At 56.4% G+C, this 111,392-nt stretch carries 124 protein-coding genes, 1 tRNA gene, 1 pseudogene and 1 other annotated feature (1 of these 127 running past the window's edge); of the genes and pseudogenes, 34 read left to right on the plus strand and 92 right to left on the minus strand.

The window, feature by feature from the left end:
- The 4 genes from C7J97_RS06525 to C7J97_RS06545 form a co-directional block, all read right to left on the minus strand.
- On the minus strand, positions 1–1,145 hold a 1,145-nt coding region (locus tag C7J97_RS06525), incomplete at its 3' end, for a Y-family DNA polymerase (RefSeq protein ID WP_113992356.1).
- A gap of 170 nt (positions 1,146–1,315) precedes the next feature.
- Positions 1,316–3,370 carry a TIM-barrel domain-containing protein gene (locus C7J97_RS06535; RefSeq protein ID WP_113992358.1) on the minus strand — a complete coding sequence of 685 codons (2,055 nt, stop codon included), beginning with the start codon at positions 3,368–3,370 and terminating at the stop codon, positions 1,316–1,318.
- 151 nt (positions 3,371–3,521) lie between these two features.
- Entirely contained in the window at positions 3,522–4,577 is a 1,056-nt protein-coding gene (locus C7J97_RS06540) for a hypothetical protein (protein ID WP_113992359.1), read from the minus strand.
- Between the two features lie 145 nt (positions 4,578–4,722).
- Positions 4,723–5,538, minus strand: a complete 816-nt coding sequence (locus tag C7J97_RS06545) for an alpha/beta fold hydrolase (protein WP_113992360.1) — start codon at positions 5,536–5,538, stop codon at positions 4,723–4,725.
- Between the two features lie 150 nt (positions 5,539–5,688).
- On the opposite strand from C7J97_RS06545, the gene C7J97_RS06550 reads away from it, so the two are divergent.
- Positions 5,689–6,192 carry a sigma-70 family RNA polymerase sigma factor gene (locus C7J97_RS06550; protein WP_242983453.1) on the plus strand — a complete coding sequence of 168 codons (504 nt, stop codon included), beginning with the start codon at positions 5,689–5,691 and terminating at the stop codon, positions 6,190–6,192.
- A 2-nt stretch (positions 6,193–6,194) separates the two neighbouring features.
- On the plus strand, positions 6,195–6,674 hold the full coding sequence (locus C7J97_RS06555) for a helix-turn-helix domain-containing protein (protein WP_242983454.1): 480 nt from the start codon (positions 6,195–6,197) through the stop codon (positions 6,672–6,674).
- A 122-nt stretch (positions 6,675–6,796) separates the two neighbouring features.
- Here the strand turns inward: C7J97_RS06555 and C7J97_RS06560 are convergent, their stop codons facing one another.
- The 4 genes from C7J97_RS06560 to C7J97_RS06575 form a co-directional block, all read right to left on the minus strand.
- Positions 6,797–7,882, minus strand: coding sequence for a HipA domain-containing protein (locus tag C7J97_RS06560; protein WP_113992363.1), 1,086 nt, complete (start codon positions 7,880–7,882; stop codon positions 6,797–6,799).
- Between the two features lie 263 nt (positions 7,883–8,145).
- Entirely contained in the window at positions 8,146–8,358 is a 213-nt protein-coding gene (locus C7J97_RS06565; RefSeq protein WP_242983455.1) for a hypothetical protein, read from the minus strand.
- An 84-nt stretch (positions 8,359–8,442) separates the two neighbouring features.
- A complete protein-coding gene (locus C7J97_RS06570) occupies positions 8,443–8,826 on the minus strand; it encodes a type II toxin-antitoxin system PemK/MazF family toxin (protein WP_097785024.1) in 384 nt (127 codons plus the stop codon).
- An 85-nt stretch (positions 8,827–8,911) separates the two neighbouring features.
- Positions 8,912–9,652, minus strand: a complete 741-nt coding sequence (locus C7J97_RS06575) for a DUF6551 family protein (protein WP_113992364.1) — start codon at positions 9,650–9,652, stop codon at positions 8,912–8,914.
- Positions 9,653–10,718: 1,066 nt separating this feature from the next.
- Between C7J97_RS06575 and C7J97_RS06585 the strand changes: the two genes are divergently transcribed.
- The gene (locus C7J97_RS06585) at positions 10,719–11,375 is read left to right on the plus strand and encodes an HD domain-containing protein (protein WP_113992366.1); all 657 of its coding nucleotides are present in this window, start codon (positions 10,719–10,721) and stop codon (positions 11,373–11,375) included.
- Between the two features lie 169 nt (positions 11,376–11,544).
- Here C7J97_RS06585 and C7J97_RS14990 read toward each other — a convergent pair whose 3' ends face one another.
- From C7J97_RS14990 to C7J97_RS06690, 22 genes and pseudogenes are all read right to left on the minus strand, one after another.
- Positions 11,545–11,721: a hypothetical protein gene (locus C7J97_RS14990; protein ID WP_170126645.1), complete on the minus strand. Its 177-nt coding sequence runs from the start codon at positions 11,719–11,721 to the stop codon at positions 11,545–11,547.
- Positions 11,722–11,871: 150 nt separating this feature from the next.
- Positions 11,872–12,261 (minus strand): hypothetical protein, encoded by a 390-nt coding sequence (locus C7J97_RS06590; protein ID WP_242983456.1) that lies wholly within the window; start codon positions 12,259–12,261, stop codon positions 11,872–11,874.
- Positions 12,262–12,408: 147 nt separating this feature from the next.
- Positions 12,409–13,011: an L-2-amino-thiazoline-4-carboxylic acid hydrolase gene (locus C7J97_RS06595; protein ID WP_113992367.1), complete on the minus strand. Its 603-nt coding sequence runs from the start codon at positions 13,009–13,011 to the stop codon at positions 12,409–12,411.
- Positions 13,012–13,017: 6 nt separating this feature from the next.
- The gene (locus C7J97_RS06600; protein ID WP_113992368.1) at positions 13,018–13,650 is read right to left on the minus strand and encodes an L-2-amino-thiazoline-4-carboxylic acid hydrolase; all 633 of its coding nucleotides are present in this window, start codon (positions 13,648–13,650) and stop codon (positions 13,018–13,020) included.
- Positions 13,647–14,573 carry a ketopantoate reductase family protein gene (locus tag C7J97_RS06605; RefSeq protein WP_113992369.1) on the minus strand — a complete coding sequence of 309 codons (927 nt, stop codon included), beginning with the start codon at positions 14,571–14,573 and terminating at the stop codon, positions 13,647–13,649. The genes C7J97_RS06600 and C7J97_RS06605 overlap by 4 nt, the downstream gene beginning before the upstream one ends.
- Positions 14,570–14,734: pseudogene (locus C7J97_RS15360) on the minus strand (class I SAM-dependent methyltransferase); the annotation flags it as partial. The gene C7J97_RS06605 and the pseudogene C7J97_RS15360, both read right to left, overlap by 4 nt.
- Positions 14,735–14,821: 87 nt before the next feature.
- Positions 14,822–15,538: an L-2-amino-thiazoline-4-carboxylic acid hydrolase gene (locus C7J97_RS06615; protein WP_113992370.1), complete on the minus strand. Its 717-nt coding sequence runs from the start codon at positions 15,536–15,538 to the stop codon at positions 14,822–14,824.
- Positions 15,535–16,398: an MBL fold metallo-hydrolase gene (locus C7J97_RS06620; RefSeq protein ID WP_097785021.1), complete on the minus strand. Its 864-nt coding sequence runs from the start codon at positions 16,396–16,398 to the stop codon at positions 15,535–15,537. Before C7J97_RS06620 ends, C7J97_RS06615 begins: the two co-directional genes overlap by 4 nt.
- A 9-nt stretch (positions 16,399–16,407) precedes the next feature.
- The gene (locus C7J97_RS06625) at positions 16,408–17,016 is read right to left on the minus strand and encodes a class I SAM-dependent methyltransferase (RefSeq protein WP_113992371.1); all 609 of its coding nucleotides are present in this window, start codon (positions 17,014–17,016) and stop codon (positions 16,408–16,410) included.
- A gap of 1 nt (position 17,017) precedes the next feature.
- Complete coding sequence (locus C7J97_RS06630) at positions 17,018–17,632, minus strand: class I SAM-dependent methyltransferase (RefSeq protein ID WP_015536943.1); 615 nt, start codon at positions 17,630–17,632, stop codon at positions 17,018–17,020.
- 456 nt (positions 17,633–18,088) lie between these two features.
- Positions 18,089–18,310 carry a hypothetical protein gene (locus C7J97_RS06635; protein WP_113992372.1) on the minus strand — a complete coding sequence of 74 codons (222 nt, stop codon included), beginning with the start codon at positions 18,308–18,310 and terminating at the stop codon, positions 18,089–18,091.
- Between the two features lie 138 nt (positions 18,311–18,448).
- The gene (locus C7J97_RS06640) at positions 18,449–18,961 is read right to left on the minus strand and encodes an NAD(+) diphosphatase (RefSeq protein ID WP_005922551.1); all 513 of its coding nucleotides are present in this window, start codon (positions 18,959–18,961) and stop codon (positions 18,449–18,451) included.
- Between the two features lie 2 nt (positions 18,962–18,963).
- The gene (locus C7J97_RS06645; protein ID WP_005922554.1) at positions 18,964–19,455 is read right to left on the minus strand and encodes an HD domain-containing protein; all 492 of its coding nucleotides are present in this window, start codon (positions 19,453–19,455) and stop codon (positions 18,964–18,966) included.
- A 52-nt stretch (positions 19,456–19,507) separates the two neighbouring features.
- A complete protein-coding gene (locus tag C7J97_RS06650) occupies positions 19,508–19,768 on the minus strand; it encodes a hypothetical protein (RefSeq protein WP_015536939.1) in 261 nt (86 codons plus the stop codon).
- Between the two features lie 14 nt (positions 19,769–19,782).
- Positions 19,783–20,013: a DUF554 family protein gene (locus C7J97_RS06655; RefSeq protein ID WP_170126646.1), complete on the minus strand. Its 231-nt coding sequence runs from the start codon at positions 20,011–20,013 to the stop codon at positions 19,783–19,785.
- A gap of 26 nt (positions 20,014–20,039) precedes the next feature.
- Complete coding sequence (locus C7J97_RS06660) at positions 20,040–20,564, minus strand: peptide-methionine (S)-S-oxide reductase (protein WP_242983457.1); 525 nt, start codon at positions 20,562–20,564, stop codon at positions 20,040–20,042.
- A 190-nt stretch (positions 20,565–20,754) separates the two neighbouring features.
- A complete protein-coding gene (locus C7J97_RS06665) occupies positions 20,755–21,789 on the minus strand; it encodes an alcohol dehydrogenase (RefSeq protein ID WP_113992373.1) in 1,035 nt (344 codons plus the stop codon).
- A gap of 237 nt (positions 21,790–22,026) precedes the next feature.
- Complete coding sequence (locus C7J97_RS06670; protein WP_113992374.1) at positions 22,027–22,491, minus strand: Hsp20/alpha crystallin family protein; 465 nt, start codon at positions 22,489–22,491, stop codon at positions 22,027–22,029.
- Positions 22,492–22,728: 237 nt separating this feature from the next.
- Positions 22,729–23,064: a pyridoxal-phosphate dependent enzyme gene (locus C7J97_RS06675; protein WP_113992375.1), complete on the minus strand. Its 336-nt coding sequence runs from the start codon at positions 23,062–23,064 to the stop codon at positions 22,729–22,731.
- Between the two features lie 12 nt (positions 23,065–23,076).
- A complete protein-coding gene (locus C7J97_RS06680; RefSeq protein WP_113992376.1) occupies positions 23,077–23,901 on the minus strand; it encodes a purine-nucleoside phosphorylase in 825 nt (274 codons plus the stop codon).
- Positions 23,902–24,066: 165 nt separating this feature from the next.
- The gene (locus C7J97_RS06685; protein ID WP_242983463.1) at positions 24,067–24,225 is read right to left on the minus strand and encodes a hypothetical protein; all 159 of its coding nucleotides are present in this window, start codon (positions 24,223–24,225) and stop codon (positions 24,067–24,069) included.
- Between the two features lie 51 nt (positions 24,226–24,276).
- Positions 24,277–26,076 carry a DUF262 domain-containing protein gene (locus tag C7J97_RS06690; protein ID WP_113992377.1) on the minus strand — a complete coding sequence of 600 codons (1,800 nt, stop codon included), beginning with the start codon at positions 26,074–26,076 and terminating at the stop codon, positions 24,277–24,279.
- 165 nt (positions 26,077–26,241) lie between these two features.
- Between C7J97_RS06690 and C7J97_RS06695 the strand changes: the two genes are divergently transcribed.
- On the plus strand, positions 26,242–27,123 hold the full coding sequence (locus C7J97_RS06695) for a DUF5131 family protein (RefSeq protein WP_341458541.1): 882 nt from the start codon (positions 26,242–26,244) through the stop codon (positions 27,121–27,123).
- A 15-nt stretch (positions 27,124–27,138) separates the two neighbouring features.
- Here C7J97_RS06695 and C7J97_RS06700 read toward each other — a convergent pair whose 3' ends face one another.
- From C7J97_RS06700 to C7J97_RS06775, 17 genes are all read right to left on the minus strand, one after another.
- Positions 27,139–27,591 (minus strand): aminoacyl-tRNA hydrolase, encoded by a 453-nt coding sequence (locus tag C7J97_RS06700; RefSeq protein WP_113992378.1) that lies wholly within the window; start codon positions 27,589–27,591, stop codon positions 27,139–27,141.
- 12 nt (positions 27,592–27,603) lie between these two features.
- Positions 27,604–28,191 carry a pentapeptide repeat-containing protein gene (locus tag C7J97_RS06705; protein ID WP_113992379.1) on the minus strand — a complete coding sequence of 196 codons (588 nt, stop codon included), beginning with the start codon at positions 28,189–28,191 and terminating at the stop codon, positions 27,604–27,606.
- Between the two features lie 98 nt (positions 28,192–28,289).
- A complete protein-coding gene (locus C7J97_RS06710) occupies positions 28,290–28,751 on the minus strand; it encodes a 2-thiouracil desulfurase family protein (RefSeq protein ID WP_113992380.1) in 462 nt (153 codons plus the stop codon).
- A 296-nt stretch (positions 28,752–29,047) separates the two neighbouring features.
- Entirely contained in the window at positions 29,048–29,425 is a 378-nt protein-coding gene (locus C7J97_RS06715) for a desulfoferrodoxin family protein (protein ID WP_113992381.1), read from the minus strand.
- Positions 29,426–29,530: 105 nt separating this feature from the next.
- A complete protein-coding gene (locus C7J97_RS06720; RefSeq protein WP_113992382.1) occupies positions 29,531–30,256 on the minus strand; it encodes a MerR family transcriptional regulator in 726 nt (241 codons plus the stop codon).
- A 78-nt stretch (positions 30,257–30,334) separates the two neighbouring features.
- Positions 30,335–31,000 (minus strand): DNA/RNA nuclease SfsA, encoded by a 666-nt coding sequence (sfsA, locus tag C7J97_RS06725; RefSeq protein WP_113992383.1) that lies wholly within the window; start codon positions 30,998–31,000, stop codon positions 30,335–30,337.
- Positions 31,001–31,084: 84 nt separating this feature from the next.
- Complete coding sequence (locus tag C7J97_RS06730) at positions 31,085–31,612, minus strand: O-acetyl-ADP-ribose deacetylase (RefSeq protein WP_113992384.1); 528 nt, start codon at positions 31,610–31,612, stop codon at positions 31,085–31,087.
- A 10-nt stretch (positions 31,613–31,622) separates the two neighbouring features.
- Complete coding sequence (locus C7J97_RS06735) at positions 31,623–32,150, minus strand: isochorismatase family protein (RefSeq protein WP_113992385.1); 528 nt, start codon at positions 32,148–32,150, stop codon at positions 31,623–31,625.
- A 236-nt stretch (positions 32,151–32,386) separates the two neighbouring features.
- Positions 32,387–33,025, minus strand: a complete 639-nt coding sequence (locus C7J97_RS06740) for a YczE/YyaS/YitT family protein (protein WP_097771470.1) — start codon at positions 33,023–33,025, stop codon at positions 32,387–32,389.
- A gap of 66 nt (positions 33,026–33,091) precedes the next feature.
- Complete coding sequence (locus C7J97_RS06745) at positions 33,092–33,367, minus strand: GTP-binding protein (protein ID WP_113992386.1); 276 nt, start codon at positions 33,365–33,367, stop codon at positions 33,092–33,094.
- 200 nt (positions 33,368–33,567) lie between these two features.
- Positions 33,568–33,876 carry an IS3 family transposase gene (locus C7J97_RS06750; RefSeq protein ID WP_005921340.1) on the minus strand — a complete coding sequence of 103 codons (309 nt, stop codon included), beginning with the start codon at positions 33,874–33,876 and terminating at the stop codon, positions 33,568–33,570.
- Entirely contained in the window at positions 33,876–34,073 is a 198-nt protein-coding gene (locus tag C7J97_RS06755; RefSeq protein WP_097782520.1) for a hypothetical protein, read from the minus strand. The genes C7J97_RS06750 and C7J97_RS06755 overlap by 1 nt, the downstream gene beginning before the upstream one ends.
- Positions 34,074–34,174: 101 nt before the next feature.
- A complete protein-coding gene (locus tag C7J97_RS06760) occupies positions 34,175–35,083 on the minus strand; it encodes a radical SAM mobile pair protein B (RefSeq protein ID WP_113992387.1) in 909 nt (302 codons plus the stop codon).
- Positions 35,071–35,760 carry a radical SAM mobile pair protein A gene (locus tag C7J97_RS06765; protein WP_113992388.1) on the minus strand — a complete coding sequence of 230 codons (690 nt, stop codon included), beginning with the start codon at positions 35,758–35,760 and terminating at the stop codon, positions 35,071–35,073. The genes C7J97_RS06760 and C7J97_RS06765 overlap by 13 nt, the downstream gene beginning before the upstream one ends.
- Positions 35,757–36,011, minus strand: a complete 255-nt coding sequence (locus tag C7J97_RS15630; protein WP_455709115.1) for a MarR family winged helix-turn-helix transcriptional regulator — start codon at positions 36,009–36,011, stop codon at positions 35,757–35,759. Before C7J97_RS15630 ends, C7J97_RS06765 begins: the two co-directional genes overlap by 4 nt.
- 9 nt (positions 36,012–36,020) lie before the next feature.
- On the minus strand, positions 36,021–36,194 hold the full coding sequence (locus tag C7J97_RS15635) for a hypothetical protein (protein ID WP_455709114.1): 174 nt from the start codon (positions 36,192–36,194) through the stop codon (positions 36,021–36,023).
- Between the two features lie 119 nt (positions 36,195–36,313).
- The gene (locus tag C7J97_RS06775) at positions 36,314–36,472 is read right to left on the minus strand and encodes a hypothetical protein (protein ID WP_055186498.1); all 159 of its coding nucleotides are present in this window, start codon (positions 36,470–36,472) and stop codon (positions 36,314–36,316) included.
- A gap of 154 nt (positions 36,473–36,626) precedes the next feature.
- On the opposite strand from C7J97_RS06775, the gene C7J97_RS06780 reads away from it, so the two are divergent.
- Positions 36,627–37,310, plus strand: a complete 684-nt coding sequence (locus tag C7J97_RS06780; protein WP_242958601.1) for a sigma-70 family RNA polymerase sigma factor — start codon at positions 36,627–36,629, stop codon at positions 37,308–37,310.
- Between the two features lie 3 nt (positions 37,311–37,313).
- Here C7J97_RS06780 and C7J97_RS06785 read toward each other — a convergent pair whose 3' ends face one another.
- From C7J97_RS06785 to C7J97_RS06820, 7 genes are all read right to left on the minus strand, one after another.
- Positions 37,314–37,928: a ribonuclease M5 gene (locus tag C7J97_RS06785; protein ID WP_113992389.1), complete on the minus strand. Its 615-nt coding sequence runs from the start codon at positions 37,926–37,928 to the stop codon at positions 37,314–37,316.
- Positions 37,925–38,953, minus strand: coding sequence for a DNA polymerase III subunit delta (gene holA / locus C7J97_RS06790; RefSeq protein ID WP_113992390.1), 1,029 nt, complete (start codon positions 38,951–38,953; stop codon positions 37,925–37,927). The genes C7J97_RS06785 and holA overlap by 4 nt, the downstream gene beginning before the upstream one ends.
- 68 nt (positions 38,954–39,021) lie before the next feature.
- Complete coding sequence (locus tag C7J97_RS06795) at positions 39,022–41,061, minus strand: ComEC/Rec2 family competence protein (RefSeq protein WP_242983458.1); 2,040 nt, start codon at positions 41,059–41,061, stop codon at positions 39,022–39,024.
- 90 nt (positions 41,062–41,151) lie between these two features.
- Positions 41,152–41,691, minus strand: coding sequence for a phosphoribosyltransferase family protein (locus C7J97_RS06800; protein WP_005921321.1), 540 nt, complete (start codon positions 41,689–41,691; stop codon positions 41,152–41,154).
- Between the two features lie 27 nt (positions 41,692–41,718).
- Positions 41,719–42,051, minus strand: coding sequence for a histidine triad nucleotide-binding protein (locus C7J97_RS06805; RefSeq protein ID WP_112090527.1), 333 nt, complete (start codon positions 42,049–42,051; stop codon positions 41,719–41,721).
- 79 nt (positions 42,052–42,130) lie between these two features.
- On the minus strand, positions 42,131–44,791 hold the full coding sequence (alaS, locus tag C7J97_RS06810; RefSeq protein ID WP_113992392.1) for an alanine--tRNA ligase: 2,661 nt from the start codon (positions 44,789–44,791) through the stop codon (positions 42,131–42,133).
- Positions 44,792–45,216: 425 nt separating this feature from the next.
- The gene (locus tag C7J97_RS06820; protein WP_113992393.1) at positions 45,217–45,933 is read right to left on the minus strand and encodes a hypothetical protein; all 717 of its coding nucleotides are present in this window, start codon (positions 45,931–45,933) and stop codon (positions 45,217–45,219) included.
- A 104-nt stretch (positions 45,934–46,037) separates the two neighbouring features.
- On the opposite strand from C7J97_RS06820, the gene C7J97_RS06825 reads away from it, so the two are divergent.
- Positions 46,038–46,988 carry an RluA family pseudouridine synthase gene (locus C7J97_RS06825; RefSeq protein WP_097782507.1) on the plus strand — a complete coding sequence of 317 codons (951 nt, stop codon included), beginning with the start codon at positions 46,038–46,040 and terminating at the stop codon, positions 46,986–46,988.
- A 55-nt stretch (positions 46,989–47,043) separates the two neighbouring features.
- Here the strand turns inward: C7J97_RS06825 and C7J97_RS06830 are convergent, their stop codons facing one another.
- The gene (locus tag C7J97_RS06830; protein WP_113992394.1) at positions 47,044–48,063 is read right to left on the minus strand and encodes an alpha-hydroxy-acid oxidizing protein; all 1,020 of its coding nucleotides are present in this window, start codon (positions 48,061–48,063) and stop codon (positions 47,044–47,046) included.
- 262 nt (positions 48,064–48,325) lie between these two features.
- Here C7J97_RS06830 and C7J97_RS06835 point away from each other — a divergent pair.
- Positions 48,326–48,417: transfer RNA gene (locus tag C7J97_RS06835), tRNA-Ser, on the plus strand.
- Positions 48,418–48,537: 120 nt separating this feature from the next.
- Entirely contained in the window at positions 48,538–49,428 is an 891-nt protein-coding gene (locus C7J97_RS06840; RefSeq protein WP_113992395.1) for a hypothetical protein, read from the plus strand.
- 163 nt (positions 49,429–49,591) lie between these two features.
- Here C7J97_RS06840 and C7J97_RS06845 read toward each other — a convergent pair whose 3' ends face one another.
- Positions 49,592–50,413 carry an RICIN domain-containing protein gene (locus tag C7J97_RS06845; RefSeq protein ID WP_113992396.1) on the minus strand — a complete coding sequence of 274 codons (822 nt, stop codon included), beginning with the start codon at positions 50,411–50,413 and terminating at the stop codon, positions 49,592–49,594.
- Positions 50,414–50,693: 280 nt separating this feature from the next.
- Between C7J97_RS06845 and C7J97_RS06850 the strand changes: the two genes are divergently transcribed.
- The 4 genes from C7J97_RS06850 to C7J97_RS06865 all read left to right on the plus strand — a co-directional run bounded on the left by C7J97_RS06850 (position 50,694) and on the right by C7J97_RS06865 (position 55,473).
- Positions 50,694–52,082, plus strand: a complete 1,389-nt coding sequence (locus tag C7J97_RS06850) for an MATE family efflux transporter (protein ID WP_113992397.1) — start codon at positions 50,694–50,696, stop codon at positions 52,080–52,082.
- A gap of 121 nt (positions 52,083–52,203) precedes the next feature.
- The gene (locus C7J97_RS06855) at positions 52,204–53,832 is read left to right on the plus strand and encodes a DUF5046 domain-containing protein (RefSeq protein ID WP_113992398.1); all 1,629 of its coding nucleotides are present in this window, start codon (positions 52,204–52,206) and stop codon (positions 53,830–53,832) included.
- A 17-nt stretch (positions 53,833–53,849) separates the two neighbouring features.
- On the plus strand, positions 53,850–54,845 hold the full coding sequence (locus tag C7J97_RS06860) for a substrate-binding domain-containing protein (RefSeq protein WP_113992399.1): 996 nt from the start codon (positions 53,850–53,852) through the stop codon (positions 54,843–54,845).
- A gap of 97 nt (positions 54,846–54,942) precedes the next feature.
- Entirely contained in the window at positions 54,943–55,473 is a 531-nt protein-coding gene (locus tag C7J97_RS06865) for a hypothetical protein (RefSeq protein ID WP_005920240.1), read from the plus strand.
- A gap of 66 nt (positions 55,474–55,539) precedes the next feature.
- On the opposite strand, the gene plsY is transcribed toward C7J97_RS06865, so the two are convergent.
- From plsY to C7J97_RS06905, 8 genes are all read right to left on the minus strand, one after another.
- Positions 55,540–56,202 carry a glycerol-3-phosphate 1-O-acyltransferase PlsY gene (gene plsY, locus C7J97_RS06870; protein WP_113992400.1) on the minus strand — a complete coding sequence of 221 codons (663 nt, stop codon included), beginning with the start codon at positions 56,200–56,202 and terminating at the stop codon, positions 55,540–55,542.
- Positions 56,203–56,220: 18 nt separating this feature from the next.
- Entirely contained in the window at positions 56,221–57,564 is a 1,344-nt protein-coding gene (der, locus tag C7J97_RS06875) for a ribosome biogenesis GTPase Der (RefSeq protein WP_005920245.1), read from the minus strand.
- 50 nt (positions 57,565–57,614) lie between these two features.
- Complete coding sequence (locus C7J97_RS06880; protein ID WP_113992401.1) at positions 57,615–58,952, minus strand: DUF512 domain-containing protein; 1,338 nt, start codon at positions 58,950–58,952, stop codon at positions 57,615–57,617.
- A 92-nt stretch (positions 58,953–59,044) separates the two neighbouring features.
- Positions 59,045–59,224 carry a 50S ribosomal protein L32 gene (gene rpmF, locus C7J97_RS06885; protein WP_005920250.1) on the minus strand — a complete coding sequence of 60 codons (180 nt, stop codon included), beginning with the start codon at positions 59,222–59,224 and terminating at the stop codon, positions 59,045–59,047.
- Positions 59,225–59,247: 23 nt separating this feature from the next.
- Positions 59,248–59,751, minus strand: a complete 504-nt coding sequence (locus C7J97_RS06890) for a YceD family protein (protein WP_097782501.1) — start codon at positions 59,749–59,751, stop codon at positions 59,248–59,250.
- A 145-nt stretch (positions 59,752–59,896) separates the two neighbouring features.
- On the minus strand, positions 59,897–60,301 hold the full coding sequence (locus C7J97_RS06895) for a hypothetical protein (protein ID WP_005944262.1): 405 nt from the start codon (positions 60,299–60,301) through the stop codon (positions 59,897–59,899).
- Positions 60,302–60,363: 62 nt separating this feature from the next.
- Positions 60,364–61,695, minus strand: coding sequence for a glucose-6-phosphate isomerase (locus C7J97_RS06900; protein WP_005920256.1), 1,332 nt, complete (start codon positions 61,693–61,695; stop codon positions 60,364–60,366).
- 225 nt (positions 61,696–61,920) lie between these two features.
- Positions 61,921–63,153 (minus strand): D-alanyl-D-alanine carboxypeptidase family protein, encoded by a 1,233-nt coding sequence (locus C7J97_RS06905; protein ID WP_113992402.1) that lies wholly within the window; start codon positions 63,151–63,153, stop codon positions 61,921–61,923.
- 227 nt (positions 63,154–63,380) lie between these two features.
- Here C7J97_RS06905 and C7J97_RS06910 point away from each other — a divergent pair, with 227 nt between their 5' ends.
- The 4 genes from C7J97_RS06910 to C7J97_RS06930 all read left to right on the plus strand — a co-directional run bounded on the left by C7J97_RS06910 (position 63,381) and on the right by C7J97_RS06930 (position 67,691).
- Complete coding sequence (locus C7J97_RS06910) at positions 63,381–63,716, plus strand: twin-arginine translocation signal domain-containing protein (protein WP_170126647.1); 336 nt, start codon at positions 63,381–63,383, stop codon at positions 63,714–63,716.
- Between the two features lie 180 nt (positions 63,717–63,896).
- The gene (gene mtaB / locus C7J97_RS06915; RefSeq protein WP_113992404.1) at positions 63,897–65,192 is read left to right on the plus strand and encodes a tRNA (N(6)-L-threonylcarbamoyladenosine(37)-C(2))-methylthiotransferase MtaB; all 1,296 of its coding nucleotides are present in this window, start codon (positions 63,897–63,899) and stop codon (positions 65,190–65,192) included.
- A 245-nt stretch (positions 65,193–65,437) separates the two neighbouring features.
- Positions 65,438–66,991, plus strand: a complete 1,554-nt coding sequence (locus C7J97_RS06925) for a 4Fe-4S dicluster domain-containing protein (RefSeq protein WP_015536912.1) — start codon at positions 65,438–65,440, stop codon at positions 66,989–66,991.
- A 226-nt stretch (positions 66,992–67,217) separates the two neighbouring features.
- Positions 67,218–67,691, plus strand: a complete 474-nt coding sequence (locus C7J97_RS06930) for a hypothetical protein (protein WP_015536911.1) — start codon at positions 67,218–67,220, stop codon at positions 67,689–67,691.
- A gap of 50 nt (positions 67,692–67,741) precedes the next feature.
- Here the strand turns inward: C7J97_RS06930 and C7J97_RS06935 are convergent, their stop codons facing one another.
- Entirely contained in the window at positions 67,742–67,948 is a 207-nt protein-coding gene (locus C7J97_RS06935) for a hypothetical protein (protein ID WP_044959509.1), read from the minus strand.
- A 164-nt stretch (positions 67,949–68,112) separates the two neighbouring features.
- Here C7J97_RS06935 and C7J97_RS06940 point away from each other — a divergent pair, with 164 nt between their 5' ends.
- Genes C7J97_RS06940 through C7J97_RS06950 form a run of 3 tightly spaced genes read left to right on the plus strand, consistent with a single transcriptional unit; the run spans position 68,113 to position 70,345 of the window.
- On the plus strand, positions 68,113–68,961 hold the full coding sequence (locus tag C7J97_RS06940; RefSeq protein WP_097782495.1) for a bifunctional hydroxymethylpyrimidine kinase/phosphomethylpyrimidine kinase: 849 nt from the start codon (positions 68,113–68,115) through the stop codon (positions 68,959–68,961).
- Positions 68,958–69,464 carry a tRNA (cytidine(34)-2'-O)-methyltransferase gene (locus tag C7J97_RS06945; protein WP_113992406.1) on the plus strand — a complete coding sequence of 169 codons (507 nt, stop codon included), beginning with the start codon at positions 68,958–68,960 and terminating at the stop codon, positions 69,462–69,464. The genes C7J97_RS06940 and C7J97_RS06945 overlap by 4 nt, the downstream gene beginning before the upstream one ends.
- On the plus strand, positions 69,455–70,345 hold the full coding sequence (locus tag C7J97_RS06950; protein WP_113992407.1) for a DegV family protein: 891 nt from the start codon (positions 69,455–69,457) through the stop codon (positions 70,343–70,345). Before C7J97_RS06945 ends, C7J97_RS06950 begins: the two co-directional genes overlap by 10 nt.
- A 168-nt stretch (positions 70,346–70,513) precedes the next feature.
- Here the strand turns inward: C7J97_RS06950 and metA are convergent, their stop codons facing one another.
- From metA to C7J97_RS06975, 5 genes are all read right to left on the minus strand, one after another.
- Positions 70,514–71,449, minus strand: a complete 936-nt coding sequence (metA, locus tag C7J97_RS06955) for a homoserine O-acetyltransferase MetA (protein ID WP_097782494.1) — start codon at positions 71,447–71,449, stop codon at positions 70,514–70,516.
- A 96-nt stretch (positions 71,450–71,545) separates the two neighbouring features.
- Positions 71,546–72,820 (minus strand): O-acetylhomoserine aminocarboxypropyltransferase/cysteine synthase family protein, encoded by a 1,275-nt coding sequence (locus C7J97_RS06960; RefSeq protein WP_097782493.1) that lies wholly within the window; start codon positions 72,818–72,820, stop codon positions 71,546–71,548.
- 91 nt (positions 72,821–72,911) lie between these two features.
- Entirely contained in the window at positions 72,912–73,568 is a 657-nt protein-coding gene (locus C7J97_RS06965; RefSeq protein WP_113992408.1) for a methionine ABC transporter permease, read from the minus strand.
- Entirely contained in the window at positions 73,565–74,578 is a 1,014-nt protein-coding gene (locus C7J97_RS06970) for a methionine ABC transporter ATP-binding protein (protein WP_113992409.1), read from the minus strand. The genes C7J97_RS06965 and C7J97_RS06970 overlap by 4 nt, the downstream gene beginning before the upstream one ends.
- 36 nt (positions 74,579–74,614) lie before the next feature.
- Positions 74,615–75,529, minus strand: a complete 915-nt coding sequence (locus C7J97_RS06975) for a MetQ/NlpA family ABC transporter substrate-binding protein (protein ID WP_005920298.1) — start codon at positions 75,527–75,529, stop codon at positions 74,615–74,617.
- A gap of 889 nt (positions 75,530–76,418) precedes the next feature.
- Here C7J97_RS06975 and C7J97_RS06980 point away from each other — a divergent pair.
- Both C7J97_RS06980 and C7J97_RS06985 read left to right on the plus strand, forming a co-directional pair.
- The gene (locus C7J97_RS06980; RefSeq protein WP_055186150.1) at positions 76,419–77,210 is read left to right on the plus strand and encodes a threonine/serine exporter family protein; all 792 of its coding nucleotides are present in this window, start codon (positions 76,419–76,421) and stop codon (positions 77,208–77,210) included.
- Positions 77,210–77,656, plus strand: a complete 447-nt coding sequence (locus C7J97_RS06985; protein WP_113992441.1) for a threonine/serine exporter family protein — start codon at positions 77,210–77,212, stop codon at positions 77,654–77,656. Before C7J97_RS06980 ends, C7J97_RS06985 begins: the two co-directional genes overlap by 1 nt.
- Positions 77,657–77,955: 299 nt before the next feature.
- Here C7J97_RS06985 and C7J97_RS06990 read toward each other — a convergent pair whose 3' ends face one another.
- Entirely contained in the window at positions 77,956–78,534 is a 579-nt protein-coding gene (locus C7J97_RS06990; protein WP_113992410.1) for a twin-arginine translocation signal domain-containing protein, read from the minus strand.
- Positions 78,535–78,818: 284 nt separating this feature from the next.
- Here C7J97_RS06990 and C7J97_RS06995 point away from each other — a divergent pair, with 284 nt between their 5' ends.
- The 4 genes from C7J97_RS06995 (at position 78,819) to C7J97_RS07015 (ending at position 82,070) form a co-directional block, all read left to right on the plus strand.
- Positions 78,819–79,394 carry a nitroreductase family protein gene (locus C7J97_RS06995; protein ID WP_113992411.1) on the plus strand — a complete coding sequence of 192 codons (576 nt, stop codon included), beginning with the start codon at positions 78,819–78,821 and terminating at the stop codon, positions 79,392–79,394.
- Between the two features lie 208 nt (positions 79,395–79,602).
- On the plus strand, positions 79,603–80,439 hold the full coding sequence (locus C7J97_RS07005; RefSeq protein WP_015536901.1) for a basic amino acid ABC transporter substrate-binding protein: 837 nt from the start codon (positions 79,603–79,605) through the stop codon (positions 80,437–80,439).
- 112 nt (positions 80,440–80,551) lie between these two features.
- Positions 80,552–81,316: an amino acid ABC transporter permease gene (locus C7J97_RS07010; protein ID WP_015536900.1), complete on the plus strand. Its 765-nt coding sequence runs from the start codon at positions 80,552–80,554 to the stop codon at positions 81,314–81,316.
- A complete protein-coding gene (locus tag C7J97_RS07015) occupies positions 81,306–82,070 on the plus strand; it encodes an amino acid ABC transporter ATP-binding protein (RefSeq protein ID WP_113620865.1) in 765 nt (254 codons plus the stop codon). Before C7J97_RS07010 ends, C7J97_RS07015 begins: the two co-directional genes overlap by 11 nt.
- A gap of 72 nt (positions 82,071–82,142) precedes the next feature.
- Here C7J97_RS07015 and leuB read toward each other — a convergent pair whose 3' ends face one another.
- From leuB to C7J97_RS07035, 4 genes are read right to left on the minus strand one after another with little or no spacing between them, the layout of a single operon-like run.
- On the minus strand, positions 82,143–83,216 hold the full coding sequence (leuB, locus tag C7J97_RS07020) for a 3-isopropylmalate dehydrogenase (protein ID WP_113992412.1): 1,074 nt from the start codon (positions 83,214–83,216) through the stop codon (positions 82,143–82,145).
- A gap of 49 nt (positions 83,217–83,265) precedes the next feature.
- Complete coding sequence (gene leuD / locus C7J97_RS07025) at positions 83,266–83,748, minus strand: 3-isopropylmalate dehydratase small subunit (RefSeq protein ID WP_113992413.1); 483 nt, start codon at positions 83,746–83,748, stop codon at positions 83,266–83,268.
- Positions 83,749–83,766: 18 nt separating this feature from the next.
- Positions 83,767–85,026 carry a 3-isopropylmalate dehydratase large subunit gene (gene leuC / locus C7J97_RS07030; RefSeq protein ID WP_113992414.1) on the minus strand — a complete coding sequence of 420 codons (1,260 nt, stop codon included), beginning with the start codon at positions 85,024–85,026 and terminating at the stop codon, positions 83,767–83,769.
- Between the two features lie 16 nt (positions 85,027–85,042).
- Positions 85,043–86,695 (minus strand): 2-isopropylmalate synthase, encoded by a 1,653-nt coding sequence (locus tag C7J97_RS07035; RefSeq protein ID WP_113992415.1) that lies wholly within the window; start codon positions 86,693–86,695, stop codon positions 85,043–85,045.
- A gap of 215 nt (positions 86,696–86,910) precedes the next feature.
- Positions 86,911–87,177 (minus strand) — a binding site (T-box leader).
- Between the two features lie 319 nt (positions 87,178–87,496).
- Between C7J97_RS07035 and ftsH the strand changes: the two genes are divergently transcribed.
- The gene (gene ftsH / locus C7J97_RS07045) at positions 87,497–89,347 is read left to right on the plus strand and encodes an ATP-dependent zinc metalloprotease FtsH (protein WP_113992416.1); all 1,851 of its coding nucleotides are present in this window, start codon (positions 87,497–87,499) and stop codon (positions 89,345–89,347) included.
- 173 nt (positions 89,348–89,520) lie between these two features.
- Complete coding sequence (locus C7J97_RS07050) at positions 89,521–90,135, plus strand: hypothetical protein (RefSeq protein ID WP_015536894.1); 615 nt, start codon at positions 89,521–89,523, stop codon at positions 90,133–90,135.
- Positions 90,136–90,313: 178 nt separating this feature from the next.
- Here the strand turns inward: C7J97_RS07050 and C7J97_RS07055 are convergent, their stop codons facing one another.
- The 5 genes from C7J97_RS07055 to C7J97_RS15200 form a co-directional block, all read right to left on the minus strand.
- Positions 90,314–91,603 (minus strand): O-acetylhomoserine aminocarboxypropyltransferase/cysteine synthase family protein, encoded by a 1,290-nt coding sequence (locus C7J97_RS07055; RefSeq protein ID WP_113992417.1) that lies wholly within the window; start codon positions 91,601–91,603, stop codon positions 90,314–90,316.
- Between the two features lie 524 nt (positions 91,604–92,127).
- Complete coding sequence (locus C7J97_RS07060) at positions 92,128–93,384, minus strand: MFS transporter (RefSeq protein WP_113992418.1); 1,257 nt, start codon at positions 93,382–93,384, stop codon at positions 92,128–92,130.
- 41 nt (positions 93,385–93,425) lie between these two features.
- The gene (locus C7J97_RS07065) at positions 93,426–94,223 is read right to left on the minus strand and encodes a zinc dependent phospholipase C family protein (protein WP_113992419.1); all 798 of its coding nucleotides are present in this window, start codon (positions 94,221–94,223) and stop codon (positions 93,426–93,428) included.
- Positions 94,224–94,460: 237 nt separating this feature from the next.
- Positions 94,461–95,495, minus strand: a complete 1,035-nt coding sequence (locus C7J97_RS07070; RefSeq protein ID WP_112090397.1) for an NAD(P)H-dependent glycerol-3-phosphate dehydrogenase — start codon at positions 95,493–95,495, stop codon at positions 94,461–94,463.
- Entirely contained in the window at positions 95,492–95,632 is a 141-nt protein-coding gene (locus C7J97_RS15200) for a hypothetical protein (RefSeq protein WP_207657563.1), read from the minus strand. Before C7J97_RS15200 ends, C7J97_RS07070 begins: the two co-directional genes overlap by 4 nt.
- A 220-nt stretch (positions 95,633–95,852) precedes the next feature.
- On the opposite strand from C7J97_RS15200, the gene C7J97_RS07075 reads away from it, so the two are divergent.
- From C7J97_RS07075 to C7J97_RS07095, 5 genes are all read left to right on the plus strand, one after another.
- Positions 95,853–96,536: an amino acid ABC transporter permease gene (locus tag C7J97_RS07075; protein ID WP_113992420.1), complete on the plus strand. Its 684-nt coding sequence runs from the start codon at positions 95,853–95,855 to the stop codon at positions 96,534–96,536.
- Between the two features lie 19 nt (positions 96,537–96,555).
- Positions 96,556–97,356 carry an amino acid ABC transporter ATP-binding protein gene (locus tag C7J97_RS07080; RefSeq protein ID WP_113992421.1) on the plus strand — a complete coding sequence of 267 codons (801 nt, stop codon included), beginning with the start codon at positions 96,556–96,558 and terminating at the stop codon, positions 97,354–97,356.
- 48 nt (positions 97,357–97,404) lie between these two features.
- Complete coding sequence (locus C7J97_RS07085; protein ID WP_112090394.1) at positions 97,405–98,232, plus strand: transporter substrate-binding domain-containing protein; 828 nt, start codon at positions 97,405–97,407, stop codon at positions 98,230–98,232.
- A 264-nt stretch (positions 98,233–98,496) separates the two neighbouring features.
- The gene (locus C7J97_RS07090) at positions 98,497–98,814 is read left to right on the plus strand and encodes a PadR family transcriptional regulator (RefSeq protein WP_113992422.1); all 318 of its coding nucleotides are present in this window, start codon (positions 98,497–98,499) and stop codon (positions 98,812–98,814) included.
- A gap of 3 nt (positions 98,815–98,817) precedes the next feature.
- The gene (locus tag C7J97_RS07095; protein WP_113992423.1) at positions 98,818–99,918 is read left to right on the plus strand and encodes a DUF1700 domain-containing protein; all 1,101 of its coding nucleotides are present in this window, start codon (positions 98,818–98,820) and stop codon (positions 99,916–99,918) included.
- 55 nt (positions 99,919–99,973) lie between these two features.
- On the opposite strand, the gene uvrC is transcribed toward C7J97_RS07095, so the two are convergent.
- The 8 genes from uvrC to C7J97_RS07135 all read right to left on the minus strand — a co-directional run bounded on the left by uvrC (position 99,974) and on the right by C7J97_RS07135 (position 106,842).
- A complete protein-coding gene (gene uvrC / locus C7J97_RS07100; protein WP_113992424.1) occupies positions 99,974–101,824 on the minus strand; it encodes an excinuclease ABC subunit UvrC in 1,851 nt (616 codons plus the stop codon).
- Positions 101,825–101,950: 126 nt separating this feature from the next.
- Positions 101,951–102,214: an HPr family phosphocarrier protein gene (locus C7J97_RS07105; RefSeq protein ID WP_005920365.1), complete on the minus strand. Its 264-nt coding sequence runs from the start codon at positions 102,212–102,214 to the stop codon at positions 101,951–101,953.
- A gap of 282 nt (positions 102,215–102,496) precedes the next feature.
- On the minus strand, positions 102,497–103,744 hold the full coding sequence (gene trmD / locus C7J97_RS07110; protein ID WP_113992425.1) for a tRNA (guanosine(37)-N1)-methyltransferase TrmD: 1,248 nt from the start codon (positions 103,742–103,744) through the stop codon (positions 102,497–102,499).
- A gap of 3 nt (positions 103,745–103,747) precedes the next feature.
- A complete protein-coding gene (rimM, locus tag C7J97_RS07115; RefSeq protein WP_005920369.1) occupies positions 103,748–104,284 on the minus strand; it encodes a ribosome maturation factor RimM in 537 nt (178 codons plus the stop codon).
- Between the two features lie 229 nt (positions 104,285–104,513).
- On the minus strand, positions 104,514–104,747 hold the full coding sequence (locus tag C7J97_RS07120; protein ID WP_005920371.1) for a KH domain-containing protein: 234 nt from the start codon (positions 104,745–104,747) through the stop codon (positions 104,514–104,516).
- A gap of 17 nt (positions 104,748–104,764) precedes the next feature.
- Entirely contained in the window at positions 104,765–105,007 is a 243-nt protein-coding gene (gene rpsP / locus C7J97_RS07125; RefSeq protein ID WP_005920373.1) for a 30S ribosomal protein S16, read from the minus strand.
- Between the two features lie 69 nt (positions 105,008–105,076).
- Complete coding sequence (ffh, locus tag C7J97_RS07130; RefSeq protein ID WP_005920375.1) at positions 105,077–106,432, minus strand: signal recognition particle protein; 1,356 nt, start codon at positions 106,430–106,432, stop codon at positions 105,077–105,079.
- A gap of 26 nt (positions 106,433–106,458) precedes the next feature.
- On the minus strand, positions 106,459–106,842 hold the full coding sequence (locus C7J97_RS07135) for a sigma factor-like helix-turn-helix DNA-binding protein (protein WP_015536880.1): 384 nt from the start codon (positions 106,840–106,842) through the stop codon (positions 106,459–106,461).
- A gap of 226 nt (positions 106,843–107,068) precedes the next feature.
- Between C7J97_RS07135 and C7J97_RS07140 the strand changes: the two genes are divergently transcribed.
- Both C7J97_RS07140 and C7J97_RS07145 read left to right on the plus strand, forming a co-directional pair.
- Entirely contained in the window at positions 107,069–107,980 is a 912-nt protein-coding gene (locus tag C7J97_RS07140; RefSeq protein ID WP_005920377.1) for a pyridoxal-phosphate dependent enzyme, read from the plus strand.
- 38 nt (positions 107,981–108,018) lie between these two features.
- Entirely contained in the window at positions 108,019–109,347 is a 1,329-nt protein-coding gene (locus C7J97_RS07145) for an MATE family efflux transporter (RefSeq protein ID WP_113992426.1), read from the plus strand.
- 57 nt (positions 109,348–109,404) lie between these two features.
- Here C7J97_RS07145 and upp read toward each other — a convergent pair whose 3' ends face one another.
- The 4 genes from upp to tsaE all read right to left on the minus strand — a co-directional run.
- Positions 109,405–110,031 carry a uracil phosphoribosyltransferase gene (gene upp, locus C7J97_RS07150; RefSeq protein ID WP_005920380.1) on the minus strand — a complete coding sequence of 209 codons (627 nt, stop codon included), beginning with the start codon at positions 110,029–110,031 and terminating at the stop codon, positions 109,405–109,407.
- 141 nt (positions 110,032–110,172) lie between these two features.
- The gene (rpiB, locus tag C7J97_RS07155) at positions 110,173–110,619 is read right to left on the minus strand and encodes a ribose 5-phosphate isomerase B (protein WP_005920385.1); all 447 of its coding nucleotides are present in this window, start codon (positions 110,617–110,619) and stop codon (positions 110,173–110,175) included.
- A gap of 27 nt (positions 110,620–110,646) precedes the next feature.
- Positions 110,647–111,369, minus strand: a complete 723-nt coding sequence (gene tsaB / locus C7J97_RS07160; RefSeq protein WP_112121327.1) for a tRNA (adenosine(37)-N6)-threonylcarbamoyltransferase complex dimerization subunit type 1 TsaB — start codon at positions 111,367–111,369, stop codon at positions 110,647–110,649.
- Positions 111,366–111,392, minus strand: the 3' end of a protein-coding gene (tsaE, locus tag C7J97_RS07165) for a tRNA (adenosine(37)-N6)-threonylcarbamoyltransferase complex ATPase subunit type 1 TsaE (RefSeq protein ID WP_015536877.1). It continues 399 nt past the right edge of the window; 27 of the gene's 426 nt are visible here — the last part of the coding sequence; its start codon lies off the right edge, out of view; its stop codon occupies positions 111,366–111,368. The genes tsaB and tsaE overlap by 4 nt, the downstream gene beginning before the upstream one ends.

The following is a 111,392-nucleotide window of genomic DNA, read 5'->3' on the forward strand; positions in this document are numbered from 1 at the left end:
TTGGGGATGACTCTGCCGTAGCGGTCGGTCTGGGTCAGACCACGGTAGCCGCCCTTGTCCACGTTCTCCCGGTCGTATCCGATTTCCAAGGTGATGGACTCCGTCACCAGCTTCTTTTCGGTGAGCCGGAACATCAGAATTTCCGCCATCTCCCGGACGATGAGCTTTGCTTTATCGTTGGGGTAAGGGCAGGTCAGCACCTGTCCCTCACTGATGCTGTTGGTGCTGGGCTTGTAGCTTTTGATCTCGGCCATACCGCAGGGCTCGTAACCCCATGCGTGGTCAATGAGAATTTCCGCATCCACGCCAAAAATTTCATACAGTCGATCTTCTCCGTGGATGGAAAACCGTGCCAAGTCCCCCATGGTGTAGATGCCGTGGGCTTCCAGTCGCTTGACGGTGCCGGGACCGGTCATCCAGAAATCCGTCAGCGGGCGATGGTTCCACAGCAGATACCGGTAGGACTGCTCGTCCAACTTCGCAATGCGGACACCATCTTTGTCTGCCGGGATGTGCTTTGCCACAATGTCCATGGCCAGCTTTGCAAGGTAGAGGTTGGTGCCGATGCCTGCCGTTGCGGTGATGCCGGTGTTGTACAGCACCTCCCGCACCATGGTCATGGCAAGCTCATGGGCGCTCATGTGATAATAGGGCAGATATCCCGTCACATCAATGAAAACCTCGTCAATGGAGTAGGGGTAGATATCCGCCGGGGACACATATTTGAGGTAGGTCTTGTAGATTTGGGTGGACACATCCAGATACCGCTGCATCCGGGGCGGCGCAACAATGTAACTCAACCCCAGTGCAGGGTCTGCATTCAGGGCATTGGCATCGAAAGAGGTGCTGGCAAAGTGGTATTTTCCATCCTCTCCCCGGACTGCCTTTTTCTGCCGGATAGCGGTCTGCAGCCGCTGGGCGTTGACCTCTTTCACCCGCTGAACGGCTTCAAACAGCCGTGCTCTGCCGGGTATCTTGTAGGCTTTCAGGGAGGGCGACACCGCAAGGCAGATGGTCTTTTCGGTGCGGGAGGCGTCTGCCACCACCAGATTCGTGGTCAGAGGGTCCAGATGGCGGTCTACGCACTCCACCGAGGCATAGAAACTTTTCAGGTCGATTGCCAGATAGGTGCGCTGCGCTGCCATGATTCAGCCCTCCTTTGTAAAAGTCACAACTATTTATCTTATTATAATAAATCTTTACGCTGTTTTCAAGATGGAACGCTATTTTATCTGTGATACAGACAACAAAAAAGAGTGGCAGCATTTCAAGCTGAAACGCTGCCACTCTGTAGGAACTGCGTAATGACTGACGATTATCCTTCTACTTTGACCGTAGCACGATCACTCTTTGCGTTTCCATCCGCATCCAGCGTGATATGCACAAAATGTTCCGGCTTATCATAATCCTTTGTCTCGCCGTCATCGGTATAGTATTCATAGGATGCACCATCGGGAGCATAGGCAAGCAGGCGCAGATCTGCAAAATCCACATCGGCAACGCTCTGGATCTTTTTGCCGTCCTTGGCAAGGGGCAGAAGGTGTCCCTTGCGCATAAAGAACACCACTTCATCCAGCTCCACCGGAATGTAATGATGGCCTGCTGGCAGCACACTGGTTTCGATGCGGTTGCTTTCGCTGTACTTTACCCGCACCTGCAGCATCTCCTCCGGCAGATAAACATAACGACCTCGGGCATTTTGCTCATATACCGGGGCGATCAACAGGCTTTCACCGATCATCACCTCATCCTCTACCTGGCGGGCAAAGTCATCCTCCGGGAAGGCGAACGCCAACGGCATACAGTACATGCCGTCGTGCAGGGCAGCCTTCATGTACTCGCTGTAAATGTAGGGCAGCAGCAGGTAGCGCAGCTGTAAAATACCGGCAAAGGCAGCCTTGTTTTTAAAGCGGTAGGGCTCCTGCCGGCGGGTGTCCTTGGCAGAGTGGTTCCGCAGCAGCGGAGAGAAGATGCCCAAGCCGTACCAGCGCAGCACCAGATCCTCCGTGGTATTGCTGCCAAAGCCGCCAATGTCAGGGCCTTCGTACAGGAAGCCGCACATATTCAGGGAGGGCATCATGCGCAGCGCAAGCAGAATGTGGCTCCACCAAGAATGGTTGTCGCCAGTCCAGATGCCGCCATACCGGTGCATCCCGATGCAGGCAGAACGGGAGTATATCAAAATGCGCTTGTCCGGCTCCAGCCGCTCAAAAGCCTCGCCTGCAGCGCGGGTCATGTTATAACCAAAAAGATTATGTACCTTGTCGTGCCGCATACGCCCCTGCTTGGTGTTATGGTAGAACGTCTTATAATCGTTTTCGTTGTTGGAAAGCTCTGCCACCATGCCGGTAAAAGCAGCAAAGCTGGAAATATCCAGGTTTTGCTTGTCGTATTCCCCAATTTTAGCAAAGGTCTTTTTCAGTCTTTCCTCTGCGTAGAAGATAGCAGGCTCGTTCATATCATTCCAGAAGCCCTCGATCCCCTGATCCAGCAGAACTTTATATTGACTGCCAAACCAAGCACGGGCTTCCGGGTTGAGCATATCGGGGAAGTGTACCCGTCCCGGCCACACACCGGCTACAAAGGGGGTGCCATCCTGATTCGTGCAGAAGTAGCCGTTTTTCACGCCCTCCTCGTACACATCATATCCCTCTTCGATTTTGACTCCTGCATCGATGATGGGGACAAGACGGATGCCCTGCGCTTTCATCTCGGCGGCAAAGTCTGCAAAATGCGGGAAACGCTGCGCATCCACCGTAAAGTCCTTGTAATGCTCCATGTAATCAATATCCAAAACCACAGCGTCCAGCGGCATATTATTGGCACGGTAATTTGCCACCACCTCGCGGACCTCGTCCTCGTTCATGTAGCTCCAGCGGCTCTGAGCGTTGCCAAAAGCCCATTTGGGCGGAATATAACTGCGCCCCACCAACTGGCGGAACTGGTGCACAATATCGGTCAGGCTTTCGCCCTCAATGATGTAGAGATCGTAATTTTCCTCGGCCACCGTGATGCGTAAGGTATCTAGGTCGGTGTAGCCGCAGTCAAAGGTGACCTTGCCCGGGTAGTCGATAAAAAAGCCAAATGTATCCTTGCCGGACACGATCATAAAATTATAAGCACCGTACAGCGAGGATTTGCCCTCGGTATGGTTGCCGTCATCGGAGCATTTGCTTTCGTACACCCACCCGCGCTTGTTGATACCACGGACGTTCTCGCCAAGACCATACAGGACATCCTGCGGCTCCATGGCATAGGAGAAACCATCCGGCTCCTTGGTCAGATAGGGTATCGTTTCCATCATGGGCAAAAAAGAACCCACTACACTTTCGGTATCAAACGGTTGTCCGTATCGCTTTTTGTAGATCATAGTAAAACATTTCTCCTCTGTTTTTTGAATCGTCACAGTGTAAAACGTACCAACGTATTTTTGATGAACAATTAAGGAACTCTGACATTGGCTGGAGCAATTGGGGCTTCAGCCTTATTTTCAACCCAATCGCTGCGGTTGTGCAGCTATTTCAATACAAGATCCTTGAAACGTGATGTTCCTGTTTACCCAGATACAGCTCCACGATCATTCGTCCGTTTTCGGTATTGCAGAGGTCCTCTTTGCAATAGCCGCAGAGCTTTCCGTCTGCCTGTGCCACATAGCGGCGCAGCGGCTGTTGGAGTTCCTGTGGGATGCTGCTCCACGGGATCACATAGCTCATGCCGGTGTCCCCCACATCCACGATGCAAGCCCGGTCGCTGTCCTCCTCCGATAAAATCAGCTCTACCTGAAACACATCCGCAAAGGGTGCGCCCTGATACTGGGCTTTTTCCCGCCTGCGCTGGGTACGCAGGTCAGACAGGGCGGCGTCCAGCTCCGCCTCCGGCACATCGGTCTGGTACAGCAGAATGTGCAGCTGCTGCTCTGCCGCCTCGCTCCCTTGCTCCCTGTCGGGCTGCAGGGTCACGTCTGCATGAATGGCGCAGACCTGCTCCTGCAGCTCGGTGCGCAGCCGTGCAAGCATCTGCTGATGCTCCGCCTCCACCTCCTGCGGTGTTTTTGGCTCCGGGGCAGATAGGTTTTCGGTATCCGGCACAGCGTCCGGCAAGGACTTTTCTGCCGCAGAGGCAGGTTTCACCGTTGTTTCACGGGGCGGCTTTGCCTCCGCAGCAGGGACTTTCAGCCTATCTGCCGTGGATGCCGATGCGGTCTTTGCCGCCGTTTTCGGTGCAGACGGAGGCGACCGCTGCTTTTTGGGCTGCGCTGCATCTGCGGCTTTCGGGGCAGCTTTTGCAGATTCAGAGGGATTGCTTCTTGTGCCGGAATCGTAGGACGGTCGGAACTCGTTCCCGGTGCGGCGGTAGTACCGCTTGCCCACCTGTTCCCGGCTTTTCTTCACACCATCGTAGATCCACGCAAAGATCATGTACCGGGTAAGCGTGTCCCAAAAACTGTTGCGCCGACAGCGCCCCTTGCGGTTTTTATGACGGCGGCCGGAGTTGTGGTACGCCAGCGACATGGTTTCAAAGACCAGAAAGCCGCACACAAAGCCCATGCCGGCAAACAGCTTTTTCCAGAAGTTCATTCCTCGCACCTCCCGAAGTGTGTTTTGCGGTGAGCTTTTCTAATCACAAGTCAAGAAATTAGTGCAACATTCAAACAGCATATTTGCGATACGCAATTCAACGCTGTTGCTGCTGTATTAAAAAGTTGAATTGCTAAGTTTCCTGTTATAAAATATTTGCAGCAAATTCATCTATCAGCCGATTCACCTGTTCGGGTTTGTCTGTATTGGAATTATGCCCTGCTCCTTCGATCCACGTCAATGGGATTTTCGTATTGCGATGCCATGCTTTGTTGTACCGTATACACGAACCTGCGTGATCTTGCGTGCCGCATATCAGCAACGCCGGACATTTGATCTCATACGGCAGATTCTTTTCTATGGCCGCTGCCAAAATACGAAAACCATGTCCGGCAATTTGTGCATAGCGTTTCTGGTTTCCGTCATAAGTCAGCATCATTTCACGCATGAGATTTCTACCGTAATCAGACGTAGCAACGCCTTCCGACCCCGATTTCAGGAGCCATTTCCACGGATAGTGAGCATATACCGGTTCCATCCGTTTCAAAAGCCAAATTTCAACTGCCGTCACATAGCTTCGTTGCAGCGGTGCAGAGTCAATGGAGACAAAACCCGTCATTTTGTCTGGGTAAAGCTGTGCATAAGCCTGTCCCACATATCCACCCATGGACTGCCCGACAATGACAGGCTTTGTGATTCCTTCTTGGTTTAAGATATCGTTCAGCCATTTTGCCTTATCGAACAGATCAAAATCAAACCGAAACGGCCATGAGGAGCCGTGTGCCGGTGCATCCCAGACGATAACATTATACCTGTTCTCGAAATACTGAATCTGCTTATCAAACAATCTATGATCCGCAGTCAACCCCGGCAGAAAAACAAGAGTAATTGTATCCGGGTTTGACACACTTACCCAATACCGAATCGTTCCGCACCGAGTTTGACAAGTCTTTTCTTTCATCAGGCTCCCCTCCACAAATTACAAGTTATCCCCTTCAGTATACCACGCTTTTCCCCTGCAGAAAAGCTGCTGCACACAAAAGGCTTCTCCGGCAACTATCCGCGCCCCGGCTCATACAATCTAACAACTATGTACCGGGAGGGATATCGTGTGCTGCTGACCTTACTACAATTTTTCGCCACAAAATTTCTGTTTCTGGCGCTCCATCTGGAAAGCGGCTGCTTTCCGCGTCCGCTCACAGCCCGGGAAGAGGCCGCCGCTTTCAGCGCCCTGCACGCCGGAGATGCCGCCGCCCGGGAAAAGCTGATCCGCCACAATCTGCGGCTGGTGGCGCACATCGTAAAAAAATATTACGCCCTGCCGGGTGATCAAGAGGATCTTGTTTCCATCGGCACCATCGGGCTGATGAAAGCGGTAGATACCTTTGATGCCACACGCAAGGCGCGGTTTTCCACTTATGCAAGCCGCTGCATTGAAAATGCTATCCTCTCCCCAGCGCACTTTGGGATGGAAAAGAGAATCCACCTCTTTCACGCAATGACGCATCTACGTCAAAATGGATTTTTTGGAGCCGAGAGAACGGTTCCTTTTTTCTGCTTCAGAGGGTGTCATGTGAGGGTTGTGGTCTACCCCCTCTATACATCTTGCAGGTAAGTTTGGCAGGCCCCCGCACTACCGTAGAGGCGCAGGCGTTCTACCGTATGTACCATTCTTACGCCGACATCCCGAACCCATGGGACCGTCTGCGTTGGTGCCGCTATGGTCTTGACCTGCTGCAAAAAGAGGTTGCTGCCATGGTGGGCATGGAGGAATGGCTCTATCAGGATCTGGAAAGCGGCATATTTCACCGCAGCTTTACGCCGGAACTTGCGGACAAGCTCGCCGCCCTTTACGGTATCCCGGTGGAGGATATTCTGGACGACTACACCCTGTTTCTGCACCGGGGCGGCGGAGCCTTCCTCCGCAGATACCGGGAGGCAAAAGGCTGGAATCGCCAGCAGCTTGCCGACCATGCAAAGGTCAGTCGGACAAGCATCCGCTGCTGGGAAAATGGACAAAAGACCATCCGTCAGAAGTGCTTTTGCCATCTGGTGGAAAACCTTGGTTCCGATTTTCCATCTATGCTTCGCATGTGAGGTATGGTAATTTTTCTCCGGTCAAACGAAAAAGCCTGTCTGCAAGCCACGATATGTGGCAGCGCAGACGGGCTTTCGTTATGGAATCATTCTGTTTCAATTATTCTGATATTCGCTCTGACTTACATGGCGTTCCGTAAAACACGCAGTCGTTCTTCAAACGTTGCTTTCCATGCCGGATGCTCGGAGAATACGGTGTGCTCCACCTGACGGACTTGGTTCAGTCCGATGTTCCGCACCGCTTCCACTGCAGCATCTTTTTGGCTCAGATGGCGTTTTCCCACGGTCAGACAGTTTGCGCCTTCTGGCGTGTCGTACTGCTGAAACGCCCGGTTGAAGTCCATCAGGTCATGCAGACGGATGGGCTGATTGGTTTCGTTGTCTACCAGCAGACCCCAATTTTCCCAATGACGGTCGGTATTGCCCACCAGATAATCCAGAATGTTCATCATATAGTAGCCGGGAGCATCCAGCTCTAAGATCTTATCCAGCGTATTCCAATCACGGTTCGTGCAGTAGACGTCATAGGCTGCATAGGTCACAAGACTATATCGCTGAGATGTCATGATTTTGCTGATAGAAACCAGCTCATTTTCAAACATTCCCTGCTCATACAGTACCTGATGGCAGTCAAAGCACCGGCAGATTTTGCTTGCCAGCACTTCACGTTCCACCGCATCCCTGCCACCATCCTTGTAAAGATAGAAGCCATCCTCTTTTCGCACCCACGCCTTGGGGTACAAGCCGCCCGTAGACAGGTCATTTGCCAGAAGATGGGCGTTTATCACCGTCATTTGGTGCCCCCGCAGCGCAATATCCACAAGCGCATTGCTTAAGGAGTGTGCAAAAAGGTTGATATCCTCGAATCGAATCTTCTCGTTTTCTTCTTTCACCCAGAACACATCCAGCAAAGACAGACAATGGTAGGATAATGCAATCTGTGCTCGTTCCCTGTCCGTAACACTCTGAGATGCACCGATACTGTTCAGGATTTCCTTGGCGTAGGTGCGATCCAACGTCAACATCCGGGAGGCGCACCAATAGTAAAAGTTCGTTACATTATTGATGCGCTCGTCAAAATCATCCGATTCCACCAGAACCAGATCATAGGGCATGAAATCCTCGAGGCAGACCCTGCATTCCCCTGTCGTGCTGAGTTGTGCCACACAGCTTTCCCGGTGCATGATCTCGTAAAACATGGTTTTCATCCCTCCCTGCGTTCTGTGTCTTGCTCTGTATTTATATTACCTTCTTTTTTCACGGGACGCAAGAGCTTTTACTTTTCAAAAAGCTTTTTCTGCTGCTCCATCAGGACGGTTTCGATACGCTCTTTCAGCAAAAAAATGATTTTATTTTGTCAGCAAAATTCCAAAAACTTATGTAACACAAAAAGCCCCACGCTCAACGCTGCCTCTGAATCTGACCGTCTCTGGTCAGAGCAGAAAAACATATGTTGAGCGTGGGGCTTTGTTTATCGGCTCGGCTGCCAGCCGGGCTTTTGGTGTTCTTTGGGTTTGTAGGTTCCTTTGGTAGTATCGATCACCGCCTGCAGCAATTCGAGCTTCTGCCATGTGGGGCAGTTCAGACGGTCGATTTTTTCGATCACATAGTTGGCGTGGGCGGTTGCGACCCGTTTTCCGAGTTCGTCCCATCCCTCTTTCGTTTTGGGGTAATGTACCACCACTTCAATGGGGGCACTCTTTCACATGGCTCACTCACCTCCGATTACATCGCTATCACCTCATTTTTACGGGTTACTGGTTGTCCGCTATTCGCTGCGGTTTCCGCTCAGAACGTTCAGAGCCAGACTGACCAGCAAAGCCATATCAATGCGGAGCATTTCAGCCTTGCTGGCATAGCCCATAAAGCGTTCAATGCGGGATTTATCGATCGTGAAGATCTGCTCCAGAAGAATCATGGACGGTTCTTCAAAGGCCGGGTTGGAATCCACCAGCACATGGGTGGGCTGGTTTTTCTTCTTTTCCGTCCGGGTGGTAACAGTTGCAACGATCAATGTAGGCGAATGACGGTTTCCAATGTTGTTCTGCAGAACTACCACAGGGCGTTTCCCGCCCTGTTCCGAGCCGATATGCGGCTCCATGTCTGCATAGTAGATGTCCCCTCTGAGATATCTCCAATTGTTCGGTAACATAAAAATCAACCTCCTTTTTATGTAAGAAACAGCCGCCGCAGACGGATGCCACGACGGCTGTTGTTCAGGAGGTAAAACGAAATTGTCAGTTTTTCAGCGGCAGACTCATCTCACGGCTGGCACCGTTATAGATGCGAAGAATCTGCCGCATGTGGCGGTTTGCAGAACTGCCGGTGTCTTTCTGAGCCAGCTGCGTGATGGTTTTCGGGTGTGTCCTTGCCAGCTGCTGCACCAGCCGCTCCCGGCTGTACTCGCCCTCGTATACGGAGATGAAGCGGGCCACACCACGGATTACACCGGCAAGGTAGGAATCCACATTGCCCTTCCACGCCTCGTTGATGATGTGAAGCATCTCGACGTAACGCTCACAGCCATACTGCTTGTACAGTTCGTATGCCGTTTCGATGCAGTAGATTTTCCAAGGTGCCCGGATGCCGTCATAGGCAAATTCCACACCGGCATTCGACGTGATCCCCACAAAGTAAAGTGCATCCGGGTTTTCGGCCACCAGATTTGCACGAAGGCGTTCGCCCGCCGTCAGGCAGGTAGCATTGCCCGTCTGAATCGCAAACAGCGTTGCTTCGTCTTCTTTGGTAAGGCCATAGAAGACTTTGCAGCGAATCGTCACATCCTTGCCACCGTTACAGGTTCGACGTGCTTCTACCGTGTTCTGCCCATCCAGAATGTAGCCATTCCATGTGATGATGGGATTCAGAAGACGACCCTCGGCAATGATGTTCTGCTCAAGCTGCTGTTCTTCCTCAAACTGCAGCGGCGGAATTTTGCTTTGGAACTCCGGGTCAATTTTAAGCTGGCTCAGTTTCACGTCGGTTCTCCTTTCCGGTCATTTTCGATTTACGGACAATGGGCTGAACGTAGTAGTCAAACCCATATCGTGTCTGGCAATACGTGCAGACATCCTTGACGAGCTGCCTGGGGTCGGCTCTGCGAAGCCGGACGCCCTTTGCGTCCAAAAATGCCCCTCGGCAGACGGCGCACAAAGTTGTCAGGGTGGATTCATCCACCTTTTTTGTGGTCTTGCGGTTCATTTGCGTACTCCTTTTCGCTGATATATAAAAACGCCGTCCGTGGTTACCCTCGAACGGCGTTTGGAAAAGGTTTTGTATGGTTTCTCTTAATTTGCCCCCGGCACCCCTGAGAAAGGGAAACAATCAGGCGTTGGATTTGCACCACTCCATTGGCCTCTCGGCCACCCCGTCTTCTTTATGACCGGGCCGCGAATTACGGAAGTATCATTATCTGGAAATACCTGAAGCTGCATATTCAATTTTCAAGGTCCGCCCGGCTGCGGCTCCCGCTCCCTTTCGGAGGTGGGCCGCTGCCGTGACAATAGTGTATCGTACTTTCGAGCAAAAGTTTATGGACTCGTAGTCCAAGTCACCCACCCTCTTAGTCCATATATTGTATACAACAGTCCCAAAAAGCAAAAAAATCCCGCCTGAAAAGCAAAACCTTCGCTTTGCCCTCAGACGGGATGTCTTTCGACACGACTGTTATAAATTCAAAAAGCCATTGTCCAGCATTTCCGCGCTCAGGCTGCCCGCATCCGGGGTGCCTGTCATGATGCCGCACGCTCCGTGCGCTACCATTTCGCGGGCGCGCTGCCCGGCTTTTCCTGCCAGCTACGGTCCGCTGAGAAAGACAACGCCTTTTTCCCGGCTGGGGAAAGCATCCGGCTGCACACAGTCCGCAAAATGCGGCGGCACCAGCAGCAGCCATGGCCCGCCCAGCTGGATCTGCTGTAGCTGACGAAGGAAATGCGCATCGCCGGAAAATTGCATGGGTTTTACCGCAATTTGATTGCAACCGCCTTGAAATTATCTTACAATCATAAATACTTTCTTTTCACAAGAGAATCGAGGAACTAAAAAATGACATATAAAGATATCAAACACAACGAAGAAGTCAACGAACTGCTGAAAAAGGGCAACCAGAATCTGGGCCTGCTGGGCTATACCGACCACTCGCAGGCTCATTGCGTCCGGGTAGCAGAAACCGCTGCGCAGATCCTGAAAAAATTCGGTTATTCGGAACATGACATCGAGCTAGCCCGGATCGCAGGCTATATGCACGACATCGGAAATGCCATCAACCGGAACCGCCACGCCGAATACGGTGGGCTGCTGGCCAATGAGATTCTCAAACAATATGACCTAAGCATTCCGGACCGCATCACCATCGTGTCTGCCATTTCCAATCACGATGAATCTACCGGCGGAGCTGTGGACCCCATCTCGGCAGCCCTCATCATCGGTGATAAGACCGATGTGCGCCGCAGCCGCGTGCGGGAAAAACCGAAGGCAACCTTTGATATCCATGACCGGGTCAATTACGCGGTGACAGACCAAACTCTGAAAATCAACACCGAGAAAAAGGTCATCTCGCTGAATCTGCAGATCGACACCGACATTTGCAGCATGTACGAATATTTTGAGATTTTCCTGCAGCGGATGCTGATGTGCCGCGGGGCTGCCGATATGCTGGGAGCAACCTTCAAGTTGACGGCCAATGGGGCCAAAGTTCTTTAATGTGTAGCCATCTCCTTAAAGAACAGGAACCAGCCTTTACAATAAAAAACAAAAAGTCCCGCCTGAAAGTAAAGCTTTCACTTTCAGGCGGGATGTCTTTCAATATGACTGCTATGGCGGCATGCGTGACCATGAACTCTGCACAATGTCAATTCCTAGACAACTTTTTTCAAATACAGATCTTCAATGATGGTGGTTTCATCGTATGCAGCAACTGTGCAGGCGATCCCTGTTCTGCTACTACTCCATCTTTGAGCACCACAATCTTATCTGCACTGGAAACAGTGCGCATCCGGTGGGCGATGATGCACCAGCGAATCAGCTTTTTCGGTTTCTCCGTCTTCATCTTTTTTGCCTCCGATTGCAGTTCATGATTCTGCTTTTCATTTGGGCAATTTCCAACTTCTTAGAAAATCAAATGGACAATACCGCCGACAATTGCCGCTCCCGCAACCCAGATCAGCGCCAGTATGCTTCGCTTTTTCAGCACCTGCCTCTAGGTCTGCACGAACGGCGCATCTTCAAGCCCTGGCAGCACCCAAAACTGGCTGTGCCCGACCCATAGCTTGTCGATTACAACGCCGTCATAGATATTCATAACCTCAAGAAACAGCAGCGCCTGCCAATAGGCCTCACCAAAGGAGGAAGCCCCGTTCCACAAACCGATGATCAGCACAAGAGCAGCAAGCATCACGATAAAGAACGGTATCATAAAGCATTTTCGTTTCCGGTTCATCGTATTGCGGTCGATCAGTCCCAGTTCGATGGCGCGATCCTGCACCTCCTTGGGATAAAAGTACAGTCCGTTGACAGCACCACCGATCACAGCGATTTTTACCATTGCGGTAAACAGCAGACAATAAAGCAGCAGTTGCAGTACGATCATTGTTTTTCTCCTCTCAGTCTGCGTGCGAATCGGGCATATGCTCCCATTTCCTTCGTCTTCCATTGTGGTTCATACAAAACAAGAAAGTATGCCAGAAATACCATGTACCGAATCGTTTGATTTCCATACCAATCTGCCTCCCCGCTATTATCTGACCTTCATGCAAAAATCGCAGCGGTCATTTCCGCGCCCCAGCGTCATGCTTCTCTCCCAGATCAGCTTCGGATGCAGCCCGGTATAGCTGATGTCATCGCTGTCGCAAAAGCAGCGGCACAGCTCCGGGCAGCCGTATTCTGCGCAGGTGTCGTGATAGGGACACTTCATCATATCCACACGCCAGACGCCGTTACCGGTCTGCAGTTCTTTTGGGACAAAGCCCGCCGCCGGGCCGAAAACGCTCCGGGTGGATTTGACAAAAACGCCGGGAACAAGGCGGTAAAGCCCCGGTATGTGCAGCAGGGCGGCAAGCTGTTTGTGGCTTGTTCTCGCCAGCCGCTCCACATAGCCATGAACGGTTTGCAGTGCCTCCTCTTTCGGCATGACCCGCTGCAAGGTCTCGTAGGCCGCAACGCCCGGCAAGATTTGCCGTTTGAGGTGGTATTGCTTTTCCTTGCTTGCACCCGCGTTTTCAGCCAGCAGCGCATTCAGGCGCATATCAAAAGCGGCGTTCAGCTGCTTTGCCTGCGTGGGAAAGCGTTGCGCCGCAGTCTCCCGAAAGTCACGGGAAAGATAGGTTTCCTTCCTCTTCATCGTCCGTTACCCTTTCTTTTTGTACCCGCAGTCGCAGTAGGGTCCGCCGGAGGCAAGGGTATACTGCCGCACAAAATTTGTCACACCGCCCGCTTCGCTCATGGTGTAGTCCAGACGGCACAAAGCAGGGGTCAGGTCATATAGCCCCAGCTTTTTCATCAGCACACAGATGCCGCATTTTGTAAAGCGTCCCTCGTAGCCGCTGCCATCCGGGTATTCGTAAAACTCCATATTCCACGAGTAGGGGTTGCGGTCGGCGGCTTTCAGGGCGGCAGTGGCTTTCATGGCGGCTATATCCTTTGCGGTAAACTTGCTTTTTCCGCTCTTGCGGCAGAACCACTGCATGGGCTTTGTCATCATGGATCTTGCGTAGTAATCCGTCAGCCTGTCCACCTCTGGGCGTTGCGGCATGGAGAGAATGAACGCGCCGAGCATTGCGCAGTTGACGATGTTCATCTTGAAGCGGTCCGCTTTTTCAAACTCCGGCAGCCTGCGGATGATCTGCCGGTATTGTGGCTTTGCCTTTTTCGTGATGGCTCTTGCGGTGGCTGCATCATAGCCCAGCACAGCGGTCAGCTGCTTTTGAAAGGAGCCAGCAAACAGCACCCACATTCCCATGGGCATTCCGGCATACTTCATTGCAGATACCTCCCGGCTTCCGCTTCCAGTGCCTGCCATACCGGGTAGGCTGCGCCGTTCGCATCGAAAAATTTCTTAAGATCCCGGTTCAGCGCACTCATTTCGTCGATGGCGTTCATGGCATGGTCGGAGGCGCAGAGTTTTCCCAGCGAGGTGGCGCACATCAGCTTGAAAAAGCGCAGGCAGGTCTTGCGGTACTTTTCCCCTTCAAAGTCCGCATCCTCCTTGGGCAGAATGGCGTGCCCGGCATTTCTGATGGCGCGGTATCCCTCGATGTTTGCATCCAGCAGACGGTTCAGGTATGCAGTATCTCCCCTGAGCTTTTTCAGGTCGCCGTCTGTCTTATAGCAGGCGAAGGCCGCAGGCATCACAAACGCGGCATGGCAGAGCAGATAGTCCTCCATGTTCGGCTCGTAAACAACCTTATATTTTGTGCCGTGGAAGATGCGCCCGATCAACTGTTTATTGGAGGTTGCACCCGGCAGCTGCCCGATGGTGATCTTTTTCAGGTCGATGGAGACCACCCGGTCAGCCTCCCGATGCCCGGCAGAAAGCGCAAAGGCAAACAGGACGTTCTTTTCCGGCAGTACCGCCGCCAGTGCCCTCGCCTGCACATTGTTCCCCACAAAAACGATGTTCTTCGTCCGGTTCGCCCGCAGCGTGTCCAGAACGGAATCCAGCTGTGTATAGCGCAGGACCACAAAGATCACATCGTACATTGCATCCGGTGCAAGTTCAGTCACCACCGGAATGCGGCTGACCGAGGTGCAGGGTGAAAACTTATCCTTGATCCGCAGGCCGTTCTGCTTGATCTCCGCAGCCCAGTTTCCCCGCGCAAGCAGAGTGACATCCTTTCCGGCGCGCAGCAGATTTCTTGCCAGATTGCACCCCAGAACGCCTGCACCATATACCAGAATTTTCATAGCTTGCCTCCAAATCCGATCTTCACGATCTGCATTTTCATCCCGTTGTCCCCGACCTTGGCGAGAAATCGGAAAAAGCCGCTGACAGAAGGATCTTTCAAATCGTTGTACCCCAGCATATAGCCCCGGCTGGATACTTGCAAACGGCTGTCCCATGGGGTAAAGATGCACCATCCCAACAGCCCCCTTGCGGATGCCCACGGCGCAGATCAGAACCAGCAGAACTCCCAACCCAAGACCTTCCAGAATCACCTGTAAAAGCATTCCTTATTCCTCCTGTATCCGTTTTCATCCCGGTATTCGGGATGTTCCTTTACGTATGGATCCTTATCGCCGCAGATGGTATAGTCGCATCGGCAACCGTCCACGCAGGTGGTCGTCCGCACCAGCTTGGCATGGAGCAGTTCCATGGACGCATAGTCCACATTGCACAGGGCGGGCATAATGTCCGTAAATCCGAACCGCTTGGCAAATTCCGCCACCGGGCACGCCGTAAATTCATAATAAATAGGCTTGTCGGTTTCATAAGGCGCAACCGACATCTCGTAATCGTGCCATTTGTCGCAGCCGCTTTTCGCACGAACAAACGCCTTGTACATCAGCTTCCTCCAGAACGGTTTGTTGCAGTCCACAAATTTCAGCTTGCGGAAAGTTGGAAGAATCAGTTTTTCCTCCATCTCTTCAATTTCACGGAATGTGGTCACATCCCGGCACACATCGTAATAGCACATAATGGCGATGCAGTCGTAGGTGCCGCCTACGCCGTTGTGAAAATTCTTTTTACCGCCGAGGTCGGTGCGCCACTTGGAAAGAAGCTCTGCGTATCTCAGCTGCACCTGCTCCCAGACCACCTCGCGCTCCACCTCCGGATAGTGCAGAGTGATTTTCGCCAGAATTTCCTTTTTGCAGGGTTTGGAATATAGCACATGGCAGCTACGGTCAATTTGTAATTCACTGTCCTTCATCTTCCCACACCTTTCAGAAAACCGCTCTTTGCATTTTCTTCGGTGTCGTCCGATTCGTCGTAGGCATCATAGGGCGCCGATGGGTCGTGTACTCGTTTTTTGAATGGTGAACAGCTCTTGTCTTTGTGGGCAAACGCAAAGGCAAAATTGTCCGTCCATCCCGTGTGACCGGTGATGAAATATGGATGCAGCCCACGTGCGCGCAGTTTCCGCTCCAGCTCCGCCAGTGACTGCACAGCCAGCTTATTGTCCTCCGCCAGCGAGGAAATGAAGCTGTAGCCGCCGTCCGCGCCAAACCACAGCGTGTCGCCGGTAAAAAGGTATTTATCGTCAATGAGGTAGACCATATGTCCCCATGTATGGCCGGGAACCAGAAAACACTCGATCCTGACGCCGTCAATGTCAAGTACCTGCCCATCGTGCAGCAGTACCTTTTCGTTGTTGATCGTGACCTGCGGCAATTTATAGAGATGATAGATGACTTTTCGCCGCACCTCGCCGGTGAGATACCGGTTCTCGATCTCGCCGATGTACAGCTTCGCATTCCGGAACAGCCCCGGACTGTCTGCTTCCACCGCACCCACATGGTCGGTGTCCTGATGGGTGATAAGGATATGGTGTATCGACTTCGGATCAATCCCAAGCCAGCCCATTTTTTCGGCAAGGCGGTCGTAGTTATATCCCGCATCGACCATAATGGTCGTATCGCCTTTGCGGTAGAAGAAGATGTTCGCCACCCATTCGCGCACGCAGGCAACATTCTCGTCGATCCAGCCGGTGTTCAAAGGCTTGAAGATCTCCTTGCCTCGGTACATCCAGCTCATTGCTTTTCTTTGAAATTCCGTTGCCTTTTTCGACATGATCGCACCTCATTTCTGTGCTGTGATGCACAGCCAGCCCTTTTTATTTTTGTGGCTTTGGATCTGACAAAATCCTGCTTTTTCCAGATACTTTTTCAGTGCAGTATCCGTATAGATGGTCATGCCATCGATGATCTGCGTCCATTTGTCGTCTTTTGTCGTTTCGCCGTTTGCTTTGTTACAGATGAAAAAGATTCCGCCGGGCTTCAGCACCCGATAAATCTCTCTGAAATTCTGCGCAAGTTCCGGCCAGAAATAGACCGTTTCAAAGGCGGTCACCACATCAAACTGCTCCGCTTTAAACGGCAGTTCTGCCACACTTGCCTGTTGCACGGTACACCGTCTTGCCGCAATGGCTCTGGCATTGACTTTTCGCGCTTTTTCCACGCTGACGGCTGAGTAGTCGATGCCCTGCACCTTGCCGTTGGGGCACAGTTTCAACAGCGTTTTAATGTTCGCTCCACCGCCGCAGCCGCAGTCCAGCACCATGGCATCCGGGGCAGTCTGTAAAAAACTCAGCCCCCATTCTGCCATTGCGCTGTGTCCAAAGTTCATCATAGCAACCATGATCTTCCCGCCAAGGCCTACGGGCTTTCGGGTGTTTTCAAAGAAGGACATATCACACCTCCGATTTCACACATTCCGTATAGGTCAGCGGAAAAGAGGTCTTTAGAACAACACTTTTTCGCACTGTCCAATCATTCTGTTGCAGAAATTTTAGGTATTCTTCACTCGTCCACTTGCTGTGGAGAGGAAAGCCTGCCAGATTCATGAAAAAGGCTTTGATCTTACCGGGAAATGAGTTTTCTGCGTGCGTAAAGGTAGGCGCAATCAGCACACCGTCATCCTTCAGCACCCGTTTGATCTCTCGCAGTGATTTTTCTGGCTGAGGCACAATGTGCAGTGCGTTTGATACGATTACCACATCGAATGATTTGCTCGCGTATGGCAGAGAAAACATATCCTGCACGGAAAAACGCAGCTTCGCAGAGTAATTCCCCCGTTTGGCCTCTGCAATCATTTCCGGAGAGGCATCCGTCGCCTCGATGTGTGCCGCTGCTTTTACGATGTGCTTGGCGATCAGTCCCGTTCCGGTAGCCACCTCCAGCACTGTTTTGTCTTTCACGACCGGACGGATCAGCTCATACATTTTCTCGTATACTGCCCTGTCTTTTCGCATAAAGCAGTCATACAGACCTGCATTTCTGTCCCAGAAATTCTTGTGTTCTCGCATTGCTGTCTCTCCTTTTATAGTTAGTTTCATCTAACCAGCACGTGCACATTTACAAGTTAGGTTCGGCTAATTTCATGCATTTAGGAAAAGCCGCATTTCTGCGGCCTTTCGGCTTATACAAATAGCTTGCTGCAAGCATCACACATCTGCGCTTTCAGCCACTGAGGATAACACCTCTCGATCTACTCCTTATGGAAACAGCCAAAATCTATTTTCACACCATTGCGGTGACTTTTGCCTTCTTATCCATATTATATCGTGCTCACTTCTTTTTTGCAATGGTATAGTATAGTAAGTTTAACAAGAATCCTCCGATTTCGCGTCGGCCTCATAGGCGCACTTTAGTTGTCCTTGCAGGACTACCTACGGTTCGTTTTGACTTTTCAGTGTTCTATACAGCCGAATTTGGGCAAAAAAATACCCCGTTAGTTTCCCAACGAGACATCGAAGATGATTCTATTCTGTTTTCTGTATACCATTTGTTGAAATTTGCGCGAGGTTCGGCAGGTAAAACAGCTTATTTCCAGAAAAATCAGTCAACGGCAGAGGCTGCGCAAAGTTTTGCCGCAGCAATTCGGCAAATTCTTCGACGCTGACAGTCGAGTACTTGTATTCCATCCGATTGAGTTCAAACAAATACTTATCTGAAAGCATTTTGGCAAACTGTGCCCCATCCATTCTGTCCACCTCGCAGTTGATACTTATTGATACTATATAGTATCAATATACCGATTCTTTATAAAAAAGTCAACCGAAACAGGCCGAACCAACTTTTTTCCATACTTTCCGTCAAAATTCCCGTGACACAGCCACGAATCACATCTCCATCGGCTTATTCCCCACTTCGTCCAGATACGCATTCAAAAATTCCGCTGCAAGGCTGTTGGGACGGATGTTTTCTCTGGCTTCCTGTGGGGTGAACCACTTGCAGCGGTCCACTTCGTGGTTGATATGCAGCGCCTTTGCGGTTCTGACGAAAGCCGTAAAGTTGCACATCAGCGTGTTAGACGGCTCAAAAAACTTGGTACGGTTGAACCGGAGGTGCTCTACTTCCAACCCGGTTTCTTCCCGGACCTCCCGCACCACGGCGTGTTCTTCTGCCTCACCGCGGTTCACATATCCAGCCACCAGAATATAAGAGGGCTTGCCGTACTGCTGGATGAGCAGAATTTTCCCGGTTTCCTCATCCACAACAATCATGCTGACTGCCACATTGTACATCGGGAACCGGTATTGCTGGCATTTCGGGCAATAAGGCACAATGCCCTCTTCTTCCAGTTCTTTTTCAATCAATGCCGTACCGCATTCAAAGCAATGCTTCTGAATCATTTTTACACTCCAAACACTGTTTTCGTCAGCCGGATACCTGCGGCCGTCTTCATCGTATGTTCCATAAAGGTTCGGATTGCCTGCTGGTCGTACCCGCTTTCGGACGCATTGACGATATAATCTGCCTCAATCAGAATCTGATAGTCAATGCCGTCGATCTGCGCCGGACTATGGTGGTGCCCTACTAGATAGGCCACACGGTCGATCTGTTCTGCTGTCATGCCGGTATCCGCCAAGAACTCCCGCACCAGCGGGGCACCCTCCTGCTCCTGATATTTACCATTGGTGTTGCCGTACTTTTTGCGGCAGAGCGGGCAGGCGATATCGTGGGTGATGGCCGCCACCTCCAGAATAAACTGCGTGTCTGCGTCCAGCCCCTCCAGCTCACCAATGGTTTTGGCATAGGTCCACACGCAGCTCAGGTGCGTGATGTCATGGATATTCCCTTCGGAAAAGGCGATCATCTTTTCCATGATCTGTGCAATGGTCATCATTTGTTTCACCCCCGTTTTTAATACTTAAATGTTCACCTTGATAAACGCGAACTTATTCTTCAAATTTTTTATGACACTTTGGACATTCTTTAGGGATCGGCCTATAACCAACAAGCGAGCAACCGCAATAAGGACATTTCATCATGGTGAGATGATATACAATACCACCAACAACAACCATTGCACCGATTAGCAGGCATAGGTTTACTCTGTACTCCTTTGCCGTCATTGCTCCTATTACTGCGAGCAATATTCCTATCATCAAAATGATCCAAGAAATGGCAGCCTGCTTTTGTGGGCTATTGTTTTTCATATAATCACACCCCTCTACAAATTCCGATTCATAAAATCCCCGTCAGAAGAGCCACCGGTGTTCAAAGTTCCGTCTGGCCTAACCGTCAGTATCTTGGAGAGCGTTCCCGCCGCTCCCAGAAACACCACGGAAAAGCCCGTGGCTTTGATGATTGTATCCTGATAGCGCTCTTTCAGAAAGCGTTTGAACAGAATACCCAGCACACCGCCTATCACAATGGCCAGCGCATTGATGATCGTTCCCAATCCCCGCATTTTCGTTTTTCCTTTGCTTACTGATTCCTGTATTTGTTTAAGACTTCATCCGGGATATGACAGTAGCTGCAGTCTTCCGGGTACCGCTCCAGATGGTGCTGATGCCCCTCTGCACTCCGGACGTAATTCGTCAGCGGCAGCACTTCCACAACGATTTTATCCCGGTCCTTCCGGCTGTCAATAAAGGCTCTTGCTTCTTCCAGATGTCCGGGATTTGTGCTGTAAAGCCCCGTGCGATACTTTTTTCCAACATCAACGCCCTGTTTGTTCAGGCTGTACGGGTCGATGATTTCAAACAGATGCTCCATAAGCTCTGTAACACTGGTACATTTCTCATCAAAGACCACTTTAACGCACTCTGCGTATCCATCATACTGGCCGTCCAGCGTGTTTGTTGTTCCGTTGGCTCTCCCGGCTTCGGTTGTCCGTACACCGGGCACCGTGTCAAAAAAATGCTGGACGCCCCAAAGGCACCCGCCTGCAATGTATACCGTTTCCATACTCTTGACTTTCCTTCTTTTACTGGTACAGTTTGCATCCATGCTCTGTACTCCTTACGGTTTCCTTGCTAGCTGCAAATCGATTCATCATACCAACTCACAAAAAGTGCTTCCGCACCATTGCAGAGTAATTATCATATTGTTGAAAGCCATATCGCTCATAAAATGGGATCGTTTTATTGTTACAGCTCTCCGGAGCCACTTTATGTGCGTTGTGCCTTGGCGCAGACCGTCAGCACTCCACTGCCACCTTGATCACGCCGTCCCGTTTCTTTTCAAACAGCTCGTAGCCCTCTGCGATCCGGCGCAGGGGGTAGGTGTGGGTAATGAGCGGTTCGGTATCGATCTTGCCTTCTGCGATGAGACGCAGCGTTTCTTCACAATCGCAGCCGTCCACGCCGCCGGTCTTAAAGGTGAGGTTTTTGCCGTACATCTCCGGCAGCGGCAGAGTCTGCGCCTTATCGTACAGCGCCACCACCGTCACAACGGCGTTGGGTCTTGCGCACTCCCACGCCAGCCGGAAGGTAGTGTCCGCCCCTGCCACTTCCAGCACCACATCTGCCCCGCCGTGGTCGCTGTTGGCGCGCACAAAGGTGGCGCAGTCCTCCGGCTGCACCGTGAGCACCTGCGGGTAGTGCTGACGGATGAACTGCAACCGGTTCTCGTCCTTTTCGCACACGATGATGCGCTTGGGGCTGTGCAGCATGACGCACAGCAGCGTGCAGATGCCGGTCGGCCCTGCACCGAGGATCAGCACGGTATCCTCGGGGGTGATTTCCGAGATGCGTGCCGCCCAAAAGCCGGTGGCCAGCACATCGCCCACCAGCAGCGCCTGCCGATCGGTAACGCCGTCCGGGATCTTGTTCAGTCCCTGATCCGCAAAGGGCACCCGGACATACTCGGCCTGCCCGCCGTCGATGCGGCAGCCCAGCGCCCAGCCGCCGTTTTGATCGGTGCAGTTGTTCACAAAGCCTTTTTTGCAGAAAAAGCACTCTCCGCAGAAGGTCTCCACGTTCACCGTCACCCGGTCGCCGGGTTTCACATTGGTCACCGCACTGCCCACTTCTTCCACGATGCCCACCATCTCGTGCCCTACGGTGATGCCGGGCACCGCCCGGGGCACGCTGCCGTGCTTGATGTGCAGATCGCTGGAGCAGATGCTGGCAAGGGTCACCTTTACAATGGCGTCCCGCTCGTGCTGCAGCACCGGCTTTGGTTTTTCCATCAGGGCAAACGTCCCCTTTGAAACATAGGTATAGGTCAGCATCCTTTTTCCTCCATGCACTTTGATCTTTCCGAACGGAGTATACCGCAAAAGTCAGCCGCTGTCCCGGCTCACAGGATATAGTGAGGTACCTCCATAAATTCTGAAGTTGCTGTTCTCAGTATACCATGGTTTTCCCTTGCGGAAAAGATAGCGAAACAAAAATGCCCCCGGAGGGCTTATTGCGGCTCTCCGGGGGCATCTTATGTGCGTTGTGCTTTGGCGCACATGACCGGCGTTTTACTCGATTGCAATCAGATTCGGGTTCTCAGGCAAAGCCTTCGTCTGCTGAGGAGCAGGCAGCTCGATGTGCAGGACACCATCCTCGAACTTTGCGTGGATGTCTTCCTTCTTCACATCGCCCACGTAGAAACTGCGCGCGCAGGTGCCGGAGAAGGATTCGCGCCGCAGATAGCGGCCCTTCTTATCCTTTTCGTCGTTGCTGTGGCTGCGCACTGCCTGAATGGTCAGGTAGCCATCGTTCAGATCCATCTGAACGTCCTCCTTCTTGCAGCCCGGCAGGTCAACAGCTACTTCGTAGCCGTTGTCCGTCTGTTTGACATCGGTCTTCATCATGTTTGCACCGCGCTTACCAAAGGTATCACGAGCCTCACGGTTCATCATACGTTCCAGTGCAGCGTCATTCCAGAACGGATCGAAGAAATCATCGAACAGGTTTTCATGGAAAACAGTCGGCATAAACATAAAACATACCTCCAATCCCGGCGTTCGGGTCGGGGCAAAGACTTTGAAGCGTCCATTCGGAAAGGCTTTCCGGGGAGCCTTGCGGCTCTCCTTTTGCCCTTCCTCCTGAGCACGCCACTGTTATAGCACCGTTCATTAGCAGTGTCAATAGAAGAGTGCTAAAATTCATAAAAGAATAATACTTTCATAAAATCCCATGCAATCTTTTCAAAATTCAGTCGCATCATCGTGTTTTTATCATTTCTGCCGGTACATCGGCGTAGACAGATATTTCATGCCGTTGTCCGGGACGATGACCACGATGTTCTTTCCCTGATTCTTCGGTCTGCGGCCCACCTGCACCGCTGCGTGCAAAACCGCTGCTGCCGATGTGCCCAGAAACAGTCCTTCCGCCCGCAGCACCTCATGGGCCGTTTCGTAGGCTTCCTCGGTGCGGACATTGATGCATGCATCGCTCCAGTCTGGCCGCAGATAGTCGGAAAGTGCGCTTTCCGGCACATCATACGCCGGCAAAACGCCATCTATGATCTGCGCACAATCGTAGTTGAGGGAACCAAACGAAAGGATTTTCATGGTATATCTTTTTTACTCCATTCTCTGAATCACCGCACCCAGCCATCGGCACAGGGTATCGCCTGCCTGATTTGCGATCTCCAGCACGCGGGCGTGGCTATGCTTGACCGTCTGGATGCCGGTGGCCATGTTAGTGATGCAGCTGACAGCCAGTACCTTCATGCCCATGTAGTTGCAGACCATGGTTTCCGGCACGGTGCTCATGCCCACGGCATCGGCTCCCATCCCCGCAAAGGCGCGAATTTCAGCCGCCGTTTCATAGCAAGGGCCCATAAAGCCCATGTAAACGCCCTCCTTGTAGGCAATGCCCAGTTCATCGGCGGTCTGCTTGGCAAGGTTCCGCAGTTCCAGACTGTAAGGTTCGGTCATGTCCGGGAAGCGGGGGCCGAAGCGCTCATCGTTGGGGCCAATGAGGGGGTTCGTGCCCATCATGTTGATGAAGTCGGTAATGAGCATCAGGGTGCCCGGCGCAAACTCCCGGTTGATGCCGCCGCAGGCGTTGGTCAACACCACCTTTTCCACGCCCAACAGCTTGAACACATAGAACGGGTAGCAGACTTCCTTCATGGAGTAGCCCTCATAGAAATGGAAGCGGCCTTCCATGGCGTAGACTTCCGTGTCCCCCAGCTTGCCAGCCAACAATGCACCTTTGTGTCCTGCCACCGTGGATACCGGGAAGTTGGGGATATCCTTGTAGGACAGTTCTTCCGTGTCCGTAAAGTCCGCGGTCAGCTTGCCAAGGCCGGAGCCCAGCACCACCGCGATCTTCGGGCGCTTTTTCGTGTGCGTCTTGATATATTCCACACTTTCCAGTGCCTTTTCATAAAGATGTTCCATACCGTTCTCTCCTTTTCCCAAAAAATTCGATATACTCTCTGGGTTCAGTATATCGGATTTTTCAGGCCGATGCAAGACACCCTCCATCGAGTCTTATTAAAAACCAAGGAGCAGATACTTCACATCACGAGTGTGTTGTATCTGCTCCTTGGTTCTCCGAATGTCTTATCTCTGGCCGATGTTCCACCGAAACAGCTCATATCCTACCCGGATATTCTCCGGCAGACGTTTCAAAGTCTCGTCCCGCAGTTCCTGCGGCATCCCGTAAAAAGCTTCGGCAATGCCGCCGGTGAAGCAGGCAAGGGTGTCGCTGTCGCCGCCCAGAGAAACTGCATTGCGAAGTGCATCCCTTTATATCAAGTTTCGCCTTTGAAATCAGAGAGAATCATAGTATTGATGTATTTTCTCGGCCATCAGTTCCCGACGCCTTTGTAGAAAATCCTGATAGTCGCCAATCTCCATGCTTTCAAATCCGTCTGGAATACAATTCTGTTTAAGATTTTCAGCCAGCCTATCTTGTTCTATGATTCCACCATAAACAGGCTTTTTCGTATTGCATTGCCCTATCACTTCAGTCATATAGTGGGCTGGCGAACTATCTTTAATTTTAATGTTGATTTCCTGTTGAATAAAAGCATAATTCGCAATTTGATTGTATTGTGCTTGCACAATTCCATTTTTTATCAAGTAATTTTTCGGGAACAAATGGTGAATATCGCCTCTGTTTTCCAACATGGACTCAATATCAATTTCCATCGACAAAAAGCCTTTATCGTGTGCCTTGACCTGTGCCACAAGGAACATATTAAAATATGGACTGCTCGCAACCGATGTGTTCAGCCGTTGAACAAGATTTACCTTCCAGTACGCCTCAGATAATTCGCCCGCCTCTGTGATATTCAGGTACTGCATCGGATCATCATAAGCAAAGAATCTCTTAATGTCGTAATCAAATGCAGACTCTGGCGAGCCAGAAGAATATCTTCCCGTCAAAATAGACAAAGCCAGCCACTTGCGTACAATCTTTTCGATTTGATTACTATCCACTTTTCGTTCACGAAGTGCAAGAAAAAGCGCATAGCCAAAGTTCAAAACATTTTGTGAACGAATCAGCGATTTTTTCACAATTCCCGCTGAGCGCACAATCATCAAATACCGTTCGTAATTTGTCTGATTCACCGCTTGCAGAACTGCCTCATGTAATTGATTGAACGACCTTTCTTCTATTTCGATCTTAAATTCACGCGTTTCAAAATCTCGGCCTGAAAGCAAGCTAACCAAATCTGCTAGCTTTCCTCGCTTGAATTTATATGTAAATGCAACACGAAGAATATCCGTATAACATGTGCGATAAATCGTTGCATTCTTTGCAGCTGCCCACTTTATAGCTTCGAATTCCGGTCTCGCCGCAAATTCAGCATCATTTTTCTTGATTTCTTTCAAATCCTCCGGAGACTCCAACAAATGACAGAAGTAATCAATCGTTTTTCGGGTCACATTTCCATTATATATTTCATTCGAAGAAATCTTAGACATTGCAAAATCTGCTTGCGACAGAACCACACCCTTAGAATTGATTCGAATAAAAATTTCCGTTACACTGTCAATATCCAAATCTTCTGCCAGCGTAATAACACCAATGCTATTATTTTGTATTGCCCTCAACCGATTGATTGTGTCATTGATTTCCTGTGCTTTGTCCATAATTCCGTTTTTCTGGCAATATTCCATCACAAAAGAAAAAGAACCAAAGGACACATCCAGCACTTTTGCAATATCCGGAATCCATTTACTGCTTTTTTGATTTGCGGAATTTGCCACTTCAAATATTTCGTCAATGGGGTTAAACGCAATACAGACCCGTTTCCATTTATAGTGGCTGTCTAAAACCTCCTGTCCCACAATTGCAGCCGCCATAGCAGTAATACGCTGTTGCCCGTCGATCAGAACTTTTTTCCCTATTGCAACTGTTCCGTCTTTCAACTTTACACTTGGATTTTGCCATACGATAATATATCCGACCGGAAAGCCCTTATAGAGCGAATCCATCAAATCACGCACTTGCGTTGCGTCCCATACAAATGGACGTTGCATTTCCGGAATCGCAATATTACCGGATTTTATATCCGCCAAAAGCACATCCACCGTATAATTATTCACGCTATATCGTGCCATAGTCAAATTCCCTTCTATTGTATCATCCTGGAATTCTATCTAAAGTTGTTTTCATACAAAGCGTTATTAAATTTTATTTAATCTTATCACATCCGGCGGGGCGGTGCAAGGGGTGCTCTTGTTTCCTGTCCGCGCAGCTATTATAATAATAGGTACCGAAAGAAGGTGAGCTTCCTGCACGACATCTGGAATCCATGGCACGGCTGCGTCAAGTGCAGCGAGGGCTGCCAGAACTGCTACATGTATTTTCTCGACCGGATGCGGGACCAGAACGGGGCCGAGATCTACAAAACGAAAAGCGGCTTTTCCTACCCGCTCCAGAAAGACCGCACCGGACACTACAAAATCCAGAGTGGTGAGCAGATCCGGGTCTGCATGACCTCGGACTTCTTCTTGGAAGAAGCCGACCCGTGGCGGGTTGAGGCGTGGGACATCATGCGCCAGCGCAGCGATGTGGTGTTTTTTCTGCTCACCAAACGGCCGCAGCGGGTACGGGAGTGCCTACCGCCGGACTGGGGCAGCGGTTGGGACAACATCTTTTTCAACGTCACCTGTGAAAATCAGCGCCGCGCCGATGAGCGCATCCCCATCCTGTTTGACCTGCCCTTCAAGCACAAGGGCATTATGTGCGCGCCCTTCATCGGACCGGTGAGTATCCGGCAGTACCTTACCGCCGGGCAGATCGAACAAGTCATCTGCGGCGGCGAAAACTATGATGGTGCCCGCCCCTGCAATTTTGATTGGGTCAAATCGCTCCGGCAGGAATGCGTGGATGCCAACGTAACATTCTGCTTTATCGAGACCGGCACTGTGTTCATCAAGGACGGCAGGCGCTACCACCTGCCAAACAAGCAACTGCAAAGCCGGATGGCTTATAAATCCGGTATGAACTTTCAGGGAAGTCCCATCCGTTTTGACCTCGTGGACGACTGGGGCTACCCCATCCCGCAGGAAGATCTCTATGTGCCCCATTTCCGCGCAAACTGCGAGACCTGTGGCAGCAAGTTGATCTGCAACGGCTGCAGTGACTGTGGAAAATGCTTATAAAATAAAGGAGTTCTATCAATACAAATGGAACTTATGGCTGATCTGGTGTGCAATTTCGTCCGGCAGCGGACGGAACCCAATGCAGGTCAGGGTCATGCCTTCTCCGTTTTCATCAAACTCTTCCGGCTTCAGCTCGGTGTGGCAGGCATCCCGGATAAGGAAGAAGTCTTTGTTTTCCACCAGTCCCAATTCCTCGGCAATGGTCTTTGCTTTCAGCAGTTGATTGCGGTTCTTTGCCCCGCAGATAGTTTTGGTAAAAGAACCATCGAACCATTCTTCATAAGTTGCCTTATCCAACATGATTTCTGCCCGATAGCCGGTAATTTCTCCGTCTTTCTCAATGGGTTTCACGCCCTGTCCCATGCCGATGGGGTCGGTGAGGAATGCCAGCGAAGCGTGGCAGCACTGCGCCGCCAGCTTACCGGGAGACATCTGCAGATCTTTTCGTGCAATGATGAGTTGACGCATTTTTTCTCCTTCTTACGACAGTTTGATCTTCAAATCTGCCAGCAGATTCACCGCTTCCGGCAGGGAAAATTTCGCATCCTTCAGGCGGCTACCCAGAATGTCCACCTTATAACCGGCGGCATCCCGGAAATCCGCCTTGCGCAGGTCACACTGGTAGAACTCCGTTTCGTGAAGTTCTACACCCTTGAAATTCGCCAGCTGCATCTCGCATTTGGCAAACATGGAGCCGACAATTTCGTTGCCGTCCGAAAAGTCGAAGCGGTTAAAGTTCATTTCGGTGAAGGTGTTATATTTCAGACTGCACTCTTTCAGCGTGTGGATAGGGTCCGGGAAGGCACCGTTGGACATCAGCGGTGCCCACTCGATTTCATTCAGGCGGCAGTCCTCAAAATCCAGCGACTGCACCGAGGAATGGGTACTGCGCAGACCTGTGATCTCACACCGCACGAATTTGCACTCATTCAGCGTGGTATGATCCAGTTCGCATTTGGTAAAGGAGCAATCCACAAACACGCAGTCGGTAAAGTCGCAGTCCTCAAAAGTCTCCTCGGTGAACGACAGGTCAGCAAACCGTTCACCTTCACAATAACGCTCTGTCATAAAATTCTCCTGTCAGCGCAGTTCTTCCAACAAGGCCGTGCAGCCTTCCAGCTCTTTCCTGCCGTATTGCAGCAGCGTACCGTCAATATCGCTGCAAATCAGTTTGATTGACATTTTCCGTCCTCATTTTTCAAGATAATTTTAGGCAATTCCCCGGCATCCAGAACACGGATGCCTTCGTCCATCAGCATCTTGGCAAAAACACCCTGTCCGGGAATCTTTGTCCCGGAAAACGTTCCGTCGTAGATTTCCTTCACGCCGCAGCTGGGGCTGCGGGATTGCAGGATGGCAAGCTCCACCCCATTTTCTTTTGCGATGGCAAGGGCCTTGGCTGCGCCCGCTCGGAACTCCCGGTCCACATTGATGCCCTCTTTGTTCGTGACAACGCCCTGCACGATTTCCGCCGGGCACCGCGGTGTGGGCAGGCCGCCCAAAACCTCCGGGCAGACCGGAACCACCTGATGCCCCCGCGCAAAATCACAGACCGCCTGATTGTAATTGTTTCCGCCGCTGTATTTGCAGTTTTCGCTCAGCAGGCAGGCGCTGACCAGAATCTTCATTGTTGCGCGCTCCGTTTTTCAGATACTGAATCTTTTACCTATTCTACCACGCTTTTGGGCATTGAAAAAGAGGATTCTGCTTTTTCCTATCCCCATACCGGGAGGTCCGCCGTAATCTTTTCTAATTCCTGTGCAAGAAACGTCAGTCTTTCCCTCAGATGGTTGTTATGCGGTGCATCTCCGTTCAGCAGATATCCATCCCATTTATACACAGTTCCGAACCAAAAGAACCGCATAATGTTCTCATCAAAAAACAGGGAGTGACATCAAATCACTCCCCGTTTGCATTGATTGTATCAGAGTTTCGTCATCCAGAGCCCATGCAGATTGCAGTATGCGTAAACGGCCACCGGCTTTTCACTGCCCAGTTCAAAAACAGCTTTGGGTGCCTGCCCCAGATTCAGATAGCGGATCTGTCCGCCGTTCTCAGTCTCCACAAAAATCCACTGAATATAGTGAACATCCGCCATGGGGTGCTCCACCGCGCCCACTGTGACCGTGAGACGACTGCCGGAAAGCTCTGCCACCGGCAGATGCTTCTCGCCGCTGGCTTCCACCGTATTGGGAACCAGCTCTTTCATTTTCTCCCCGCAGCAGACCAGCGGAACGCCTGCGTTATGGATGGTAGTGACGAGGTTGCCACAGTGATTGCAGATGTAAAACTTTGCCTTCATATCGAAATCCTCCATCGGAATGTTATCGGTGTGTTTCTTGTGTCTATATGATAACATTTCCTATTTATGATTTCTGTGACTGAATCACGCAAAGCGTTTTTGGGCTCACTTGCAATAAATCTCAATGGCTTTCTGCGCAAATTCTGCGGCACCGGCACCGCCGGCAGCATTGATGTTTTCCGTAAATGCTCCGCCTGCCCCATACATCTGCCCCAGCTGATTCAGGATCACCTTGGAACAGTTATAGTAGTGCTCTGTGATAAACTCCTGCAGCTTCTTCACCTGTGCCTGCACTTCAGAGTCCGCCGGGTCTTTGCTCTGCATCCCGCCGAATGCCGCCACGATGTCCATCAGTTGACTGCTCATGTCCTTGACCTCTTTCTCGGTCTTATGGGCAGTTTTTTCCTCAAACTCTTTGTATTCCGGCGTTTCGCCCCATTCCTTTTGGGCCTGCTCGGTATACTTCTTGATCTTCTGCGTATCAAATGCGGTAAAGTCCATAACCATTCCTCCTGTGGATCGAATTTTCTGCGCAAGGCCAATCAGATCTTCAAGATGCTGCTTTTTCAATGTCAGAAGTGTGATCTGCTGTTCCAGTGCTTTCTGCCGGTCAAAAGCAGGATTCTCCACGATTTTCTGGATGTCCTTCAGCGGAAATTCCAGTTCCCGGAACAATAAGATCTGCTGCAAACGTTCCAGCGCGGCATCGTCATACAGCCGATAGCCTGCTTCGGTACGGCCCGCCGCGCGCAGCAGACCGATTTTATCGTAATATTGCAGGGTCCGGATGCTCACTCCGGTCCGCTTGCTCACTTCGTTCACCGTCATCATCTTGCTGTCCTCCCTTGCGACAGCCACAGTATACGCTATGACGCTGCGTCAGGGTCAAGAGGTTTTCTGAAAAATTTTTCAGCCTTCCCTCTGCTCCACGATTTCCAAGCTATCCCGCCCTACATGGCAGAGCAGAAACAGCACCCGCACACCTGCGGCCTTTGCTTCGGCCAGTGCCGTACCAAACTCCGGCTGTGTGCTGACATTTGGCCGCACCTCGGTGATGCCTTCCATCTGAATCACAAAGGCCACGGCGCACCGATACCCTGCCTGCTGTGCCTGCGCCAGCTCGTGCAGGTGCTTCACGCCGCGCTCGGTAGGTGCATCCGGGAAGTAGCCGATACCGTCCACTTCCAGTGTGCAGCCCTTGACTTCCATCAGATACTTTTGCTCGCCCTTTTCCATATAAAAGTCGATGCGGGACTTGCCATAGGTGAATTCCGGCTTGATATAGTCGTAGCCCTGTTTTGCAAGCCACTCTCCTACTACCTTGTTGGGTGCCTGACTGTCCATGTTGACCCAACCAAGCCCCTGCTTATGTACCGCCACAAGGCCGTATTTTGTTTTGCGTTTCGGGTTATCCGACACTTCCAGCCGAACCGCCGTGCCGGGCAGCAATAGCTCTTTGCACCGCCCGGTGTTCTTGACATGGACGGTTTCCACTGCTCCATTCACTTCTACATGGGCAATAAAGCGGTTGGGACGGTCAACAAAAATGCCGTCTACGATTTCTCTGTATTTCAATCTTTACTCCATTTTCAGTACAGGATTCGGGAGCCATGCCCATCCTGTTTACCAAGATACAGTTCCACGACCATCCTGCCGCTTTCACTGTTGCAGAGTTCTTGCCTGATACACCCGCTCCGTCCGGGCATCGAAGCAGCAGAGAATCACCTGCATGGCGTAATCCGCGTGATCTTCCAGCCACTGTGCCACTGTTTTGACTGCAATCTCTGTGGCATCCTCCAGCGGGTAGCCATACACGCCGGTCGAAATTGCCGGGAACGCAATGCTATGGACATCATGCTCTTTGGCAAGGTTCAGCGAATTGCGGTAGCAGTCCGCCAGCTGCGCGGCATCCTCTGCTGTGCCGGAATATATCGGGCCTACCGTATGAATGATGTACTTTGCTTTCAACCGGTATCCCTTGGTGATTTTTGCTTCTCCGGTGCGGCAGCCGTGCAGCGTGCGGCACTCCGCCAACAGTTCCAGCCCTGCTGCCCGGTGGATGGCACCATCCACACCGCCGCCACCCAGCAGACTGCGATTGGCCGCATTTACGATGCAGTCACAGTCCAGTTTGGTAATATCACCCTGCACCACTTGAATCTGATTTTTTACTTTTTCAGAAATCATTGTAAACACCTCACTTTTTGAGCAGCACCAGCGCCTTGTCCATGGGCACACAATCGGCATAGCGGTCCGGCCAGAGGAATTCATTGTAATAGTGGTAGCTCTGCTCCCCCGTCATGTACTCGTTGTCCTGCGTGGAATTTGCATAGGCAGGAACGATCATGTGCAGACCATGCTCAAAGCCCGCCTCCACCGTTGCATTGATGCAGAAGTCCGTCATGATGCCGCAGACCATCACATCTTTTTCGCCCTTTTCCGTCAGATATTCCAGCAGGCCGCTCTCTTTTTTGAACGCACTGCATACGGTTTTGACGAACCGTTTTTCAGTCAGCAGCGGTGCAAACCCGGAATAGACCTCAAATTCATCGTCTCCGATGGAAAAGCCTGTACCGGGCCCATCGTCATGCTGGACATAGACGACCTCGATTCCCTGTTCGCGGGCAGTCCGGATCAATTCCCTGATGTTGCTGACAAACTTTTCAAACGCGTACAGGCGTTCATCCACGATACCTTTTTGTGTATCCACAATCAGTAAAACCATGTGTAAGCCCTCCTGTTTTTCTTTGAGTTCATGCTATCATAGATCGCCGTTTTCTACAAGCAGATTCGAAAAATTTACTTCTTCCAAAGCCTGTCTGATGGGTTTGTTATGGCTCCCCATCGCCGCAGCAGTCCACAGGCGGTTTTGAAAGATAAATCTCCTTCATTTTCATTTTCTGCTTAACGGCAGCAATAAAAAAGACCCCCGCAGCGTATGAGTTGACGCCGCGGGGTTTCTCAATTGTTCGGTTTGTATTGCAGCACCTTCTGGGAGAACGTCCGATCGAAGAACTGGATGAAGGGCCCAAGGCAGAACGCACAGATCAAGGTGCCAAGGCCCACAAGGCCACCCAGCAGCCAGCACAGCAGGGCGCTGAGCGCATCGGTGAAGATGCGGCACCCGAAGTACGGGCAGGGTGTGTAGTCCCGCAGACCGAGGGAAAGGTAATCGTAGGGCGCAATGCCGAGGTCGGCGGTCTGGTAGAGCGAAGCGCCCAGCGCCGTGACCAGCACCGCCGCGATGACCCACGCCAACTGCACCGCCAGCGACGGCGCGTCGCCGAAGTGGGCGTGAATGGGGTCATAGAACGCCGTGACGATGTACCCGATGCAGATGCCGTTGACGAAGGTGCCAAGGCCGATGTACTTGCGCCCGAACCAGAATTCCAACAGGAAAAACAGGATGTTCGTGCACAGGTTCTGGGTGCCCAGCGAGATGCCGAGCAGCTCCGCCAGCCGCATGTTCAGGGCGCTGATGGAGTCGTTGCCGAGGTGGGACTGCTTGAAAAGCGCAATGCCAAGGGCGATGATGACGATGCCCGCCACCATGCCCACCACCCGCCGGGCAGTCGGTTTGCGCAATGCGGTGCCGTTCATAGGGGATTCTCCTTTAGCGTTTCTTTTCCCCTATTATACGCCTACTTTGGGCGTGAGACAAACTATTTATGGAAAGATACAACGATATACGGGGGATCCGCCTTGCCCCTTTAATCTCACCTCAATCCGTTCTTTCTCCAGCCCCTCCCCGATCACGATGAGCACTTCCTGCCCCTTGTGGATAGCGTTTGCCGTCAGGCCGTCGGCGGTGGCGTTCAGCTCCACCCAGCCGTTCTCGTCCTGTACGAAGCCTTTCGCCCGCAGCACATGGCCGCACGCGGGGTCGGTGAAGAGGGCCGGGATATTCTGTTCGAGCTGCTGGCACGAGAGGCCCAGCTCCAAAAAGTAGGCCGAACCAAAGGCCCTATGCGGTTGGCGTTACCCGCTTCTAATTATAGCAAAAGGAGGTTCTTTTTCTACCGTTTCAACGCTACGGCTCTTTTCTTCCACAAGCATAGCTTGTGGTTTTCTCTATGAATAAGAGCGGGGCCTTGCAAATGATATGTACCCGGTTTTCTGGACACCGGTTCAAAATTGAATAATTAAGTTTCCATCATGGATGCTTCCCTGAATTTAGAGGGAGGCATCCATTTTGTTTTCGCTTGGATCCTGCTGTTATTGTAATAGTCGATATAATCAGCAATAGCTTTGGAGAATACTTCAAAGGAAGGATAATCTTTCTCAAAACCATAGAACATTTCATTTTTCAATCTACCAAAGAAGGTCTCCATAATACAGTTGTCATAGCAGTTACCTTTTCTGGACATGGATTGAATGATTCCGTGTTTCTGAAGTTCATTGCGGTAGAATGCGTGCTGGTATTTATCCTTTGGTAATCTCCAGATAAACACTAATCTCCATGATTGTTACCATTGAAGGAATACATTTGCGACGATCTTCGGGCATAGATCATCAGCTGATCCGGGTAACTGTATTTGTACAGCCGTGCCGCTGTGATCAGAAATTCTGCCCAGTGCTCCCACTGTCGCGAAAAGCTGTCTGCCGTTTTGCAGGCAAGTGCAAGATATTCTTCGGTTTTGTTTGGCATTTGAAGCCTCCTTTCGGTTTCAGGGTACAAAAAGAGCGGGCAGCCGTTTCATCGTTGCCCGCAGAGGTATGGAATGATTTACTTATTTGATAAACTGGAAGTTAGCGATTTCTTTTTCCGGTATTCTCTGTCCCACGGATTTCCTCATGATAGAAATAATCTACGATCACCGGATGCCCCTGCGGGACTCTGCCATAAGGCATTTCATTATCCACAAAGGGACAATCATACTTCTTAGCCATTTCCGCAGCTTTTACTTCAAGTGCTTCAAAGTAGCTGCGGTTATGCTTGTTATAGATCTCATCGTAAAGTGGCACAAGATCAGGCTGTTTTTCGGCGATATAATCCATAATTGTCTTTTTGAAGCCGCCCCGAAGATTAAGGTTTTCGAGCCAGAACAGATCGCACTGATCCTTTACCCGCTCAAAGATGGCTTCAAAGTCCGTGATACCGGGAAATACCGGGGATACGAAACAGACTGTACGGATACCTGCTTCATATACCTGCTTCATAGCAGCGATACGGCGCTCAATGCTCGAAGCAGAGTCCATATCGTTCTTGAAATTTTCATCCAGTGTGTTGATCGACCATGAAACAGTTACACGTCCAAGCTTCTTCAGCAGATCAATATCCCGTACCACAAGATCCGACTTTGTGCAGATCAGGATATCTGCGTTACTGCCGATCAGCTGCTCCAGAAGTTTTCTGGTATTCCCGAATTGCTCCTCCTGTGGATTGTAGCCATCTGTCACAGAACCGATGACCACCCGCTGTCCGGCATATTTCTTCGGATTTTTAATTTCCGGCCAATGCTTCACATCAAGGAAAGTGCCCCATTCCTCCGTGTGTCCGGTAAAGCGCTTCATAAAAGAAGCATAGCAATACTTGCAGGCATGTGTACAGCCCACATAGGGATTGACCGAGTAACCGCCTACCGGCAGACTAGACTTAGTCATGATGTTCTTTGTTTCCACCTCACGAATGAGGATTCCATTTATTACTTCTTCCATGATTTCTGTACCTCTAACACTTTATTAAATTCTTCTGGCATTTCCTGAATCATATTTTCATCCCCTATGATAGGGACAAGGTCTTCCTTCATAAACACCGGAATGCCGAGCTTATGTGCCTGGTCCGCCAGAGACCATGCCCATTCCAGCTCCGTATGAATCTTCCTGCTCTGAGCTCCGGTCATGGTGCCGACAACGATCCAATTGATTCCGGAAAGGTCAACTGTGCCGGGATCGTCGAATAACGGTTCAAAGGTAACATGGTAATGTTTTGCTCTGACGTTTTTCCGAAGGGCGTCGATACGCCACAGTTCTGCTTTCCTCGTCACCGTAACGCCAAACCATGCGTTTTCCAGATCGGTATCAAAATCCAGCAGATCAGGTCGCTTGGTCAGAAACAGAAACTGATGCTGTGGATTTTCACGGATCTTTGCAAATACCTCGTCTCTCCATTCCGGCTTCCATCCGGAGAGATCGCTCATGCCGGTAAGAAGAAAGTTCTGCGGACGTTTCTTTTCCATCATCTTGAGCTTACCCGGAAAGAATTCAGGGTCAGCGAAGTCATCAATCATATGCCAGCGTTTCACATTATTGTGGGCATAGCAATATGCACACCCCACTGTGCAGCCGATGACGATATTCATGTTCTGAATCTGATCTTTGATACAAATACTCATGATTCCTGCCAACCCTCAAGATTTTTTCTGATACGGTCGAGGTATTCCTCAAACTGGGCAATTTCTTCTTCTGAAAAACCTTTGTAGTAAATACTTCCCATCTCGTTAGATACAGAATCGTACTCGCCCTTTAAGGAATGTGCTTTCTCAGTCAGAAACAAGAGTGTTTTCCTTTTATCCGTTTCAGACTGAACACGTCTTATCAGCCCTTGATTTTCCATTTTTTCCAGCATCGTCGTAAGAGATGTTATCGCTAATCCTCATTTGACCGAGAGTGACCTGATTGGGATACCATCCTCCTGCCACAGCACATAAAGAATACGCCCTTGGGCTCCATTAAACGCATCAATATTCTTTTCACTGAGAATCTTCTCGAAAATCCGGTCTCCAAGCTGTTTTATTTTGGTGACAAGAAATCCTCCATTCATTTCCATGCAAAAACTCCTATATAGTAGTTTATTAAAAACATACTATATAGGAGTTTTATTGTCAAGATTTTATATGTCTTAATAGGTAAATTCCGTTTTTTTCAATTCTCCAAACTGGAATTGTCTTACTTCTTGTCATTGAAGTAGATGATAAAAGCACCCATTACTGCAATAGCAATGAGCAATCCAAACTCAACCCAATTACCTAAAAGTTCAAGTCCTACGACCATACCTAAATAACCAACAATCAATGTAACGATTGCTGCCAAAATCGCTTTACCCATATAATCACACTCCTTTGTCAAATTCCGAGTTATCCCCCTCAGTATACCACGCTTTTCCCCTGCAGAAAAGCTGCTGCGCACAAAAGGCTTCTCCGGCAACTATCCGCGCCCCGGCTCATACAATCTAACAACTATGTACCGGGAGGGATATCGTGTGCTGCTGACCTTGCTACAATTTTTCGCCACAAAATTTCTGTTTCTGGCGCTCCATCTGGAAAGCGGCTGCTTTCCGCGTCCGCTCACAGCCCGGGAGGAAGCCGCCGCTTTCAGCGCCCTGCGCGCCGGGGACGCCGCCGCCCGGGAAAAGCTGATCCGGCACAATCTGCGGCTGGTGGCGCACATCGTAAAAAAATATTACGCCCTGCCGGGCGATCAGGAGGATCTTGTTTCCATCGGCACCATCGGGCTGATGAAAGCGGTAGATACCTTTGATGCCACACGCAAGGCGCGGTTTTCCACCTATGCCAGCCGCTGCATTGAAAACGAGATCCGTATGCAGTTCCGGCGGGAGCGCAAGAGCGGGCAGACCGTCTCCCTGCAGGAAGCTTTGGAGGCAGACGGAGACTCGGCGCTGACCTTAGCAGACGTGATACAGGACGGCTTTTGCATGGAGGACAGCTGTGAGCGGCAGGAGGATGTCCGGCGGCTGCGGCAGCTGCTGGACACCCTGCCCGCCCGGGAGCGGCAAATCTTACTGCTGCGGTATGGGCTGGCCGGGCAGCCGCCCCTGACCCAGCTGGAGACCGCCGGGCTGCTGGGCATCAGCCGCAGCTACGTTTCCCGGCTGGAGACCCACGCGCTGGAACTGCTGCGGCAGGCGTGGGGCAAAAACGGCTAGTTTTCACTCCTGCAAAATTTTCAACTGTAACTCGTCCAGTTGTTCAAAAGTATATAGCCGGTTAAAAGCTTCTACCAGTTCCTTTTTGGAAAGGCGCGGCGGCAGCCCCAGCGCATTCAAGAGTCTAGCCTTGCGCTCGGCGCTGCCGGGCTTGCCGGAAAGCCCCCACTCGTACAAATCAGTATAGGTGATCTGCCGCCCCGCCGGGCGCACCGGCGCGGCACCGACTTCCGCGCCCAAGGCGTCCAGCAGTGCCTGCCGCACAAGGGCGTCATCCACGCCCTCTACCCCCAGCAGCCCCTCCTTGCCGGGCTGCGCCTTGCGCTTTTCCTTGCCGTGGATGGCGGGCACATAAGCCTGCACCACGTTCTGCGCACCCACCATGTTGGTGATGTAGTTGCGGATTCGGAAGCCTGCCGCGTCCGAATCCGTGAGCAAGATCAAACCGTTTTTCTGCGCCAGCGCCCGGAACAGCTGCTGGCGCTGTTTGTCTTTATAAATGCCAAAACCATCCGTCAGCAGGATCATGGCATCGGTCAGGTGCGCCAGACGGACGGCATCGTACTTGCCCTCCACGATCAGCACCCGGTCGGTATGGATCATCTCGTTTTGCATCATCTTCCGCTCCCCGCCAGCGCCAGACGGCACAGTGCTGTTTCCAGCAGTGTCTGCGCCGCCACAGGCTGGCTTTTCAGGCTCTGGTCCAGCTCCAGCAGCACCTGCAAGCAGGCCTCCAGCTGGGGCAGGGTGTAGTGGGCGGCAGTTTCTGCCGAGCGCTTCAGCCGGTAGTCGCTGCCCTTATAGCCAAAATCTTTGTGCACCGCACTGTAATTCTTCCGCTTTGCCGCCCCAAGCTTTACCCGGTACAGGTCCACATAGCTGCCGATCATGGCCGCCGTAATGGCGATGGGCTCCTGCTGCAGCCGCAGCAGGGTCTGCAGCTTTTTGCAGGCTCCGGTGGCGTTTTTGGCGGTGATCATGCGGATCATCTCGAACACGTCCGCTTCAAGGCTCACTGTGCCCATCTCTGCCACCATGGAGGCGCTCACAGTCTGGTAGCCGGACAGGGCGCAAAGCTTGTCCACCTCGTTTTCCAGCAGAAAAGGGTCCTCGCCGCAGCGCTCCAGCAATGCGGTGGCTGCGCCGTCCGGCAGGGTCGTGCCCTGCGCCTTTGCGCGCTCCATCATCAGATTTTTCAGTTCAAAGGGGCGGGGCTTTGCCAGTTCTTCCGTGTAGCCAATGGCTTTGCACTGGGCTTGCAGCTTTTGCGCCTGCTTGCCCAGCTTGAGCTTACCGCGTTCCAACGGGAATACGCTACCCAGCACTGCCACGGCGTTTTCCAAGCTGGAAAGGGTGCTGCACAGCTCGTCCAAATCCTTGCTGCCGTAGGCTGCGGGGTCTATTTCCGGCAGCACCACCACGCGTCGGGTACCAAAAAATGAGATGGTACCCGCTGCCATGATAAGCTGTTCCAGTTCCGGCGCAGCGCCGTCCAGGATGGTGGCGTCCTCGTCGCTGTCTGCCGACAGCATCCGCACCGCCGCCGCCACTGCCTGCCGCACCAGATACCGCTCGCTGGAATAAAAATAGTAGACCGGGCAGCCCTTGTCGGCCAGCTGCCGGAGTTTTGCTTCCGTGGCCATGCAAATGCCCCTTTCCTGTTATAAAATGCTCCTTGTATTGTACCACACTCGGCTCGGATTGCAAAGCGCTACCCAAGCTTTTCACCGCCGGTGCGGCGCAGGCTGAGGGAGGCAGTGTACTGCGTTTCCGGCGGCATCCAACTGTAACTGCGCAGCGCCAGCAGCTTTTGGTACCGCACCGTCTCCGGCTTTTTCGGTGTGGCAATCAGCCACTCTGTCTGCAGCGGCTGCGCCAGCTCTGCCTTGCCGCTCAGGGTCACAAACTGCCGGTTGCCGATTGTCAGCCGCACAAGACACCCGTCCCGGGTGCGCAGCAGTTCCACCGCCGCCGGGGTGCAGCGCAGCTTACGGCTGGCATTGACCGGCAGACGCTCTGCCCTTATCCCCTGCTGCGCGGGCAGGGTGCAGGCGATTTTTGCATTCATGCGCAGATCTGCCACCAGTTCCACGGTGCGCACGCCCCGCCGCGCCAGCTGGTTTTCCACCGCACGCTGGGCGGCGCTGCCGCCCCGGAACAGTACCACTGCCCGGTCGTTCTGGGCAACCACTACCGCAGGCGCCTGTGCGCTGCCCACAAGGTCGATGTGCACCACGTCCCGGCTGAGGGCGTTGCCTAGCCCGATGCCCACCGCTGCCGCCAGCAAAATGCCCGGCAGCGCCACCCGCAGACGCACCCGCCAGCGGAAAGCCAGCACCCCAAGCCCGCACAGCAGCAGACAGACCAGCGCTGCGTAAGCGGTATCAAAGTAAATGGATGCCCCGGGCTTTGTGCTGAGCCAGACCGCCCAGCCGTTCAATAGCCCTGTGAGCAGGTCTGCCGCCCGGGAAAGCACCCCGTGCACCGGTGCCAGCCACGGCACCAGTCCCACAAAGGCTGCTGCCAACCCCAGCAAAAGCAGCGGCTGCACCATCCACAGCACCGCGATGCCGGAAACCACCGCCCATACGCTGACACTCAACCCCCGCAGCACCAGCACCGGGAAGGTAGCCGCCGAGGCGCAGGCGGCAATGCAGGCACTCTCTGCAAGACCCTGAAGCCGTTCCGGCAGCCTGTTGAACCACGGACGCCTGACCGGCTTTTGCAGGTTCTCCCCTGCTTTGACCCAGAAACGCCTGTCGTGGGCGTCCCGCATCCGGCGGATGCAGGCGTTGCCTGCCACCGTGCCCACCACTGCCGCAAAGGAGAGTTCAAAACCGATATCCCACACCGCATAGCTGTTGGCGGCGGTCATCAGGATGCCTGCCGCCGCCAGCGAGGTGAGAGTATCCGCCGGGCCCCATACCCACACACCCAAGGCGCTGACCCACACCGCCACGGCGGCGCGGCGCACCGAGGGTGTAAAGCCAGTCACACCCATCAGTCCCAGCGCCAGCAGACTTTTCCAGACCGTGCGCCGTCTGCGGCGGCGGTAGCTCTGCTCCCAGCGATAGGGCAGCAGCACGCTCAGGATATCCCCGCACAGGATGGAAACGTGCATGCCGCTGACCACCAGCACATGGGAAAGCCCCGCGCCCCGGTAGGCGCTGCGCAGCTGCGCCGAAAGCCCGCTGCGGTCGCCCACCGTCATAGCAGCCAGCACGCCGCCGGTGTCCCGGTGCATCTCCCGGCGCAGGCTCTCGCTCAGTTTTTGCTGCAAGCGGTGGGTGCGGGCACGGAAGCTGCCACTCTCGCCCAGCACGGTAAGCTGTGGTTTTTCCGGTACAGGCTCTGCCTGCAGCGCGATGCCGTCTGCATACTGTGCCGTCCGTTCTTCTATGTCCGGTTGTTGCAGCGTGAACCGGCCCTGCACCCGCTGCCCTGCCGCACAGGCGGGCAGTTCTGCACAGGTGATGCGGAAGCCCGCACGTCTGCCGTTCACGCCTTCCACCCACAGGGTCGCGTCCACTGTGTCCGAAAAATAGCTGCTGTCCGCGCGCTCCACCTCAGCGGTCAGCAGCACGGTGCGCCCGGCGTAATTTGCCCGGGTACGCTCCAGCCGGGCGCTCGTGGTATGCACCGCGCAAAGCCCTGCCAGTGCACCCAACAGCAGGCAGACCGCCAGCTTGCGGCTGCCATCCGGGATGCAGAGCAGCAGCAAAAAGGCAACAAAAAATGCCGCAAACGGCATAAAAAGCTCCGTTTGCGGCAAAAAAGTCCACAGGAAACTAAGGCCCATCATTCCGGCGCAGAAAGCGCAGAGCGGGCGGCGCATCCCGGCTTAGTGGAAGAACAGGGGCAGCGGCTCAAGGAAGATGATATCCTTGCGCTCGGAAGCATCGCCCTCGGCCAGAACAGCGGCCTGACCCACGATGGTGCACTGGGTCTTTTCTGCCAGCGCGTCCAGCGCCTTCAGAGAGCCGCCGGTGGAGATGACATCGTCCACCACCAGCACCCGCTTACCGTTCATCTTTTCCAGCTCTTTGCGGTCGATGACCAGCTTCTGCTTACCGGCAGTGGTAATGGACTGATCTTCCACCACCACGGGGTCCGGCATATACAGCTTGACACCCTTACGGGCGCAGATATAGGGCTTGCCGCTCTGGCGGCTCATCTCGTGTGCCAGCGGGATGCCCTTGGCCTCGGCGGTGAGCAGGATATCAAAATCCGGGCACTTCTTCAGCAGCTCCGCAGCGGCGGCCACGGTCAGCTCGGCATCACCCAGCATGATGAAAGCGGCAATGTCCATGTGGTCGTTCACCTTGCAGATGGTCAGCTCACGGGTCAGGCCTGCAACGTGCAGGGTATAAGTTTCAGCCATAATCAAAATCTCCCTTTCGTATTGGAATCAGACAGGCAGTTTTTCGCCGCCCAGAACATGGAAATGCAGATGCTTCACGGTCTGGCCTGCGTCCTCGCCCACGTTGGAGATGATGCGGTAGCCGTTTTCCAGCCCCTGCTCCTTGGCCAGCTTTGCGATGACGGTGAAGATGTGACCCAGCAGAGCGGCATCCTCCTCGGTCAGCACAGCGGCAGAGGAGATGTGCTTGCGGGGAACCACAAGGAAATGCACCTTTGCCTGCGGGTTGATGTCGTAGAATGCCACCACCTGGTCATCCTCGTACAGCTTTTTAGAGGGGATCTTGCCCTCTGCGATCATGCAAAACAGACAATCTTCCATGGGGAACACTCCTTCCTGCTTCTACAAAAGCCCGCCGCCCCGGCGCGCATCCGGCACCGGGCGGGGACATGGATCCTTTTTAGCCCAGAGCCTTCTTGACGATGGCGCTCACAGCAGCCAGTGCTTCATCGATCTTGGTCTCGTCCTTCAGACCTGCCATTGCAAAGTCCGGCTTGCCGCCGCCCTTGCCGCCTGCGATAGCGGACAGCTCCTTGACCAGCACACCGGCTTTGAGACCCTTTTCCTGTGCCAGCTTATTCACGGTAACGGCCATGGTGATCTTATCCTCGGCCTTGCCCACCAGAACAGCCACCACGGGGTTCACGGCCTTGTCGCGGATGCTGTCGCACATACCGCGCAGGGTGTCGCCGGTGGTACCGGTAAAGTATGCAGAAGCGATCTTCACGCCGTCTGCTTCCTCGGCATTGTCGAACAGACTGTCCACCTTGGAAGCGGCGATCTTTGCCTTCATCTCCTCCAGCTCGCGGCTCATGGCCTTGTTCTCGGCCATCACAGCCTCGGCACGGGCGGGCAGAGAAGCCACGTTGTTGGCCTTGAGGGTGTTCGCCACATCATGCAGCATAGCTTCCTGCAGGTTTGCACGGATCAGCAGGTTGCGGCCGGTGACAGCCTCGATACGGCGGATGCCGGCAGCCACAGAGGACTCGCTGACGATCTTGAAGCCGCCGATCTGGGCGGTGTTCTTGACATGGGTGCCGCCGCAGAACTCGGTAGACCAGCCCTCGATGTCCACCACGCGGACCACCTTACCGTACTTTTCGCCAAACAGAGCCATTGCGCCCAGCTTCTTGGCTTCCTCCACCGGCATCTCCTGCACGGTGACGTTCATGGAGTCGAAGATCTTATCGTTGACGATCTTCTGCACCCGTGCCAGCTCTTCGGGGGTCACGGCGCTGAAGTGGGTAAAGTCGAAGTGGGTGATGGAGGCATCCTGATAGGAACCTGCCTGATGCACATGGTCACCCAGCACCTCACGCAGGGCAGCCTGCAGCAGGTGGGTAGCGGTGTGGTTGCGGGCAATGGCCATGCGGTAGCCCTTGTCCACCTGTGCAGTCAGCACATCGCCCACCTTCACAATGCCGCTTTCCAGCACGCAGGTGTGGACGTAGTAGCCCTTGGGGGTCTTTTTCACGTCCAGCACGCGCAGGCTGCACTCGGCACCGTTCAGCACGCCGTGGTCGGCAGCCTGACCGCCCATCTCTGCGTAGAAGGGGGTCTTATCCAGCACCACCAGCACGCCGTCCTTTGCCTCCTCGTCGGTGGCAATAGCATCGGTCAGGGTCTCTTCATCGCTCAGCGCCACAACAGTGCCCTTGTCGGTCAGGGTGTCGTAGCCGGTAAAGACGGTGGGCTCGGCTTCCAGTGCGCCGAACAGATCCTCGCTCCAGCCGGAGATGTTCTTCTTCAGACGCTCGGCGCGGGCGCGCTCCTTCTGCTTCTTCATCTCTGCATGGAAGCCGTCCTCGTCGATCTCCAGACCCTGCTCGGCGGCGATCTCCTTGGTCAGATCCAGCGGGAAGCCGAAGGTATCGTTCAGCTTGAAGGCGTCCATGCCGCTCAGCAGCTTCTGGTGTGCCTTCTCCAGACGGTCGATCATGTTGTTCAGGATGTTCATGCCGGCATCGATGGTGCGGGCAAAGTTTGCTTCCTCGGTGCCGATGACCTTCTTGATATAGGCGTCATGCTCGCGCAGTTCGGGGTAAGCGGACTCGCTGGACTGGATAACGGTCTCCACCAGATCCACGAGGAAGGGGTGGTCGATGCCCAGCATCCGGCCGTGGCGGGCAGCGCGGCGCAGCAGACGGCGCAGCACATAGCCGCGGCCCTCGTTGGAGGGCAGGATGCCGTCAGACACCATAAAGGTGCAGCTGCGGATATGGTCGGTGATGACGCGGATGGAAATATCGGTCTTGGGGTCCTGCTTGTAGGTCTTGCCTGCAATGTGCTCCACATGATGCAGCACGCTCTGCACGGTATCCACCTCGAACAGGTTGCCCACGTTCTGCATCACGCAGGCCAGACGCTCCAAGCCCATACCGGTATCAATGTTGGGGCGTGCCAGACGCTCGTAGTGGCCCTTGCCGTCGGCGTCGAACTGGCTGAACACGAGGTTCCAGATCTCCATATAGCGGTCGCAGTCGCAGCCCACGCCACAGGTCGGCTTGCCGCAGCCGTACTCGGGGCCGCGGTCAAAGTAGATCTCGGAGCAGGGGCCGCACGGGCCGGAGCCGTGCTCCCAGAAGTTGTCTTCCTTGCCCAGACGCACCATGTGGTCCGGGGCAATGCCAACCTTCTTGGTCCAGATATCGTAGGCCTCGTCGTCCTCCTCATAGACAGAGATGTGCAGACGATCCTTGGGAATCGCCATCCACTCATCGCTGGTCAGGAACTCCCATGCCCAAGGAATGACCTCGTCCTTGAAGTAATCCTGGAAGGAGAAGTTGCCCAGCATCTCAAAGAAGGTGCCGTGGCGGGCAGTGATGCCCACGCGCTCGATATCCGGGGTGCGGATGCACTTCTGGCAGGTGGTCACGCGATGACGGGGCGGCTCCTCCTGTGCCAGAAACCACTTCTTCATGGGGGCCATGCCGCTGTTGATCAGCAGCAGGCTGGGGTCGTTCTTGGGTACCAGGGGGAAGCTGTCCAGACGCAGATGACCCTTGCTTTCAAAGAAGCTCAGGTACTTTTCGCGCAGTTCATTCAAACCGGTCCATTGCATAGATCTTTCTCTCCTCAATCGTCTTTGGCGCTTATGCGCCGTTTTTATGCTGTTATGGCAGAGGGGCGGCACGGAGAAAAAACAAAAAACAGCCCTCATCCCAAAAGGGACGAAGGCTGCTTGTGCATCAAACTCCGTGGTACCACCCAAATTGCAAAGGATCACTTGTCCCCTGCCGCTTTCGGCGCATTAACGCTGCGCAGCGTCCGGTTTACATTCGCCGGAAGCTCCGGGGTGGCGCGAAATGATCCCAACCGGAGCACCTTACAGCCGCGGGCGCTCTCTCTGGACGGTGGTGTGTGCATTTCTGACCCCATCATTGCCATCTGTCATAATTTTACATTCCGCAAAGCAGCGCAGTGCCCCTTTGCGTACAGCTAAATTATAGCATACGCAAAACGTTTGTCAACGGTTTTGAGCAAAATTTACGGCACCCAGATGCGGCGCACCTCCAGCACCTTGCCGCCCTGCACCACCAGCGTGGTATTATAGGTGGTCCAGTTACCGGGGTCTGCATTGATCGCTGCTGCCACCGCATCCGCGCCCGTAGTCTCCACGGCTTCGGCCTGCGGGTCGGCAGAACTGTCCTTCAGCACTACATCCTCTGCCAGCGGCATCGTCTTTTCTCCCATCTCATAGTAGACAGGGTAATCGTCAAAGGTCATCGTCCGGTAGGTGTCATCATCCTCCAGCTTCAAGTCCAGCCCGCCGGGCTGCTCCATGCCGCCGTTGATGCTTACAAGATGGAATTCGTCATTTTTTTCGATGCTCGTCACCGCAACGTTCACGACCTGATTCCATGCCGCACCCTCTTCGTGGAAGGTGATCTTGTCTCCAACGGCAAGGTTTTCAACATCCTCTTTTTTATAAATGTCGTAGCTGAACACCTTTGCAGTCAATTTACCGTTCTGCACACCGGAGGTAATGGAGGCAGAAACAAATGTGGTGGTCTGCGTGTCATCAAGGTCATCCAGTGTCCATGTCCACAGATTGATTGGTTCCGTAACGCCTTCTTCTGCCACATGGGACGAGGCCGGCACTGCACTGGATGCGGGGGTGCTGGCGGGGGGGCCGGAGCTGCCGCAGGCCGTCAATGCGATGCCCGCAGCCAGAACAGCCAGAATCTTATATTTCAGGTTCATAAAAATACCTTCTTTCTTGACGCGGTAGATTTATTCCGCTACAATAAAAACGAATCAAGAACCCATTCTATTGCAACTGATTTTAAGATAGAGAGGAATTTCCCGTGAAAATTTTAAAAGTAAAGTGTCTTGCCCCCACCCGGCTGGACAATTATCTGACCCAACAGTACCCCGCCCTGACCCCCGGCCGTCTGAACAAGGCGCTGCGGGAGAACAAGATCAAGCTGAACGGCAAAAAGCAGCCGCTTTCCACCCGCGTGATGGCAGGCGACGAGATCAAGCTGTTCATTCTGGACGATGTGCTGGACGCCGACCGCCGGGTGGAAGGCCCCGCGTGGAAGAACGCCCGCACCCCGGCACAGGTTGTGTACGACTGCCCGCAGATCCTGATCGTGAATAAGCCCGCCGGCGTTGCGGTGGACGGCCCGGAGGACGATACTCTGCTGAACCGTGCGCTGCTGTACCTGAACAAGCAGGGCGAGTACAAGGAGAACGACCTGTACACCCCCGCCTTGTGCCACCGGCTGGACACCGGCACCAGCGGCCTTGTGATCATTGCCAAGACCCCGGAGGCTGAGGAGCTGTTCCTTTCTGCCATCAAAAACCGCGAGGTGCAAAAGACCTACCTCTGCGTCACCTTTGGCCGTCCCATGCCGCCGGACGCCACCTTGGGCGGCTATCTGCTGAAGGATGCTGACCGCGGCATCGTGAAGATCGTGGAGGACAAACAGCCCGGTGCCAAGGAGGTGGAGACCCGGTACGAGACCATCGCCGTCTCCGGCCGTCTGGCCCTGCTGAAGGTGCAGCTGATCACCGGACGCACCCACCAGATTCGCGCCCACATGGCCAGCATCGGCTGCCCAATCCTTGGCGACAGCAAGTACGGCAACAACAGTGCCAACCGGGAGCTGAAGCTGAAGTATCAGGCGCTGTGCGCATGGGAGCTGACCATGCCCCGCTTCACCCAGCCGGACTTTGCCTTCCTCAGCGGCAAGACCTTCCACGCCCCGAAGCCGTGGTATTACCAGCAGGTGCTGGACGGCACTTTGAAGTAACAAAAAAGGAGATGTCCTGCCGGACATCTCCTTTTTGTTACTTATAATAGAAACCTCAGACCCGCACCATATCCGGGGTGATCTCAGCCAGCGTATGGGCACCGCACATCTGCATGGTGTCGGCCAGTTCCCCGGCCAGCTTATCGATGTAGCACTTCACGCCCTCTGCGCCGCCGCCGTAGACAGCGGTCACAAAGGGACGGCAGATCAAAACGCCGTCTGCACCCAGCGCCAGCGCCTTGAACACATCCACACCGGTGCGGATACCGCCGTCCACCAGTACCTTCACGCCGGTGCCCTTGAGGGCTGCGGCGATCTCCGGCAGCACCTCGGCGGTGGCGGGGCACTGGTCCAGCACACGGCCGCCGTGGTTGGACACCACGATGGCGGCGGCTCCGGCCTGCTTTGCCTTCAGTGCGCCCTTGACGGTCATCACGCCCTTGACGATGAAGGGGCGCTCTGCCAGCTGCACGATCTCAGCCAGTTCCTCTACGCTCTTGCTGCCGGCGGGCGGGGTCATGTTCTTCAGGAAGGGCAGACCCGCTGCATCCACATCCATGGCCACGGCAAAGCAGCCGCTGGCCTTGGCCTGCTCCATCTTTTCCCGGATGGTGCCGATGTTCCACGGCTTGATGGTGGGCACACCGCAGCCGCCCGCAGCGCCGATGGCGCGGGTAGCCATCTCCATCACGGTGGGGTTGGTGCCGTCGCCGGTAAAGGCAGCAATGCCGTTTTCGGCACAGGCGCGCACCAGCACATCATTATAGGTCATGTCGGTGTAGGTATCGGAGTAGTGCAGGTTCACTGCGCCCACAGGGCCTGCAAAGAAGGGATAGCGGAAGCTTTTGCCGAACAGCTCCAGCGTAGTGTCCGGTGTACCGCCGGGGCACAGGGTGTCCATGTTCACCCGGATGTCCGCCCACTTATTATAATTGCGGATAGCGGTATCGCCCACGCCCTTGGCACCCGGGCCGGGGATCTGGTTTTTACAGGCCACGCCGTTGCACACCGGGCAGGCCTTGCAGTATTGACCAATGCAGGTACGGGCATTGGCAAGTACTTCAGGATAAGTCATAAAAGCATCCTCCTTATATTTCCCGCCGCTGCGGCACAAAATGACCCACCGCAGTGCTCTTTGCCCTCAATATAGACCTATTTTAAAGGTGCGTCAAGGGCTTTTTGTGTTTTCCGTCCATGTGGCAGAATACTTTCTCGCGTTTTTTCGTCATTTTTAAAAAAGTCTGATTTTTTTCAAAAAAATCCTTGACAAAAAGCCTGCTTTCAGGTATTATAGTGGAGCGCCAAGGGCACCCGCCCAAAGGCAGAACAAAAGATGTGGAAAGATGGCTGAGTTGGTCTAAGGCGCACGACTGGAAATCGTGTAACGTGTCAAAAGCGTTCTGGGGTTCGAATCCCCATCTTTCCGCCAGAAACCTGAAACAGAAATGTTTCAGGTTTTTTGTTTTGTCCGCAGTTTGCGGCGCTTGACATTTGCGGGCAGTTCCGTTATGCTGAAACAAATACGTTTTACCGGAAGGAGAGGTTTCCCATGGCATCTTCCCACAAAAAGCGCACCGGTCTGCGGGCGGCGCTGATCGTTCTGCTGTGTCTGGTTTTGGTGTGCGCGGTGGCTGCGGCAGTGCTGTACAGCTTCGTCAGCCGCAAGATCAAGGCATTCCAGAGCGGTGCCAGCTTTGCGCTGGACTACACCATCACCTCCACCGAAGCAGAGCCCCCTGCTCTTTACGCCCTGCTGGACAAGTTCGGCGGCACCACCGGCAGCCTGACCGGCCAGTACACCCCCCGGGCGGTGCAGCTGGCGCTGTACCCGACGGGCACCAGCACCGTCAACGATGCCCCTCTGACCCGGATGTACATCAGCGAGGAAGAGACTCTGTACGATGCCGGACAGCTGTACAACAAGCTGCGCAGTACCGTTGTGGCCGAGTATCCGCTGGCAAGCCTGCTGCTGCCGGGCTGGTCGCTGGGCAGCTACATCTCCCAAGACCAGCTGGCCACCCTGCTGGGGGTAGACCCCGCCGCCACCGGCTTGCAGCAGGTGAATGACTTCCAGCTGAATCTCAAGCAGCTTAAAACCGTACAGCCCGCCAACGCGAAGGAAGGCTACCTCTACCTTCAGCTGCCGAACCTCACCGCCGGGGAGGACGCGCCGCAGCTGATTCTGGGCATCGAAAAGCAGGGGCTGCTCAAGACCCTGTCCCCCAAGGTGCACATCCTGCTGGACGTGCCCGCCCACCACATCCATGCGGAGCTTTCCGGCACCGTGACTGCCGCCCAAACCGTGGTGACCGCCCCCACCTCCCGGATGCAGGACTCTGACGTGGAAAGCCTTGTGCAGCTGCGCAAGACCATCGAGAGCATCGTGCAGTTCGTGCAGACCGCCGCCCAGAGCGATGATGCTGCCTCCCCTGCTGCATAAAAAAGCTTATATAAACACAAAAAATCGGACAGACTGCGGTCTGTCCGATTTTTTTGTTCACAGGTAGGGTCGTAACGAAAAACGGCTTTTGCAGCGCCTGTTTCCTTCGGAAACATTTGCGCTGCGGGGGAAATCTCTAAAAAACAGAACAATGATTCTGCTTTTACTTCTTTACGGTCTTTTTGCAGGGTGCACGCTTTGCCTTGGGCTTTGCAGCAGCGGGTGCGGCCTTAGTTGCAGGGACAGCAGTCTCAGCCTTGGTCTCCACAACGGGCGCAGCCTTCACCTCTGCGGCGGGGGCAGCTGGCTCTGCCTTTGCCTTAGCGGCCTTCTTCACGGCGGGCTTTTCTGCCTTGACCGGCTCTGCAGCCTTTGCGGTGGGAGCAGCGGGCTTCTCCTCTGCCTTCTTGGTGGTGCGGGGCTTGCGGGCTGCGGGCTTTTTGGCGGGAGCGGCTTCCTTGGCCGGTGCGGACTTCGTCTCGGCAGCGGGTGCTGCCTGCTCAGCCTTAGCGGCACGCTTTACGCGGTCCTTTACCTCAGAGATGACCCACAGCTGGTCGCCACCGCCGGGCACTTCCTGCCAGATCTGCAGCACAGCGCCCACCTCGGCACCGATGCCCACGGTGTCCACGCACTTGCCGCCTGCCCAAGAGGAGCGCAGACGCACGGTGCCCTCCGGGGTGTGCTCCACCTTCCACATCTGGGACGTGCCGCCCACGTCCTCCCACAGGTGCAGCCATGTGCCGTTGGCAGTGCCAGTCATGGTCAGATCCAGCAGCTTGCCGGAAGCACGGTTGCGGATGCGGTACACGCCATCGCCCTCGCGGACAAAGCTCCACTCCTGTTCGGGCTTGTGGTCATACTTGCCCAGACGGACAGTGCCGCCATCCTTGCTGCCTTCCACTGCCTGAATGACGTTGCCGGTGTGAGCGGCAATGGTATAAAAGCGGTCGGCTTCGATCACAGTTTGTGCTACGGATTTCATGTACAAATCCCTCCCAATCATAAAATGCACAGATTTTTCCAATTCCTTCTTATAAAGAATACCACATATCGTGATTTTTCACAAGCAATTCGACAATTCTTTAGCACTTTATATAGAAACCACCCTGTTTTCACCCGCTTTTTCGCCCCTTCGCAGGGGCGAAAGGCTGTTTTTTCTCCCTCTCGACATTTTGCCGCAACTGCGTTATACTGTTTCTATCAGGACTATCTGCCGCTCTGGAAGGGGCGGTTTTCTCGTTTTTGAAGGAGGATATTTTTCCATGACCCAGCAGGACCGCACTGCGGTGCAGTATCACAAAATGACCGAGACCCCTATCCCCCGGCTGATCCTCAGTCTGGCCGCGCCCACCATTTTAAGTATGCTGATCACCAGCATCTACAATCTGGCCGATACCTTTTTTGTGGGGCGCATCTCCACCAGTGCTTCCGGCGCGGTGGGCGTCGTTTCCAGCCTGATGGCTATCATACAGGCGCTGGGCTTTATGCTGGGGCACGGCTCCGGCACCATCATCAGCCGCCGCTTGGGCAGTCAGGATACCCACGCCGCCACCCGCTTTGCTTCCACCAGCTTTTTTACGGCGCTGGCCTTTGGCGTAGTGCTGGCGGTGGTCGGCCTTGCCACCCTGCCGGACTTTATGATGCTGCTGGGCAGCACCGAAACCATTCTGCCCCATGCCTGTGCCTACGCCCGGCCCATCCTGCTTGCCGCACCGCTGATGATCTCCAGTCTGGTGATGAACAACATCCTGCGGTATGAGGGCAAGGCGAACCTTGCCATGGTCGGGCTGGTCACCGGCGGACTGCTGAACATTGCACTGGACCCGCTGTTCATGTTCGCTTTAGGGTTGGGCACTGCCGGTGCCGGGATCGCCACTGCCCTCAGCCAGACCATCAGCTTTGGCATTCTGCTGTATATGTTCCTGCGGGGCAAAACGGTCAGCCAGTTCCGGCTTTCTGCCGTCACCCGGGAGCCGCGCGAGTTTTTGCAGATCCTTGCAGGCGGCGCGCCCAGCTTTGGCCGTCAGGGGCTGAACAGCATCGGCGGGATGCTGCTGAACATTGCCGCCCGCAGCTACGGCGATGCCGCCGTGGCGGGCATGAGCATCGTGTCCCGCATTTTTATGTTCATCCTCTCAGTGGCCATCGGCGTGGGACAGGGCTTGCAGCCGGTGGCGTCCTTCAACTACGGCGCCCGCAAATACCACCGGGTACGGCAGGCCGCCGTCTTTACCCTGAAAGCCGCCTTTGCGCTGCTGGTGGTGCTGATCGCGGTGTGCTGGTGGAACGATGAAAACCTGATCCGCCTGTTCCGGGACGACCCAGAGGTCACTGCCGTGGCGCTGCCCGCCTTCCGCTACCAGTGCTTTGCCATCCTTCTGCAGCCGGTGATCGTGGTGACCAACATGACCTTCCAGAGCGTGGGCAAGGCCGGGCGCGCCACCTTTCTGGCCTGCTGCCGGCAGGGCGTGTGCTTTATCCCGCTGATTCTTGTACTTCCCCGGGTGCTGGGACTTGTGGGTGTGGAGCTTTGCCAGCCCATTGCAGACGCGCTCACCTGCTTCATTTCTCTACCCTTTTTGCTGGCCTTTCTGCGGCAGCTGGAGCAGATGGACAAGGCAGAAGCGTCCCATGCCCCGGCGCAGCTGTAATGTAATTGTAACCGTTTTTAGCCGCATTTTTCTGCAAGTTCTGCAATGAAAAATGCGGCTGTTTCGTATTCTGAGTGAACGGTAAAATTTTCCTCCCTGTTTTTGCAAAGGAGTGGTTTTTATGAAGCGTGTTGTCTTGCGTATCGGCTGCGGGGCAGTCTGCACTGCCCTTGCCCTTACTTTAGGCTGTGGCTGCGCCCTGCTGCCGCCCGCCACCGGCGTGCCGGGCGCTGCAAGCTCTGCCGTTTCGGTACCTACGGACGACAACGGCAAACCCCTGTACGACCCTGCCGTGCTGAACGATGGCCGTCTGCGGGTGCTGTACTACTACGGCCGTTCCGGGAGCAGCACCACCATCCTGTGCGGCAGCACCCCGCTGCATCAGTCTGCCCGCAGCGAGAACGTCTCGCTGGTGGAGGACAGTGCTACCGGTGCAGCAGACTACTGGCTGCGCAGCTGGTCCGACCACACCGGCCGGGGCGGGCGCCGCACAGCCCTGTACGACAAGACCGGCACCGAAGTAATGACCTTTGAGGGCGAGCAGAACGCCACCCTGCAAAACGGCCTGCTGGTGCTGCAGGAGAGCCGCCTGATCGACGGCGGATACGTCCCGGAGTCCGGCTACGGCACCTGTCAGGTCATCGACCTTGCCACCAGCGCAGCTCTGCCGGTACCGGAGGGCGCATACAGCTGCACCCTATGCGGCGATAAGCTGGTGTTCAGCTGCTACGCCCGCCCGGAGGGGCTGGACGATTACGACTGGGATACCGACTACCGCCAGAACAGCTGGGTGGTGGTGCAGGAAAAGGACGGCACCCCTGTCTACCGCGCCGACGCCGCCTCGGCATACCGCCTTTTCTACGACAGCGACACCCTGAGCGACTGGGTGGTGCTGGATGTTACCACCGGGGAAGAAACCACCGACCGGATTTTGTACAACGTCCTGACCGGCGAGCAGTGCACGGGCTTTTTGCAGGTCTATCCGGGCGGTCTTGCCAGCTTTTCCACCAGTGATGGCCGGTACGAGCTGCGGGACATGACCACCGAGGACCGCGGACTGATTGCCGCCTTTGACGAACAGCCCAGCCAGTATTTCCCGGGCTATGTGGTAACATGGCACAGCGGCGAGGATCACGGCTACGAACTCTATGATCTGGAGACCGGCACCAAGACCCCGCTGTACGATGTGAACGCCACCGACAACACCGTAGCCGTCTACGCGCTGGATGGCAGTCTGCGGGTGTACAGCACGGACAACGGAAAGCTGCTGACCGACACCACCGTAGAACCGGTGGAGCACCAGCAGCGGGTACGGATGAGCAACTGCGGCAGTGGCTATGTCTGGCTGAAATTGCAGGATAACGACCGCTACGAGACCACCGCCACCCGGCTGTACGGCCCGCAGGGGCTTGTCAGCGACCTGACCGCCCTGCAGGGCAAGTACAGCTACATCAACTACCTGACCACCGACCCCGACGGCAGACCCATGTTCTACGGCAGCCGCGCCGCTGCGGGCAGCGCCTACGGCAACGTATACGATGTGCTGGACGCAGACGGCAAGGTGGTGCTGCAGGGGCTTTCCAGCTGCACCAGGTACTATTCCAACAGTCTAAACGCCCTGCCCGACCATGTGTTTGCCGCACAGCGGGGCTTCTATGTGGGCTGGATGGACACAAGCGGCAACTGGCTGTACTGCCAGAGCATTTTCTCGTCTGCCACTGCGGACGATGAACCGAGTTACGGCTATTGAGTTAGGAGGGCTTTTTTATGAAAAACGCTAAAATTTCCCGCCGCAGTTTTCTGCTGGGGCTGGCTGCCTGCTCCGCCGCCGGGGTGCTGACCGCCTGCAAGGGCACGGATGCGCCCTCCGGCAGCACGGCTTTCTCTGCCGCAGAGCCGCCCGCGTCCTCTGCAGCGTCCTCGGCTGTGCAGCAGCCGGAGCCGTTTCTGACCGTGGAGGAGTTTCCCCCGCTGGACGGCAGCACCGCCTGCATCCCCCTGATGGCGCAGATACTGGCCGATACCACCGGCATGGACTTGGAGGAAGCCCGCAGCAGCATCACCGTGAGCACCACCGCCTACGCATGGGAGAACTTTGGTCTGTACGACACCACCACCCGGATGCTGGTGGTGTACGAAGCGCCGGACTATGTAAAAGAAGAGCTGCAGGAAGCCAATGTGGAGCTGGAGCAGAAGCCCATCGGGGTGGACGCGCTGGTGTTCATCGTCAACGAGGATAACCCCGTGCAGGCGCTTACCCAGCAGCAGCTGCGGGATATCTATGCCGGAAAGATCACCAACTGGAAGGATGTAGGCGGCAAGGATCAGGCCATCGTTGCCTTTCAGCGCGGCGAGGACTCCGGCAGCCAGACCCTGTTCAAAAAACTGCTCATTCAGGGTGGCGAGCTGATGACCCCGCCCTCTGAGCTGGCACCCGCCGAAATGGGCGAGCTGGTGGACAGCATTGCCGATTACAACAACAGCGCCAACGCCATCGGTTTCTCCGTGTATTACTACATCGACCAGATGTACTCTAAGCCCGGGCTGCGGCTGCTGGCGGTGGACGGTGTGATCCCCAGCAACGACACTCTTGCCGACGGCAGCTACCCCCTGTGCAACGATTTCTACGCCGTCATCCACCCAGATGCCGCCGCCGACAGCCCGGAGCGCCGTCTGTACGACTGGCTGGACACCGCCGACGGCATCGCCTGCATCCAGAAGGCCGGGTACGTTCCGGCACAGTCTGCCGCCAAGGAGAATTGATTTTTCCATGAATTGACAGCCTGCCCGCATTCTGCTACAATCTAACCAGAAGTTTGTCGAATCCTGTTTAGCAGAATGCCGAAAGGAAGGTCTTACTATGGAGCATCCCTCTCACCCGGTAGAAAGCCACTGGCGTACCTCCCTGCGCAACCGCATTATTCAGGCTTCCAGTCTGCTGGAAGTGCTGTTATCCGGGCTGGTGCTGATCGGTCTGCTGCTCAGCGTTGTGCCTCTGATCCGCTGGATGCCCGGCCTGCTGTTCGATGGCAACGAGGCAGAGATCCGCACCTTTCTGGAGCGCAGCTTGGACATTGTGATCGGCATCGAGTTCATCAAGATGCTGGCCAAGCACAGCCCCGGCAGCAGCCTTGAGGTGCTGCTTTACGCCATTGCCCGCCATCTGGTGGTGGGACACGATTCCGCCGTGGAGAATCTGCTCAGCGTGGGCGCAATCGCGCTGATCTTCATTGTGCGCAAGTTCTTCTTTGTCCCGGCCTTTGGTGCGCACCTGCCGGACGGTCATCCTGCGCCGGATCTTACCCCCGCCCAGAGCGGTATCCCCGCCGACTGGTTCCGTCGGCGGCATTCCGAAGCAAAGCCTGAGGAAGAGACCGAGACAAAGGAATAAGCATATACAAAAACCACCCCGCAGCGGCCGGTGAACGGCTGCTGCGGGGTGGTTTACTATTTTCTGTTACTTTTTGCCGTGACGGCCAAAGCGGTACTCCTTGCCCTCGCGGATGCGCTGGATATTGGAGCGGTGCATGTAAATGACCATTGCGGCCATAATCACCGAGCCGATGGTGCACACGGCAAGGTCGGCGGCAGAATAGCCCCGGAACACGCCGTACAGGATGGTGAGCACCGGGTAGAGTGCTGCCATGGTCACGCTGCCCAGTGACACCATGCCGGTGGGCAGCAGGCAGGCCAGAAAGATGACCGCCAGAAAGGGGATCAGAACCGGCTGGATGGCCAGAATGGTGCCGCCCGCCACCAGCACGCCCTTGCCGCCCTTGAAGCCGAAATACAGGGGCTTCAAATGGCCGATAATGGCAAAGATGGCGGCAAGGTACACCGCAAGATAGGGCGAGAGCGTGGTGCTCTCCGGCATCAGAGTGAACAGCCAGCGGCCGATGCACACCGCCAGCACACCCTTGAGCACATCACCAAAAGCGGTAAGTGCCGCTGCCTTTTTACCGAAGGTGCGCAGCATATTGGTCATGCCTGCAGCGCCGCTGCCGTACTTGCGTACGTCATCGTGGTACAAAAACTTGCTGACGAGGATACCGGTGTCGATGCTGCCCAGCAGATACGCCTGTACAGCGGACACCGCAGCGATGAGAACAGATTTCATCATCTGAGCCTCCCTGACGTGTTATACGTCCTTGGCACCCACCTCGCCGGAGCCGCGCTCCCGCACGACCAGACGGATGGGCGTATGCTCCAGACCAAAGTTTTCGCGAATCTGGTTGATGAGATACCGCTGATAGCTGAAGTGGAACAGGTGCTTTGCGTTCACGAAGGCCACGAACGTGGGGGGACGGGTAGAGGCCTGCGTCAGGTAGTAGATCTTCAGGCGGCGGCCCTTGTCGCTGGGGGGCTGCATCCGGGCGGTAGCGCGGGCCAGCATCTCGTTCAGCACGCCGGTGGGCACGCGGGCACCGTTCTCGGCGTCCACATCCCGGATCAGCTGCATCAGTTTGTTCACGTTGTAGCCGGTCTGGGCAGAGATGAAGATAATGGGTGCATAGCCCATAAAGCTGAAGCACTCGGCATAGCCCCGGCGCTGCAGCTCCATGGTGTTGGTCTCCTTGCCTTCCACGGCATCCCACTTGTTTACCACGATGATGCAGGCCTTGCCCTGCTCGTGGGCGTAGCCTGCCACCTTGCTGTCCTGCTCGGTAAAGCCGACGGTGGCATCCACAAGGATCAGCGCCACGCGGCTGCGCTCCACAGCAGCCAGTGCACGCACCACCATGTAGCGCTCCAAGCCATCGCTGATGTTGCTGCGCTTGCGCAGACCGGCGGTATCGGTAAAGATGAACTTGCCGTAGGCGTTGTCCACCGGGGTGTCGATGGCATCACGGGTGGTGCCGGCCTCGTTGGCCACGATCATACGATTCTCGCCCAGAATGCGGTTGGTCAGGCTGGACTTGCCCACGTTGGGGCGGCCGATGATGGCAACGGGGATACGGTCCTCTTCCACCACGGTCTCGCTGAAGTCCAGATGGGCGCACACTGCATCCAGCAGATCGCCCGTACCGTGACCATGCACGGAAGAAATGGGCATCACCTCGTCAAAGCCGAGGTTGTAGAACTCGTACAGTTCCATGGGAGCCTCGCCCACCTTGTCGCACTTGTTCACGGCCAGAATGATGGGCTTGTGGCTGCGGCGCAGCATGTGCGCCACATCCTCGTCGGCTGCGGTCAGGCCGTTGCGCACGTCCGTGACCATGATGATGCAATCGGCGGTGTCAATGGCGATCTGCGCCTGCTCGCGCATGTGGGCCAGAATGCCCTCGGTGGCCTTGGGCTCGATGCCGCCGGTATCCACCAGCAAAAACTCGTGGCCGTTCCACTCGCAGTTGGCAAAAATGCGGTCGCGGGTAATGCCCGGGGTATCCTCCACAATGGCAAGGCGCTGGCCGCACAGCTTATTGAACAGGGTGGATTTGCCCACGTTGGGGCGGCCCACCACTGCTACGATCGGTTTGCTCATGGGGTCTCCTCCTTTCTTAAAAGGGGTAAAATACAATAAAAATGGCGTTATCAGCTGCCACTCTTCCTTCTGCGGGCAATGTGCAGGCCGCTGCGCAGCAAGGCGCGGGCTTCGTCCCCGCCTGCCGTGGGCAGCACCTCCACTTTTACGCCCAGCTGCTGCCCCAGCTGCTCCACCGTGATATCGTCAAGGAAGGTGTCCTTTTCCTCCCGCAGCATCACAGCCGGGATGCCCAGTGTTTTTGTAGCAAGCTTGCCAGCGCACTGGGCGATGATGTCGGTGGCGGTGATGAGGCCGGTCACACCAACATTGCCGCCGAAAAAGCGGTTCTGGATGGTGTGGACGTGCACGGTGATCATGGGGTACTGGCGGTGCAGCTCCTCCATCATGCGGGTGATGAGGGGCGCTGCCATGGTGCCGGTGACCACGTCCAGCTCCTTGGTGCCGTAGATCCGGTGGGGCTTGTCCAGTTCCGCCAGAAATTCTTCCTCGAACAGGCGCATCATGCCCACGCCGTTTTCCAGCTGATCGTAGTCCTCGTAGAACGCCGCCGCAGGGATGGGGCGGCCTGCCTTAAGGTACCATTCATCGCTGGGGTAGATGATGCGCTTGCCGTGGCGGCGCTTGCATTCATCACCGAATTCTTCCATAATGTCGATGACCTCAGCGCTGGTCTTTGCATCGTAGGGCACCTGCGGGTACAGATTTTTGCGGTAATCCGTAATACCGCAGGGCACGGCTGCAATGCTTTGCACCATGGGGGTCAGCTCCAGCAGGTCGGCAAGGGTGCGGCGCAGCTCGTCGCCGTCGTTCACGCCGCGGCAAAGCACCAGCTGACAGTTGACGGCAATGCCGCCCTCCACCAGCCGGGGCAGGTACTTGAGCACCTCGCCGCCGCGCTTATTGGCCAGCATCCGCACCCGCAGCTGGGGGTTGGTGGTGTGCACCGAGATATTGATAGGCGAGATGTGCATCTTGATGATGCGGTCGATCTCGTGATCCTGCATATTGGTCATGGTGATGTAGTTGCCGAACAAAAAGCTCAGCCGTTCGTCATCATCCTTGAAATACAGGCTCTCGCGCATACCCGGGGGCAGCTGGTCGATGAAACAGAACATGCAGTGGTTGGAGCAGGAATGCTTTGCATCGCCCAGATAGGTCTTGAACCCGCAGCCAAAGGGGCCGCGCTGCGGCCGCTGCACCTCCCACTCCCGGATGCCGTCCGCTACCCGGGCCTTCAGGTGGAAGCTGCTGCTGTCGGTATAAAAATCGTAGTCCAGCGTGTCGTTCAGCTCGTTGTCGTCCACGCTCAGCAGCTCGTCACCGGGGGCAAGGCCAAGAGCCTCGGCCTCGCTGCCGGCATCCACCTGCTCGATCCGTATCGCCATCTGCATCCACCTCCTTTAAAGCACAAGAAGGGGAAGGCTTTGCGCCCTCCCCTTCTGTACATAACACCATTATGCCACCAATTACGCGCAAATTAGGCCTTCTTGATGACTTCCTCGCCCTTGTAGTAACCGCAGTTGCCACATGCCTGGTGGGGGAGCTTCAGAGAGCCGCAGTTGCTGCACTTCACCAGTGCGGGGGCCTCCAGCTTCCAAACATTGCTGCGACGCTTGTCGCGGCGGGCCTTGGAAAGATGTCTCTTAGGTACTGCCATATTTTTGCACCTCCTTGATGGGTTTATCTGTTCAGCAGTGATTTAAGGATCGCGAGCCTAGTGTCTACGGGGGCATCGGTCTGCTCTGCCGGTGGGCAGGTGCATTCCGCCTTTTTCTTACCGCACTGCGGGCAAAGCCCGGCGCAGTCGGGGCTGCAAAGCAGCACCGTGGGAATCTGGAACATAAACTCCTGATTGAGCCATTCGTCCACGTCCAAGTGTCCTTTTTCGTCCAGCGGAAGATCGAAATCCGGGTCATCCAGATCCCGCTCCTTGACGATCCACTCCGTATCGACTGTCTCTTCCCGGGTGACCGGGTCCAGACAGCGGGCGCACTCTCCGTGCACCGATGCCTTTGCCCGCAACGTTATCTGAACCTCGTCGCCATCGGTCTGCGCGTCAAAGACGGCTGTGACCGGCTGCGGGATCCTTGCACCGGCATAATCGTACGCAGATAAATCACACTGAAACTCTGCATGGTACGGCTTTGCGCCGGCTGTGATAAACTTTCTCAGGTCAAATTGCATAGTACACCTCTGAAAAGGCTGCTTTGTTAGTATAGCGCCAAAGCAACCCTTTGTCAACACCAAAACAGGCAGAAAACCGAAAAAATTTATTTTTCTCCGGTCTTCTGCCTGTTGGAAAAGCCTTTAGCCCTGTTCTTTTATCAGATCACAGGTACTTCTTCACATCGTGGGGCAGTGCGGCCTCGTCTGCGCTGACGGTCACGGTGACCTTCACGCTGTCGCCGGCAATGGCTGCCATCTCGTCCAGCACAACGCCCAGACGGTTGATATCGTGGTCCAGCACCTTCAGGATGCCGTCAATGTACAGGTCGGTGATGTCGTAGTTGCTTGCCATCAGGCCGGCCACAAAGCCGTACAGCATTTCGCCGCCGGAGATCTTGTACTCGTCCAGATCGATCAGACGTGCTGCAGGAGCGATGTCGTAGGTGAGCTTCATGCCCTTTTCCACAACAACAACATTGCCTTTGGAGGTCTTGACCGCGTCGTTGATCTGGTCGATCATAGCCTTGGTCTTGCCGGAGCCCTTGGTACCAACAATCAGTTTAATCATAGTTCAGTCCTCCTGTATTTTCCACGCCTTGCGGCGGGAGATCATTTTTAACGTTCGGCAGCTTACTTCAGCTTTGCCTCCAGCTCTGCGGTCAGGCCCTCATAGCCGGGCTTGCCCAGCAGGGCAAACATATTCTTCTTGTAGCTTTCCACGCCGGGCTGGTTGAAGGGGTTCACGCTCAGCAGGTAGCCGCTGCAGGCGCAGGCACGCCAGAAGAAGTAGATCAGGTAGCCCACATTATAAGCAGACAGGTCATCCACCTCGATCAGCACCTCGGGCACACCGCCGTCGGTGTGTGCCAGAATGGTGCCTTCCATGGCCTTGCGGTTGACCACGCTCATATTCTGGTTTGCAAGGAAGTTCAGGCCGTCAAAGTTGCCCTCCAGCGGGTCGATGAACAGATCCTGTGCGGGCTTCTTCACGTCCACGATGGTCTCGAACATGATGCGGGCACCTTCCTGAATGAACTGACCCATGGAGTGCAGGTCGGTGGAGAAGATGCAACTTGCGGGGAACAGACCCTTGTTGTCCTTGCCCTCGCTCTCGCCGAACAGCTGCTTGTACCACTCGTTCATCAGGGTGAAGTCCGGCTCGTAGCACTCCAGGATCTCCACAGCCTTGCCCTTGCGGTACAGGATGTTGCGGATGGCGGCGTACTTGTAAGCATCGTTGTCGGGGCTCAGCACGGAGAAGCGCTCCATAGCGTCGGCAGCGCCCTGCATCAGAGCATCGATGTCGATGCCGGCAGCGGCGATGGGCAGCAGACCCACGGCGCTCAGCACGGAGTAGCGGCCGCCCACGTCATCGGGAACTACAAAAGTAGGCCAGCCCTGTGCGTCAGCCAGCTGCTTCAAAGTGCCCTTGGCACGGTCGGTGGTGGCGTAGATGCGCTTGTTGGCTTCCTCCACGCCCATCTCCTTTTCCAGCAGCTCGCGCAGCACACGGAAGGCCAGAGAGGTCTCGGTGGTGGTGCCGGACTTGGAGATGACGTTGATGGAGAAGCGCTTGCCCTTGCACAGGCTGATGATATTGTTCAGGTAGGTGGGGCTGATGCTGTTGCCGCAGAAGTAGATCTTCAGACCATCCTCCAGCTCGTTGTGGTACATACCCTTAACGGCCTCCACAACAGCGCGTGCGCCCAGATAGCTGCCGCCGATACCGGCCACGACCAGAACGTCGGAGTCCTCGCGGATCTTGGCAGCAGCTGCCTTGATGCGGGCGAACTCTTCCTTGTCGTAATCCCGGGGCAGGGTCATCCAGCCCAGAAAATCGCTGCCGGGGCCGTTCTTGGCTTCCAGCTGCTTGTGGGCGGCTTCTACCTGCGGGTAGATGGCTGCATATTCCTCTTCGCTGATGAAGCTGGAGAGGTGTTTCGTGTTCAGTGCGACACTCATTTTATTAAAACCTCCAAACGATCTGCCGGGCCTTTGCCCTGCGAGGAAATATCTTGGTATAAGTGTACCGTTCCCTCCGGGTAAAGTCAAGGTCAAATTCCTTAGATTTCATACAATTTTAATAGTGTTTTTTTGTTTCTTCATCCAGATTTGTTCAGGTATCCAACAGTCCCACCGGGCGTCCGGTGCACTTTTGTGCGCTGAAGCGCCTTTTTCGGCACAGGGTCAGGCTGCTGTCCCCCGCAGGCTGTCCCACAGCAGCTGCAAGGCGGTGTCAACATCCATGCGGGGCGCATCGGCGGCAGCGCACACCGGGTACTCCCCCTGTACTGCTTCGCCGCACAGCAGCTGCGCCTTGCCCACCGTCTGTCCCCGGGTCACCGGGGCTTCCAGCGTGTCGGGCAGTTCCAGCTGCACGGTCAGCTGTCCGGCGCTTTCGGCGGGCAACAACGCGGTCTGCGGCAGAGCGGCGTAATCCAGCGGCACGGTCTCCTCCGTGCTGCCCTTTACCTTTAATTGCAGCGGGCGCTCCTGCGGCAGGGGCACCGGTGCGGCACGGTAGGCCGCAAAGCCGTAGTCCAGCAGGGTGGTGGCGGCTTCGAACCGTTCCTTGCTGGAGGGTGCACCCAGCACCACCGCGATGAGATTCAGCCCGTCCCGGGTGGCGCTGGCGGTAATGCACACGCCCGCTCCGCCGGTGGTGCCGGTCTTGAGCCCGGTGATGCCGTTATAACGCCGCAGCAGCTTATTGGTGTTCACCAGCTGGGTCTGCCCGCCCCGCAGGGTGTCCGTCCAGATGCCGGTATAGTGCAGCACCTCCGGGCAGGTGTTCAGGATGGTGCGGCTCATGATGGCTACATCCCGTGCGGTGGAAAGATGCCCTTCTGTGTCCAGCCCGCAGGCGTTGCGGAAGGTGGTGTGCTCCATGCCCAGCTCTGCGGCGCGGGCGTTCATCTGCTGCACAAAGGCAGGCTCGCTGCCGCCCACAAGCTCTGCCACCGCCACTGCTGCATCGTTGGCAGAGGACACGCAGATGGCCTTGAGCATCTCGTCCAGCGTGAACTGCTCCCCGGGCTCCAGCCAGATCTGACTGCCGCCCATGTGGTAGGCGTGCTCACTAACCGGCACAGCGGTATCCATGGTCAGCCGCCCGGCGTGCACCGCCTCAAAGGTGAGCAGCAGGGTCATCACCTTGGTAATGGAGGCGATGGGCATGGTCTGGTCAGCGTTCATCTCGTAAAGCACCGCGCCGCTGGTCTGGTCGATAAGGATCGCCGCGCGGCAGGGCAGGGTAAGCTGCGGCGGGGTGACCGTCAGGGTCTGCGCTGCCGGTTCTGCCTGCGTTTGCACCGCCGGTTGAATGCGCAGCCCCTTGCCCTGCGCCGTGCCGAAGGCCAGCGCAAACAGCCAGAAGCAGACCACCCCCGCGCACAGCAACGCCAGATTTCTCCGTTCCATTTCCGTCCCTCCCCGTGCGAAGTCTCTTGCTGCTACTGTATGCAGTGGTCTTTTCAGGCATGCCGCTCGTCAATTTTGCCGTACTATTTTTCATATTGTGTTCGTTTTCTGTTAACTTTGGTACCTGTCCCTTGACTTTTCACGGCAAAACTTGTAAAATTGAACTGTTCCCAGAAGGGAGCAAGCCCAGTTTCATACAATCATGCAATCACAAGGAGGGTCTCATTATGAATCTTTCTCGCCGTAACTTTATAAAGATCGCCGGTCTGTCCGCTGCTGCTGTTGCAGGTGCCGCCCTGTTCACCGGCTGCTCCGGTCAGCTCATGCTGCCCGTCCGGTTCTCTGCTACCGTGATCGGTAAAGATATCCAGAAGGCTCTGGACACCAAGCAGTTTTCTGTCGTGGCCAGCCTGAAGCCGGACGCCCAGGAGAACGCCATCAACGCTTTTGTGAGACGTCAGCTTCCCCTGTCTATGTACGAGGTCGATTTCATTGAGCGCAAGACCGATACACTGGACGGCAAGGAGACCGATTATCTGTTCGTTACCCTGAAAAACAGCTAACGGCTCGTCATTCCTTCCTGCAGCTTTGGGACGCGAGATTTTTCGCGTCCCTTTTTGTTTTGACGCACTGCAAAAGACCGGTGTCTCCGTGCAAAAACAGTCTTGCACCCCGGTGGGCTTCTGTTATATAATGAGAAGAAATGCAAAACACCCCCGTTTTTATCGAAAGGATCGTTCCCCATGCGAGTTTGTTTTTATACCCTCGGCTGCAAGGTCAACCTGAACGAGACCGGTGCGCTGGAACAGCTGTTCCGCGCCAACGGCTTTACCATTGCGCAGGAAGGCGAAGCAGCGGATGTGTTCATTGTGAACAGCTGCACCGTGACCAACTTCGGCGACCAGAAGAGCCGCAAGTGGCTGCGCCGCAAAAAGCGCGAAAATCCCGGTGCGGTGACGGTGCTGACCGGCTGCTACCCGCAGGCCTTCCCGGAGGAGGCCGCACAGTTCATGGAAGCCGACCTTGTGTGCGGCAACGGCGACCGCAAGGCCATTCTGGAGAACGTACAAAAGCTGCTGGACGGCCACGAGCGCATCGTAGCCATTGCCCCGCACCAGCGCGGCGAGCAGTTCGAGGAGCTGCCGGTGGAACGGTTCGAGACCCACACCCGCGCCTTTATCAAGGTAGAGGACGGCTGCAACCGGCAGTGCGCCTACTGCGTCATCCCCCGCGCCCGCGGGCCGGTGCGCAGCCGCGCCGAGGAGAGCATTCTGGCCGAGCTGCACCAGCTGGCCGCTGCGGGCTACCGCGAGGTGGTGCTCAGCGCCATCTCCCTGCCCAGCTACGGGCTGGACACCGGCACGAACCTTGTGGAGCTGGTGGAAAAATGCGCACAGGTGCCGGGCATCGAGCGCATTCGTCTGGGCAGCCTTGACCCCGATATGCTCACCCCGGAATTCATCTCCCGCTTGGCAGCGGTGGACAAGCTTTGCCCCCAGTTCCACCTGAGTTTGCAGAGCGGCTGCACCGCCACCCTGCGCCGGATGCGCCGGGTGTACACCGCGCAGGAGTACGCACAGGTGGTGGAGCAGATCCGCGCCGCCTACGGCAGCCGCCCGGTCAGCTTTACCACCGACTGCATCTGCGGCTTCCCCGGCGAGACGGCAAAGGACTTTGAGGAGAGCTGCGCATTTTTGAAAAAGATCGGTTTCCTTAAAGTGCATGTGTTCCCCTACTCCCGCCGCAGCGGCACCCCGGCTTATGATTTCCCGGATCAGATCCACGAGCGGGAAAAGCAGGAGCGCAGCCGCCGCATGAACGCCGTAGCCGAGCAGGTGCGCTGCGAGACACTGGCCGCCTTTGAGGGCACCGAGGATGAGGTGCTGCTGGAAACGCCCCTGTCCGGTACGCTGTTCACCGGCTACACCCGGCTGTACATTCCGGTGGTGGTCTCTGCCCCCGGCTGCGAGAGCGGGCAGATCGTGCGAGTAAAGCTTGGCCGCTACGACGGCGAGCGGGTGCGTGCAGCACTTTGCTGAATTTTTTTCATTTTACTTGTACATTCTGTGCATCCGCATGAATACAATAAATTTTTAACAAATTTTGTGTTTTGCTCTTTCCATACGCACGTCTTTATGTTAAAATGAAGATGGATTTATCGGGTCCGGCGTGCTGTAAGCAACCAGCACGGTACCATCCGTGCCCGTATAGCGCCGTTTTTATGCTCTGCACACAGGGCAGGCGGCTCCGTTTTTTGGCTGTTTCTGAGCAAGGAGAGATTGGAATGAGTTTCAGAGGAATCAATACTACGGTCATCCAGATCCGCCGTCAGGTGTTTACCGAGGTCGCCCGCATGGCTTACGCCAACGTCAAGGGCGAGCAGGCCAATCACCTGATGCGCAAGATCCCCTATACCATCATCCCCGGTGAGGAGGGCAAGCTGCGCAAGGACATCTTCCTGGAGCGCGCCATCGTTGAAGAGCGCGTGCGTCTGGCTATGGGTCTTCCCACCCGCCGCATGGACGAGCACAACAGCGTGGTCTCCGGTCTGGAGGATGCCTCCATCGCCGATAAGTACTATGATCCCCCGCTGGTCAACGTGATCAAGTTTGCCTGCAACCGCTGCCCTGAAAAGCTGGTCAAGGTGTCTGACCTGTGTCAGGGCTGCCTTGCACACCCCTGTATGGAAGTGTGCCCCAAGAAGGCCATTACTTGGGAGAGCGGCCGTTCCACCATCGATCAGGACAAGTGCATCAAGTGCGGCCGCTGCGTCACCGTCTGCCCCTACAATGCCATCGTCAAGACCGAGCGTCCCTGCGCCGCTGCCTGCGGCATGGGCGCGATCCACTCTGACGAGCTGGGCCGTGCCGAGATCGATTACAGCAAGTGCGTGTCCTGCGGTCAGTGTCTGGTGAACTGCCCCTTCGGTGCCATTGCCGACAAGGGTCAGATCTATCAGCTCATTCAGGGCTTCAACCGCGGCGACCGCATCTATGCGCTGGTCGCTCCCGCCTTCATCAACCAGTTCCCCTCTCTGGCTTCCACCGGCAAGCTGAAGTCCGCCCTGAAGGCCATCGGCTTCTGCGACGTGGTGGAGGTTGCCATCGGTGCCGACCTGTGCACTGTGGACGAGGCACACGACTTCCTGGAGGAAGTGCCCGAGAAGCTGGACTTCATGGCTACCTCCTGCTGCCCGGCATGGAGCATGATGGCAAAGACCGCCTTCCCCGGCCTTGCCAAGAACATCTCCATGACCATGACCCCCATGGTGTTCACCGCCCGCATGATGAAGCAGGCCGACCCCGATGCCCGTATGTGCTTCATCGGACCCTGCGCCGCCAAGAAGCTGGAGGCCTCCCGCCGCACCGTCCGCTCCGACGTGGACTTCGTGCTGACCTTTGAAGAGCTGGCCGGTATCATTGAGGCAAAGGATCTGGATCTGGACAATCTGGAAGTGGATCCCGCCGAGATGGATCTGTGCTACGCTTCTGCTGCCGGCCGCGGCTTTGCACAGTCCGGCGGCGTGGCCAAGGCCGTTGCCGACAAGATCAAGGAATGGCGTCCCGACATGGAGGTGAAGATCGCCTCCGCACAGGGTCTGGCCGACTGCAAGAAGCTGCTGATGCTGGCCAAGGCCGGTAAGTACAACGGCTACTTGCTGGAAGGCATGGGCTGCCCCGGCGGCTGCATCGGCGGTGCCGGTACCATTGCCGACCCCGTGCGCACCGCTGCTGTGCTGAACAAGTATGTGAAGGACGCCACGTTCACCGACCCCGAGCAGAGCGCCTTTATGTCCAACATCCACATGCTGAAGGACGACCCCAACTTTGAGGTCTGAGCCGCTATAACGTAACCACCCAAAAGGACGCTGCAATGCTGCAGCGTCCTTTTTTATCACACCTTCCACATTTTGTGATGGATTCGCAACATTTTTGTGAAAGACTGCCAAGGCGCATTGACAAGGCCCTCCGGTCATGCTATGTTAGTATTGACAAATTAGCACCTTATGGAGCATTATATACTCTGTTTCACCATGCCGTAGCTGCGGCAGAAAGGATAAAACCATGACTACCGCCTTAAAACGTACCGGCGCTGCCCTGCTGACGCTGCTGATGTTCTGTATGCTCACACTGGGCGCTTCTGCCGCCGCAAATACCCCCGTTGGGGTCAAATTCTGGAAGGAAAACTCCGACAAGGAATCCATGGCCAACTCCGGCATTGATTCTGACCGCGAGGCTACCCTTGCCCGCCAGTCCAACGGCACCTACACCCTGATGCTGCCCGTCAAGCAGGTGACCAAGCTTAATGTGACCGGCTGCCTGACCGGCCTGACCATCGGCGATGTGACCTACACCGGTACCCTGACCGGCGAGATTGAAAAGGGCAACGGCATCCTGACCATCAAAAACCTGCCTGCCTCGGTGCTGACCGGCAGCGATGTGAGTAAGGCGCTGACCGTGACCTGCAACATCCAGATGGATCTGAGCCTGCTGGGCGAGATCAACACCACCGCCCGGATGTGCATCTGGGCAAAATAAACCGCACGATAACAAAAGCGCCGTTCCACCCGGGACGGCGCTTTTGCTGTTCAGCAGTCGATGTGCTTTTCCACAAAGTCGGCGGCCATTTTATCCAGCTGCATCACCGCATTTTCCGCGCCCTTCATCACCTTGCGCACATTGCGGCGCATCTGGCGCTTGCTCTGGGTAGCCATCATGGCACCGGCAGCCCCAAGGACTGCACCGGTGGCCATGCCCACCACCATGCCTGCGGCGGAATTTTCTCGCTGTTTCATCCTGAATTTCTCCTTTCGGCCTGTCATGACAGGGCTTGCAGTGCTATTATTTCCGCAAAAGAATCTGGTATACGCTTTTTTTATGCAGCAATTTGTGGTATACTGTTCTATGATGCTTTTTATAAGCCGCTGTGCGCGGCTTTTCAGCAAGGAGGTTTTCCTATTTGCAAAAACCCGTTGAACCAAAAAAGATCCTTTGCATCCACGATCTGTCCGGCGTGGGCCGGTGCAGCCTTGCGGTGATCCTGCCTGTGCTGTCGGTCATGGGCTTCCAGCCGGTGGCGCTGCCCACGGTGGTGCTCTCCACCCACACCGGCGGCCTTGGCACCCCCGCCCGGATGGACGGCAGTGCCTACGGCATGGCCGCACTGGAGCACTACCAGACCCTTGGACTGCAATTTGATTGTATCTATACCGGCTATCTGGGCGGCGAGGCACAGGTAGCGCTGGCTGAAAAAGCCTTTGCCCTGTGGCCTGCCGCCTACAAGGTGGTGGACCCCGTAATGGGCGATAACGGCAAGGCCTATTCCACCGTTACCCCGGCACTGGTCGAGCGCATCCGCAGCCTGTGCCGCGCGGCAGATCTGATTTTGCCCAACTACACCGAGGCGCAGCTGCTTTTGCAGCAGCAGCCGGTCACCGATGAGCTGGACGATACCGCCGCGCAGGCACTGGCAGATGCTTTGCAGCCGCTGGCCTCCAACGCGGTGGTCACCGGATTGCCGCTGGGCAAGTACATCGGCTGTGCCGGTACCGGCGCAGACCGCTTCGTCATCAAAAAGCTGCATATCAGCCGCAGCTTCCCCGGCACGGGGGATCTGTATGGTGCCGTGCTCATCGGCTCGCTGCTGCAGGGCAACGCCCTGAGCGCCGCCGCCGATAACGCTGCGGAGTTTGTTTCGCTGGCCATTCAGGGCACGCCCTGCACGCAGGACACCCGCTTCGGCGTGTGGTTTGAGCCGCTGCTGCCCCGCCTGTGCCCCCTGCGGGAGGAACCGGAGGGCATTTTATGATGGACAAGCCGACTTTGAATATCGTGCTGGTAGAGCCCCGCATCCCCCAGAACACCGGCAACGTGGCGCGCACCTGTGCCTGCACGGCCTGCCGTCTGCATCTGGTGGGCCCCATGGGCTTTGCCATTGATGACAAAAAGCTCAAGCACGCCGGGCTGGACTACTGGCACTATCTGGACATTACCTACTACGACGGCCTTGCGGACTTTTTTGCCCGCAACAGCGGCCCCTACTACTACTTTACCACCAAGGCGCCCCAGCGCTACACCGATGTGCAGTACCCGGACGGGGCTTATCTGGTGTTCGGGCGCGAGGACGCCGGGTTGCCGGAGGCGCTGCTTGTGGAAAATCAGGAGCACTGCATCCGGATGCCCATGCGGGACACCTGCCGCAGTCTGAACCTTTCCAACAGCGTGGCGGTGGGCGTGTACGAGGTGCTGCGGCAGTGGGATTTCCCGGAGCTGCTGGACCACGGCCACCTACGAGATTATGAATGGAAATGAGGGAAATTATGAGCAAGATCGCAATTCTGACTGATTCCTCCTGCGATATCCCGCAGGAGATGGCCGAAAAATACGGCATTGATATCATGAGTTTCCACATCCTGCTGGATGATGTGGACTACGTTGAGCGTGTGGACTGCACCAACACCGAGTTCTACGATAAAATGCGTGCGGCAAAGGGTGTGCCCTCTACCGCCGCCATCACGCCCATCCAGTTCTGTGAAAAATACTGCCAGTATGTGGACGAGGGCTACACGGATGTCATCCATGTGCCCATTAACAAATCCGGCTCCTCCACCTACAACAACGCCCTGATGGCACAGGGGATGCTGCGGGAGGAGCGCCCGGAGCACCATCTGAACATCCATCTGCTGGACCCCCACACCTATTCTATGGTGTTCGGCTGGTATCTGTGCGAGATGGCACGCAAACTGCATAACGGCGCAGAGATCCGCCACGTCATCCACGAATTTGAACGGCAGATGAACTGCATGGAGGTCGTGCTGGGGCCTTACAGCCTGAGGCAGATGAAAAAGAGCGGCCGCATCTCTGCCGCAGCAGCCGTCATGGGCGAACTGATGGGTATCCGTCCCATCATTACCCTGATCGACGGCAAGACCAAGGTAGAGGCCAAGGTGCGCGGCGATGAAAAAGTCGTGCCCGCCATGGTGGAGCTGTGCCAGAAGCGCGCCGGGGATGTGGAGGATTTTGAGTATATGATCGGCCACACCAACATCCCGCAGGCCGCTGATCTGGAAAAGGCCTGCCGCAAGGCCTTTGGCAAGCCGCCGCTGGCCGTGTTTGAGCTGGGCGGCGTGGTCTCTGCCAACACCGGCCCCGACACCGTGGCGCTGACATATACCGGCCACCCCAGAGGGTAAAAACATCCGGCAGAGGGCTGCCGCAGAATAGCATACCTTCAAAATATTGAAAGCTCCAAGACAGCTTCTCAAAAAAGGGTAAAAAAAGCTGAGCATCTGTGAAAGATCAGGTGCTCAGCTTTTTTGCATTTTTCGTTGACGCTGTTTCACAGCAGTCCTTTTTGTTATTTATTTCTCGTGTTTTACTCGTTGGATATCTCCCAGATCGTAGGGGGTATTCTGGTAGACGTAATAGTTCAGCCAGTTTTCATACAGCAGGTGGGCGTGGGCGCGCCAGCGGAACAGCGGCGGCTTTGCGGGGTCGTCATCCGGGTAATAGTTGACGGGCACATGGATGGGCAGACCCTTGGCTACGTCCCGCTTATACTCGGCATCCAGCGTATACTTATCGTACTCCGGGTGACCGGTAACAAAGATCTGCCGCCCGTTCTCGGTGCTCATGAGGAAGGGTCCGGCGGCGTCGCTCTCGGCCAGAATGCGCAGTGCGGCGCAGTTGTCCACATCCTCCCGGCAGATGCCGGTATGACGGCTGTGGGGAGCGTAGAACACCTCATCAAAGCCGCGTACAAGCGGGTTTGCCGGGCGGGTGACCCGGTGCTCGAACACGCCGAACATCTTTTCCGGCAGCAGCTGCTTGCGCACGCCGTAGTGGTAGTACAGCCCGGCCTGTGCGCCCCAGCAGACATGGAGGGTGGAGTAGACGTTCGTTTCGCTGAAGTCCATGATCTCGCACAGTTCGTTCCAGTAGTCCACCTGCTCAAAATCCATGGTCTCCACCGGCGCGCCGGTGATGATCATGCCATCGTAGCGGTTGTTCTTTACCTCGTCAAAGGTCTTGTAAAAGGCCTCAAGGTGGGCAGCCGACACATGGGTGGCAGAGTGGCTGGCAGTTTGCAGCAGGGTCATGTGCACCTGCAGCGGGGTGTTTGCCAGCAGCCGGGCGATCTGGGTCTCGGTGGCGATCTTGGTGGGCATCAGGTTCAGAATCAGAATTTCCAGCGGACGGATATGCTGCGCCAGCGCCCGCTCCCGGTGCATGACAAAGACGTTTTCTTCATACAGGGCGTCAAAGGCGGGTAAGGTCTTAGGGATGATCAGCGGCATAGGAAAGTCGCTCCTTTGCTAGACGATTCAAAAATGGCGCCGCGTTCGCTTTGCCATCTTCAGGGGTATCATGATTTTTGATTTCACGGGAAGGCATCAGACCTTATCCAGTGCCTGCGCGATATCGGCGATGAGATCCTCGGCGGATTCCAGACCGCAGCTCATGCGCACCAGCTCAGCGGGCACACCGGCGGCAGCCAGCTGCTCGTCGTTCATCTGACGGTGGGTGCTGGAGGCGGGGTTCAGGCAGCAGGTGCGGGCATCCGCCACATGGGTCTCAATGGCGGCAAGCTTCAGCTCCTTCATAAAGGTGCTGGCGGCCTGACGTCCGCCGGCCAGACCAAAGCTCACCACGCCGCAACTGCCGTTTGGCAGATACTTCTGCGCCAGTGCGTGGTAGGGGCTGCTTTCCAGCCCGCAGTAGTTCACATAGGCCACCTTGGGGTGGTTTTCCAAGAACTGTGCCACCGCCATGCCGTTGGCGCAGTGGCGCTGCATCCGAACGTGCAGGCTTTCCAGACCAAGGTTCAGCATATAGGCGTTCATGGGGGACTGCATGGAGCCGAAGTCCCGCATGAGCTGCGCGGTAGCCTTTGTAATGAAAGCTCCCTCCTTGCCGAAGCGCTCGGCGTAGGTGATGCCGTGGTAGCTGTCGTCCGGGGTGCACAGACCCGGGAACTTCTCAGCGTGCGCCATCCAGTCGAACTTGCCGCCGTCCACGATGGCACCGCCCAGCACTGCGCCGTGGCCGTCCATGTACTTGGTGGTGGAGTGGGTCACGATGTCCGCGCCCCACTCAAAGGGGCGGCAGTTGACCGGTGTGGGGAAGGTGTTGTCCACCATCAGCGGCACGCCGTGGGCGTGGGCGGCCTTGGCAAACTTTTCAATGTCCAGCACGGTCAGGGCGGGGTTTGCGATGGTCTCGCCGAACACCACCTTGGTGTTGGGCCGGAAGGCGGCGTTCAGCTCCTCCTCGGTGCACAGGGGGTCTACAAAGGTGGCGGTGATGCCCATCTTGGCCATGGTGACCGAGATGAGGTTGAAGGTGCCGCCGTAGATGGTGCTGGAGGCCACGATGTGGTCCCCTGCTTCGCAGATATTAAACAGCGCAAAGAAGTTTGCGGCCTGTCCGCTGGAGGTAAGCATGGCGGCAGTGCCGCCCTCCAACTCGCAGATCTTTTTGGCTACCATGTCGCAGGTGGGGTTCTGCAGACGGGAATAGAAATAGCCGTCTGCTTCCAAATCGAACAGCTTGCCCATGTCCTCGCTGGTGGCGTACTTGAAGGTGGTGGACTGGATGATGGGGATCTGACGGGGCTCGCCATTGCCGGGGGTGTAGCCACCCTGCACACAGATGGTATCACGGTTCATACAACATACTCCTTTGCTGGTTTTTTGGTCGGGAAGGACGATTCCCCGCAGGAGAGCTGTCTCCGGCGGGGAATCGAAAATTCAAAGCTTCTTATTTCCGCAGGCGCTTATCGCTCTTGGTGGCCCACAGGGTACCCACAGACTGGAACGCCTGCACCATCAGCACCAGCAGCACCACACAGACGATCATGATGTTGGTCTGGTAGCGGTAGTAGCCGTAGGACAAGGCGATCTTGCCCAGACCGCCGCCGCCGATGACGCCGGACATGGCGGAATAGCCCAGAATGGTGGTCAGCGCGGTGGTCATACTGGAGATCAGGCCAGGCAGGCACTCCGGGATCATGACCTTGGTGATGATCTGGAAGGGGGTCGCGCCCATGCTCTGGGCAGCTTCCACTACGCCTTCATCCAGCTCCCGCAGGCTGGTCTCCACTAGACGTGCCACAAAGGGGAAGGCGGCGACCACCAGCGGCACTACGGTGGCCTTGGTGCCCACCGTAGTGCCCACGATGGCGCGGGTAAGCGGGAACACGCAGATCATCAAAATCAGGAAGGGCACGCTGCGCAGGATGTTGATGACGATATTGATCAGATGCATCAGCCAGCCGGGCAGGGGCAGAATGCCGTCCTTGTCACCGGCTACCAGCAGCACGCCCAGCGGCAGACCCAGCACCAGCGCAAAGGCGGTGGAGAGCACCGTTACATAAAAGGTCTCCCAGATGGCAAAGCCGTAATCTGCGATATTCATATACCGGTCACCTCCTCTACCGTTACGCCAGACTGGCTGCGCATATATTCCATAGCCTGCTGTGCGACAGCAAGCTCTGCGGGCAGCTTGAGCAGCATAGAGCCGTAGCACTGGCCGCTCAGATCGCGGGTATCGGCGCTGAGCACCGACACCAGAATGCCTTTTTCGGCAGCAAGGCTTGCCACCAGCGGCTTTGCGGTGGAGGAACCATTAAAGGTAACGCGCACCACATGGTCATCCGGCGCAAAACAGGAAAGATCCCGCGCTGCGCTGCCGCCGTTGGGCGCCACCAGACGCTTGGCAGCTGCCGTTTTGGGATTTGCAAAAATTTCCTGTACCGAGCCCTGTTCCACGACCACACCGCCGTCCAGAATAGCCACGCTGTCGCAGATTTCCTCCACCACGCTCATCTGGTGGGTAATGACCACCACGGTGATGCCCAGCTTACGGTTGATATCCTTGATCAGGGTCAGGATGGAGTGGGTGGTGTTGGGGTCCAGCGCACTGGTGGCCTCGTCGCACAGCAGCACCTTAGGGTTGGTAGCCAATGCACGGGCAATGGCGATGCGCTGCTTCTGACCGCCGGACAGCTGTGCCGGGTAGGCGTTGGCCTTATCCGGCAGTCCCACCATCTCCAGCAGCTCCATGGCGCGCTTTTCCGCCTCGGCCTTTTTTACGCCTGCCAGCTCCATGGGGAAGCAGACATTCTTCAGGCAGGTGCGCTGCATGAGCAGGTTGAACTGCTGGAAGATCATGGTGATTTCCCGGCGGCGCTTGCGCAGCGAGACGGGAGACAAGGTCTCCATTGCCACGCCGTCGATCACCACGCTGCCGCCGGTGGGGCGCTCCAACAGGTTGATGCAACGCACCAGCGTGGATTTGCCCGCACCGGACATACCGATGATGCCGTAGATGGAGCCATCGGGAATGGTGAGGTTGATGTTCTGCAGCGCTTTCACCGCGCCATCCTTCATCTGGAAGGTCTTGGAAAGATACTTGAGTTCGATCACAGAAATTGCTCCTTTAGCTTATCCCTCGATGGTAGATTATCCCTCGATGGGTGCCAGACTGTCCTGCTTGCCGCCGTAGACGCCCATGGGCTCTACGTGAATACCGGCAACAGATACCAGATGGGTACCCTTTTCGGCGTTGAAGTTGTCCAGATACGGCTGATGCTGGAAGTAGTTGGTGTCTACCTGACCGTCCTCGACGATCTGGTTGGGGATCACATAGTCGTCGTACTCCTGGATGTCCAGCGTGATGCCCTTGGCGGCAAGGATCTCCTTGCACACCTCCAGCACCTCGCAGTGGGGAGCGGGAGTAGCGGCGCAGCTGACGGTCTGGCCGTTCAGAGCGTCATAATCCACAGTGGAATCATAGCCGTCGGTGGGGTTCTCCACAACGGACACCACGGAGCCCTTGTAAGTTTCGTCCATGAAGTCCTTCACCTTCTGGCTCTGCAGGGCAGCAGCCAGAGCCTTGATCTTAGGCTCCTCCTGATTGCCGTCCTTGCACACCAGAATGTTGACGTAAGCAGAAGAGCCGTCCTCCATGGCCAGTGCATCGGTCATGGGGTTCAGACCGGCAGAGATGGCGTAGTTGGAGTTGATGACGGCGTAGTCCTCGTCCTGCAGGACGTTGGGCACCTGAGCGGCCTCCACCTCGTCCACGGTGACGTTCAGGGGGTTCTCCTCGATGTCGTTCTTGGTGGCGGTCAGGCCGGCATCTGCCTTCAGCTTGAAGAAGCCGTTCTTCTCCAGCAGGGTCAGGGCGCGGGCCTCATTGGTGGTATCGTTGGGCACAGCCACCTTGATCTTATCCAGCTTAGCTGCGGCAGAGGATGCCACGCTGCCGGATGCAGCGGCGGAAGAAGCAGTGGAAGAAGAACCACCGCAGGCAGTCAGGGCAGCGGCTGCGGCTGCCACACCGGTAACTTTCAGAAAATCGCGACGAGTAATCATAGTTTTGTTCCCTCTCTATTGTTCTCTATTATGTACTGCGACCCGCACGGCACCTTTCCGCGCGCGGCCTTGAACGGATGAATGAAAAAATGCCCCCGTCCTTACGAGCCTTAGACTCTGCAAGGACGGAGGCATGAACATACTTCCGTGGTACCACCTTGGTTCACTGTATCCTTACGGATACAGCCTCGATGCTGCGGCAGCGTGTACTGCTTACAGCCGGACGCTGTAACGGGCGCATCCCGTTGCGGGCTTAGCACTCCTGCGCCTCGTCCGCACGGCTCCGAGACCATTTTCAGCTTCCTGTTTCCTGCCCTTTTCCACCGCCCGGGCTCTCTGGTAAGGATCAATGCGAAGGCCTACTCTTCTCTTCACAGCCATTTTTGTGATATTGACACTATAATAAACCCATCGGCGGCATTTGTCAACACCTTCAACGAAGTTTTTGGGTAGGGATATGGCTTCCGGCCTTTTGCCGCGCCCGTTTTGCTTGACAATGCGCACAAAAAGGGTTATACTATAACTACAAAAGGCACTGCGACAAGCGGTTGGCCCTTTAGGTTTTTAGTTTAACTTTTATCCAAAGAAAAACCGTCACCTGTGGGGGGTGGCGGTTTTTACTTTCTTACCTTGATCGTAAACGTAAATCCAAACAAGTGGAATGTCAAAGTAATAGGCATGTTCTCACCTCCTTCCGGAAGTGAGAGCCAACCGCCTGCCGTATGTGCAGTACCTTTCGATCGCTTTTCAGCGACAGGATGATTATAACATATTCCGACCCTTTTCGCAAGAAAGCTCTGGTGTTTCCAGAGCTTTTTATTATACGCCCTTGTATGCGGCTGGTGCACATGATAAAATAGGGTATCATCTTTTGCAAGGAGAGCAGGCAATGAACAGCAGAGACCCTTTTCCCGATGAAGAGCTGCGCCGCCGCATCATGGATTTTATCATGGCCGCAGGGCAGACCCTGCTGGAAAACGGCGCGGAGGTGTTCCGGGTGGAGCAGACCATGGAGATCATGGCGCGCAGCTTCCATTTGCGGGAGTTCCACGTTTATGTGCTGACCAACGGCATTTTTGCCAGTGCCGGCACTGCCGAGATCAGCGAGGTGCGCAACGTACCGGTGCGCACCACCCATCTGGGGCGGGTGGCGGCGGTGAACGAGCTTTCCCGCCAGATCGCCCAGACCGGGATGACCTTGGATGAAGCCGAGAGCCGTCTGGTGCTGGCGCGGCAGCTGCCCTTCCCCAAAGATCACGTGCAGCTGCTGTCCGGGCTGTGCGGGGCGTTCTGCTTTGCCATGATGTTCGGCGGCAACCTGCGCAGTGCACTGGCAGCTGCCGGGGCGGGACTGGTGGCCAGCTGGTATCTGCTGTGGTGCGGGCGGCATGAAGTGCCCGGCGGCTTCCAGAAGATCAGCACCGCCGCGCTGATCACGCTGGTGTGCATTCTGCTGTGCAATCTGCTGCACACTTCTGCAAGCCACGCCATCATCGGTACGCTGATGATTTTGACCCCGGGCATCGCCTTTACCATGGGCATCCGGGACTTTGTGCAGGGCGACTACCTTTCCGGCACCATCCGCATGATCGACGCTTTGCTCATTGCCGCCAGCATTGCCATAGGCACCGGCCTTGTACTGCGGCTGTACACGGTATTTACGGGGGTGGTCGTGGTATGATGTCCCTTACTGCTGCACAACTCAGCGAGCTGACGGCGCAGTTTTTTCTGGCCGGGCTGGGCACGCTGAGTTTTGCCATTCTGTTTGCGTGCCCCCGGCGCTGCCTGCCTTACTGCGCACTGGTGGGTGCTGTGGGCTGGCTGTGGTATGAACTGCTGACCCTGCTGGGCGCAGACGCCGCCACGGCCTCCCTGCTGGCGGTCATTCCGCTGACCATCCTTACCCGCGTGTTTGCCATCACCCAAAAAACGCCGGTCACGGTGTTTTTGCTGACCGGCATTTTCCCGCTTGTGCCGGGCGCGGGCATCTACTACACCGCCTACTACTTCATCCAGAACGAAAACGCCCTTGCCCTTGCCAAGGGCATCAGCACCTTTAAAATTGCGGTGGCGCTGGCTATCGGCATCAGTCTGGTGCTGTGCGTGCCGCTGCCGAAGAGGAAGTAAGACGGCGTTTTACCCCCTCAGTCACGCCTGACGGCGTGCCAGCTCCCCCAAGGGGACGCCTTTGGGCTATGCCGGAAACTTTACCGCCGCTGCGAAAGCCGTCCCCTTGAGGGCTGACTTCCCCCGGCCGGGGGAAGATGTCGCGTAGCGACAAAAGGGGGAGTGTGGCAAAGCCGCAGGCTTTGACGGAAGGGGCTGCACGCTGCTGGAAAAGCGGTAGAACTGACTATAAGCACAAAAAAGGACGGCAGTCATACGACTGCCGTCCTTTCTATCGTCACGCAACGAGTATTCTACAATCACACGTGCTGAATTGCAAACATCATATCAGCGCTGATGGGATAATCCACATCTGCCTCATATGCACCCGGGAAAAACTCATAGCCCTCAGGCAGTTTGATCTGACCAATGCGAATAGTAGTTGCATCCTTGGCAACAGTGACCTTAACAATCTTCTTAGGGTCTTCGCCCAGAGTCGGGTTCGTCACATGCAACGTGACTTCAACTTCCTTGGTAGCGTAGGTCACATCAGTCACAAAGACGATGATGTACTCGCCCTTAGAGGCATCCTTGCGAATCTCGACGACTGCCTTTTCGTTCTCCAGATGGTAACCTTCGGGCAACAGCTTCTTATCGATGTCAGCAACCTTCACAGAGTCCTCGGTCTTCAGAACATCAATCTTGGCAGTCTCACCCACAACCACGGTCTCGCCATTGCCTTTGTCTGCCATAAAGATGACCATCACAGGACGAGTGGTCACTTCAGGAATCACAGGAACATCCTCCTTGGAGCAGCCAGCCAGCACGCCAGCAGCAGCAACAGCCAGAGTAGCGACACCTGCGCCCTTCAGGAACTGACGACGAGAGATATTAGACATAATAATCAACCTCACAATCTTTCTTTCAAGCACGCCTTACACTGCATGTAATGCGTTTACACCTATATAATACCTTTACCTACCCCCCATTGTCAAGTATTTCATGGAAACATTCACCAAAAAAATACAAGGATACAAGAATAAGTGTCACTATCCTTTACAATACAGCCGCCGTATCCGCAAAAAACCACGCCGCAGCCATTGCTGTGCGCCGGTGCATCTGTTATACTTTATATATAGTTTTTTCCGTTTTTGTATTTTACCGGATAAAGGAGCGATTTATAATGTCTGTTATGGAACTTCTGACCGCCCGCCGCACCTACCGCCGGTTTGCCCAAAAGGCCGTGCCGCAGGATGTGGTGGACGATATCGTACAGGCCGTGCGACTGTCCTCCTGCGGGGCAAACCGGCAGGCGGTGCGTCTGGTGCTGGTGCAAAGCCCGGAGATGGTGGCCAAGGTACAGCCGCTGGTCAAATGGGCTGGCTATCTGCCGCCAGAGCAGGGCACGCCCAAGGCGGACGAGCTGCCCACCTTTTATGCAGCTGTGGTGCAGGATACCGCCATCCCCGGCGACCTTGCCACCGACACCGGCATTGCGCTGGCAAACATGACCCTTGCCGCATGGGACAAGGGCGTGGGCAGCTGCATCATGGGCGCAATCAATAAGCCCGCCCTGACCGCGCTGCTGGGCATCGAGGAGCCGCAGAAGCTGGCCTTTATGGTGGCTTTTGGCTACCCCACCCACAAAGCCCGCATCGTCCCCATGACCGAGCAGACCGGTGTAAAGTACTATCTGGACGAAAACCGCGACTACTGCGTTCCTAAGCGCAGCGCGGAGGAGATCGCAAGAAGCCTGTAAATAACGGTTTATACTGCATATATTCATACGTTTTCTCCGTTATTGCATAAATGTTTGCAAAATCGTTTCAATTTCACGGATTATTATGCACAAGTATTGACTTTTTGTTTTGTACAAACTATACTAAGTGCGTTCCCCGAAAGCGCGATGAATCGCATCCCATCGGGGCAAGGCAAACTATATTGCATAGATTGAGGAGTGTTTGAATATGAAAAAGATCTCTCGCCGCAGCTTCATGGCTGCCGCTGCTGTTTCCGTTGCTGCTCTGGCTCTGACCGCCTGCGGTGGTTCCGCAAGCTCTGCTGCTTCCTCTGTGGCAAGCTCTGCCGCTTCCTCCGAGGCTGTTTCTTCCGCCGCTGCCGCTGAGCTGACCACCGTGGAGGCTGGTAAGCTGACCATGGCCACCAACGCCACCTTCCCTCCGTACGAGATGACCACCGACTCCGGTGAGATCGAGGGCATCGATGTGGACACCGCCAAGGCCATTGCTGAAAAGCTGGGTCTGGAGCTGCAGATCGATGACATGGAGTTTGATGCCGCACTGCTCAGCGTGCAGCAGGGCAAGGCCGACATCGTGATGGCTGGCGTTACCGTGACCGACGAGCGCAAGGCTGTGATGGACTTCTCCGACAGCTACGCCACCGGCATCCAGTCCATCATCGTGCCCAACGATTCCGACATTGCTTCTCCCGACGATCTGGCCGGCAAGAAGATCGGCACCCAGCGCGGCACCACCGGCTACATCTACTGCTCCGATGACTTCGGCGAGGACTCTGTTGTGGCCTACGACAGCGGCCTGACCGCTGTGCAGGCACTGAACAACGGTCAGGTGGATGCAGTGGTCATCGACAACGCTCCCGCTACGGAGTACGTTGCCGCCAACCCCGGCCTGAAGGTGCTGGACACCAGCTACGCCGAGGAGGATTACGCCATCGGCATGGCAAAGGGTTCTGCACTGGAGGACGCTGTCAACAAGGCTCTGGAGGAGCTGAAGGCTGACGGCACCCTGCAGGCCATCGTGGACAAGTACATCAACGCAAACTAAGCTGCGTGCCCTGTACCATTTCCGTACCCAAGGAGGCGCCCCGCTCCGGGGCACCTCTTTTTTTAGAAAAAAGTGGTTACAATTTATTGACAAACAGAAAGCGAGGATGTGAATGGCTGCGCAATACGAACTGCTCAAAGAGCTGCTCAACAGCGGCACAAAGCTAAGCTTTGAACAGGATTTCTTTTTCAAGTTTTATCAGGCCTTTCTGCTGAAGGACCGCTGGATGCAGTACATCAGCGGTGTGGGCACCACCCTGCTGGTCACCGCACTGGCGCTGGCGCTGGGCGTGGTGCTGGGCAGCGTGGTGGCGCTGGTGCGCGTGACCCACGACCAGCAGCGCCCCGGCCACAAAAACGCGGTGCTGGGCTTTTTTAACGCGGTGTGTCAGGTGTACACCACCATCATCCGCGGCACGCCCATGATGGTGCAGCTGCTGATCATGAGTATGGTCATTTTTGCCAACAGCCGCAACTTTACCATGGTAGGTGCGCTGACCTTAGGCATCAACTCTGGCGCGTATGTATCCGAGATCATCCGCGGCGGCCTGATGGCTGTGGACCCCGGCCAGATGGAAGCCGGACGCAGCCTTGGCCTGAACTACATGACCACCATGGTGGTCATCATCATCCCGCAGGCCATCCGTGCGGTGCTGCCTGCACTGGGCAACGAGTTCATCATTCTGCTCAAGGATACTTCCCTGATCACCACCATCGGCGGCAAGGAGCTGCTGTATGCTGCACAGGGCATTATGAACCGTACCTACGACGCCATGTTCCCCCTGCTGGGCGTTGCATTGATCTACCTGATCCTTGTTATGCTGTTTACATGGCTGCTGAGCAAGTTTGAGAGGAGGCTGGCACAAAGTGACCGATAAGATTTTGGAAGTACGCGGCCTGACCAAGACCTATGGCGGCGTAAAGAAGCGCGGCGCAAAAAAGGCCGACCCCACGCTGGACGTGCTGAAGGGCATCGACCTTGATATCTACCGCGGCGACGTGGTTTGCCTGATCGGCCCTTCCGGCTGCGGCAAGTCCACCTTTCTGCGCTGCCTGAACCGGCTGGAGACCCCCTCCTCCGGCTCTATCAAGTTTGAAGGCGTGGAGGTGGACGAAGCGCACATCGACCCCGTGCGCCAGAAGATGGGCATGGTGTTCCAGCACTTCAACCTGTTCCCCCACCTGACCGTGAAAAAGAACCTTGAGCTGGCACCCAGCCTGCTGAAGCTAAAGGACAAAGAGGCCATCTCTGCCCGTGCAGACGAGCTGCTGGCCCGCGTAGGTCTGGCCGACAAGGCCAACGTCTACCCCAAGAGCCTGTCCGGTGGTCAGCAGCAGCGCATAGCCATCGCCCGCGCGCTGGCTATGGACCCGGACGTGATCCTGTTCGACGAGCCCACCAGCGCCCTTGACCCCGAGATGGTGGGCGAGGTGCTGGAGCTGATGAAGGAGCTGGCACACACCGGCATCACCATGCTGGTGGTCACCCATGAGATGGGCTTTGCCCGCGAGGTGTCCAACCGGGTCATCTTCATCGACGATGGCAAGATTCAGGAGGACGAGCCGCCGCAGGAGCTGTTCACCAACCCCAAGCACCCCCGCCTGAAAGCCTTCCTCTCCAAGATGCTGTAATAATATATAAAATTCAAGCCCGGAAGGTCGGTAGACCTTTCGGGCTTGTTTCATTAAAAATAGTGCTGCGGCTTAAAGCTCTGCCAGAATGGCGTTGCCCATGGCGGTGCAGCCAAGGCAGGTGCAGCCATCGCTCATGTTGTCGGCTGTGCGCAGACCCTTGTCCAGCACACGGCTCACAGCGTTCTCAATGGCATCGGCTTCCTCTGCCATGCCAAAGGAGTACCGCAGCATCATGGCGGCGGACAGGATGCAGGCAGTGGGGTTTACGATGTCCTTGCCTGCAATATCCGGGGCCGAGCCGTGAATGGGCTCGTACAGGCCCCGGGTGCCGTCGCCAAGGCTGGAGGACGGGATCATACCGATGGAACCGGTGATCATAGAAGCCTCGTCCGACAGGATGTCGCCGAACATATTCTCGGTGACGATCACGTCAAACTGCGCAGGGTTCTTCACGATCTGCATAGCGCAGTTGTCCACGAACATCTCGCTGTACTCCACGTCCGGGTACTCGGCCTGCAGCCGGTGCATCACAGTGCGCCACAGGCGGCTGGTGTCCAGCACGTTGGCCTTGTCCACACAGCACAGCTTTTTGCGGCGCTTGCGGGCAGTCTCGAAGCCGATGCGGCCAATGCGCTCGATCTCGTGCTCCGCATAGGGCATGGTGTCCACGGCCTGCTTTTCGCCGTTTTCCAGCGTGTGGGTCTGGTGCTGGCCGAAGTACACGCCGCCGATCAGCTCCCGCACAATGATAAAGTCAATGCCCTGTGCCACGATCTCGGGCTTTAAGGGGCTGGCAGGCGCCAGCTGCGGCCAGATCTTGGCGGGGCGGTTGTTGGCGTACAGCCCCATGCCGGCGCGCAGCCGCAGCAGGCCCTTTTCTGGCCGCTGCTCCCCGGGCAGGCCCTCCCATTTGGGGCCGCCTACCGCGCCCAGCAGCACGCTGTCGGCGGCAAGACACTTGTCCAGCTCGTGCTGGGGCAGCGGGTCGCCGTACTTGTCAATGGCCTCGCCGCCCATGGCGGCAGCGGTGTAGTGGAAGGTATGGCCGTACTTTTCAGCCACCTTATCCAGCACCCGGAGGGTCTGCTTTACGATCTCCGGGCTGGAGCAATCGCCCCAGATGACAGCAATATTTTTTTCCATGAGGTACTCCTTTTATGCTCCAAACACATTTTCACGGATGGGGATGGGCTTATTTCTGGATTGCCTTCATCAGGCCGCCGGCGGAGATGATGTTCTGGATAAAGGGCGGGAAGGGCTCGGCGTGGAACACCTTGCCGTTGGTCTCGTCGGTGATGACGCCGGTGTCAAAATCCACCCGAACGGTGTTCCCTGCCTCGATGGCGTCCACAGCCTCCGGGCATTCCATGATGGGCAGGCCGATGTTGATGCTATTGCGGTAAAAGATGCGGGCAAAGCTTTTGGCAATGACCACCGCGATGCCGGCAGTCTTGATGCACAGGGGTGCGTGCTCGCGGGAGGAGCCGCAGCCAAAGTTCCAGCCGCCCACCATGATATCACCGGGCTGCACCCGGTTCACAAAATCCTTGTCGATATCCTCCATGCAGTGGCTGGCAAGCTCCTTGGCGTCCTGTGTGTTCAGGTGGCGTGCCGGGATGATGACATCGGTATCCACGTTATCCGGGTATTTGAAAACAGAACCTCTTGCGTTCATGCTCATGCTCCTTTCGGGTCAGACCGTGCGCGGGTCGGTGATGTAGCCGGTCAGGGCGCTGGCGGCGGCGGTGGCGGGAGAAGCTAGATAGACCTCACTGTCCACATGACCCATGCGTCCCACAAAGTTGCGGTTGGTGGTGGAAACGCAGCGCTCGCCCGCTGCCAGAATGCCCATGTAGCCGCCCAGACAGGGGCCGCAGGTGGGGGTGGATACGATGCAGCCCGCATCGATAAAGGCGGTAGTCCAGCCCCGCAGGATGCACTCCTTATAAACAGCCATGGTGGCGGGGATGATGATGCCGCGCACGCCCTTGGCGATGTGCTTGCCCTTGAGGATGTTGTAGGCGGCTTCCATATCCTCCAGGCGGCCGTTGGTGCAGCTGCCGATGACCACCTGATCGATCTTGATGTCCTTGCCCTCGCTGGCAACATGGGTATTCTCGGGCAGGTGGGGGTAGCTGACGGTGGGCTCCAGTGCGCTGAGGTCGATCTCGATGGTCTTTTCGTACACGGCATCGGGGTCAGCTTCGTAGAACACCGGCGGGCGCTGGCTGCGGCCTGCAAGGTAAGCCTTGGTCACCTCGTCCACCGGGAAGATGCCGTTCTTGGCACCGGCCTCAATGGCCATATTGCAGATGCACAGGCGGTCGTCCATGGTCAGGCCAGCCACGCCCGGGCCGGTGAACTCCATAGACTTATACAGTGCGCCGTCCACACCGATCATACCGATGATGTGCAAAATCAGGTCTTTGCCGGATACCCGGGGATTAAATTTGCCGGTAAGCACAAACTTGATGGCAGAGGGCACCTTGAACCATGCCATGCCGGTGGCCATGCCAGCGGCCATATCGGTAGAGCCTACACCGGTGGAGAAAGCACCCAGCGCACCGTAGGTACAGGTGTGGCTGTCCGCGCCGATCACGCAGTCACCGGCGGTGACGATGCCTTTTTCCGGCAGCAGCGCGTGCTCAATGCCCATCTGGCCGACATCGTAGAAGTTGAGGATATCGTATTTATTGGAGAACTCCCGGCACTGCTTGGACTGGGTAGCACTCTTGATATCCTTATTGGGTACAAAGTGGTCCAGCACGATAGCGATATGCTCTTTATCAAACACGCGGTCGAAACCGGCGCGTTCAAACTCGTTGATGGCCACCGGGGTGGTGATATCGTTGCCCAGCACAATGTCCAACTTTGCGTTGATGAGCTGGCCTGCCTTGACCTCCGGCAGTCCGGCGTGTGCGGCAAGGATCTTCTGCGTCAGGGTCATTCCCATGGTAGTTTTCTCCTTTTTATCGATTGTTGATTGCGCTGACAAGGGCGCGGATACCGGCCACGATAATGTCGGTGTCGGTACCGGCACCCCATGTGACCGTGTTGTCTCCCCAGACAAGGCCTACATAGGAGGCTGCGCGGGAGGTAGAGCCCTCGTCCAAGCTGTGCTCAGAGTAGTTTTCCAGATGGAAGTCCATACCGGTGGCACTCTGGATAGCGTTGGCTACGGCATCCAGACGGCCGTTGCCCACCGAGGTGACCACCTTGCGCTGCCCGTTCAGCTCCAGCGTGACTGTGGCGGTAATGCCGTTTACCTGTGCAAAGTGGGCTTCCACCACGTTCAGCGGCTTTGCACGGTTGAGGTAGGTATCCTCGAAGATGTACAGCACCTCGGCGGCGCTCAGCTCCTTGTGGCTGTGGTCGGACACGCTCTTGACCTTGTAGCCCAGCGCCTCCCGCATCTTGGGGGGCAGATTGTAGCCGTAGTTCTGTTCCAGCACAAAACCGATGCCGCCCTTGCCGCTCTGGCTGTTGATGCGGATGACATCGGCGTCGTAGGTGCGGCCGATGTCGTGGGGGTCCACCGGGATGTAGGGACAGGTCCAGCGGTGTTCGCCGGTCTGCTTGCGGTACGCCATGCCCTTTGCAATGGCGTCCTGATGGCTGCCAGAGAAGGCGGCAAACACCAGCTGTCCGGCGTAGGGGGTACGCTCGTAGATGTGCATCCGGGTCACCCGCTCGTAGGTGGCGCAGATAGCGGGCATATCCGAGAAGTCCAGCTTGGGGTCTACGCCGTGGCTGTACATATTCATGGCCAGCGTCACAGCGTCCACATTGCCGGTGCGCTCGCCGTTGCCAAACAGGCAGCACTCCACGCGCTGTGCGCCCGCCAGCACTGCCAGCTCTGCGCAGGCCACGCCGGTGCCGCGGTCGTTGTGGGGGTGGGTGGAGATGATCACGCTGTCGCGGTATTTCAGGTGCTTGTCGCAATACTCGATCTGGTTGGCGTACACATGGGGCATACTCATCTCCACGGTCACCGGCAGGTTGATGATCATGGGGCGCTCCGGGGTGGGCTGCATGATATCCAGCACAGCGTTGCACACCTCTACGGCGTAATCCACCTCGGTGCCGGTAAAGCTTTCGGGGCTGTACTCAAACAGGAAGTTGCCCTCGTACTCCTCACTGAGCTGCTTGACCAGCTTTGCACCGTCCACGGCGATCTGCTTGATCTCCTCTTTGGACTTGTGGAACACCTGCTCCCGCTGTGCCACGGAGGTGGAGTTGTAGAAGTGGATCACCGCCCGGGGTGCGCCCTTGACCGCCTCGAAGGTGCGGCGGATGATGTGGTCGCGGCACTGGGTCAGCACCTGCACGGTGACATCGGCGGGAATCATATTCTTTTCGATCAGGGTGCGTAGGAACTCGTACTCGGTCTCACTGGCGGCGGGGAAGCCCACCTCGATCTCCTTGAAGCCGATCTTCACCAGCATCTGGAAGAACTCCAGCTTTTCTGCAAGGCTCATGGGCACGATCAGCGCCTGATTGCCGTCCCGCAGATCCACGCTGCACCATGCGGGAGCCTTTTCAATATGGTCTTTTTTTACCCAGTTGTCATAACCGGCGGGTACCGGGTAGTACCCCGGTGCGTACTTGGTAGCGTCCATCATCCTGTTGTCCTCCTGATGTTGTGGTGCATAAAAAAGCACCCCTTCCGTCTGCTCGTTTCACTCGCATCCATCTTCCCCAAGGGGACGGCTTTCCGGAATGCGGTAAAGTTTGCGGTATTGCCCAAAGGCACCCCCTTGGGGGAGCTGGCATCGCGTAGCGATGCCTGAAGGGGTATCCGCATACAAAAAGGCTCCCGTCTTTCAAGGCGAAAACCTTGAGAGACGAGAGCCTGTAAATTGCTTTTACAGGGCACCCGTGGTACCACTCTCCTTGCTGTACGGTCAGGTACAGCCACTTTGCACGATCGGCCAAAACAGCGAATCGCTGCCCCTGTAACGGTGGGCGTCCGTCAGAACCTACTTGTCCGTTCAGTTCTGCCGCTCAGGGGCCAGTATCCGAAGCCCTCTGCACCCGCCTTGCACCACCCGGCGGCTCTCTGCACGCAGAAGAAAGATCGTTTTATCCCCGTCAACGCATTTGCACTTTGTTGAAAGTGAGATAATTTTAGCACGCCTGCCAGAAAGTGTCAAGAAGTTTCGTTCAGGATAAAGATGAAAGCATTTCATAATGCCATGGGGTAAATCATGCAAAATTGAGGTCGTTGCTTCCCTGCCCCCTCATCCGGCAAGCCCTTTGCGCACCTATAATATGGTAACTGAGCGGCTTTAGCCCTCTTTGTTAAGAAACTGCTAAGTTTTTGCAAAGTTGCCCTCGCTGCGCTGTTGCTAGGCGGTAAGGTGTGGTATACTGGACGCAGCAAACGGGTGGAAGCCCACTTTATATAGAAGGAGGAACATCCCATGAAAGAAGTCAAGCCATCCAAAAAGCCGCTGGCTATCTACTATGCCATCGTGTTGCTGGTGCTGCTGGTCATCAACCTTGTGGTCATGCCGTGGCTGGCCGAGCGTCAGGTGCAGGAGGTAGACTACGGCACCTTTATGAGCATGACCGAGCAGGAAAACATCGGCAAGGTGGATATCCAGTCCAACCAGATCATTTTTACGGATAAGGACAACAAGCAGATCTACAAGACCGGCCTGATGAACGACCCCAGTCTGACCGAGCGCCTGTACGACGCAGGTGCACAGTTCTCCAGCGAGATCGTGGAGCAGGGTTCGCCGGTGCTCAGCTTTTTGCTGTGGTTCGTGCTGCCCATCCTGCTGTTCAGCTTCATCGGCAACCAGATGAACAAAAAGCTGATGGAAAAGGCAGGCGGCGGCCCGGGCTCCATGATGTTTGGCGGCGCGGGCAAATCCAACGCAAAGGTGTATGTGCAGTCCACCCACGGCATCCGCTTTGCGGATGTGGCCGGTGAGGACGAAGCCAAGGAGAACCTGCAGGAGATCGTCAATTATCTGCACGACCCCAAGCAGTATGAGGAGATCGGCGCTTCCATGCCCAAGGGCATTCTGCTGGTAGGCCCTCCGGGCACCGGTAAGACCATGCTTGCCAAGGCCGTGGCAGGTGAATCCAACGTGCCCTTCTTCTCCATCTCCGGCTCGGAGTTCGTGGAGATGTTCGTGGGCATGGGTGCCTCCAAGGTGCGTGACCTGTTCAAGCAGGCCAAAGAAAAAGCACCCTGCATCGTGTTCATTGATGAGATCGATGCCATTGGCCAGAAGCGCAACAGCGGCCAGTTTGGCGGCAACGACGAACGCGAGCAGACCCTGAACCAGCTGCTTACCGAGATGGACGGTTTTGAGGGCAACACCGGTGTCATCATTCTGGCGGCTACCAACCGCCCGGATTCCCTCGACCCTGCCCTGACCCGTCCCGGCCGGTTTGACCGCCGTGTGCCCGTGGAGCTGCCCGACCTGAAGGGCCGCGAAGAGATCTTGAGGGTACACGCCAAAAAGGTGAAGATCGCCCCGGGTGTGGACTTCAACACCGTGGCACGCATGGCCTCCGGTGCCTCCGGCGCAGAGCTGGCCAACATTGTGAACGAAGCCGCCCTGCGTGCCGTGCGGGCGGGTCGCAAGAGCGTGACGCAGGCCGACCTTGAGGAGAGCATCGAGGTGGTCATTGCCGGCTACCAGAAGAAGAACTCCATCCTGACCGACCACGAAAAGTGCATCGTAGCCTACCACGAGATCGGCCATGCCCTTGTGGCAGCCAAGCAGTCCAACTCTGCCCCGGTGCAGAAGATCACCATCATTCCCCGCACCTCCGGCGCACTGGGCTACACCATGCAGGTGGACGAGGGCAACCACTACCTGATGAACAAGGCCGAGCTGGAAAACAAAATCGCCACCCTGACCGGCGGCCGCGCCGCCGAGGAGGTAGCCTTCAATTCTATCACCACCGGCGCGTCTAACGATATCGAGCAGGCCACCAAACTTGCCCGCGCCATGCTGACCCGCTACGGCATGAGCGATGAATTTGACATGGTGGCGCTGGAGACCGTGAACAACCAGTATCTGGGCGGCGATACCTCGCTGGCCTGCAGTGCCCAGACCCAGCGCGAGATCGATCAGAAGGTGGTAGAGCTGGTCAAGACCCAGCACGAAAAGGCCATCCGCATCCTGACCGAGAACCGCGCCAAACTGGACGAGCTGGCACAGTACCTGTACCAGAAGGAGACCATCACCGGCGAGGAGTTCATGGATATCCTCAACCGCGACGACACCGAAAATAAACCAGAAAATCCCTGAAAATAAAAATTTTTGAATCTTTTGCAATAATCCGGCCGCCGTATCCGTTTACAAAGCAGATACGGCGGTTTTCCATTGTGGATGCGCCGCAGCTGAACCATGGTTCCAAAAAAGATTATGATGCAAAAAAACAAGGCAGTCCCTGCGGCTGCCGTTTTCAGGAGGTATTTCCTATGAAGATGCTGAACAAAAAGTTTGTCCGTACCCTGAGCTGTGCCGCTGTGGCGGTGTGTGCCGCTGCCATGCTGAGCGTGGGTGCCTTTGCCGCCGAGGTGGATTCCACCTGTGTGGAGGGCTATCTGCCCCCGCAGGAGCAGATGGTGCAGGGCGACATCGCACTGCACAGCGGTGACGTTGCCGTGGGCGAAAAAGACCCCAGCTACGGCGGTTACGGTGCCCCGGAGGGCAACCCCATTCAGGGCAACATTATGCTGATCTCCGGCGATGAGCTGGCCGACACCGCCAAGACCGAGGCGCGCTACACCGTCAAGGGTCTGCTGGGCAAGCAGCTGTTGTACACCGCCCGCCAGAAGGACGGCGTGCTGACGCTGGACGTCCCCGCCGAGGTGGCTACCTTCCGCACCACCATCGAGGATATGCAGACCCTGCAGGCCAACGGCGTGAAAACGCTGGTGCTGGTGACCGAGAAGAACACCACCACCCTGAACCTCTCGCTGCTGTGCGAGGGACAGAAGTCCGGCACCCGCGTCACCCTGCGGCACCTGGGCAGCAACGCTACCCTCTCTGTGGGTCTGCGCTGCCGCCGCGACCTGCTGATCGGCCGCTAATCGGAAAAACGGCAGTATAATTTGTGGTTCAGAAACGCCCACAGGCGTTTCTGAACCACTTTTTTTAATGATGACAAGACCCCCGGCGGGCAGCCGGGGGGCTTGTCGCACACTTATGGAGACTTGGACAGGAATAAAAGGAAGATCACATTCCCTTTGCGGGAAAGAGAATCGATGCTTACTTGCCGCGGACGGCTGCAAAGCCGGCTTCCAGATCGGCAAGGATATCATCAATGTGCTCGGTGCCGATGGACAGGCGGATGGTGTTCTGGTAGATCTGCTGCTCGGCCAGTTCGGCATCGGTCAGCTGGCTGTGGGTGGTGGAGGCCGGGTGGATGACAAGGCTCTTCACGTCCGCTACGTTGGCCAGCAGAGAGAAGATCTTCAGGTTATCAATGAAGGTAAAGGCCTCCTCGCGGCCGCCCTTGATGTTAAAGGTAAAGATGGATGCGCCGCCGTTGGGGAAGTACTTCTGGTACAGGGCGTGATCCGGGTGATCCGGCAGCGAGGGATGGTTCACCTTTTCCACCTGCGGGTGGTTGGCAAGGAACTCCACCACCTTTTTGGTGTTCTCCACATGACGCTCAATGCGCAGGCTCAGCGTCTCGGTGCCCTGCAGCAGCAGGAAGGCGTTGAAGGGGGAGATGGTAGCGCCGGTATCACGCAGCAGGATAGCGCGGATGTAGGTGACAAAAGCGGCAGGGCCTGCGGCATCCGCAAAGGAGACGCCGTGGTAGCTGGGGTTCGGGGCGGCAATGTTGGGGTAACGGCCGCTGGCCTTCCAGTCGAAGTTGCCGCTGTCCACGATGATGCCGCCCAGCGTGGTGCCGTGGCCGCCGATGAACTTGGTAGCAGAGTGCACCACGATGTCTGCGCCGTGCTCGATGGGACGGATGAGGTATGGGGTGCCGAAGGTGTTATCAATGACCAGCGGCAGGCCGTGCTTGTGGGCAATGGCGGCAATGGCATCAATATCCGGGATATCGCTGTTGGGGTTGCCCAGCATCTCCAGATACACAGCCTTGGTGTTGGGCTGGATAGCGGCCTCCACCTGTGCAAGGTCGTGGGCATCCACAAAGGTGGTGTTGACGCCGAACTGGGTCAGGGTGTGAGCCAGCAGGTTGTAGCTGCCGCCGTAGATGGTGTTTTGTGCCACGATGTGGTCACCGGCCTGTGCCAGTGCCTGAATGGTGTAGGTGATGGCGGCTGCACCGGAAGCGGTAGCCAGTGCTGCCACGCCGCCCTCCAGCGCTGCGATGCGCTTTTCGAACACATCCTGCGTGGAGTTGGTCAGACGGCCGTAGATGTTGCCTGCATCGGCCAGACCGAAACGGTCGGCGGCGTGCTGGCTGTTGCGGAACACATAAGACGTAGTCTGGTAGATGGGCACCGCACGGGCATCGGTGGTGGGGTCGGCCTGCTCCTGACCGACATGAAGCTGCAGGGTCTCAAATTTATATTCAGACATTGTTATTTGCCTCTCTTAATATACTAAAAGTATTATTGTTGTGTACAAAAAATCCCGATGCGTTTTCAAAGGCGCACCGGGCAGTGTGGTCTACCGGAGCTGCTGCTGTCACATTCGGGTGCACATTCGCGCAGCCGAGGGCAACATACAGTACACATCCGATGCCGGTGCCCGGTGGGTATGCATTCGCCCACAGCGATAATTCGCGTGCAGCAGTTCTTTCCAGATCAGCTTCATCTTTGTGCCCTCCTTCCGGTAAAACTTTTCCATCCCTCTATGTACCACCCGCCGGAGAACCTCTGTTTCATTTCCCTACAAGACTGGTGGATTGGATGTTTGCATTATATCCCGTTCTACCTAGTTTGTCAATAGGTTAATTCCACTTTTTTCAAGGATGTATTTTTTGCATGATAATTTTGCCCGTACCGCCCCGCCCGACAGCATTTTGTACAGCGCCCCCTCTGAACAAAAACGAAGCCCGGAACGTCTGCGGACGCTCCGGGCTTCGTTTTTTCATAAAATGGTCAGACCTGCTTTGTCTCTTCCGTCCGGGTGGAAATGCCGAACAGTACAAAGCCGATGACAAACAGGATGGCAATGGAGCCCACACCCACGTTGGCGCTGCCGGTCAGCTGGCTGCCCACGCTGACGATCATAGTGCCAAGGAAGGAGGCACCCTTGCCGCAGATATCGAACAGACCGAAGTATTCGCCGGATTTTTCCTGCGGGATGATCTTGGCAAAGTGGCTGCGGCTCAGTGCCTGCACACCGCCCTGGAACATACCCACCACCACGGCCAGCACCCAGAACTGCCACTGACTCTTCAGGAAGAAGGCAAAGACGGCAATGCCGGTATAGGCCGCGATGCACACCGGGATCAGGGTCTTGGATTCATATTTCTGGCTCAGGCGGCCAAAGATCAGCGCCGAAGGGAAGGCCACGATCTGGGTGACCAGCAGCGCCAGCAGCAAACCGGTGGTGTCCAGCCCCAGTGCCGTGCCGTAGGCGGTGGCCATATCAATGATGGTATACACGCCGTCAATGTAGCAGAAGAAGGCCAGCAGGAACCAGAACACCTGCTTGTCCTGCGGCAGATGCTTCAAGGTCTGCCCGATGCGCACAAAACTCTGGCGGATGGCGTGCTGCTCCACCTCCACATAGTTGATCTGGCGGTATTTTTTCAGCAGCGGCAGGGTGACCGCCAGCCACCACACAGCAGTAATGACCAGCGCGATAGACAGCGCGGTCATCTGGCTGAGCCCCACTGCGCTGCTGCCCAGCACCAGCGCCAGACAGACCACAAAGGGCACGCAGCTGCCGATATAGCCCCACGCGTACCCGCGGGAGGACACCATGTCCATCCGCTCCGGGGTGGTCACATCGCCCAGCATGGAGTCGTAGAACACCAGACTGCCGGAGTAGCCGATTTTGGCAATGATAAAAATGACCAGAAAGGCCAGCCAAGTGCCCGCCAGACCCATAGCGCAGCAGCCGACAACACCCACAAAGAGGCAGAGCATGAAGATAGGCTTTTTAAAGCCCTTGGTGTCGGCCAGCGTGCCCAGAATGGGGCCCAGAATGGCGGTGACCACCGTAACGATGGAGCTTGCGTAGCCCCAGTAGGCCAGATAGTCCACCTTGCTCACCCCACCGGCCTCGGCCAGTGCATTGAAGAAGATGGGCACCAGCGTGGCGATCATCAGCACAAAGGCCGAGTTGCCCACATCGTATAAGATCCATGACCGCTCCAGCGGTGTCACCTTGAATTTTTCAGTTTTCATCGTATTCCCTTTTCCCCTTGCACCGCCGGACGGTGCGTTTTTTAAAATTCCCCAAAGGTGTGGTCGTAGGCGGCGTCCAGCGGCTCGTCCGTGTCCAGCTTTGCCACATACTCTAAGATCAACCGCTCTGCCAGCGGCAAAGCCTTGGCGTACAGCGCATCCAGCTTGCGGTTGCTCTCGGTGCACTGTGGGTTCGGCTGCGGGTTTGCCACAAGGCCGTGCATTCCATCGTACTTGCCCAGCACCTTCATGCCGGTCAGCACCACCCAGCGCTTGACCGGGTTCGAGGCTTGCAGCACCTTATGCACCATGATCATCCCCTTCAGGGATTCCAGCGCGGTCTGCTCCGAGATATCCTTGTAGAACGGCGCAATGACCCGGGCGTTCTCTGCGCTGGGGTGGATATGGCTGGCGGTAAAGAAGGTCAGCGGGTCATAGCCGTCCCGGCGCAGCAGCATATTGTCGAACTCGGTCTCGATCTCGCAGTGGGTCACACCACTCTCCCGGGTAAACTGCTCCACAAAGGGGTGGCAGGTGCTGTCCAGCGCAAAATGGCACACAAAACCCAACGCGTAGGCCAGCGCAGCCTCGCGGTCGGCTTCCTCGTGCACCACCCGCCGTGCACGGTCAAAGAACGTTCTGCCCGGCTCGTCGTGCATGGCGTTGCCCAGTGCGGCGACCGGGGTGGACTTTTCTGCATGGTAATAGAACAGCAGATCCGGCCCGTGCAGACCGATATCGTACAGTTCCCGGTGCGCTTCCAGCTTTTCCCGCAGCGGCGCAGGCAGATGATCCAGCACATTTGCGCCAAAGCGGCGGTGTGCGTAGGTAGAGGGCATCTCTCATTCCTCCTTCTTGCAGTGCCAGCGCCCGCCGCCCTGTTCCGGCTGCACTGACCAATAATCCTATCGTTTTCAGTATAGCAGAAAGTTTGCCGACCTTCTACCCTTTTGTGTCTGTTTTCTGTAAAAAGTTTTAATAATTTTGCTGCACTTCCCGCCGCTCCCCCAAACAGAAAAGGGACCTCCTGAAATGCCCGCGGGCATTTCAGGAGGTCCCTTTCTAATCATTCAGGTTCACACACTCTCATAGCCCTGCGGCATCTCGCTCTTGCGGTCGCGGGACATCAGGTTGCGCAGCGCGTCGCTGGCGCTCATGCCCTCCTTGACGATGGCGTTCACCGTCTGGGCGATGGGCATTTCCACATGGTACTTCTCCGCCAGTTCCATAGCGGCGGGCAGGGCGTTGATGCCCTCCACCACCATGCCGACCTCCTTCACGGCCTGCTCCGGGCTTTCGCCCTTGCCGATCAGGATACCGGCGCGGTTGTTGCGGCTGTGCATACTGGTGGCGGTAACGATCAGGTCGCCGATACCGGCCAGACCCGCAAAGGTCTGGACATTGCAGCCCATGGCCACGCCCAGCCGGGCGATCTCGGCAATGCCGCGGGTGATCAGGGCGGCGCGGGCGTTATCACCGTAGCCAAGGCCGGTGGAGATGCCAACGCCCAGCGCGATAACGTTCTTCATGGCACCGCTCAGCTCCACGCCCTTGATATCAGAGTTGGTGTACACGCGCATACAGGTGTTGCTGAACACCTCCTGCACCACCTCGGCAGCTTCCAGATCCGGGCTGGCGGAAACGATGGTGGTGGGCAGATCCAGCGCCACCTCCTCGGCGTGGGTGGGGCCGCTGAGCGCCACCAGACGCACCGCACGGGGGCCGTTCTCGTGGCTCAGCTCGTCGGCAAGGATCTCGGTCATGGTATATAAGGTATCGGGCTCAATGCCCTTTGCCACGTCCACAATGATCTGTCCGGAGCGGATATAAGGCCGCGCCTTGGCTGCCGTGGAGCGCACGAACACCGACGGCACTGCAAACAGCAGCACGTCCTTGCCGGTGCACACTTCCTCTATGCTTTTGGTAAAACGCAGTTCCTGCGGGATGACCATCCCCGGCAGATTGGGGTGTACCCGGGTGGCGGAAAGGTTGTCCACCTCGGCTTCAATAGCCGACCACACCTGCACATCGTTGCCGCTGACAGTCAGCATCCGTGCCAGAGCCATGCCCCAGGTGCCTGCACCCAGAACACCAATACTAAACTTTTTCACGTTCGTATCCTCCGTGTCTGCACCGGGCAGGAGCTCCTGCCGGTGGATTTGCGCCGCGCCGGGCCGTTGCCCCGCAGCTGCGCACTGTTATGTTCATTGTACACGAAAGCACCCACAGCGTCAAGCATCTGCCGCATTGCACAAATATTTAACAAGTTTATGCAATTTTTCGGTCACATCACGCGTTTTGTGCAAACCGTTTGCGCTGCGGGGCATTTCATGCTATTATAGTATTCTGGTAGGTTTTGTAGGGATTGGTGATTCAGTCTCTTGACTTTGACCCTACTTTAAGGTATATACTGCTTTAGCCGGCAAAGGCTTTGCCGGTCTGCGTATTTTTATTTTGAGGAAAAACCAATGTTTGAAGCACTTTTATCCAACCGCACGGTCGGCGTGCTGGTGGAGGCGCTGCCCCGCATCCTGACGGCAGGCCTGACCATGACCATTCCGCTGACCCTTCTCTCCTTCTTTTTTGCCATGCTCATCGCGGTGGCGGTAGCGCTGGTACAGTACGCCAATGTGCCGGTGCTGCGGCAGATCGCCCGGTTCTATATCTGGGTCATCCGGGGCACACCGCTGCTGGTGCAGCTGTTCATCATCTTTTACGGTCTGCCCAGCGTGGGCATCATGCTGGACGCCTTTCCGGCGGCGGTCATCGCCTTCGCCTTCAACGAGGGTGCCTACTGCGCCGAGACCATGCGCGGTGCGCTGGAAAGCGTGCCGCAGGGGCAGCTGGAAGCCGGGTACTGTGTGGGCATGAGCTGGTGGCAGATCATGCGCCGCATCGTGCTGCCGCAGGCGCTGCGCACCGCCGTGCCTGCGCTGTCCAACTCCCTCATCGGTATGATCAAGGACACCTCGCTGGCGTCCAACATCACGGTGGCAGAGCTGTTCATGGCTGGGCAGCGGGTAGCCGCCCGCACCTACATCTTTTTGCCCATCTACTGCGAGGTGGCTGTGGTGTATCTGCTGTTCTGTACCGTCATCACCAAGCTGCAGGCGCTGCTGGAACGTCAGCTCAACGCCCGCGGCTTCCAGTAAAAAGAGAGGGTGAGCACTTATGGCTATGCTTGAGATCCGCAATGTGCAAAAAACTTTCCGCACCTACGCAAAGCCCGGCTTTTTCCACCGCCCCGGTGCGCGGAAGGTCGTCAGTGAGCTGCCCGTGTTGCGCGGGGTAGACCTGACCGTGGAAAAAGGCGATGTGGTGGCCATTCTTGGGCCGTCCGGCTCCGGCAAGACCACCCTGCTGCGCTGTTTGAACTTTCTGGAAACCGCCGATGCCGGGCAGCTGGTATTTGACGGCGAAAGCTTCGACCTTGCCCATGCCAGCCGCGCCGACATTGCCCGGCTGCGCAAAAAGACCGCCTTTGTGTTCCAGAACTACAACCTGTTCCGCAACAAGACCGCCCTGCAGAACGTGACCGAGGGGCTCATTGTGGCGCGGAAGCTGCCCAAGGAGCAGGCGGATGAAATCGGCATGAAGATGCTTGCCAAGGTAGGCCTTGCCGACCGCGCCGACTACTACCCCCGCCAGCTTTCCGGCGGGCAGCAGCAGCGGGTGGCGATTGCCCGCGCCCTTGCCGCCGACCCGGAGATCATCTATTTTGACGAGCCCACCAGCGCCCTTGACCCGGAGCTGACCGGCGAGGTGCTCAGCGTGATGCGGCAGCTGGCCGAAGAGGGCATGACCATGCTGGTGGTCACTCACGAGATGGGCTTTGCCCGCAACGTTTCCTCCAAGACCGTGTTTATGGAAAACGGCGTGGTGGTGGAGCAGGCACCCTCTCAGCAGTTCTTTGCATCCCCCAAGGAGGAGCGCACCCGAGCTTTCCTGCGCAGGATCGCCCATACGGAATAAAACCACTTCTCTTTTTGCATTTTTTACGACAGAAAGGAATATTTACTTATGAAACGCAGAACCTTTATTTCTCTGATGGGTGTTATGGCCGCAGCCGGGGTGCTGGGCCTGACCGGCTGCTCTTCCAAGGACACTGCCGCCAGTACTGCCAGTTCCGCAACGCTGAATAAGCTGGACAGCATCCAGAAGAGCGGCAAGCTGGTGGTAGCGCTGGAGGGCGCATGGCAGCCGTGGAGCTACCATGATTCCTCCGACACGCTGGTGGGCTACGATGTGGAGGTATCCCGCGCCATTGCCGAAAAGCTGGGCGTGGAGCCGGAGTATGTGGAGAGCGACTGGGACAGCCTGTTTGCCGGTCTGGACGCAGGCCGCTACGACATGGTGTGCAACGGCGTGGAAGTGACCGAGGAGCGTGCCAAGACCTACGCTTTCACCACCCCCTACGGCTACATCCACACTGCTCTGGCTGTGCGCAAGGACAATACCGACATTACCAGCTTTGAGGACCTGAAGGGCAAGACCACCGCCAACAGTCTGGCTTCCACTTACATGGAGCTGGCCGAAAGCTACGGTGCTACCGTGCAGGGCATCGACACGCTGGAGGAGACCATCCAGCTGCTGACTGCAGGCCGCATTGACGCCACCCTGAACGCGGACGTTTCCTTCTACGACTACCTGAACGTCCACCCGGACGCAGACTTCAAGCTGGTGGCGCAGACCGCCGAGGCTTCTCATGTGGCCATCCCGGTGCTCAAGAGCGAGGACACCGCCTATCTGGACGCGCTGAATACTGCTATTGAGGAGCTGCGCGCCGACGGCACCTTAAAGACCCTGAGCGAAAAGTACTTCGGACAGGATATCTCTTCTGAAAACTAAGAAGCTCGACCCTCTCAGTCTGCTCACTTCGTTCGCATCCAGCTCCCCCGAAAGGGGGAGCTTTTTTGTTAGGAACGAACTCCCTCTGGCGAAACCGGAAACTTTGCACTTGCACCAGAAACTGTACCGCCATGTCAAAGGCGCCCCCTTGGGGGAGCTGACGCCGCAGGCGGCTGAAGGGGTAAACTCCCTATTGACTTATGCAATATTATATGATATATAATATTATAGAAGCACGCCATATCGAAAGGAGGCTGTTCCTGCATGAGTTTTCCCATCAGTGCCGCGCTGCTGGACGCCATTGTACTGTCCGTGGTGGCGCAGGAGCCGGAAGGTACCTACGGCTACAAGATCACCCAACAGGTCACCCACACGCTGGAACTGAGCGAATCCACCCTGTACCCGGTGCTGCGCCGGCTGCAGAAAGACCAACTGCTCACGGTCTACGATGCGCCTTTCAATGGCCGCAACCGCCGCTATTATCAGATCACCTCCGCTGGGCGGGAGCAGCTTGCCGCCTACGCGCAGGAGTGGAGCCGCTACCGTTCTTCCATTGACACATTTTTCAGAGAGGTGGAATGATCTATGACCCGTACTGCATTTCTTGCTGCGCTGGAGCAGCTTCTGGCTCCCTTGCCGGAGTCCGAGCGCAAGGACGCTTTGAGTTATTACGAGGATTATCTGGATGCCGCCGGGCCGGAAAACGAAGCCCGCGCCATTGCGGAGTTGGGCAGCCCGGAGGAGGTCGCCCGCAAGATTCTGGACGAGCAAAGCCCGCAAGGCGCCTCTGCCGCCCCGGCATCCCCTGCCCCGCGTTCCCGCTGGCGCATGGTGCTGGGCGGCGGGCTGGCGGTGCTGGTGCTGGCCTGCTTTTTCTTCCAGCATTCCAAAGCCACCCCGGTGCAGCCGGTCGAGCCTGCGTCCTCGGCAGCGGATAGCAGCTCTGTCCCGGAGGAGGCCAGCAGCAGCTACCTCGCTGTTCTGGCCGATACCGTCCCCCTCACCATTCCTGCTGATGACCTTGGGGAAAGCACCCTGCAGATCCCGCTGGAAAAGCTGGATCAGGAACTGAAGCTCAGCCTGAACTACGGCTCTGTGACCTTTGTCACCGACCCGTCCCTTACCTCGGACAAATACGCCACCTTCCAGTTCGACAACTTCCCGCATTCGCCGGTTCTGCGCACCACCGGCGGGGATGGCCGTACTACCCTGACCTTTGAAATGCCGGAAAACTGGCAGGTAGCCGAGGATGCCCCCGAAGCCATGCTCACCGTCACCATTCCGGCAGACGCCCTCACCCGGCTGCTCATCAGCTTGGAGACCGGCGATGTCCGCCTTGCGCCCATGCAGCTGAAAACGCTGACTGTTGCGCTGACCAATGGCAGTCTGCGTGCCGAAAACCTGACCGTGACCCGCGACCTGCTGATCGAGCTTCCTGCTGGCAAATGTATGATCGATCACCTTTCCATTGCGGAATACGCCAGTATCGCTGCAACCTACTGCATCCGCCTGCATCTGGATGGCGACCCCGCCGACTACACGACCGACGCCCGCACGGATGACGTTGTACGCATCGGCAATAAGGAATATGATAAACGCTATACCTCTTCCGGTTCCAACGGGACCCTGAATCTTTACGCCAAAGGGCTGATTTATCTAAACGTTGACGAACAACGCCCTGCATAACAGAAAGCGCCCCTCTTCCATGGCTTTGCGCCAGCGAAGAGGGGCGGTTTTGTGTTTATGCCTGATGAAAATACTCGTAGATGGTCTGCGCCAGCTGTTTGCCCACACCGGGGGTGTTTTCCAGCTGGTCGGGGGTGGCTTCCTTCACCGCGCCCACGCTCTTGAACTGCGCCAGCAGGGCTTTGGCTGTTTTGGGGCCTACGCCCGGTACTTCGGTCAGGGTGGAGGAGTAGCTTTTCTGCTTCATCTGCTGCTTGCGGTAGGCGTTGGCAAAGCGGTGCGTTTCGTCCTGAATGGCGGTGATGAAGGTAAAGGTGCCCCGGTTCATGTTGATAGCAATTTCCCGCCCATCGCTGTCAACGATGGCGCGGGTGCGGTGGTGGTCATCCTTTACCATGCCGTACAGCGGCACATCTGCCAGTGCCGTACCGGCAAGCGCATCCTTTGCGGCGCTCACCTGTCCCCTGCCGCCGTCCATCAGCAAAAGATCCGGCTTCTGCCCGAACCAGTTGCCGCTGGGCTGGCCGTTTTCGGCCTGTGCAGCGTATTTTTCGTACTCTGCCGCCCGGCGGGAGACGGTCTCTGCCAGCGAGGCATAGTCATCCGTGCCTGCAACAGTTTTCATTTTGAACTTGCGGTAGCCCGCCTTGAAGGGCTTGCCATCCTTGAAGGTGACCATGCCGCAGACGCTGCTGCCATCACCCCAGTTGGAGATATCGTAGCTTTCAATGGCGCGGGGCGGCTTTGAAAGCCCCAGCACCTGCGCCAGCTCGTCCAGCAGCTTTTCCTCCCGGGCGTAGCGGCCGCTCTCCCGTGCCAGACGCTCCACCGCATTGGTGTGTGCCATCTCTACCAGATGCGCTTTATCGCCCCGCTGGGGCACATACAGCTGTACCTCGCTGCCCCGTTTCTGGTTCAGCGCCTGCTGCAAGGCATTCACGTCCGGCGGCAGTGCGTCCACCGCGATGATCTTGGGAATTTGTTCATCGTCCAGATAGTACCGGGGCAGAAATTCCTCCCGCACCGCGTCGATATCCGAGGTATCGTGGAACAAAAACTCCCGCTTGTCGGTCAGCCGTCCCTCCCGGAAGCGCAGCACCGCCGCGCACACGCTGTCCGGTGTGCCGGCAAGCGCCACCACGTCCATCTCCACGTCCGGGTCTACCACCACCTTCTGCCCTGCCGTCAGCTTGGTGATGGCGTTGATCTGGTCCCGCAGAAGGGCGGCGGTCTCAAATTCCAGCCGGTCGGAGGCCTCCTGCATCCGTTCGTTGAGGGTTTTCAGGATATCCTTTTTGCCGTAGCGGATCAGGTGCACCGCGTTTTTGACCGCCTGATTGTAGGTCTCGCAGCTGATCTTTCCGCTGCACACTGCCATACACTTGCCGATATGGGCGTTCAGGCAAGGGCGTCCTTTGCCGATCTCCTGCGGGAAGCGTTTGGAGCAGCGCGGCAGCAAAAAGGCATCCATGGCCGTTTCTGCCATCTGCCGCGCCGCAAAGCTGGAGGTGTAAGGGCCGATATACTCCGCCCCGTCCTCCTCCTTTTGCAGGGTGAAGGAAAGGCGCGGCCAGTCCTCCCGGGTGACGCGGATATAGCTGTAACCCTTGTCATCCTTGAGCAGAATGTTGTACTTGGGGGTGTGCGCCTTGATCTGGCTGGCTTCCAGTACCAGTGCCTCGAACTCGCTCTGACAGACGATGACGTCAAAGGCGTAGGCGTGGGCGATCATCTGGCTGACCTTGTTATCGTGGGGCACGCCCTCGCGGAAATACTGGCTTACCCGGATGCGCAGGCGCTTGGCCTTGCCGATATAGATGATGGTGTCGCTTTTGTCCCGGATGATATACACCCCGGGCAGCAGCGGCAGCATACAGGCTTTTTGATAGAGCTCGGCCTTGGTCATGCAGCACCTTCCTCCGTGTCTGTGGGACGGGGCTTCCGGCAATGGAAAGCCCTTTGCTCCCGGTAAAAAGCTTATCAAAAAAGCGGCAGGGAGCCCCCGCCGCTTTCTGTTGCTTGTGATACAGACTTACTCTGCAAAGCCGGACTCCACCAGCTTGATCAGGCCGTCCACGGCAGCCTGCTCATCAGCGCCGTCAGCGATGATGCGGATGGTGGTGCCGCCAACGATACCCAGAGACAGAACGCCCAGCAGGCTCTTTGCGTTCACGCGGCGTTCTTCCTTTTCGACCCAGATGGAAGACTTGAACTCGTTTGCCTTCTGGATAAAGAAGGTAGCCGGACGAGCGTGCAGACCAACCTGATTTTCAACGGTAACTTCTTTTACGTACATAGTAAAGCGCTCCTATCTAATATCGTTTTGGTGTACAAAAGCATAGTGTGCCTGTTGTGTTACACTCATTTTAGCGCAAGTCGAAACGGTTGTACAGCCCCCTTTTGCATTTTTGGCGCTTTTCCCAATGAAACAGGGAGCATTTTTCAGGTTTTGTACAAAGACAATAAAATTATACCCCGAAGGTTAGAGGGGTAATACAAAAGTTTTCAACAACTTTTAGACTGCCGGGGAGTTTTCCTCTGAATTTTGTGTATTTTCACCGACATTTCCGGTGCTAGCTTACTCCTGCACAGGGCCTGCGTAGCGCATCTGCACCAGTGCGCATTTACGCGTCACGGTGGGGTATTGCTTCGGGTCAAATTCCAGACTGGTGCTGCCGTCCAGCTGCCAGCCCATGCGGGTATACAGCGCAATGGCGCGGGTGTTGGTGTTCAGCACACTCAGCACCGGGTGTGCGTGCTCCGGCAGCTTTTTGCGGGCAAAATCCAGCAGCTTTGCGCCAATGCCGTTGCCCCGGGCTTTTTCCGTGACAAACAGGTGCTCGATATGCCCCGCCTTGTGGCTGACACACACCATGCCGTCCGGCACATCTTTGGTGGTGTGCAGGTAGCATACCCAGCCCGCCGCCTTTTCCTGCTGCAATTGCAGCAAAAACTGCGGCTCGGTCAGAGTGCGGCAGTATTCCGGCGTCCAGTTGTCGGCGCAGACAGCCTGCCGTCCCTCGGCAAACAGCTTTGCGGCGGCGGCAAACTGCTCGGCGGTCTTTACCAGCCGGACATTCTCGCCCCGCTTCCACTTGGGCACTTCGGCAATGGGGTGGCTCGTACACCACTGCTCGTACAGTTCCGGGCGGCGCAGACGGGTGCGGGTACGGCTCTGCTCGCCGCGCCACGCGTCAATTTTTGCATGGTCGCCGCCCAGCAGCACCTCGGGCACAGCACGGCCTTCCCACACCTCGGGGCGGGTGTACTGGGGGTATTCCAGCAGGCCGTCCCAGTAGCTTTCCTCCTCGTAGCCCTTCTGCTCGGCCAATACGCCGGGCTTCAGGCGCAGCACGCTGTCTGCCACCACAAGGCTGGCAAGCTCGCCGCCGGTCAGGATATAATCACCAATAGAGATCTCCTCGTCCGCAAAAGCTTCGATGACGCGCTCGTCAATGCCCTCGTAGTGGCCGCAGACCAGCGTCAGGTTGTCATATTCAGCCAAGCGCTTTGCGTGCTCCTCGGTGTAGCGCTGACCGCCCGCCGTCAGAAACACGATGTGCGGGGCAGGGCGTCCCTGTTCTGCCACCTCGTGCTGCACTGCCCGCAGGCAGTCCGCGATGGGCTGGGCGTACAGCACCATGCCGCAGCCGCCGCCGTAAGGGTAGTCGTCGGTCTGTTTCTGCTTGTTCAGGGTATAATCCCGGATCTGGTGGCAGTGGGTCTCAATATAGCCCCGCTTTGCCGCCCGGCCGATGATGCTGGCATCCAGCACCTGCTGGCACATCTCCGGGAACAGAGTCACGATGTCCACACGCATTCCCATGGCTTACTCCTCCTCCCGCTCGCTGTCAAAATCGTCATCCAGCAGACCGGGGATGGGGGTAACAAGGATATACCCCTCCGGCGGGTTACGCTCTTTCAAAAAGGCATCCACCCCGGGGAACATATACTCCTTGCCGCCGGGTGCTTTGACGGTGTAGATATCCTGCGCACCCGGGTGGTCCACGCTGGTCACCACGCCGTACACCTTGCCAGTGTCGGCATCCCGCACTTCGCACCCGATGAGGTCTGCCACATACCACCGGCCTGCAGGCAGGGTGGCATCGTTGCGATCAAAGTAGAACACCTGCCCGCGCAGCGCCCGGGCGGCATCCATATCGCTGACCCCCTCCAGCTGGAGCAGCGCCATCTGCCCCTGCGGACGGATAGAAAGGATCTTATACGCCTTGCCGCCCTGCGCCGAAGGGTACAGGCGGCCCACTTTTTTCAAAAAATCCACCCCGTCGCACCAAAGCTCCAGCTTCATTTCCCCGCGCACACCGTGGGTGGTAACAACTTTTCCGGCTTCCAGATATTGCTGCATCGTTTTCTCCTGTAAGAACCCTCTCAGTCAATGCCTGCGGCATTGCCAGCTCCCCCGAGGGGGGAGCTTTTTGACGAAGAGGTGGTGTATTGCTTGTTTGTTCAGAATGCTCCTGTGTACAGTCTGCTCCAAGCTCCCCCCTTTCGGGGGAGCTGGCGCGAAGCGCCTGAGAGGGTTTTCTATAACCAAAAAGGCCCCTTGCCGCAAGGGCAAAGGGCCAGTAGGGTGCTCAGTCGATCTCAACAAGGACCTTTTCATCGACCCGCACAGCAGCCGCGCGCATCACCACACGAATGGCTTTTGCGATCCGGCCCTGCTTGCCGATGACACGGCCCATATCTCCCTCTGCCACGCTCAGGTGGTAGACGATGGTACCGTCCTCGCGGGGCTCGTCCACCGTAACCTTGACGGCGTCCTTGTCCTCCACGAGACCGCGGGCAACTGCCAGCAACAGCTCCTGCATGAGTCAGCCCTCCCTACTTACAGAACGTTGGACTTCTTCAGCAGGACACGAACGGTATCAGTGGGCTGAGCGCCGTTAGCGATCCACTGCTTTGCCTTCTCGGCATCGATCTTCACCTCAGAGGGCTCCTTGTTGGGATCGTAAGTGCCGATCTCCTCGATGAAGCGGCCATCGCGGGGGAAGCGGCTGTCAGCAACGACAACACGATAGAAGGGAGCCTTCTTGGCGCCAACGCGGCGCAGACGAATCTTAACTGCCATAATAGATATCCTCCAAAAATTGTTGTTTTTGATATATGTTACAAACCCCGCCGGGGTTGTATACCGTTGTTATTTCAGTCCGCGAAAGGCGTTGGGGTTGCCCATCATGCCGCCCAGACGGCGGGCAAAGCCCTTGGGGCTCTTCTTGAACTGCTTCATCATCTTCTGCATCATCTCGTACTGCTTGAGCAGCTTGTTCACGTCCTCCACGCGGGTACCGCTGCCTGCGGCAATGCGGCGCTTGCGCTTGGGGTTGATGATGGAGGGCTTTTCCCGCTCCTCTTTGGTCATGGAATAGATCATGGCCTCGATGCGGTCAAAAGCTTTTTCGTCGATCTGGCTGGCGTCGATGCCGGATGCGCCGGGCAGCATACTCAGCATTGCGCCTGCGCCGCCCATTTTGCGGATCTGGGCGAACTGCTCCAGCATATCGTTCATATCGAACTTGTTTTCCATCAGACGCTTGGCGGTCTCTTCAGCAGCCTTTTCGTCGGCGGCATCCTGTGCGCGCTCGATCAGGCTGAGCACATCGCCCATGCCAAGGATACGGCTTGCCATGCGGTCCGGGTGGAACACATCCAGATCATCCAGCTTTTCGCCGGTGCCCTGGAACTTGATGGGCTTGCCGGTAACGGCCAGCACGGAAAGCGCTGCACCGCCGCGGGTATCGCCGTCGGTCTTGGTGAGGATGATGCCATCCACGCCCACCGTCTCGTTGAAGGTCTTGGCCACATTGACGGCATCCTGACCGGCCATGGCGTCCACCACCAGCAGGGTCTCATCCACGGGAACGGCGGCCTTGATGTCCACCAGCTCCTGCATCAGCACTTCGTCGATCTGCAAGCGGCCTGCGGTATCCAGAATGACGATGTCATTGCCGTAGTCCTTGGCGTGTGCCAGTGCCTTACGGGCGATCTCCGGCGGCTTTGCGCCGGGCAGGGTGAACACCGGTGCACCGGCCTGCTTGCCCACCACCTGCAGCTGGTCGATAGCCGCAGGACGGTAGATATCGCAGGCCACCAGCATGGGGCGGCGTCCCTGCTTGATATAGAACTTGGCAAGTTTTGCCGCGTGGGTGGTTTTACCGTTGCCCTGTAAACCGCAGAGCATGATGACCGTCTGGCCCTTGTTCTTGATGTTCAGGCGGGCAGCTTCGCTGCCGCCCATGAGGGCTACCAGCTCCTCATTGACGATCTTGACCACCTGCTGGGCGGGGGTCAGGCTCTCCATGACCTCCTGTCCCATGGCGCGCTCGGACACCTTTGCGCAGAAGTCCTTGGCAACCTTGTAGTTGACATCGGCTTCCAGCAAAGCCATCCGCACCTCGCGCATGGCGGCTTTGATATCTGCCTCGGTCAGCTTACCGTGACCGCGCAGCTTTTTGAATACACCGGCAAGGCGGTCGGTCAGGGATTCAAATGCCATTGTGCGGTGCTCCTTTCAAAATTCGATCAGCTTTCGTTTGCTTCATCCATCGAGCGGATGATCTCCAGCATTTTTGTCAACGTTTCCACATATTCCGTGGTGGTGATATTGGCGCGGGGCCCGGTGCACTCGAAACGGGTGTCAATGACCAGCTGTTCCAGCTGTTCCAGCTTCTGCTGCACCCGCCGGTAGCGGGCTGCAAAGCCTACCTTTTCTTCCAGTTCCTTCAGGGTGGTCTCGCCGTGCTTGATGGCGTCCCGTGCGCCCTGCCGGGTGATGCCGAAGTTTTCGCCGATCTCGCTCAGCGAAAGATCATCGTTGTAATACTGGCGCAGCATCTCGCGCTGCTTCTGGGTAAGCACCTCGCCATAAAAATCCAGCAGATACCCCATTTCCAGATCTTTTGCCATTGCTGTTGACCCCCGGTGCTCTGCTGTCTGTGCTTGCTGTGTTGTAAAGTTTTTTTGCTTTACGGATGGAGTATACCAGAACCCCTGCCCCTTGTCAAGGGGATTTTGGAGTTTTTTCTGAAATATCTGCCCAAAATTCGCTGTTTTTGCCAAAAGGCATCTTGACGCAGCTGGGGGCTTTGCGTTAGGATAATAGTGTTGTATCCCAAGAGAAAGGAGTGCCCTTGTGCCGATCTACTCTAATTTTTACCAGACCCTTACCACCGCCTGTCCCATTGTGGAGCTGCGGGGCTATGCCGCCGCCTGCGGGCTGAAGGGACATCTGTACGCGTATCTGGATTTTAACGGCCCCACCGGCACCGCCCGGGACGGCCTTGCCGAGGGGATGCTGGCGCTTGCCATTGAAAAAAAGCAGCTTGCCCCGGGGCAGCCCATCATCGAGGCGGCCTCCGGCCCCTTTGCCACCGCCCTGACGCTGGCCAGCCTGACCGCCGGGCACCCTATCGTGCTGGTGATGCCGGAGGACGCCCCTGCCCTGCGGCAGGAGTACCTGCTGCGGCTGGGTGCACAGATCCGGCACAGCCCCGCCCGCAGCGGTCTGGCCGGGGCGCGGGCGCTGGCGGCGCAGACCGCCGCCGCAAACGGCTGGTACTATATGAACTGGCTGGCCAACGATGACAACCCGGAATACCACCGCCGGGTCACCGGCCCTGCCATTGTACAAAGCATTGCCCGGCAGAACCAGAGCCTTGTGGACGCCATTACCATCGGGGTGGGCAGCGCCGGCACGGTGACCGGCGTGGGCGAGACCATCAAGGCATGGACGAACGATGTGCGCATCGTGGCGGTAGAGCCGTACGAAAATCAGGTACTGGGCGGCGGGCTTACCGGCCCCCACGGCATCCCGGATATCGGCTACGGCATCGTGCCGGAAAACTACAACAGCTATGTGGTGGATAATGTTTCCGCCGTGGCAAGCCGGGACGCCCAGCGTGCCGCCCAGCAGGTGCTGCGCACCGATGCCATCCCTGCTTCGGTCAGCGCCGGTGCTGCCCTGCACGCCGCAGCCCAGCTGCTGGCCAACTGCAACAGCCGCGCTGCGCTGGCCATTTTCAGCGGACGCGCCAGCATCGTGTAAGCGGCTGCTTCCATAAATAGGAAAGAAGGACGTCTTTCATGACCAAGGACATGACCAGCGGTGCTATTACGCCGCTGCTGATCAAATTTACCATTCCGCTGGTGCTGGGCAACCTGTTCCAGCTTACCTACAACGCCGCCGACAGCATCATCGTGGGCAAGTTTGTGGGCGAGGATGCGCTGGCTGCCGTGGGCACCTCGAACCCCCTGATGACCCTTGCCATCCTGTTCATCAACGGGATGTGTCTGGGCGCGGGCATTCTGGTCAGCACCGCCTTTGGCGCTGGGGACACCGAGCTGGTGGAGCGGCAGGTATCCACCACTGCCATTGCGGGCACGGTGTTCTCTTTGACCTTCTCTGCCCTGTGCGTGCTGCTGGCAGACCCGCTGCTGCGGCTGCTGCAGGTGCCTGCGGCTATTCTGCCCATTGCGGTGAACTACCTGCGTATCGTGTTTGCGGGGCTGATCTTCACCTTCTTCTATAATTTCCTTGCTGCCACCATGCGTGCGCTGGGCGACAGCAAGAGTGCGCTGTATTTTTTGATGATCAGCGCGGTGCTGAACATTGGCGGCGACCTGTTTTTTGTGGAGGCGCTGGGCTGGGGCAGCGAGGGTTGCGCCCTTTCCACCGTGCTCAGCGAGGCCGCCTGCTGCCTGCTGTGCGTGGTGTACATCCGTTACAAAGTGCCAGTCCTGCAGCTGGGCAGGCGGTGGCTGGTGTATGACGGCAAGCTGCTGCGCAAGACCGTGAGCTACGGCTGGGCCAGCGCCATGCAGCAGGCCACGGTGCAGCTGGGCAAAATTGCGGTGCAGGCCATCGTGAACACCATGGGCGTCAACGCCATGGCGGCTTTTACCGCTGCCTCCCGCATCGACGACTTCGCCTACACCCCGCAGCAGAACATCGGCCACGCCATGACCACCCTGATGGCGCAGAACCGGGGCGCGGGCAAGACCGACCGGGTACGGCAGGGCTACCACTGCGGTATGCGCATCGAATTTGTCTATGCGCTGCTGCTTGCCGGTGTCTGCCTGCTGTTTGCCGAGCCCATCATCCGGCTGTTTGCCGCCGACCCTGCTGTGGTGGACCTTGGCGTGCGGTTTTTGCGCACCATCTCGCTGTTTTATCTGATGCCCGCCGCCACCAACGGCATTCAGGGCTTTTTCCGGGGCATGGGCGATTTGAAGGTCACCCTGAACAGCAGTATGCTGAACATGGGCGGCCGTGTGGCTGCCGCCGCCCTGTTTGTGCTGGTGATGAAGATGGACATCGAAGCCTTGCCCTTCAGCTACGCGGTGGGCTGGCTGCTGATGCTGCTGTACGAGCTGCCCCTGCTGGTGCGTTTTCTGCGCAGCAGCGAGATGTAAGATAAAAAAACAATGCCGAAGCGCTGATGCTCCGGCATTGTTTTTTATAGATATGTTTTACTTGGTGCCGTAGATACGGTCGCCTGCATCGCCCAGACCGGGTACGATGTAGCCGTTCTCGTTCAGGCGGTCATCCTGTGCGCCCAGATAGATGTCCACATCGGGGTGTGCCTCGTGCAGAGCCTTGATGCCCTCCGGTGCGCCCAGCAGACCGATGAACTTGATGCGCTTTGCGCCGTGCTTCTTGATCTGGGTGATGGCGTCGATGGCGCTGCCGCCGGTAGCCAGCATGGGATCCAGCACCAGAACGTCACGCTCAGCGATATCCTGCGGCAGCTTGCAGAAGTACTCCACGGGCTGCAGGGTCTTTTCGTCGCGGTACAGGCCGATGAAGCCGACCTTGGCAGCGGGCAGCAGGGTCAGCATGCCGTCCAGCATACCCATGCCGGCGCGCAGGATGGGCACCAGAGCCAGCTTGCGGCCTGCCAGCACCTTGGTCTTTGCCATGGTGATGGGGGTCTCGATCTCCACCTCTTCCAGCGGCAGATCGCGGGTAGCCTCGTAGCACAGCAGCGTTGCGATCTCGCCAACGAGGTCACGGAACTCCTTGGTGCCGGTCTGTTTGTTGCGCAGCAGGCTGATCTTGTGCTGCAGCAGCGGATGTTCAACGATCATCGGGGTCATAAAAACACGCTCCTTAATTTATATAGAACATTCTATCGGGTACTGATCTGTGGCCTTGCCCGCCCGGTGGGCGCACAAATAGCTTTTTTTCACAGAGAAGCTTGCAGTGCAGGCTTCTCTGTGAAATTACAAAAATTTCAATCAGCGGTTTTCCAGTGCGGTCAGCTTGTCGATGCGGCGCTGATGACGGCCGCCCTCAAACTCGGTGTTCAGGAAGATATCCACCAGCTGGCAGGCAAGGCCTGCACCCACTACGCGGCCGCCCATGCACAGGGCGTTGGCGTCGTTGTGGCGGCGGGTATACTCGCAGCTGAAGCTGTCGGAGCAGCAGCAGGCGCGGATGCCCTTGATCTTGTTGGCTGCCATGCTGATGCCCACACCGGTGCCGCAGAACAGCAGTGCCTTCTCGCACTGGCCGCTCACCACTGCGTCACAGGCGGGCACAGCCATATCGGGGTAGTCCACGCTGTCGGTGCTGTGGGTGCCAAAGTCGATATACTCCAGACCAAGCTCCTCCAGATGTGCCTTGACAGCCTCTTTCAGTTCAAATCCGCCGTGGTCGGCGGCAAGTGCGATGGGTTTTGCCATGGAAAAACGTCCTTTCCCTGTGAGTAGTCACAGTTCCGCTTTTTTATTCTTTGCTGCGGCTTCGGCAGCCAGACGCTCCGCCCGCTCCCGCTCCGCCTGACTGAGACGGTGGTAGTCCGGCAGCAGCGCCTCCGGCAGCACAGCCTGCCCGGCTGCGGCCATCTGCTTTGCCACAAGTGCTACGGCAGCGGCACGGCCGCCCCGCAGCGCCGGGGGTGTTTGCAGCACGCCCGGCACATTGCTGTATTTATTATAGCACAGACCCGCGCCATCACCAACAAAAAACAGAGGCTTTTTGCAATTTTCTACAAAATCCGCCAGATCTGTCACCGCCCGGGCGTCATCGTCCAGCAGGCGGGTGTGGGTGGAAAGGTCAAATGCAGCACTGTATACCTGTGCGCGGCGGGCGTCCAGTGCACAGAGCACGGTGCCCTCGCCGGTATGGGCAGCGGCCAGCGCTTCCAAGGTAGACACCGGGGCGCACAACGTCTCGCGCGGGAAGGCCAACCCCTTGACAGCGGCCAGCCCGATGCGCAGGCCGGTAAAGCTGCCCGGGCCTGCGTTGACGGCGTACAGGTCGATGTCCGCGCAGGTCAGCCCGCACAGCTTTAAGCAGCTGTCGATCATGGGCATCAGCGTTTCGCTGTGGGTCATGCCGCCGTCCAGATATACCTCGTACAGCAGGCGATCATCCTGCAGCAGAGCCACACCGGCGGTCTTGCCCGCCGTATCCACGGCCAGAATATTCATACCGTCACCCCCTCAATGGTGAT

Source organism: Faecalibacterium prausnitzii, from assembly GCF_003324185.1.
Lineage (GTDB): Bacteria > Bacillota > Clostridia > Oscillospirales > Ruminococcaceae > Faecalibacterium > Faecalibacterium prausnitzii.

Coding starts and splice junctions, on each gene's coding strand:
- C7J97_RS06535 (WP_113992358.1), bottom strand. CDS start 3,370: ATGATCTACAAAAAGCGATACGGACAACCGTTTGATACCGAAAGTGTA.
- C7J97_RS06540 (WP_113992359.1), bottom strand. CDS start 4,577: ATGAACTTCTGGAAAAAGCTGTTTGCCGGCATGGGCTTTGTGTGCGGC.
- C7J97_RS06545 (WP_113992360.1), bottom strand. CDS start 5,538: ATGAAAGAAAAGACTTGTCAAACTCGGTGCGGAACGATTCGGTATTGG.
- C7J97_RS06560 (WP_113992363.1), bottom strand. CDS start 7,882: ATGAAAACCATGTTTTACGAGATCATGCACCGGGAAAGCTGTGTGGCA.
- C7J97_RS06570 (WP_097785024.1), bottom strand. CDS start 8,826: ATGTTACCGAACAATTGGAGATATCTCAGAGGGGACATCTACTATGCA.
- C7J97_RS06585 (WP_113992366.1), top strand. CDS start 10,719: ATGACATATAAAGATATCAAACACAACGAAGAAGTCAACGAACTGCTG.
- C7J97_RS14990 (WP_170126645.1), bottom strand. CDS start 11,721: ATGAAGACGGAGAAACCGAAAAAGCTGATTCGCTGGTGCATCATCGCC.
- C7J97_RS06590 (WP_242983456.1), bottom strand. CDS start 12,261: ATGATCGTACTGCAACTGCTGCTTTATTGTCTGCTGTTTACCGCAATG.
- C7J97_RS06595 (WP_113992367.1), bottom strand. CDS start 13,011: ATGAAGAGGAAGGAAACCTATCTTTCCCGTGACTTTCGGGAGACTGCG.
- C7J97_RS06600 (WP_113992368.1), bottom strand. CDS start 13,650: ATGAAGTATGCCGGAATGCCCATGGGAATGTGGGTGCTGTTTGCTGGC.
- C7J97_RS06605 (WP_113992369.1), bottom strand. CDS start 14,573: ATGAAAATTCTGGTATATGGTGCAGGCGTTCTGGGGTGCAATCTGGCA.
- C7J97_RS06615 (WP_113992370.1), bottom strand. CDS start 15,538: ATGAAGGACAGTGAATTACAAATTGACCGTAGCTGCCATGTGCTATAT.
- C7J97_RS06620 (WP_097785021.1), bottom strand. CDS start 16,398: ATGTCGAAAAAGGCAACGGAATTTCAAAGAAAAGCAATGAGCTGGATG.
- C7J97_RS06625 (WP_113992371.1), bottom strand. CDS start 17,016: ATGTCCTTCTTTGAAAACACCCGAAAGCCCGTAGGCCTTGGCGGGAAG.
- C7J97_RS06630 (WP_015536943.1), bottom strand. CDS start 17,632: ATGCGAGAACACAAGAATTTCTGGGACAGAAATGCAGGTCTGTATGAC.
- C7J97_RS06635 (WP_113992372.1), bottom strand. CDS start 18,310: ATGGATGGGGCACAGTTTGCCAAAATGCTTTCAGATAAGTATTTGTTT.
- C7J97_RS06640 (WP_005922551.1), bottom strand. CDS start 18,961: ATGATTCAGAAGCATTGCTTTGAATGCGGTACGGCATTGATTGAAAAA.
- C7J97_RS06645 (WP_005922554.1), bottom strand. CDS start 19,455: ATGATGACCATTGCACAGATCATGGAAAAGATGATCGCCTTTTCCGAA.
- C7J97_RS06650 (WP_015536939.1), bottom strand. CDS start 19,768: ATGAAAAACAATAGCCCACAAAAGCAGGCTGCCATTTCTTGGATCATT.
- C7J97_RS06660 (WP_242983457.1), bottom strand. CDS start 20,564: ATGGATGCAAACTGTACCAGTAAAAGAAGGAAAGTCAAGAGTATGGAA.
- C7J97_RS06665 (WP_113992373.1), bottom strand. CDS start 21,789: ATGCTGACCTATACCTATGTTTCAAAGGGGACGTTTGCCCTGATGGAA.
- C7J97_RS06670 (WP_113992374.1), bottom strand. CDS start 22,491: ATGTTTATGCCGACTGTTTTCCATGAAAACCTGTTCGATGATTTCTTC.
- C7J97_RS06675 (WP_113992375.1), bottom strand. CDS start 23,064: ATGAAAATCCTTTCGTTTGGTTCCCTCAACTACGATTGTGCGCAGATC.
- C7J97_RS06680 (WP_113992376.1), bottom strand. CDS start 23,901: ATGGAACATCTTTATGAAAAGGCACTGGAAAGTGTGGAATATATCAAG.
- C7J97_RS06690 (WP_113992377.1), bottom strand. CDS start 26,076: ATGGCACGATATAGCGTGAATAATTATACGGTGGATGTGCTTTTGGCG.
- C7J97_RS06700 (WP_113992378.1), bottom strand. CDS start 27,591: ATGCGTCAACTCATCATTGCACGAAAAGATCTGCAGATGTCTCCCGGT.
- C7J97_RS06705 (WP_113992379.1), bottom strand. CDS start 28,191: ATGACAGAGCGTTATTGTGAAGGTGAACGGTTTGCTGACCTGTCGTTC.
- C7J97_RS06710 (WP_113992380.1), bottom strand. CDS start 28,751: ATGAAGATTCTGGTCAGCGCCTGCCTGCTGAGCGAAAACTGCAAATAC.
- C7J97_RS06715 (WP_113992381.1), bottom strand. CDS start 29,425: ATGAAGGCAAAGTTTTACATCTGCAATCACTGTGGCAACCTCGTCACT.
- C7J97_RS06720 (WP_113992382.1), bottom strand. CDS start 30,256: ATGATGACGGTGAACGAAGTGAGCAAGCGGACCGGAGTGAGCATCCGG.
- C7J97_RS06730 (WP_113992384.1), bottom strand. CDS start 31,612: ATGATTTCTGAAAAAGTAAAAAATCAGATTCAAGTGGTGCAGGGTGAT.
- C7J97_RS06735 (WP_113992385.1), bottom strand. CDS start 32,150: ATGGTTTTACTGATTGTGGATACACAAAAAGGTATCGTGGATGAACGC.
- C7J97_RS06740 (WP_097771470.1), bottom strand. CDS start 33,025: ATGAACGGCACCGCATTGCGCAAACCGACTGCCCGGCGGGTGGTGGGC.
- C7J97_RS06755 (WP_097782520.1), bottom strand. CDS start 34,073: ATGCCAAACAAAACCGAAGAATATCTTGCACTTGCCTGCAAAACGGCA.
- C7J97_RS06760 (WP_113992387.1), bottom strand. CDS start 35,083: ATGGAAGAAGTAATAAATGGAATCCTCATTCGTGAGGTGGAAACAAAG.
- C7J97_RS06765 (WP_113992388.1), bottom strand. CDS start 35,760: ATGAGTATTTGTATCAAAGATCAGATTCAGAACATGAATATCGTCATC.
- C7J97_RS15635 (WP_455709114.1), bottom strand. CDS start 36,194: ATGGAAATGAATGGAGGATTTCTTGTCACCAAAATAAAACAGCTTGGA.
- C7J97_RS06775 (WP_055186498.1), bottom strand. CDS start 36,472: ATGGGTAAAGCGATTTTGGCAGCAATCGTTACATTGATTGTTGGTTAT.
- C7J97_RS06785 (WP_113992389.1), bottom strand. CDS start 37,928: ATGATGCAAAACGAGATGATCCATACCGACCGGGTGCTGATCGTGGAG.
- holA (WP_113992390.1), bottom strand. CDS start 38,953: ATGGCCACGGAAGCAAAACTCCGGCAGCTGGCCGACAAGGGCTGCCCG.
- C7J97_RS06795 (WP_242983458.1), bottom strand. CDS start 41,061: ATGCCGTTTGCGGCATTTTTTGTTGCCTTTTTGCTGCTGCTCTGCATC.
- C7J97_RS06800 (WP_005921321.1), bottom strand. CDS start 41,691: ATGGCTGAAACTTATACCCTGCACGTTGCAGGCCTGACCCGTGAGCTG.
- C7J97_RS06805 (WP_112090527.1), bottom strand. CDS start 42,051: ATGGAAGATTGTCTGTTTTGCATGATCGCAGAGGGCAAGATCCCCTCT.
- alaS (WP_113992392.1), bottom strand. CDS start 44,791: ATGCAATGGACCGGTTTGAATGAACTGCGCGAAAAGTACCTGAGCTTC.
- C7J97_RS06820 (WP_113992393.1), bottom strand. CDS start 45,933: ATGAACCTGAAATATAAGATTCTGGCTGTTCTGGCTGCGGGCATCGCA.
- C7J97_RS06830 (WP_113992394.1), bottom strand. CDS start 48,063: ATGACTTATCCTGAAGTACTTGCCAATGCCCGTACCTGCATTGGTCAA.
- C7J97_RS06840 (WP_113992395.1), top strand. CDS start 48,538: ATGGCATCTTCCCACAAAAAGCGCACCGGTCTGCGGGCGGCGCTGATC.
- C7J97_RS06845 (WP_113992396.1), bottom strand. CDS start 50,413: ATGAAATCCGTAGCACAAACTGTGATCGAAGCCGACCGCTTTTATACC.
- C7J97_RS06850 (WP_113992397.1), top strand. CDS start 50,694: ATGACCCAGCAGGACCGCACTGCGGTGCAGTATCACAAAATGACCGAG.
- C7J97_RS06855 (WP_113992398.1), top strand. CDS start 52,204: ATGAAGCGTGTTGTCTTGCGTATCGGCTGCGGGGCAGTCTGCACTGCC.
- C7J97_RS06860 (WP_113992399.1), top strand. CDS start 53,850: ATGAAAAACGCTAAAATTTCCCGCCGCAGTTTTCTGCTGGGGCTGGCT.
- C7J97_RS06865 (WP_005920240.1), top strand. CDS start 54,943: ATGGAGCATCCCTCTCACCCGGTAGAAAGCCACTGGCGTACCTCCCTG.
- plsY (WP_113992400.1), bottom strand. CDS start 56,202: ATGATGAAATCTGTTCTCATCGCTGCGGTGTCCGCTGTACAGGCGTAT.
- der (WP_005920245.1), bottom strand. CDS start 57,564: ATGAGCAAACCGATCGTAGCAGTGGTGGGCCGCCCCAACGTGGGCAAA.
- C7J97_RS06880 (WP_113992401.1), bottom strand. CDS start 58,952: ATGGCGATACGGATCGAGCAGGTGGATGCCGGCAGCGAGGCCGAGGCT.
- rpmF (WP_005920250.1), bottom strand. CDS start 59,224: ATGGCAGTACCTAAGAGACATCTTTCCAAGGCCCGCCGCGACAAGCGT.
- C7J97_RS06890 (WP_097782501.1), bottom strand. CDS start 59,751: ATGCAATTTGACCTGAGAAAGTTTATCACAGCCGGCGCAAAGCCGTAC.
- C7J97_RS06895 (WP_005944262.1), bottom strand. CDS start 60,301: ATGATTAAACTGATTGTTGGTACCAAGGGCTCCGGCAAGACCAAGGCT.
- C7J97_RS06900 (WP_005920256.1), bottom strand. CDS start 61,695: ATGAGTGTCGCACTGAACACGAAACACCTCTCCAGCTTCATCAGCGAA.
- C7J97_RS06905 (WP_113992402.1), bottom strand. CDS start 63,153: ATGGAACGGAGAAATCTGGCGTTGCTGTGCGCGGGGGTGGTCTGCTTC.
- C7J97_RS06910 (WP_170126647.1), top strand. CDS start 63,381: ATGAATCTTTCTCGCCGTAACTTTATAAAGATCGCCGGTCTGTCCGCT.
- mtaB (WP_113992404.1), top strand. CDS start 63,897: ATGCGAGTTTGTTTTTATACCCTCGGCTGCAAGGTCAACCTGAACGAG.
- C7J97_RS06925 (WP_015536912.1), top strand. CDS start 65,438: ATGAGTTTCAGAGGAATCAATACTACGGTCATCCAGATCCGCCGTCAG.
- C7J97_RS06930 (WP_015536911.1), top strand. CDS start 67,218: ATGACTACCGCCTTAAAACGTACCGGCGCTGCCCTGCTGACGCTGCTG.
- C7J97_RS06935 (WP_044959509.1), bottom strand. CDS start 67,948: ATGAAACAGCGAGAAAATTCCGCCGCAGGCATGGTGGTGGGCATGGCC.
- C7J97_RS06945 (WP_113992406.1), top strand. CDS start 68,958: ATGATGGACAAGCCGACTTTGAATATCGTGCTGGTAGAGCCCCGCATC.
- C7J97_RS06950 (WP_113992407.1), top strand. CDS start 69,455: ATGGAAATGAGGGAAATTATGAGCAAGATCGCAATTCTGACTGATTCC.
- metA (WP_097782494.1), bottom strand. CDS start 71,449: ATGCCGCTGATCATCCCTAAGACCTTACCCGCCTTTGACGCCCTGTAT.
- C7J97_RS06960 (WP_097782493.1), bottom strand. CDS start 72,820: ATGAACCGTGATACCATCTGTGTGCAGGGTGGCTACACCCCCGGCAAT.
- C7J97_RS06965 (WP_113992408.1), bottom strand. CDS start 73,568: ATGAATATCGCAGATTACGGCTTTGCCATCTGGGAGACCTTTTATGTA.
- C7J97_RS06975 (WP_005920298.1), bottom strand. CDS start 75,529: ATGATTACTCGTCGCGATTTTCTGAAAGTTACCGGTGTGGCAGCCGCA.
- C7J97_RS06980 (WP_055186150.1), top strand. CDS start 76,419: ATGAACAGCAGAGACCCTTTTCCCGATGAAGAGCTGCGCCGCCGCATC.
- C7J97_RS06985 (WP_113992441.1), top strand. CDS start 77,210: ATGTCCCTTACTGCTGCACAACTCAGCGAGCTGACGGCGCAGTTTTTT.
- C7J97_RS06990 (WP_113992410.1), bottom strand. CDS start 78,534: ATGTCTAATATCTCTCGTCGTCAGTTCCTGAAGGGCGCAGGTGTCGCT.
- C7J97_RS06995 (WP_113992411.1), top strand. CDS start 78,819: ATGTCTGTTATGGAACTTCTGACCGCCCGCCGCACCTACCGCCGGTTT.
- C7J97_RS07005 (WP_015536901.1), top strand. CDS start 79,603: ATGAAAAAGATCTCTCGCCGCAGCTTCATGGCTGCCGCTGCTGTTTCC.
- C7J97_RS07010 (WP_015536900.1), top strand. CDS start 80,552: ATGGCTGCGCAATACGAACTGCTCAAAGAGCTGCTCAACAGCGGCACA.
- leuB (WP_113992412.1), bottom strand. CDS start 83,216: ATGGAAAAAAATATTGCTGTCATCTGGGGCGATTGCTCCAGCCCGGAG.
- leuD (WP_113992413.1), bottom strand. CDS start 83,748: ATGAACGCAAGAGGTTCTGTTTTCAAATACCCGGATAACGTGGATACC.
- leuC (WP_113992414.1), bottom strand. CDS start 85,026: ATGGGAATGACCCTGACGCAGAAGATCCTTGCCGCACACGCCGGACTG.
- C7J97_RS07035 (WP_113992415.1), bottom strand. CDS start 86,695: ATGATGGACGCTACCAAGTACGCACCGGGGTACTACCCGGTACCCGCC.
- ftsH (WP_113992416.1), top strand. CDS start 87,497: ATGAAAGAAGTCAAGCCATCCAAAAAGCCGCTGGCTATCTACTATGCC.
- C7J97_RS07050 (WP_015536894.1), top strand. CDS start 89,521: ATGAAGATGCTGAACAAAAAGTTTGTCCGTACCCTGAGCTGTGCCGCT.
- C7J97_RS07055 (WP_113992417.1), bottom strand. CDS start 91,603: ATGTCTGAATATAAATTTGAGACCCTGCAGCTTCATGTCGGTCAGGAG.
- C7J97_RS07060 (WP_113992418.1), bottom strand. CDS start 93,384: ATGAAAACTGAAAAATTCAAGGTGACACCGCTGGAGCGGTCATGGATC.
- C7J97_RS07065 (WP_113992419.1), bottom strand. CDS start 94,223: ATGCCCTCTACCTACGCACACCGCCGCTTTGGCGCAAATGTGCTGGAT.
- C7J97_RS15200 (WP_207657563.1), bottom strand. CDS start 95,632: ATGCGGCAGATGCTTGACGCTGTGGGTGCTTTCGTGTACAATGAACAT.
- C7J97_RS07075 (WP_113992420.1), top strand. CDS start 95,853: ATGTTTGAAGCACTTTTATCCAACCGCACGGTCGGCGTGCTGGTGGAG.
- C7J97_RS07080 (WP_113992421.1), top strand. CDS start 96,556: ATGGCTATGCTTGAGATCCGCAATGTGCAAAAAACTTTCCGCACCTAC.
- C7J97_RS07085 (WP_112090394.1), top strand. CDS start 97,405: ATGAAACGCAGAACCTTTATTTCTCTGATGGGTGTTATGGCCGCAGCC.
- C7J97_RS07090 (WP_113992422.1), top strand. CDS start 98,497: ATGAGTTTTCCCATCAGTGCCGCGCTGCTGGACGCCATTGTACTGTCC.
- C7J97_RS07095 (WP_113992423.1), top strand. CDS start 98,818: ATGACCCGTACTGCATTTCTTGCTGCGCTGGAGCAGCTTCTGGCTCCC.
- uvrC (WP_113992424.1), bottom strand. CDS start 101,824: ATGACCAAGGCCGAGCTCTATCAAAAAGCCTGTATGCTGCCGCTGCTG.
- C7J97_RS07105 (WP_005920365.1), bottom strand. CDS start 102,214: ATGTACGTAAAAGAAGTTACCGTTGAAAATCAGGTTGGTCTGCACGCT.
- trmD (WP_113992425.1), bottom strand. CDS start 103,744: ATGGGAATGCGTGTGGACATCGTGACTCTGTTCCCGGAGATGTGCCAG.
- rimM (WP_005920369.1), bottom strand. CDS start 104,284: ATGCAGCAATATCTGGAAGCCGGAAAAGTTGTTACCACCCACGGTGTG.
- C7J97_RS07120 (WP_005920371.1), bottom strand. CDS start 104,747: ATGCAGGAGCTGTTGCTGGCAGTTGCCCGCGGTCTCGTGGAGGACAAG.
- rpsP (WP_005920373.1), bottom strand. CDS start 105,007: ATGGCAGTTAAGATTCGTCTGCGCCGCGTTGGCGCCAAGAAGGCTCCC.
- ffh (WP_005920375.1), bottom strand. CDS start 106,432: ATGGCATTTGAATCCCTGACCGACCGCCTTGCCGGTGTATTCAAAAAG.
- C7J97_RS07135 (WP_015536880.1), bottom strand. CDS start 106,842: ATGGCAAAAGATCTGGAAATGGGGTATCTGCTGGATTTTTATGGCGAG.
- C7J97_RS07145 (WP_113992426.1), top strand. CDS start 108,019: ATGACCAAGGACATGACCAGCGGTGCTATTACGCCGCTGCTGATCAAA.
- upp (WP_005920380.1), bottom strand. CDS start 110,031: ATGACCCCGATGATCGTTGAACATCCGCTGCTGCAGCACAAGATCAGC.
- rpiB (WP_005920385.1), bottom strand. CDS start 110,619: ATGGCAAAACCCATCGCACTTGCCGCCGACCACGGCGGATTTGAACTG.
- tsaB (WP_112121327.1), bottom strand. CDS start 111,369: ATGAATATTCTGGCCGTGGATACGGCGGGCAAGACCGCCGGTGTGGCT.